This window comes from Deinococcus sedimenti (assembly GCF_014648135.1).
Lineage (GTDB): Bacteria > Deinococcota > Deinococci > Deinococcales > Deinococcaceae > Deinococcus > Deinococcus sedimenti.
On sequence record NZ_BMQN01000004.1, the window covers coordinates 1 to 109,104 of the forward strand.

At 71.1% G+C, this 109,104-nt stretch carries 116 protein-coding genes, 2 tRNA genes and 2 riboswitches (1 of these 120 only partly in view); of the genes, 47 read left to right on the forward strand and 71 right to left on the reverse strand.

Annotated features, from left to right (window positions below; all coding sequences use genetic code 11):
• The coding region (locus tag IEY69_RS21735; protein WP_229783857.1) for a hypothetical protein at positions 1-525 on the forward strand (525 nt) is incomplete at its 5' end.
• On the opposite strand, the gene IEY69_RS10560 is transcribed toward IEY69_RS21735, so the two are convergent.
• Positions 513-1,268, reverse strand: coding sequence for an SDR family oxidoreductase (locus IEY69_RS10560; protein ID WP_189073135.1), 756 nt, complete (start codon positions 1,266-1,268; stop codon positions 513-515). The genes IEY69_RS21735 and IEY69_RS10560 overlap by 13 nt on opposite strands.
• 163 nt (positions 1,269-1,431) lie before the next feature.
• A riboswitch (FMN riboswitch) is annotated at positions 1,432-1,620 on the forward strand.
• A 97-nt stretch (positions 1,621-1,717) separates the two neighbouring features.
• Between IEY69_RS10560 and ribD the strand changes: the two genes are divergently transcribed.
• The 4 genes from ribD to ribH all read left to right on the forward strand — a co-directional run bounded on the left by ribD (position 1,718) and on the right by ribH (position 5,323).
• Complete coding sequence (ribD, locus tag IEY69_RS10565; protein WP_189073136.1) at positions 1,718-2,758, forward strand: bifunctional diaminohydroxyphosphoribosylaminopyrimidine deaminase/5-amino-6-(5-phosphoribosylamino)uracil reductase RibD; 1,041 nt, start codon at positions 1,718-1,720, stop codon at positions 2,756-2,758.
• Between the two features lie 59 nt (positions 2,759-2,817).
• A complete protein-coding gene (locus tag IEY69_RS10570) occupies positions 2,818-3,474 on the forward strand; it encodes a riboflavin synthase (RefSeq protein ID WP_189073137.1) in 657 nt (218 codons plus the stop codon).
• A complete protein-coding gene (locus IEY69_RS10575; protein WP_189073138.1) occupies positions 3,471-4,676 on the forward strand; it encodes a bifunctional 3,4-dihydroxy-2-butanone-4-phosphate synthase/GTP cyclohydrolase II in 1,206 nt (401 codons plus the stop codon). The genes IEY69_RS10570 and IEY69_RS10575 overlap by 4 nt, the downstream gene beginning before the upstream one ends.
• A 182-nt stretch (positions 4,677-4,858) precedes the next feature.
• Entirely contained in the window at positions 4,859-5,323 is a 465-nt protein-coding gene (ribH, locus tag IEY69_RS10580) for a 6,7-dimethyl-8-ribityllumazine synthase (protein ID WP_155298909.1), read from the forward strand.
• A gap of 109 nt (positions 5,324-5,432) precedes the next feature.
• On the opposite strand, the gene IEY69_RS10585 is transcribed toward ribH, so the two are convergent.
• The gene (locus tag IEY69_RS10585; RefSeq protein WP_229783858.1) at positions 5,433-6,068 is read right to left on the reverse strand and encodes a creatininase family protein; all 636 of its coding nucleotides are present in this window, start codon (positions 6,066-6,068) and stop codon (positions 5,433-5,435) included.
• Positions 6,069-6,160: 92 nt separating this feature from the next.
• Positions 6,161-7,384, reverse strand: a complete 1,224-nt coding sequence (locus tag IEY69_RS10590; RefSeq protein ID WP_189073140.1) for a hypothetical protein — start codon at positions 7,382-7,384, stop codon at positions 6,161-6,163.
• Between the two features lie 124 nt (positions 7,385-7,508).
• Between IEY69_RS10590 and IEY69_RS10595 the strand changes: the two genes are divergently transcribed.
• Positions 7,509-8,768, forward strand: a complete 1,260-nt coding sequence (locus IEY69_RS10595; protein WP_189073141.1) for an aminotransferase class V-fold PLP-dependent enzyme — start codon at positions 7,509-7,511, stop codon at positions 8,766-8,768.
• A gap of 68 nt (positions 8,769-8,836) precedes the next feature.
• Here IEY69_RS10595 and IEY69_RS21740 read toward each other — a convergent pair whose 3' ends face one another.
• From IEY69_RS21740 to IEY69_RS10635, 8 genes are read right to left on the reverse strand one after another with little or no spacing between them, the layout of a single operon-like run.
• On the reverse strand, positions 8,837-9,757 hold the full coding sequence (locus tag IEY69_RS21740; RefSeq protein WP_229783859.1) for a TM2 domain-containing protein: 921 nt from the start codon (positions 9,755-9,757) through the stop codon (positions 8,837-8,839).
• Between the two features lie 19 nt (positions 9,758-9,776).
• Positions 9,777-10,568 carry a class I SAM-dependent methyltransferase gene (locus IEY69_RS10605; protein WP_189073142.1) on the reverse strand — a complete coding sequence of 264 codons (792 nt, stop codon included), beginning with the start codon at positions 10,566-10,568 and terminating at the stop codon, positions 9,777-9,779.
• On the reverse strand, positions 10,565-11,575 hold the full coding sequence (locus IEY69_RS10610; protein ID WP_229783860.1) for an AAA family ATPase: 1,011 nt from the start codon (positions 11,573-11,575) through the stop codon (positions 10,565-10,567). The genes IEY69_RS10605 and IEY69_RS10610 overlap by 4 nt, the downstream gene beginning before the upstream one ends.
• The gene (locus tag IEY69_RS10615; RefSeq protein ID WP_229783861.1) at positions 11,568-12,158 is read right to left on the reverse strand and encodes a nicotinamide mononucleotide transporter family protein; all 591 of its coding nucleotides are present in this window, start codon (positions 12,156-12,158) and stop codon (positions 11,568-11,570) included. Before IEY69_RS10615 ends, IEY69_RS10610 begins: the two co-directional genes overlap by 8 nt.
• On the reverse strand, positions 12,155-12,601 hold the full coding sequence (ybiA, locus tag IEY69_RS10620; protein ID WP_189073143.1) for a riboflavin biosynthesis intermediates N-glycosidase: 447 nt from the start codon (positions 12,599-12,601) through the stop codon (positions 12,155-12,157). The genes IEY69_RS10615 and ybiA overlap by 4 nt, the downstream gene beginning before the upstream one ends.
• Positions 12,598-13,191, reverse strand: a complete 594-nt coding sequence (locus tag IEY69_RS10625; protein WP_189073144.1) for a hypothetical protein — start codon at positions 13,189-13,191, stop codon at positions 12,598-12,600. Before IEY69_RS10625 ends, ybiA begins: the two co-directional genes overlap by 4 nt.
• A gap of 27 nt (positions 13,192-13,218) precedes the next feature.
• A complete protein-coding gene (locus IEY69_RS10630) occupies positions 13,219-13,692 on the reverse strand; it encodes a hypothetical protein (RefSeq protein ID WP_229783862.1) in 474 nt (157 codons plus the stop codon).
• On the reverse strand, positions 13,689-14,249 hold the full coding sequence (locus tag IEY69_RS10635; protein WP_189073145.1) for a hypothetical protein: 561 nt from the start codon (positions 14,247-14,249) through the stop codon (positions 13,689-13,691). The genes IEY69_RS10630 and IEY69_RS10635 overlap by 4 nt, the downstream gene beginning before the upstream one ends.
• Positions 14,250-14,298: 49 nt before the next feature.
• Between IEY69_RS10635 and IEY69_RS10640 the strand changes: the two genes are divergently transcribed.
• The gene (locus IEY69_RS10640; RefSeq protein ID WP_189073146.1) at positions 14,299-14,748 is read left to right on the forward strand and encodes a GNAT family N-acetyltransferase; all 450 of its coding nucleotides are present in this window, start codon (positions 14,299-14,301) and stop codon (positions 14,746-14,748) included.
• A 37-nt stretch (positions 14,749-14,785) separates the two neighbouring features.
• On the opposite strand, the gene IEY69_RS10645 is transcribed toward IEY69_RS10640, so the two are convergent.
• Positions 14,786-14,860: transfer RNA gene (locus IEY69_RS10645), tRNA-Thr, on the reverse strand.
• Positions 14,861-14,967: 107 nt separating this feature from the next.
• Between IEY69_RS10645 and bshB1 the strand changes: the two genes are divergently transcribed.
• Positions 14,968-15,696, forward strand: coding sequence for a bacillithiol biosynthesis deacetylase BshB1 (gene bshB1, locus IEY69_RS10650; protein ID WP_046843431.1), 729 nt, complete (start codon positions 14,968-14,970; stop codon positions 15,694-15,696).
• A gap of 10 nt (positions 15,697-15,706) precedes the next feature.
• On the opposite strand, the gene IEY69_RS10655 is transcribed toward bshB1, so the two are convergent.
• Complete coding sequence (locus IEY69_RS10655) at positions 15,707-16,705, reverse strand: ParA family protein (RefSeq protein ID WP_189073147.1); 999 nt, start codon at positions 16,703-16,705, stop codon at positions 15,707-15,709.
• Positions 16,705-17,160, reverse strand: coding sequence for a peroxiredoxin (locus IEY69_RS10660; protein ID WP_189073148.1), 456 nt, complete (start codon positions 17,158-17,160; stop codon positions 16,705-16,707). Before IEY69_RS10660 ends, IEY69_RS10655 begins: the two co-directional genes overlap by 1 nt.
• A 190-nt stretch (positions 17,161-17,350) precedes the next feature.
• Between IEY69_RS10660 and IEY69_RS10665 the strand changes: the two genes are divergently transcribed.
• The 3 genes from IEY69_RS10665 (at position 17,351) to IEY69_RS10675 (ending at position 20,867) form a co-directional block, all read left to right on the forward strand.
• Entirely contained in the window at positions 17,351-18,445 is a 1,095-nt protein-coding gene (locus IEY69_RS10665; RefSeq protein ID WP_189073149.1) for an acyl-ACP desaturase, read from the forward strand.
• 128 nt (positions 18,446-18,573) lie between these two features.
• Entirely contained in the window at positions 18,574-19,488 is a 915-nt protein-coding gene (locus tag IEY69_RS10670; protein ID WP_189073150.1) for a polysaccharide deacetylase family protein, read from the forward strand.
• Positions 19,485-20,867, forward strand: coding sequence for an MFS transporter (locus IEY69_RS10675; RefSeq protein ID WP_189073151.1), 1,383 nt, complete (start codon positions 19,485-19,487; stop codon positions 20,865-20,867). Before IEY69_RS10670 ends, IEY69_RS10675 begins: the two co-directional genes overlap by 4 nt.
• Before the next feature lie 40 nt (positions 20,868-20,907).
• Here IEY69_RS10675 and prmC read toward each other — a convergent pair whose 3' ends face one another.
• From prmC to IEY69_RS10740, 13 genes are all read right to left on the reverse strand, one after another.
• A complete protein-coding gene (prmC, locus tag IEY69_RS10680) occupies positions 20,908-21,747 on the reverse strand; it encodes a peptide chain release factor N(5)-glutamine methyltransferase (RefSeq protein ID WP_189073152.1) in 840 nt (279 codons plus the stop codon).
• A 3-nt stretch (positions 21,748-21,750) separates the two neighbouring features.
• Positions 21,751-22,332, reverse strand: coding sequence for a Jag family protein (locus IEY69_RS10685; protein WP_189073153.1), 582 nt, complete (start codon positions 22,330-22,332; stop codon positions 21,751-21,753).
• A 43-nt stretch (positions 22,333-22,375) separates the two neighbouring features.
• Positions 22,376-22,861, reverse strand: coding sequence for a low molecular weight protein-tyrosine-phosphatase (locus IEY69_RS10690; RefSeq protein WP_189073154.1), 486 nt, complete (start codon positions 22,859-22,861; stop codon positions 22,376-22,378).
• The gene (locus IEY69_RS10695; RefSeq protein ID WP_189073155.1) at positions 22,854-24,053 is read right to left on the reverse strand and encodes a DUF418 domain-containing protein; all 1,200 of its coding nucleotides are present in this window, start codon (positions 24,051-24,053) and stop codon (positions 22,854-22,856) included. The genes IEY69_RS10690 and IEY69_RS10695 overlap by 8 nt, the downstream gene beginning before the upstream one ends.
• Before the next feature lie 93 nt (positions 24,054-24,146).
• Positions 24,147-25,340: a cytochrome P450 gene (locus IEY69_RS10700; RefSeq protein ID WP_229783897.1), complete on the reverse strand. Its 1,194-nt coding sequence runs from the start codon at positions 25,338-25,340 to the stop codon at positions 24,147-24,149.
• Positions 25,328-26,767: a phytoene desaturase family protein gene (locus tag IEY69_RS10705; RefSeq protein ID WP_189073157.1), complete on the reverse strand. Its 1,440-nt coding sequence runs from the start codon at positions 26,765-26,767 to the stop codon at positions 25,328-25,330. The genes IEY69_RS10700 and IEY69_RS10705 overlap by 13 nt, the downstream gene beginning before the upstream one ends.
• Before the next feature lie 100 nt (positions 26,768-26,867).
• On the reverse strand, positions 26,868-27,584 hold the full coding sequence (locus IEY69_RS10710) for a hypothetical protein (protein WP_189073158.1): 717 nt from the start codon (positions 27,582-27,584) through the stop codon (positions 26,868-26,870).
• Positions 27,585-27,670: 86 nt separating this feature from the next.
• Entirely contained in the window at positions 27,671-28,777 is a 1,107-nt protein-coding gene (locus tag IEY69_RS10715; protein ID WP_229783863.1) for a glycosyltransferase family 2 protein, read from the reverse strand.
• Positions 28,774-29,451 carry a lysophospholipid acyltransferase family protein gene (locus tag IEY69_RS10720; protein ID WP_229783865.1) on the reverse strand — a complete coding sequence of 226 codons (678 nt, stop codon included), beginning with the start codon at positions 29,449-29,451 and terminating at the stop codon, positions 28,774-28,776. Before IEY69_RS10720 ends, IEY69_RS10715 begins: the two co-directional genes overlap by 4 nt.
• Positions 29,438-30,463, reverse strand: coding sequence for a carotenoid biosynthesis protein (locus IEY69_RS10725; RefSeq protein ID WP_308425459.1), 1,026 nt, complete (start codon positions 30,461-30,463; stop codon positions 29,438-29,440). The genes IEY69_RS10720 and IEY69_RS10725 overlap by 14 nt, the downstream gene beginning before the upstream one ends.
• Positions 30,460-30,909: an NUDIX domain-containing protein gene (locus tag IEY69_RS10730; protein WP_229783867.1), complete on the reverse strand. Its 450-nt coding sequence runs from the start codon at positions 30,907-30,909 to the stop codon at positions 30,460-30,462. The genes IEY69_RS10725 and IEY69_RS10730 overlap by 4 nt, the downstream gene beginning before the upstream one ends.
• 2 nt (positions 30,910-30,911) lie before the next feature.
• The gene (locus IEY69_RS10735) at positions 30,912-32,447 is read right to left on the reverse strand and encodes a phytoene desaturase family protein (protein WP_189073159.1); all 1,536 of its coding nucleotides are present in this window, start codon (positions 32,445-32,447) and stop codon (positions 30,912-30,914) included.
• A gap of 96 nt (positions 32,448-32,543) precedes the next feature.
• Positions 32,544-33,179, reverse strand: coding sequence for a hypothetical protein (locus IEY69_RS10740; protein ID WP_189073160.1), 636 nt, complete (start codon positions 33,177-33,179; stop codon positions 32,544-32,546).
• 74 nt (positions 33,180-33,253) lie between these two features.
• On the opposite strand from IEY69_RS10740, the gene IEY69_RS10745 reads away from it, so the two are divergent.
• The 4 genes from IEY69_RS10745 to IEY69_RS10760 all read left to right on the forward strand — a co-directional run bounded on the left by IEY69_RS10745 (position 33,254) and on the right by IEY69_RS10760 (position 34,881).
• Positions 33,254-33,718 (forward strand): GNAT family N-acetyltransferase, encoded by a 465-nt coding sequence (locus tag IEY69_RS10745; RefSeq protein WP_189073161.1) that lies wholly within the window; start codon positions 33,254-33,256, stop codon positions 33,716-33,718.
• Positions 33,719-33,750: 32 nt separating this feature from the next.
• Positions 33,751-34,023, forward strand: a complete 273-nt coding sequence (locus IEY69_RS10750) for a helix-turn-helix transcriptional regulator (protein WP_189073162.1) — start codon at positions 33,751-33,753, stop codon at positions 34,021-34,023.
• Positions 34,020-34,511 carry a hypothetical protein gene (locus IEY69_RS10755; RefSeq protein ID WP_189073163.1) on the forward strand — a complete coding sequence of 164 codons (492 nt, stop codon included), beginning with the start codon at positions 34,020-34,022 and terminating at the stop codon, positions 34,509-34,511. The genes IEY69_RS10750 and IEY69_RS10755 overlap by 4 nt, the downstream gene beginning before the upstream one ends.
• A 217-nt stretch (positions 34,512-34,728) precedes the next feature.
• The gene (locus IEY69_RS10760; protein ID WP_189073164.1) at positions 34,729-34,881 is read left to right on the forward strand and encodes a hypothetical protein; all 153 of its coding nucleotides are present in this window, start codon (positions 34,729-34,731) and stop codon (positions 34,879-34,881) included.
• 64 nt (positions 34,882-34,945) lie between these two features.
• Here IEY69_RS10760 and IEY69_RS10765 read toward each other — a convergent pair whose 3' ends face one another.
• From IEY69_RS10765 to IEY69_RS10785, 5 genes are read right to left on the reverse strand one after another with little or no spacing between them, the layout of a single operon-like run.
• Complete coding sequence (locus IEY69_RS10765; protein ID WP_189073165.1) at positions 34,946-35,644, reverse strand: aminotransferase class IV; 699 nt, start codon at positions 35,642-35,644, stop codon at positions 34,946-34,948.
• Positions 35,641-37,506: a chorismate-binding protein gene (locus IEY69_RS10770; RefSeq protein ID WP_189073356.1), complete on the reverse strand. Its 1,866-nt coding sequence runs from the start codon at positions 37,504-37,506 to the stop codon at positions 35,641-35,643. The genes IEY69_RS10765 and IEY69_RS10770 overlap by 4 nt, the downstream gene beginning before the upstream one ends.
• 32 nt (positions 37,507-37,538) lie before the next feature.
• Positions 37,539-38,663, reverse strand: a complete 1,125-nt coding sequence (locus IEY69_RS10775) for a hypothetical protein (protein WP_189073166.1) — start codon at positions 38,661-38,663, stop codon at positions 37,539-37,541.
• Positions 38,664-38,687: 24 nt separating this feature from the next.
• Positions 38,688-39,461 carry a hypothetical protein gene (locus tag IEY69_RS10780; protein WP_189073167.1) on the reverse strand — a complete coding sequence of 258 codons (774 nt, stop codon included), beginning with the start codon at positions 39,459-39,461 and terminating at the stop codon, positions 38,688-38,690.
• 47 nt (positions 39,462-39,508) lie between these two features.
• Positions 39,509-39,988 (reverse strand): GNAT family N-acetyltransferase, encoded by a 480-nt coding sequence (locus IEY69_RS10785; RefSeq protein WP_189073168.1) that lies wholly within the window; start codon positions 39,986-39,988, stop codon positions 39,509-39,511.
• Positions 39,989-40,099: 111 nt separating this feature from the next.
• Here IEY69_RS10785 and IEY69_RS10790 point away from each other — a divergent pair, with 111 nt between their 5' ends.
• Entirely contained in the window at positions 40,100-40,558 is a 459-nt protein-coding gene (locus IEY69_RS10790) for an RrF2 family transcriptional regulator (RefSeq protein ID WP_189073169.1), read from the forward strand.
• Between the two features lie 76 nt (positions 40,559-40,634).
• Positions 40,635-41,720: a quinone-dependent dihydroorotate dehydrogenase gene (locus IEY69_RS10795; RefSeq protein WP_189073170.1), complete on the forward strand. Its 1,086-nt coding sequence runs from the start codon at positions 40,635-40,637 to the stop codon at positions 41,718-41,720.
• A 43-nt stretch (positions 41,721-41,763) separates the two neighbouring features.
• On the opposite strand, the gene sugE is transcribed toward IEY69_RS10795, so the two are convergent.
• The 8 genes from sugE to IEY69_RS10835 all read right to left on the reverse strand — a co-directional run bounded on the left by sugE (position 41,764) and on the right by IEY69_RS10835 (position 47,806).
• Positions 41,764-42,084 carry a quaternary ammonium compound efflux SMR transporter SugE gene (gene sugE, locus IEY69_RS10800; protein ID WP_189073171.1) on the reverse strand — a complete coding sequence of 107 codons (321 nt, stop codon included), beginning with the start codon at positions 42,082-42,084 and terminating at the stop codon, positions 41,764-41,766.
• Positions 42,085-42,101: 17 nt separating this feature from the next.
• Positions 42,102-42,170: riboswitch (guanidine-III (ykkC-III) riboswitch) on the reverse strand.
• An 88-nt stretch (positions 42,171-42,258) separates the two neighbouring features.
• Positions 42,259-42,966 (reverse strand): ABC transporter ATP-binding protein, encoded by a 708-nt coding sequence (locus tag IEY69_RS10805; protein WP_189073172.1) that lies wholly within the window; start codon positions 42,964-42,966, stop codon positions 42,259-42,261.
• Complete coding sequence (locus IEY69_RS10810; RefSeq protein ID WP_189073173.1) at positions 42,959-43,774, reverse strand: ABC transporter ATP-binding protein; 816 nt, start codon at positions 43,772-43,774, stop codon at positions 42,959-42,961. The genes IEY69_RS10805 and IEY69_RS10810 overlap by 8 nt, the downstream gene beginning before the upstream one ends.
• Entirely contained in the window at positions 43,767-44,744 is a 978-nt protein-coding gene (locus IEY69_RS10815) for a branched-chain amino acid ABC transporter permease (protein WP_229783869.1), read from the reverse strand. The genes IEY69_RS10810 and IEY69_RS10815 overlap by 8 nt, the downstream gene beginning before the upstream one ends.
• Positions 44,741-45,607 (reverse strand): branched-chain amino acid ABC transporter permease, encoded by an 867-nt coding sequence (locus tag IEY69_RS10820; RefSeq protein WP_189073357.1) that lies wholly within the window; start codon positions 45,605-45,607, stop codon positions 44,741-44,743. Before IEY69_RS10820 ends, IEY69_RS10815 begins: the two co-directional genes overlap by 4 nt.
• 92 nt (positions 45,608-45,699) lie before the next feature.
• Positions 45,700-46,836 (reverse strand): ABC transporter substrate-binding protein, encoded by a 1,137-nt coding sequence (locus tag IEY69_RS10825; RefSeq protein ID WP_189073174.1) that lies wholly within the window; start codon positions 46,834-46,836, stop codon positions 45,700-45,702.
• 301 nt (positions 46,837-47,137) lie between these two features.
• Positions 47,138-47,212, reverse strand: a tRNA-Asn gene (locus IEY69_RS10830).
• A gap of 90 nt (positions 47,213-47,302) precedes the next feature.
• The gene (locus IEY69_RS10835; RefSeq protein WP_189073175.1) at positions 47,303-47,806 is read right to left on the reverse strand and encodes a GNAT family N-acetyltransferase; all 504 of its coding nucleotides are present in this window, start codon (positions 47,804-47,806) and stop codon (positions 47,303-47,305) included.
• A gap of 170 nt (positions 47,807-47,976) precedes the next feature.
• On the opposite strand from IEY69_RS10835, the gene IEY69_RS10840 reads away from it, so the two are divergent.
• Positions 47,977-48,984: a tRNA dihydrouridine synthase gene (locus IEY69_RS10840; RefSeq protein WP_229783872.1), complete on the forward strand. Its 1,008-nt coding sequence runs from the start codon at positions 47,977-47,979 to the stop codon at positions 48,982-48,984.
• On the forward strand, positions 48,981-49,562 hold the full coding sequence (locus IEY69_RS10845) for a DinB family protein (RefSeq protein WP_189073176.1): 582 nt from the start codon (positions 48,981-48,983) through the stop codon (positions 49,560-49,562). The genes IEY69_RS10840 and IEY69_RS10845 overlap by 4 nt, the downstream gene beginning before the upstream one ends.
• A gap of 67 nt (positions 49,563-49,629) precedes the next feature.
• Here the strand turns inward: IEY69_RS10845 and IEY69_RS10850 are convergent, their stop codons facing one another.
• Positions 49,630-50,589, reverse strand: a complete 960-nt coding sequence (locus IEY69_RS10850; protein ID WP_189073177.1) for a metallophosphoesterase family protein — start codon at positions 50,587-50,589, stop codon at positions 49,630-49,632.
• Positions 50,590-50,660: 71 nt separating this feature from the next.
• On the opposite strand from IEY69_RS10850, the gene IEY69_RS10855 reads away from it, so the two are divergent.
• The 3 genes from IEY69_RS10855 to IEY69_RS10865 are packed head-to-tail and all read left to right on the forward strand — an operon-like array spanning position 50,661 to position 51,895.
• Positions 50,661-50,915, forward strand: coding sequence for a hypothetical protein (locus IEY69_RS10855; protein ID WP_189073178.1), 255 nt, complete (start codon positions 50,661-50,663; stop codon positions 50,913-50,915).
• Positions 50,916-50,939: 24 nt separating this feature from the next.
• Positions 50,940-51,314 (forward strand): MmcQ/YjbR family DNA-binding protein, encoded by a 375-nt coding sequence (locus tag IEY69_RS10860; protein ID WP_308425460.1) that lies wholly within the window; start codon positions 50,940-50,942, stop codon positions 51,312-51,314.
• Entirely contained in the window at positions 51,311-51,895 is a 585-nt protein-coding gene (locus IEY69_RS10865; RefSeq protein ID WP_189073179.1) for a hypothetical protein, read from the forward strand. The genes IEY69_RS10860 and IEY69_RS10865 overlap by 4 nt, the downstream gene beginning before the upstream one ends.
• A gap of 47 nt (positions 51,896-51,942) precedes the next feature.
• Here the strand turns inward: IEY69_RS10865 and IEY69_RS10870 are convergent, their stop codons facing one another.
• Complete coding sequence (locus tag IEY69_RS10870) at positions 51,943-52,974, reverse strand: carbohydrate kinase family protein (protein WP_189073180.1); 1,032 nt, start codon at positions 52,972-52,974, stop codon at positions 51,943-51,945.
• Positions 52,971-53,615, reverse strand: a complete 645-nt coding sequence (locus IEY69_RS10875; RefSeq protein WP_229783873.1) for a hypothetical protein — start codon at positions 53,613-53,615, stop codon at positions 52,971-52,973. Before IEY69_RS10875 ends, IEY69_RS10870 begins: the two co-directional genes overlap by 4 nt.
• Positions 53,616-53,691: 76 nt before the next feature.
• On the opposite strand from IEY69_RS10875, the gene IEY69_RS10880 reads away from it, so the two are divergent.
• Positions 53,692-55,038: an MFS transporter gene (locus tag IEY69_RS10880; RefSeq protein WP_189073182.1), complete on the forward strand. Its 1,347-nt coding sequence runs from the start codon at positions 53,692-53,694 to the stop codon at positions 55,036-55,038.
• Positions 55,039-55,102: 64 nt separating this feature from the next.
• On the opposite strand, the gene IEY69_RS10885 is transcribed toward IEY69_RS10880, so the two are convergent.
• Positions 55,103-56,146: an extracellular catalytic domain type 1 short-chain-length polyhydroxyalkanoate depolymerase gene (locus IEY69_RS10885; RefSeq protein ID WP_189073183.1), complete on the reverse strand. Its 1,044-nt coding sequence runs from the start codon at positions 56,144-56,146 to the stop codon at positions 55,103-55,105.
• A 190-nt stretch (positions 56,147-56,336) separates the two neighbouring features.
• On the opposite strand from IEY69_RS10885, the gene IEY69_RS10890 reads away from it, so the two are divergent.
• Both IEY69_RS10890 and IEY69_RS10895 read left to right on the forward strand, forming a co-directional pair.
• On the forward strand, positions 56,337-56,741 hold the full coding sequence (locus tag IEY69_RS10890) for a hypothetical protein (protein WP_229783874.1): 405 nt from the start codon (positions 56,337-56,339) through the stop codon (positions 56,739-56,741).
• A gap of 2 nt (positions 56,742-56,743) precedes the next feature.
• Complete coding sequence (locus tag IEY69_RS10895) at positions 56,744-61,690, forward strand: DUF5724 domain-containing protein (RefSeq protein WP_189073184.1); 4,947 nt, start codon at positions 56,744-56,746, stop codon at positions 61,688-61,690.
• Between the two features lie 58 nt (positions 61,691-61,748).
• Here IEY69_RS10895 and alaS read toward each other — a convergent pair whose 3' ends face one another.
• The 5 genes from alaS to IEY69_RS10920 form a co-directional block, all read right to left on the reverse strand.
• The gene (alaS, locus tag IEY69_RS10900) at positions 61,749-64,424 is read right to left on the reverse strand and encodes an alanine--tRNA ligase (RefSeq protein WP_189073185.1); all 2,676 of its coding nucleotides are present in this window, start codon (positions 64,422-64,424) and stop codon (positions 61,749-61,751) included.
• Between the two features lie 173 nt (positions 64,425-64,597).
• A complete protein-coding gene (locus tag IEY69_RS10905) occupies positions 64,598-64,840 on the reverse strand; it encodes a hypothetical protein (protein ID WP_189073186.1) in 243 nt (80 codons plus the stop codon).
• 272 nt (positions 64,841-65,112) lie between these two features.
• A complete protein-coding gene (locus IEY69_RS22105) occupies positions 65,113-65,586 on the reverse strand; it encodes a CHAP domain-containing protein (RefSeq protein ID WP_189073187.1) in 474 nt (157 codons plus the stop codon).
• Positions 65,496-66,965: a hypothetical protein gene (locus IEY69_RS10915; protein WP_189073188.1), complete on the reverse strand. Its 1,470-nt coding sequence runs from the start codon at positions 66,963-66,965 to the stop codon at positions 65,496-65,498. Before IEY69_RS10915 ends, IEY69_RS22105 begins: the two co-directional genes overlap by 91 nt.
• A gap of 238 nt (positions 66,966-67,203) precedes the next feature.
• Positions 67,204-68,238 carry an AfsR/SARP family transcriptional regulator gene (locus tag IEY69_RS10920; protein ID WP_189073189.1) on the reverse strand — a complete coding sequence of 345 codons (1,035 nt, stop codon included), beginning with the start codon at positions 68,236-68,238 and terminating at the stop codon, positions 67,204-67,206.
• Positions 68,239-68,327: 89 nt separating this feature from the next.
• Here IEY69_RS10920 and IEY69_RS10925 point away from each other — a divergent pair, with 89 nt between their 5' ends.
• Entirely contained in the window at positions 68,328-69,848 is a 1,521-nt protein-coding gene (locus IEY69_RS10925; protein ID WP_189073190.1) for an amidohydrolase, read from the forward strand.
• A gap of 67 nt (positions 69,849-69,915) precedes the next feature.
• On the opposite strand, the gene IEY69_RS10930 is transcribed toward IEY69_RS10925, so the two are convergent.
• The 4 genes from IEY69_RS10930 to IEY69_RS10945 form a co-directional block, all read right to left on the reverse strand.
• Complete coding sequence (locus IEY69_RS10930) at positions 69,916-70,644, reverse strand: YebC/PmpR family DNA-binding transcriptional regulator (RefSeq protein WP_189073191.1); 729 nt, start codon at positions 70,642-70,644, stop codon at positions 69,916-69,918.
• Positions 70,645-70,877: 233 nt separating this feature from the next.
• The gene (locus IEY69_RS10935; protein ID WP_189073377.1) at positions 70,878-71,063 is read right to left on the reverse strand and encodes a hypothetical protein; all 186 of its coding nucleotides are present in this window, start codon (positions 71,061-71,063) and stop codon (positions 70,878-70,880) included.
• Positions 71,064-71,165: 102 nt separating this feature from the next.
• Complete coding sequence (locus tag IEY69_RS10940) at positions 71,166-72,203, reverse strand: sugar phosphate nucleotidyltransferase (protein WP_189073192.1); 1,038 nt, start codon at positions 72,201-72,203, stop codon at positions 71,166-71,168.
• 130 nt (positions 72,204-72,333) lie between these two features.
• Positions 72,334-73,281: an alpha/beta fold hydrolase gene (locus IEY69_RS10945; protein ID WP_189073193.1), complete on the reverse strand. Its 948-nt coding sequence runs from the start codon at positions 73,279-73,281 to the stop codon at positions 72,334-72,336.
• A 110-nt stretch (positions 73,282-73,391) separates the two neighbouring features.
• Between IEY69_RS10945 and IEY69_RS10950 the strand changes: the two genes are divergently transcribed.
• From IEY69_RS10950 to IEY69_RS10960, 3 genes are all read left to right on the forward strand, one after another.
• Positions 73,392-73,673 carry a hypothetical protein gene (locus tag IEY69_RS10950; RefSeq protein WP_189073194.1) on the forward strand — a complete coding sequence of 94 codons (282 nt, stop codon included), beginning with the start codon at positions 73,392-73,394 and terminating at the stop codon, positions 73,671-73,673.
• 169 nt (positions 73,674-73,842) lie between these two features.
• Complete coding sequence (locus IEY69_RS10955) at positions 73,843-74,511, forward strand: response regulator transcription factor (RefSeq protein WP_046843357.1); 669 nt, start codon at positions 73,843-73,845, stop codon at positions 74,509-74,511.
• A gap of 352 nt (positions 74,512-74,863) precedes the next feature.
• Positions 74,864-75,862 (forward strand): TerC family protein, encoded by a 999-nt coding sequence (locus tag IEY69_RS10960; RefSeq protein WP_189073195.1) that lies wholly within the window; start codon positions 74,864-74,866, stop codon positions 75,860-75,862.
• A gap of 63 nt (positions 75,863-75,925) precedes the next feature.
• Here the strand turns inward: IEY69_RS10960 and IEY69_RS10965 are convergent, their stop codons facing one another.
• The 4 genes from IEY69_RS10965 to ruvX form a co-directional block, all read right to left on the reverse strand.
• On the reverse strand, positions 75,926-76,930 hold the full coding sequence (locus tag IEY69_RS10965; protein ID WP_189073196.1) for an alpha/beta hydrolase: 1,005 nt from the start codon (positions 76,928-76,930) through the stop codon (positions 75,926-75,928).
• A 151-nt stretch (positions 76,931-77,081) separates the two neighbouring features.
• Positions 77,082-78,785: a long-chain fatty acid--CoA ligase gene (locus IEY69_RS10970; protein ID WP_189073197.1), complete on the reverse strand. Its 1,704-nt coding sequence runs from the start codon at positions 78,783-78,785 to the stop codon at positions 77,082-77,084.
• Positions 78,786-78,883: 98 nt separating this feature from the next.
• Positions 78,884-79,060 (reverse strand): hypothetical protein, encoded by a 177-nt coding sequence (locus IEY69_RS10975; RefSeq protein WP_189073198.1) that lies wholly within the window; start codon positions 79,058-79,060, stop codon positions 78,884-78,886.
• Between the two features lie 42 nt (positions 79,061-79,102).
• Complete coding sequence (gene ruvX, locus IEY69_RS10980) at positions 79,103-79,522, reverse strand: Holliday junction resolvase RuvX (RefSeq protein WP_189073199.1); 420 nt, start codon at positions 79,520-79,522, stop codon at positions 79,103-79,105.
• Between the two features lie 56 nt (positions 79,523-79,578).
• Between ruvX and IEY69_RS10985 the strand changes: the two genes are divergently transcribed.
• Positions 79,579-80,364 carry an enoyl-CoA hydratase-related protein gene (locus IEY69_RS10985; RefSeq protein ID WP_189073200.1) on the forward strand — a complete coding sequence of 262 codons (786 nt, stop codon included), beginning with the start codon at positions 79,579-79,581 and terminating at the stop codon, positions 80,362-80,364.
• A gap of 85 nt (positions 80,365-80,449) precedes the next feature.
• On the opposite strand, the gene IEY69_RS10990 is transcribed toward IEY69_RS10985, so the two are convergent.
• Positions 80,450-81,061, reverse strand: coding sequence for a hypothetical protein (locus IEY69_RS10990; protein ID WP_189073201.1), 612 nt, complete (start codon positions 81,059-81,061; stop codon positions 80,450-80,452).
• A 110-nt stretch (positions 81,062-81,171) separates the two neighbouring features.
• Here IEY69_RS10990 and IEY69_RS10995 point away from each other — a divergent pair, with 110 nt between their 5' ends.
• Genes IEY69_RS10995 through IEY69_RS11010 form a run of 4 tightly spaced genes read left to right on the forward strand, consistent with a single transcriptional unit; the run spans position 81,172 to position 84,403 of the window.
• Positions 81,172-82,356 (forward strand): XdhC family protein, encoded by a 1,185-nt coding sequence (locus IEY69_RS10995; protein ID WP_189073202.1) that lies wholly within the window; start codon positions 81,172-81,174, stop codon positions 82,354-82,356.
• A 35-nt stretch (positions 82,357-82,391) separates the two neighbouring features.
• Positions 82,392-82,922, forward strand: a complete 531-nt coding sequence (gene rraA, locus IEY69_RS11000) for a ribonuclease E activity regulator RraA (protein WP_189073203.1) — start codon at positions 82,392-82,394, stop codon at positions 82,920-82,922.
• A gap of 41 nt (positions 82,923-82,963) precedes the next feature.
• Complete coding sequence (locus tag IEY69_RS11005) at positions 82,964-83,380, forward strand: YbaN family protein (protein ID WP_189073204.1); 417 nt, start codon at positions 82,964-82,966, stop codon at positions 83,378-83,380.
• 9 nt (positions 83,381-83,389) lie between these two features.
• On the forward strand, positions 83,390-84,403 hold the full coding sequence (locus IEY69_RS11010; RefSeq protein ID WP_189073205.1) for a 4Fe-4S dicluster domain-containing protein: 1,014 nt from the start codon (positions 83,390-83,392) through the stop codon (positions 84,401-84,403).
• 62 nt (positions 84,404-84,465) lie between these two features.
• On the opposite strand, the gene IEY69_RS11015 is transcribed toward IEY69_RS11010, so the two are convergent.
• From IEY69_RS11015 to IEY69_RS11025, 3 genes are read right to left on the reverse strand one after another with little or no spacing between them, the layout of a single operon-like run.
• On the reverse strand, positions 84,466-85,032 hold the full coding sequence (locus IEY69_RS11015; RefSeq protein WP_189073206.1) for a sulfocyanin-like copper-binding protein: 567 nt from the start codon (positions 85,030-85,032) through the stop codon (positions 84,466-84,468).
• Complete coding sequence (locus IEY69_RS11020; RefSeq protein WP_189073207.1) at positions 84,996-86,438, reverse strand: monooxygenase; 1,443 nt, start codon at positions 86,436-86,438, stop codon at positions 84,996-84,998. The genes IEY69_RS11015 and IEY69_RS11020 overlap by 37 nt, the downstream gene beginning before the upstream one ends.
• Positions 86,435-86,857, reverse strand: a complete 423-nt coding sequence (locus IEY69_RS11025; protein WP_189073208.1) for a hypothetical protein — start codon at positions 86,855-86,857, stop codon at positions 86,435-86,437. Before IEY69_RS11025 ends, IEY69_RS11020 begins: the two co-directional genes overlap by 4 nt.
• An 81-nt stretch (positions 86,858-86,938) precedes the next feature.
• Here IEY69_RS11025 and IEY69_RS11030 point away from each other — a divergent pair, with 81 nt between their 5' ends.
• Both IEY69_RS11030 and IEY69_RS11035 read left to right on the forward strand, forming a co-directional pair.
• A complete protein-coding gene (locus tag IEY69_RS11030) occupies positions 86,939-87,595 on the forward strand; it encodes a response regulator transcription factor (RefSeq protein WP_189073209.1) in 657 nt (218 codons plus the stop codon).
• Between the two features lie 8 nt (positions 87,596-87,603).
• Positions 87,604-88,809 (forward strand): sensor histidine kinase, encoded by a 1,206-nt coding sequence (locus tag IEY69_RS11035; protein WP_189073210.1) that lies wholly within the window; start codon positions 87,604-87,606, stop codon positions 88,807-88,809.
• On the opposite strand, the gene murA is transcribed toward IEY69_RS11035, so the two are convergent.
• Complete coding sequence (gene murA / locus IEY69_RS11040; RefSeq protein ID WP_189073211.1) at positions 88,763-90,052, reverse strand: UDP-N-acetylglucosamine 1-carboxyvinyltransferase; 1,290 nt, start codon at positions 90,050-90,052, stop codon at positions 88,763-88,765. The two genes, IEY69_RS11035 and murA, sit on opposite strands and share 47 nt — an antisense overlap.
• 278 nt (positions 90,053-90,330) lie before the next feature.
• On the opposite strand from murA, the gene IEY69_RS11045 reads away from it, so the two are divergent.
• Complete coding sequence (locus IEY69_RS11045; RefSeq protein ID WP_189073212.1) at positions 90,331-90,555, forward strand: transcriptional regulator; 225 nt, start codon at positions 90,331-90,333, stop codon at positions 90,553-90,555.
• Positions 90,556-90,870: 315 nt separating this feature from the next.
• Here IEY69_RS11045 and IEY69_RS11050 read toward each other — a convergent pair whose 3' ends face one another.
• Positions 90,871-91,968 (reverse strand): C40 family peptidase, encoded by a 1,098-nt coding sequence (locus IEY69_RS11050; RefSeq protein ID WP_189073213.1) that lies wholly within the window; start codon positions 91,966-91,968, stop codon positions 90,871-90,873.
• Between the two features lie 163 nt (positions 91,969-92,131).
• On the opposite strand from IEY69_RS11050, the gene IEY69_RS11055 reads away from it, so the two are divergent.
• The 4 genes from IEY69_RS11055 (at position 92,132) to IEY69_RS11065 (ending at position 94,481) form a co-directional block, all read left to right on the forward strand.
• Entirely contained in the window at positions 92,132-93,415 is a 1,284-nt protein-coding gene (locus IEY69_RS11055) for an MFS transporter (RefSeq protein WP_189073214.1), read from the forward strand.
• Positions 93,416-93,512: 97 nt separating this feature from the next.
• On the forward strand, positions 93,513-93,806 hold the full coding sequence (locus tag IEY69_RS21745) for a hypothetical protein (RefSeq protein ID WP_229783875.1): 294 nt from the start codon (positions 93,513-93,515) through the stop codon (positions 93,804-93,806).
• The gene (locus IEY69_RS11060) at positions 93,731-94,216 is read left to right on the forward strand and encodes a phosphotransferase (RefSeq protein WP_229783876.1); all 486 of its coding nucleotides are present in this window, start codon (positions 93,731-93,733) and stop codon (positions 94,214-94,216) included. The genes IEY69_RS21745 and IEY69_RS11060 overlap by 76 nt, the downstream gene beginning before the upstream one ends.
• Positions 94,217-94,322: 106 nt before the next feature.
• Positions 94,323-94,481 (forward strand): hypothetical protein, encoded by a 159-nt coding sequence (locus tag IEY69_RS11065; RefSeq protein WP_174367078.1) that lies wholly within the window; start codon positions 94,323-94,325, stop codon positions 94,479-94,481.
• A gap of 72 nt (positions 94,482-94,553) precedes the next feature.
• On the opposite strand, the gene IEY69_RS11070 is transcribed toward IEY69_RS11065, so the two are convergent.
• From IEY69_RS11070 to IEY69_RS11080, 3 genes are all read right to left on the reverse strand, one after another.
• Positions 94,554-96,290: an SLC13 family permease gene (locus tag IEY69_RS11070; protein WP_189073215.1), complete on the reverse strand. Its 1,737-nt coding sequence runs from the start codon at positions 96,288-96,290 to the stop codon at positions 94,554-94,556.
• Between the two features lie 100 nt (positions 96,291-96,390).
• A complete protein-coding gene (locus IEY69_RS11075) occupies positions 96,391-97,488 on the reverse strand; it encodes a [LysW]-lysine hydrolase (RefSeq protein ID WP_189073216.1) in 1,098 nt (365 codons plus the stop codon).
• Positions 97,481-98,470: a hypothetical protein gene (locus IEY69_RS11080; protein ID WP_189073217.1), complete on the reverse strand. Its 990-nt coding sequence runs from the start codon at positions 98,468-98,470 to the stop codon at positions 97,481-97,483. Before IEY69_RS11080 ends, IEY69_RS11075 begins: the two co-directional genes overlap by 8 nt.
• Positions 98,471-98,629: 159 nt before the next feature.
• On the opposite strand from IEY69_RS11080, the gene IEY69_RS11085 reads away from it, so the two are divergent.
• From IEY69_RS11085 to IEY69_RS11100, 4 genes are all read left to right on the forward strand, one after another.
• Positions 98,630-98,887, forward strand: a complete 258-nt coding sequence (locus IEY69_RS11085) for a hypothetical protein (protein ID WP_189073218.1) — start codon at positions 98,630-98,632, stop codon at positions 98,885-98,887.
• A gap of 148 nt (positions 98,888-99,035) precedes the next feature.
• Positions 99,036-99,533: a 5-(carboxyamino)imidazole ribonucleotide mutase gene (gene purE / locus IEY69_RS11090; RefSeq protein ID WP_268243867.1), complete on the forward strand. Its 498-nt coding sequence runs from the start codon at positions 99,036-99,038 to the stop codon at positions 99,531-99,533.
• Complete coding sequence (gene purK / locus IEY69_RS11095; RefSeq protein ID WP_189073219.1) at positions 99,530-100,660, forward strand: 5-(carboxyamino)imidazole ribonucleotide synthase; 1,131 nt, start codon at positions 99,530-99,532, stop codon at positions 100,658-100,660. The genes purE and purK overlap by 4 nt, the downstream gene beginning before the upstream one ends.
• A gap of 78 nt (positions 100,661-100,738) precedes the next feature.
• Positions 100,739-101,887, forward strand: a complete 1,149-nt coding sequence (locus IEY69_RS11100; protein ID WP_189073220.1) for a VanW family protein — start codon at positions 100,739-100,741, stop codon at positions 101,885-101,887.
• Positions 101,888-101,941: 54 nt separating this feature from the next.
• Here the strand turns inward: IEY69_RS11100 and IEY69_RS11105 are convergent, their stop codons facing one another.
• From IEY69_RS11105 to IEY69_RS11125, 5 genes are all read right to left on the reverse strand, one after another.
• Positions 101,942-102,526, reverse strand: coding sequence for an antibiotic biosynthesis monooxygenase (locus IEY69_RS11105; RefSeq protein WP_229783877.1), 585 nt, complete (start codon positions 102,524-102,526; stop codon positions 101,942-101,944).
• On the reverse strand, positions 102,523-103,422 hold the full coding sequence (gene yedA / locus IEY69_RS11110) for a drug/metabolite exporter YedA (RefSeq protein WP_229783878.1): 900 nt from the start codon (positions 103,420-103,422) through the stop codon (positions 102,523-102,525). Before yedA ends, IEY69_RS11105 begins: the two co-directional genes overlap by 4 nt.
• Positions 103,419-104,729: a histidinol dehydrogenase gene (gene hisD, locus IEY69_RS11115; protein ID WP_189073221.1), complete on the reverse strand. Its 1,311-nt coding sequence runs from the start codon at positions 104,727-104,729 to the stop codon at positions 103,419-103,421. The genes yedA and hisD overlap by 4 nt, the downstream gene beginning before the upstream one ends.
• 138 nt (positions 104,730-104,867) lie before the next feature.
• Positions 104,868-105,503, reverse strand: a complete 636-nt coding sequence (locus IEY69_RS11120) for a hypothetical protein (RefSeq protein WP_189073365.1) — start codon at positions 105,501-105,503, stop codon at positions 104,868-104,870.
• Positions 105,485-106,660, reverse strand: a complete 1,176-nt coding sequence (locus tag IEY69_RS11125) for a phosphopentomutase (protein ID WP_189073222.1) — start codon at positions 106,658-106,660, stop codon at positions 105,485-105,487. Before IEY69_RS11125 ends, IEY69_RS11120 begins: the two co-directional genes overlap by 19 nt.
• Positions 106,661-106,747: 87 nt before the next feature.
• Between IEY69_RS11125 and lptB the strand changes: the two genes are divergently transcribed.
• On the forward strand, positions 106,748-107,521 hold the full coding sequence (gene lptB / locus IEY69_RS11130) for an LPS export ABC transporter ATP-binding protein (protein ID WP_189073223.1): 774 nt from the start codon (positions 106,748-106,750) through the stop codon (positions 107,519-107,521).
• A gap of 17 nt (positions 107,522-107,538) precedes the next feature.
• Positions 107,539-109,104: the 5' portion of a DUF3084 domain-containing protein gene (locus IEY69_RS11135; RefSeq protein WP_189073224.1), read on the forward strand. The gene runs 54 nt beyond the window's last position; only the first 1,566 of its 1,620 coding nucleotides appear in the window; it begins with the start codon at positions 107,539-107,541; its stop codon lies off the right edge, out of view.

Sequence of the window (109,104 nt, forward strand, 5' to 3'; positions counted from 1 at the left end):
GGCCAAGACATCGAAGATCTCGTTTTCGCTGTACTGCTTGTGTTTCATGACCCCTCCCTGGAGACAATCTTGTCTCATTCGGAGTGGGCCGACCAATTGGGGTCACGTCACACCGACCTGACGAAACAGCAACTGATCCGCTCGCCGGGCTTTGAGGTCCTGCATCCTACGGGCACGTTGCGGGTGGATACCTTCCGCGTCGTATTGAAACGGACGGGTTGGCACGTCACTCATCAGCCGAGACGCTGGATCGGCATGGGTGAAGCGGACCCGTTCACCCTGCGTAAGAAGTCACTGGAACTGAATTTCATCTGTGATCAGCGGTATCACCGCTTCGTCCGGTACCGCTGGCTGGCGGAAGGACCGTCGCCCGATCTGGAGGGTGCGACCTGGGCCGACCTCGACCGTCGGGGGCGGCTGCTGATCGCCCGCGCCGGACGCGTGTTCATCTGGCGCGGGGGGCAGGAGGCGGAACTGGCGGACCTGAACGCCGACCAGCCGCCCCGCCCGGCTCAGCCTGCGTAGGGGTTGGGGCGCGCGGCCTCCTGCGCGAGCCACTGCGCCCAGGTGCGGCCCACGCCGCTCAGGTCGGGTCGGGTGAGGGGCGTGAAGCGCCGCGCGGCGGGAATGGGCAGGACGCGGGTGCGTGCGCCGGTCGCGTCGGCCCAGGTGCGGGCCAGTTCCGGCAGTGGGATGACCTGCGGGCCGACGATGTCCGGCGCGCGGCCCTGCGGGGCACCCAGCGCGACCTGGGCGATCTGCGCGGCGGCGGCGTGGACATCCACCGGCTGAAGGGGCAGGCCCGGCAGGGGCAGCAGCGGCGCGCGGGTCAGGCGCGACAGCATGAACGCCACGAATTCATGGAACTGCGTGGCGCGCACCACCGTGCACGGCACGCCGCCCGCCGCGACCAGCGCCTCGGTCTGGGTCTTGGCGCGGTAGTACGGGAACGCCCGCACCTGATCACAGCCCACGATGCTGACGTACACGACGTGCCGCACGCCCGCCTCCCGCGCCGCCGCGAGGAGCACGCCGGTCATCTCGACGTCCGCCTGGGGCCGCGACGGCTGGCTGGCCGCGTGAATGACGGTGTCCACGCCGCGCAGCGCGTCCGCGAGGCCCGCGCCGGAGTGCAGGTCACCCTGCCGAAACGCGGGGCGTGGGTCGGCGTGGCGTGACAGGACGCGCACGTCCGCGCGGCCCTCCAGGGCGGGCAGCAGGGCTCGGCCCAGTACGCCGGTCCCTCCGGTCAGGAGCATGGTCTTCATGGGGTGGCCTCCAGCAAGGCGGGAAGGGGAGAGGGGGGGAAACTGCTGCCCTCAGCAGACGTCATAGCGCGTGGCGGATTGTCCCCCGCCGGGTGTCTGATTGCCCCCACAGTCCTGGGGCAGGAGGGTGCTACGTTCAGGGTGGCCCGCTTCCGGGCGGGCCGACTTCCTTCGGGGTGGAGTGGAATTCCCTACCGGCGGTGATGGCGTGAGCCTCAGCCCGCGAAGCCTGTGCAGATTGCACCACGCGCAGGCCCGATCCCGTGTAAATCGGGGGCCGACGGTGTTATGGCGCGCAGAGACGCTTTCGGCGTTTGCGCGGCCCATTCAGTCCGGATGAGAGAAGGAGGAACGTTGCCTGCCACCCCGGCAGGCGGCGACAGACCATGTATGAAGTGAATGCTCCACCCGCAGGGGTGGCGGCGGCACTGCCCGTAGACGAGCGGTTCATGACGCTCGCGCTTGAGCAGGCTGCCAGAGGACTGGGCCGCACTGCGCCGAATCCCCCCGTGGGCTGCGTGATCGTGCAAGGCAATGAATTGGTGGGGCGAGGCTTCCACCCCAGGGCCGGTGAGCCGCACGCGGAGGTGTTCGCCCTGCGGGATGCGGGCGAGCGGGCGCGCGGCGGGACAGCGTACGTGACGCTGGAACCGTGCAGTCATCACGGGCGGACGCCGCCCTGCGCGGACGCGCTGATCGCGGCGGGCGTGCGTCGGGTGGTCGTGGCGGCGCTGGACCCGAACCCGCTGGTGGCGGGGCGCGGCGTGCAGAGGCTCCGGGATGCCGGGATCGAGGTCACGGTGGGCGTCCTTGAATCCGAGGCGGTGCGGCAGCAGGCGGGGTTCCGCAGCCTGATCGTGCGGGGCCGCCCGTGGGTGGTAGCGAAGTACGCCATGACCCTGGATGGCAAGGTGGCCGCACCAAGGGAGGGGAACGGAGTTGTGAGTGGCCTCAAGGCCCGTGCCCTTGCGATGCGCTGGCGTGACGAACTGGACGCCATTGCGGTCGGCAGCGGCACGCTGGAACTGGACGACCCGGCCCTGACGACACGCGGCGTGCCGGGGGGCCGGGACCCGCGCCCCGTGGTGTTCGACCGCCGCGCGGCGAGTGACCCGCGGGCCCGCGCGTGGCGCGACGGCGCGGTCCTCGTGACCGCCCCGGACGCCGATGCGGCCGCCCACGAGGCTGCCGGGATCACCGTCCAGCGCGCCGGGTCGCTCCCGGACGCTCTGAGCGGACTGGCGGGCCTGGGCCTCGGCAGCGTGCTGCTCGAAGGTGGCCCGACCCTCCTGAGCGCCTTCTTCGCGCAGGGGCTGGTGGACGAGGTGCGAGTCTTTCTGTCCCCGAAACTCCTCGGCGCGGGCCTGAGCCCCGTGACCGGCCCCGCGCGCCCCATGCACGCGGCGCAGGCGTTGCGAGACGTGACGGTCGAAACCCTCGGCCCGGATGTCCTGATCACCGGCCTGCTGCACGACATCCCGCGCGTCTGAGCCTTCCTTCCCAGCGGAGGAGGGCCGACCGCGCTCCTGCCTCCACCCGAGGTCAAAGCATGTTTACTGGAATCATCGAACAGGTGGGCGTCATCGCCCGCACCAGCGAGAACGAGGGGAACCTGACCGTCACCATTCAGCCCGCGCGCATGTGGGCGGATGTGGAACTGGGCGAGAGCATAGCCGTGAACGGCACCTGCCTGACCGTGACCACCTGGGACGCGGCGGGCTTCACCGTGGACCTCAGCCGCGAGACGCTCGCCAAGACCGCCCCGCACTGGCGGGAGGGCGTGAAGGTGAATCTGGAGCGCGCCATGACCGCCCAGGCGCGTTTCGGCGGGCACGTGGTGAGTGGGCACGTGGACGGCGTGGGCACGGTCCTGCGCGTGGACGCCCAGCCCGGCGCGTACACCATGACGGTGCGCGCCGCGCCGCACCTCGCCCGGTACCTCGTGCCGAAGGGGAGCGTCACCGTGGACGGCGTGAGCCTGACCGTCGTGGATGCCGGTGGCCCGGCGGGCAGCCGCGCGGACCTGCGCCCGGACGAGTTCACGCTGTGGCTCGTGCCGCACACGCTGGAGGTCACCACCCTGCACACCTGGGCGGCCGGGACGAAGGTGAATCTGGAGGCCGACCAGATGGCCAAGTACGTCGAGCGGCTGATCCTGATGCGCGACTGGACGCCCGAACAGGCGGAACAGGAGGTGGGCGTATGACGCTGGCCTCCATCCCGGAACTGCTCGCGGAACTGCGGGCCGGGCGGCCCGTGATCCTCGTGGACGACGAGAACCGCGAGAACGAGGGCGACCTGCTGATGCCCGCCGCCACGGCGACGCCCGAGTGGGTGAACTTCATGGCGCGCGAGGGACGCGGCCTGATCTGCGTGACCCTCACGCCCGAGCGGGCGCGCACGCTGGACCTGACACCCATGGTGGGCAGCAGCACCGACCCGAACGGCACGGCGTTCACCGTCAGCGTGGACCACGTCAGCAACAGCACCGGCATCAGCGCCTTCGACCGCGCCGCGACCATCGCCGCCCTGATGGACGACGCGGCGAAACCCGCCGATTTCCGCCGCCCCGGCCACATCTTCCCGCTCGTCGCGCGGCCCGGCGGGGTGCTGCGCCGCGCCGGACACACCGAGGCCGGCTGCGACCTCGCCCGGCTGGCCGGCTTCCCACCCGCCGGCGTGATCTGCGAGATCATGGGCGACGACGGCGAGATGAGCCGCCTCCCGGACCTCCTCGCGTTCGGCGAACGGCACGGGCTGAAGGTCGGCAGCATCGAGGCCCTCATCGCCTACCGCCTGGAACACGACCCCTTCGTGCAACTCGTCGCCGAAGCGAAGTTGCCCACCGAGTACGGCGAGTTCCGCCTCGTCGGCTTCGAGGACACCCTCAGCGGCGCGGAACACGTCGCGCTCGTCATGGGCGACGTCACCCCCGAGCCCCTCCTCGTGCGCGTGCACAGCGAATGCCTCACCGGGGACGGCTTCCACAGCCTGCGCTGCGACTGCGGCCCGCAACGCGACGCCGCCATGCAGGCCATCGCCACCGAAGGACGCGGCGTCCTCGTGTACCTCCGGCAGGAAGGGCGCGGCATCGGTCTGCTGAACAAGATCCGCGCCTACCACCTTCAGGACGGTGGCGCGGACACCGTCGAGGCGAACCTGCAACTGGGTTTTCCCGCCGACGCCCGCGACTTCGGCATCGGCGCGCAGATGCTCCACCTGCTCGGCGCGCGACAACTGCGCGTCCTGACGAACAACCCCCGCAAACTGCACAGTCTGGGCGGTTTCGGCCTGGAAGTCGTCGAACGCGTCCCCCTGCACGTCGGCCACAACGAACACAACACCGCCTACCTCAACACCAAGGCCGCCAAACTCGGCCACATCGGCACCGACGGCAGCGGCGACTGAGAACCCCTCAGTCCGCTGCGCGGCCAGCTCCCCTCAAAGGGGAGCCAAGGACAAAACCATGCCTCCCCTTGACTCGCAGAGCCCGCAGGGAGGGGAGGTGCCCCGCAGGGGCGGACTCGCAGAGCGCGAAGCGAGGGGTTCGCCCGCAGCTTCACCGCCCATCACCCATAAGGAGACCCACCATGAACCGAATCGAAGCCAATCTGCTCGCCACCGACCTGAAGTTCGCTGTTGTCAGTACCCGCTGGAATCATCTGATCGTGGACCGTCTGGTGGAGGGGGCGGAGCTGGCGTTCGTGCAGCACGGTGGGAAGACGGAGAACCTGGATCATTTCCTCGCGCCGGGGAGTTACGAGGTGCCGCTGATCGCGCGGAAGCTGGCGGAGTCCGGGAAGTATGACGCGGTGGTGTGCCTGGGGGCCGTCATCAAGGGCGATACGGATCACTACGATTTCGTGGCGGGCGGCGCGGCGAACGGCATCCTGAACACCAGCCTGCACACGGGCGTGCCGGTGGCGTTCGGCGTGCTGACGACCGACACGGTCGAGCAGGCCCTGAACCGCGCGGGGATCAAGGCCGGGAACAAGGGCGCCGAGGCTGTGCTGGCGATGATCGAGACGGTGAACCTGTTGAAGCAGATCGGGTAAACGGGCAGTACGGTGCGGGGCGCGGGTGGGGGAGACTCCGGCCCGCGCCCCGTGCCCGTCAGGCCCAGCCGCTGTCCAGCAGCGCGCGGGTCTCGGCGACGGCTTCCTGCTAGATGAGCTGCATCTCGCGGTCCGGGCGGCGGTGCAGGCCGCCGTAATTCCCGTGGCCGAGCACCTCGCGCACCCTCGCGGGGGGCAGCTGGCGCAGCGCGGCGACGTCCACCATGGGTTTGCGCTCCTCGGGGGCCGCGACGCCGTCCAGGCGGGTCCAGGGGAAGTTCTCCATCCAGCTGGCGTGGCTGGCCAGTGGGTCCACGCGCTGCACGGCGGCCCAGGTGCGGGGGGCGTTCCACCAGTTGTGCCACTGCACGCGCGCGTCCGGGTGGCGGGCCAGCCACTCGCCCAGCCAGCCCTGCCCCGGCGTGTTCCCGCCGTGCCCGTTCACGATCAGGATGCGCCGGAAGCCCTGGGCGTGCAGGCCGCTTAGCAGGTCGTCCAGCAGATTCAGGTACGTGCTCACGCGCAGGCTGAGCGTGCCGGGGTACGCCGCGAACGTCGGCGTGATGCCGTACGGCAGGGCGGGGAAGACCGGGACGCCGCTGCCGTCGGCGGCCTCGCGCGCGATGCGTTCGGCCAGCAGCGTGTCCGTCGCGAGGCTGAGGGTCGCGTGCTGCTCGGTGCAGCCCAGCGGGAGGACGCAGCGGTCCTCGCGGGTCAGCAGGTCCTCGACCATGCCCCAGTTCATGTCCCGAATGTGCATGGGTCACGCTAGCGCACCCGGCTGAACCGACGGACGCACCCGCGCTGATCAGCGGGTGCGTCCGTCAGGGGTGAGGGTCAGTTGGGCAGGAGGGTGCCGAGGTCCTTCAGCGCGCCGGGCAGGGTCTTCTCGACCAGTTTACCGTCGCGGACGTACTTCACGGTCACCTGATCGCCGGGCACGAGGTCCAGGTCGTTCCCGTCGGCGATGGAGCCGCTGGCGGTGAGCATGTTCTGCCCGTTGTACGCCACGGAGGCGTTCAGGGTGCCGCTGACGTTCCTGAAGAAGTTCTCCTTCTTCAGTTCGGCGTCGCTGATGATGACGTTCTTCACGTCACGCAGGTACACGGCGCTGGCGACCTTGTGGCTGGGCAGGTTCAGGTCGGCTTTCAGGGTCGCGCCGCTGGGCGTGAAGGTCAGGGTGTCCGTGCAGCGGTTCGCGGTGGTGCCGTCCAGGCTGAGGTCCACGCTGACGCTACCCGCGTTCTTCGTGGTGGTGTGCTGGGCGTTGGCGGTCAGTTTCAGGCCCTGAGCGCCCCAGCTGTACTCCAGGTTCATGCTCAGCGGCGCGTTCGTCTGACGGCCTGCCCAGGCGTTCAGCTTCAGCGCGTCGGGGCCGAAGGTGTTCAGGCAGCCGCCGGGCGTCATGCTGAACGTCGCCCCGGCGCGGGCCGTGCCCTTCTCGCTGATGGTGCCGCTGGCGTTGGTGGGCAGCTCGGTCTGCACGGGCACCCAGGTGTTCTTCACATAGTCGTAGCGCGTGCCGTTGTCCACCCAGACGGTCGGGGCGCCGTTCACGCGCCACTTCGCCTCAACGCGCAGCCCGGTGGCCTCGTCGATCAGCACCCGGCCGTCAGTGGGGGTCGTGGACTCACTGACGGTACCGTCGGCCTTGAGACTTATCGTCCCGGTGGGCAGGGGTTCGCGGATGCCCACCACGATGCTCTGGCTGCTCAGCTTGCTGCGGCCGGTCACGCGGTCCAGCAGCTGACGGCCGATCTGCGTGGGGCGGTCCAGACTGAGGCTCATGGGGCCACTGGTCGGCATGAACAGTCTCATCAGGCTTTTCAGGTCGGGATCCAGGTCCGGGTTGGCGGGGTCGGTCAGGGTCTCAAACTGCATTGCGGCACGTTCGGCTGTGGTCGCCACGTCCTTGAGGTCGAGGCTCTGGCCGACGACAGGCGGAGCGGGAGTGGTGGTGGCCGGATCGGCGGGTTTGGGTTCAACTTTGGGCGTGTCCTGTTTCTGGCACGCGGCGAGCAGCAGGGTGGTGACGGTCAGCAGGGCAACGGTACGATTCACAGAGATACCTTAGGGAACGTTCATGCATCTGTCGTCCACAGGTGACGTACCACCCCTGTGGGGGTATCCGGGCGGGTCGGACATGCCCCGGGCAGGCGGGGTCGGCGGGGCGTAGCGTGGGACCATGAGCGACGCGCCCGCAGACACCACGCACCCCGAGGGGTGGACGTACGAGACGACCGCCGTGCACAGCAGCATTCCCCGGGGGCTGGGACAGACCATCGGCTTCCCGATCCACGCGGCGGCCGCGTTCCAGTTCGACACGCTGGAGGAAGCGCAACTGGAATTCCAGCAGAACACCGGCCTGAGTTACGCCCGCCTGCAGAACCCGACGGTGCGCGCCCTGGAGGACCGCATCACGACCCTGGAGGGCGGCGCGGCGACGGTGGCGGTGGCGAGCGGGCAGGCGGCGACCCTCACGGCGATCCTCAGCGTGTGCCGCGCGGGGGATCACGTGGTGTCGGCCAGCAGCCTGTTCGGCGGGACGACCGGGATGCTCAGCAACATCCTGCCGCTGATGGGCATCACGGCGACGCTGGTGGACAACACTCCGGACGCCGTGCGGGCCGCGATGCAGGCGAACACGCGGCTGGTGTGGGCCGAGATGATCAGCAATCCCGCCGGCGACATCGCGGACATCCGCGCCTTCGCGGATATCGCCCACGAGCACGGGGCGCTGCTGGCGATCGACAACACCTGCGGCGGCGTCGGCTTCCTGTGCCGCCCGCTGGAGCACGGCGCGGACATCGTCAGCCAGTCCCTGACCAAATGGGCTGGGGGGCACGGCAGCGTCCTGGGCGGCGCCGTCACGGTCGGCACCGGGCACGACCTGACCCGCAACCCCATCTACACGGACGGCGGCGAGCAGAGCATCCTCCGCGTGCGGGGCGACGCGGCCCTCGCGTGGCGGCAGCGCTGGTTCGGCGCGCACCAGCTGGGCATGACCCTCGCCCCGCACAGCGCGTTCCTGATCGCCCAGGGCCTCGAAACGCTCGCGCTGCGACTGGAACGCGAGAGCGCCACCGCCCTCGCCCTGGCCGCGTGGCTGGACGCACACCCGAAGGTCGGGAAGGTCAGCTACCCCGGCCTGAGCAGCCACCCGCACCACCACCTCGCCCAGACGTACCTGCGCGGCGGTCAGGGCGCCGTCCTCACGTTCGAGGTGCCGGACCCCAGCGCGTTCCTGTCCCGCGTGCGCGTCCTGCGCATCGCCCCGAACCTCGGGGACGTCCGCACGCTCGTCGTGCACCCCTGGACCACCACGCACGGCCGCGTGCCCGAACCCGCCCGCCACGCCGCCGGCGTCACGCCCACCACCATCCGCATGAGCGTCGGTGTGGAAGCCCTGCGCGACCTCCAGGCCGACATCGAACAGGCGTTGTAGCGTCGAAAGTTGATGGTTGATGGAAGGGGCTCCCCTCTATCAACCATCAACTTTCAACCTTCCACCAATTACAGCCAGGCTTTCTTGCCGGTGATGTACTCGCGCTGGAAGTCCGCGTCGCTCTTAGTGAAGTAGATGATGCCCTCGACGAGGCCGAGCAGACTGACGAGCATCGGGACCAGGAAGAACACGGCGCCCACGATGATGAACGACCCGATGATGCCCAGGATCCACCCGCCGATGGTCGCGGCGAGCATGATCACGCCGGGCGTGGTGTTGCCCAGGTAGAACTTGTGCACGCCCAGGCTGCCCAGGAAGATCGCCAGGAGGCCCGCGATGAGTTTCTTCTGCGCCACGTCGCTGCTCTGGACGCCCTGCGTGAACTGGTTGATGGCCTGCCGCGCCTGCCGTTCCAGATCATCGAAGTTCCCACTCTGACTGGGCGCGTGGTGCATCGGCGCAGGCCCCTGCGGAATGCTGGGGTTCTTCGCGCCGCCCGTGGCGCGCGCCACCCAGTCGTCGTCCGCCGTGGGGCGGGGCGGGGGCACGACCGTCGGGGCGACCGGGGCGGGCGGCACGTGATGCGCGGGCTGCGGCTGGGGCTGCGGGGTGTGCGCGGCGCTGCTCCCGGCGGCCTGATCCACCCAGGATGGCGCGGCAGGGCTGGGCGGCGTGCTGGAGGTGCCCGCCGCGGCGTCCACCCACGACGGGGCGGGCGTGGGGTGAGCGGGCCGGGCGGGTGGGGTGGCCTGACCCGACCCGGCCACCTCGTCCACCCAGGAGGGCGCCGCGGCGCGCGGGGTGGCGTCCGGGATGCGCAGGTCGTCCGCCCCGGCAGGCTTCGGGGCAGAGTGATGGGCAGCAGTCTGGCTGGGGGCCGGGCTGGCGCTGGACCCTCCGAGGACCTCGTCCACCCAGGACGGCGCGTTGCTGGAGGCGTCGGGTTGCTTGTCGTCCGGGTTGGTCATGCCCCACAGTACGCGATTCATGAAGGAGCCGTTTCATCCGTCAAACGGTGGCGACGTGCCCGGACGCGACGATCACCGGCAGGGGCACCACCAGCGGGCCCGCCTGGAACAGCGGCGCCAGTTCGGCGCGGTGCGCGGCCTCCAGCGCCGCGACCTCCTGCGGCGGCAGGGACGCCAGGGGCTGCCCCTCCAGCCCCGCGCGGATGTCCGCCCAGCGCGCCCTGACGTCCGGTAGGGTGTACGTCAGCGGGTGCAGATGTGCCTGCACGTCGGTCAGTCCTGCCGCGCGCAGCACGTCCGCCAGGGCCTCCGGTGTGGGCAGGCGACCCAGCGGCGGCGCGCCCGGCTTCAGGCCCACCCCCGACAGGCGCGCCCGCCACAGGCCCGGCAGCGGCCCCAGCAGGCCCGTCCCGAACGACGACACCACCACCCGCCCGCCTGGGCGCACCACCCGCGCCCACTCGCGCACTCCGCCCGGCATGTCCGGCAGGAAGAACACGCCCGCCGCGCACACCGCCACGTCGAACGCGCCGTCCGGGAACGGCAGCGCTGCCGCGTCGCTGCGCACGAACTCTGCGCCCGGCACCCGCGCGCGTGCCTGCGCCAGCATGCCCGCCGACACGTCCATCCCCACCACGCGGCCCGCGCGGCCCACGACCTCCGCCGCCACCGCGCCCGTGCCGGTCATGACGTCCAGCACCGCCTCGCCCAGCTGTACGCCCGCCGCGTCCGCCACGAAGCGGGCTGCCTGCGCCAGGAAGCCCACCGCGTCATACCGCTCCGCCACGGCGTCGAACAGCGCCTCGTTCGCGCGCACGCGGTCCCCCGTCACGCGCCCTCCAGCACGGCGCGCACCTGCGCCACCCGCTCCGCGACCGACCCGCGCAGCAGCGTGAACGGCACGCCCCGCGCCTCCAGATCCTGCCGGATGAACGCCTGCTGCACGGCCCGCACCTCCGTGTTCGCCCGCCAGCCGTCCTGCTCGTGCGGCAGGTCCGTGCCGCACACGAAAGCATGCGCGTAGCGCGAGCGGCACTCGTCGGCCAGCGCCCGCAACTCCGGCCGCGCCCCGCCCGTCAGGAGGTGCGACCACATCAGGGTCGTGGCGGCGTCCGTGTCGCTGAACACCCACCGGTGCACGCCCGGCGAGGTGATCGCCTCGTCCTCCAGCGCCCGGTGCCCCCGCGCGATCTCCAGAAAGTGCGCCGCAGACAGCGCGCCGTTCTCGCGCTCGTACACGTCCCGGCCGTACTCGCGCACCCAGGCCGTCCCGAACGCCTCACCCAGCGCGCGGGTCAGGGTGCTCTTGCCGGTGCTCTCCGCACCCAGGATCACCACGCGCCGCACGAACTGCGCGTACACCAGCGGCTCCAGAAACCCCCGCAGACCGTGCACGTCCGCGCGCAGCGCCGACCCGCTGACCGGCACCGCCGCCCGCGCCCGGTCCACACACACGTGCGCCGCGCCCAGCGACGCCGCGAACGCCTCCCCGTAGTCCTCCGACGTGAACACCACGTCGGGCCGCACGCCCCAGCCGTCCAGCACGCCCCGCACGTACGCGTGGTGAACGGCGTCCGGCTCGCCGTTCAGGGGCGGATTCGGCGCGTCCGGCAGCAGGTCCAGCCCCGGAAAGAGCCGCGCCGGGTACAGCGACCGGACCCAGCCCCGCCGCAACGGACCGGGCATATCCGGAAAGTCCGGGCGGGAATACACCCACACGCTCACCCGCTCGCAGCGGGACAGCGCCTCATCCAGCACCCTCATGTGCCCCCGATGCAGCGGCGCGAACTTCCCCACCACCAGCCCATGCCGGAAGCGCCGACCCGCGACGTCAGGCAACCGCGACCTCCCGCGCCTCGTCCCGCCGCCACTCGCGCCAGCCGTACACGCTCATGGCCGCCAGCACGAACTGCAAGGCGAACAGCACCCAGTACCCCGCATGCCAGAAGAACACCGCCTGCACCGCGTTCACCGCGATCCACACCGGCCACGACCACGCCCAGCGGCGCGTCGTCCCGAAATTCGCCACCAGCGACAGCGTCACCGCCGCGAACTGCACCCAGTTCCACGCCGCACCGAAATCCGTCACCGCCACCGTGTACGCGAAGATCAGCAGGCTCGCCACCCACGTCACCCCGTACCACAGCGGCTCGTTGAAACGGATCTCCCCCTGCGCCCGCCGGGCCTCCAGATGCCACAGGTACAACCCGTGAATGCCGAACAGCAGGTACGTGACCTGCAACCCCGCCAGCATCCACTGCCCGCCACTGAGGAACAACAGGAAGTACGGCAGCAGCGACAGGTTCGACCAGTGCCAGTACACCGCCCGCTTCGACCACAGGAAATACAGGCTGACCAGCACGCACACCCCGCCCGACAGGTCCAGCAGCAGCGGCGGCACGTTCAGACCGAACAGATTCACGTGTCCTCCCGGAGCGCGGCGCGCAGCTCCATGAGCAGTTCCCCCAGGCGGTTGCGGCCCGAACCGTCCCCACCATCCGCCCAGTACGAGTCGTTGCGGGTGTGCTCGATCAGCGTGGCGTCCACCGTGTCCAGCAGCCGCTGACGCAACGCCGGATGCTGCGTGAACTTCGCCCGGAGCGCGGCGCGCATCACGTCATCCTTCACGGCCTCCCAGTCTTCACGTAGCGGCAGGTCACGCCGCCGACCGAAACGCGCCGCGAGCATCGGCGTCACCTGCGCCCGCACCTCCTCGGCGTGCGGAGTGCCCACAAATTTCTGCGCCTGAAAGTAATGCTCACTGGTCGGCCAGACCACGCCGTCCAGCTCGAAGGCGTGCCGACTGAAATTGCTGAACTCCCCGAACGGCCGATCCGTCTCGTAGAACAGGATCTCCCCGCTCACGTGTCGATCCTCAGGGTCGCCACGCCCGCCCACGCACCGCCCGGCAGGCGCGCCACGTCGATCAGGAGCAGCGCCACGCGGCCCGCCGTGACCGTCACCAGTCGCCCGTCCGCGCCCGACGCGAACAGCGCCGCCGCCGCGCGGATCGCCTCCGGCTCACCCGGCGCGTAGAGGTCCGCCGCGTTCCCCTCGGCCTCCCGCCTCGACAGGCGCTCCGCGAGCCGGAAGGCGGACGGCACGACCTCCACATCGACCTCCCCGGTCGGCAGCGGCAGCAGCCCCAGCCAGTCCACCCGCGCCAGTTCCTCCGGCGTGAACGCGCGCGGCAGCACGAACGGCACGAACGGTGCGTCCGTGTCACTCGACTCGGTCAGGCCCCCCAGCGCCGAGACCAGCGAGGCCGCGAACGCCAGGCCCTCCTGCACGCCCGCCCCGTCCACCGGCTGCCCCGGCTGCCCTTCCCACCCGAACACCCCGTCCGGCGACAGGCGACCCGCCACGACCACTGGCGACACCGACCCGTCCGCCCGGTACGCCACCAGCCGCTCCAGCTGCACCCGCCCATTCAGATCCCCGCCCGGTTCCGTCATGCGGACACTCTGCCGCCTGCGCCCCTCTCAGTCCAGCGGAAGATGCGTGACGGGATCAATCCGCCCCGTGAAGTCCGACCCGGCGAAGTGTGCCACCACGCGGATCGGTCCCACGATGGCCGCGTTGAAGGCCTCCAGCTCCTCGGCGGGCACCCACAGTTCCTGATGCCGGTCCTGCGCGCCCACCACCTGAATCGCGTAGCGGGTCACTACGTCCGCGCGCACGCCGAACTCGGTCACGAAACCCACGGGCGGCGTGTTCCGGCGCGCATTCCAGTCCCGCGCGATCTCCTCGGCGTACGGGCGGTTCAGCACCGGGTAGAAGATCGGCTGATCCGGCAGGCGGGGCGGCCACGCCCGCCAGCCCGACGCGGCCACCAGCCGCAGCTCATGCAGCCCCGTGGGCCGCCACAGGGTCACCACCTCGCCCACCGGCGGCCACGGCACCGTCCGCTCCGCGTTCTGCGGGAACAGCACGTCCAGCCAGTCCCCGCCCGTCACGCGCCCCCCCACAGACCGCACAGGGTCGCCACGCCGCGCGCCAGGGGCGTCAGCATCCACACCCGCTCCGGGGTGCCCAGACCATCCGGGCGGTCCTCGCGGGTCAGCAGGCCCAGCCCCGCCAGCCCCGCCAGCGCCCCCTCGAACTCCAGCCGCGACCATCCCAGCGGCACGCTGCCGCGCACGGGCAGCGCATCCGCGAACGGTTCGATGGGATCGAGCAGGTCGAACACCTCGCCCAGCGCGTCCATCTCCCGCGCGGACAGGTTCTCCACGATCCGCAGGGCCTGGAAGCGGTCCGGGGTGGGGGAGGGGTGGAGCAGCGCGCAGCGCGCCAGCGCCCGCGCGATCAGCATCAGCTTCCCGTCGGACTCCGCGATCTCCGCCGCGCGGTTCGCCTGCACCACGTTCGCCCGGAACGCCGCCGACCGCACGTACGCCACGTCCAACCGAGCCGCATCCAGTCCCGCCAGGGCGTCCGCCAGCACTGGCGACAGTCGCGCCGACACCGGCACGTCCAGCCCGCCCAGCACCGCCAATCCCACACCTTCCCGCATCCGCCCACTCTACGGCCCCACCGCGGCGGCGCGTGCCACACTGACCCGCATGCCCACCCTGCGCCCCTACCAGCCCGGCGACCGGGCCGCGTGCCTGCACCTCTTCGACGCGAACACCCCCCGCTTCTTCCTGCCGGAAGAACGCCCCGACTTCGAGGGGTGGCTGGACGGCCAGGAAGGCCCCGCCGAGTACCTCGTCATGGAAGACGAGGGCGACATCATCGCCTGCGGCGGCCTGTGGTTCAGCCCGGACCCCACCCGCCCCGCCGGATTCGCGTGGGGCATGGTCCACCCCGCCCGGCAACGGCAGGGCCACGGCCGCACCCTCGCCCAGGCCCGCCTGGACCGCCTGCGCGCCCTGGGCATCCCGCACGCCACGCTGGACACCAGCCAGCACACCGCGCCGTTCTACGCCCGCCTGGGCTTCCGCGAGGTGAAGCGCACCCCCGACGGCTACGGCCCCGGCCTGCACCGCGTCGACATGGTGGCCGACCTGTAAACGAAAAAACCCCCGCTGAACGCGGAGGCTTTTCACCTGGAGCCAGAGGTCGGATTTGAACCGACGACCTACTGATTACGAATCAGTTGCTCTACCCCTGAGCTACACTGGCGGACTACGGGTCGGGGCTTCCGGTGGGAAGCTCAAAAAGTATAGGGAGGGGGGCGGGGGGTGTCAAGGCGCGCGGGCCGGGTGGGGCGGGGGCCTATGCTGCGTGCCATGAGTGACGCGCTGACGGTGTTCGAGACGATTCATGGGCGGGTGCAGCCGCTGGAGTGGCTGGTGCTGGCCCCGCACCCGGATGACGCGGAGATCGGTGCGGGCGGCACCCTGATCCGGCTGGCGCGGGCGGGCCGCGCGGTGGGCATCCTGGAACTGTCGCGCGGGGAGCGGGGCACGCAGGGTTCGCCGGAGGTGCGCGTGGCGGAGTGCGCGCGGGCGGCCGGGATCATGGGGCTGGCGTGGCGCGGGCAGCTGGGCCTGCCGGACGGGGAGTTGCGGGACACGCTGGAGGGCGCGCACGCCCTGGCAGCGGTGCTGCGCGCGGTGCGGCCCCGGGTGCTGGTCGTTCCGCACCACCGGGATCGGCACCCGGATCATTTCGGGTCGTACCACCTGAGCAAGCGCGCGGTGCACCTGGCGCAGCTGGCGAAGGCGGACCTGCCGGGCGACCCGCACCGAGTGGGGCGGGTGCTGCTGTACCAGGGGAACGCGGACATCACCCCGAACGTGCTGATCGACGTGGCGGACGTGCAGGACGTGTGGGCGGCGTCGGTGCTGGCGCACGAGAGTCAGTTCTCCGGCGCGGCCATCTCGGAGACGGTCACGCCGGAGATCGTGGAGCGCCGCCGCGCCCGCATGACGTACTGGGGCACCATGGCCCGCGTCCGCTACGCCGAGGCCTTCGAGGCGGAGGATGCCCTGCTGGTCGACCCGCTGACGCTGTAGGTCGGGCTGCTCAGCGGTTGCTCATGTCCTGCGCCCACTGGCTGAAGGGGCTGGGGGTGCGGGGCTGGCCGCTCAGGAGGTCCTCGATCTCGTCGGCGAGGTCCAGGCCGTACTTGTACGCGCCCTGCCCGGCGACGACGCCGCCGCCGTACTTCTCGCGGTAGTTGGCGGGGGTGCGGTCGCTGGTCATGGCCTCGGCGCTGGCGTTCGTCTGCGGGAGGACGGTGGTGAGGATGGGCGGCGTGCCTTCGCCGGTGGCGTCGAAGGCGCGTTTCAGGTCCTCCGGGAGGCGCTGGAGGCCCTGGCGGTGCTGGGCGCTCTGACTCTGGTACTTGGTGATCAGGACGCCCAGGCAGCGCAGCCGCAGGTCGCGGGCACGGCGGATCTGCGCGATGCGCGTGGCGATCTGCGGGATGCCGTAGGTGCTCAGGCGGTCGGGAATGGTGGGGATCAGGTAGTGGTCGCTGACTTCCAGGCCGTTCTGCGTGACGAAGCCCAGGTTGGGCGGGCAGTCGATCAGGACGTAGTCGTACGAGCTGAAGGCCGGCGCGACGAACTTCTTCACGGCTTCCATGGGGCCGACCGAGTAGTGGGAGCGGCCCGCGATGTCCTGCATGCGGTCCTGCACGTCGATCAACCGGATGGAGCTGGGCAGGAGGTCCACCCGGCCGTACCGCGTGCCTTCGGGCAGCTGGTCGATCATCTCGGGCGGGACGCGGTTGAGGTTGCTGACGCCCCGCAGGATGGCGCGCGTGGCGTCGAAGGTGAAGGTGCCGTCGCCGCGCAGCAGGTCCAGGAACAGGTGCGCGAGGGTCTGCCCGGCCTCGTCCGCCTGCTCCCAGCGCTGCTCGCCGATCAGTGCGAGGGTGGCGTTCGTCTGCGGGTCCAGGTCGAGGACCAGCACGCGTTTCTGCTTCATGAACGCCAGCGTGTCGGCCAGCTGGACGGTCGCGGTGGTCTTCGCGACGCCGCCCTTGAGGTTGATGAAACTCAGGACGTGCGGGGCCATCAGAGTTCGCGGATCTTCGCCAAGACCGCCTCGGGGCGCACGGTGTAGTCCCCGGTCTTCTCCTCGACGTGCTGGTAGCGCACCACGCCCTTCCGGTCAATCAGGAACACGGCGCGGCCGCTGATGCCGCGGTCGTCGATGGCGACGCCGTACTGGCGGGCCACGTCGAGTTTCATGTCGGCCAGCAGCGGCACCTCGATGCCGTACTCGGCTGCCCAGGCCTTGTGCGCGTGCACGCTGTCGCGGTTCACGCCCAGCACGACGGCGCCCGCGTCCGCGAAGTCGTCCTGACGGCCGCTGTACTCGGGCAGTTGCATGGAGCACACCGGGCTGAAGTCCAGCGGGTAGAACACCAGCACGACGTGCTGCTGGTCGCGGTAGCTGCTCAGGGTGATCTGCTCGCCGGTGGAGGCAGGCAGGGTGAAATCGGGCGCGGGCTGTCCGACGAGGCTCATGCCCGGCAGTGTACCGGGCGCGCCCCGGCACGCGCGGCGCAGCCCGACACGGTTTCTCATGTTGAACCGAGTCCCGTGATGCGCCTGCCGGGCCAGGGACGGGCGTAGCCTGACCGGGTACCGTCCCCGCCGTCTGCCCCGCGCAGCTTCCCACGCGGGAGGTCGGCGCGCCATCCGAGGAGGAAAACCCATGGCCGATGTGATGCCCCCCAACATGCTCAACGAGCGCCCCCGCACCCCCGCCGGGCTGCTCAGCAACCGCGAGAAAGACCGCCTGATCGAACGCGGCTTCCTGGGCCTGTACCGCTGGTACACCGCCCGTAGCCAGGAGACCCGCAACTGGAACCCGGACCGCAGCTTCGACTGGCGCAGCCTGAACAAGAACCTGCCGCCCGAGGTCATCACGGTCCTCGAAGGTTTCTTCGCCGTCGAGCAGTACGCGCCGGACTTCACGAGCAACCTCGTGCACCTCGTGCGTCGCAGCCACGGCCGCTCCCACTTCCAGCTCCGCTGGGGCAGCGAGGAGGAGAAACACGCCGACGCCTGGGAGAACGCCGTGCTGTTCAGCGGCCAGCGCAGCCCGCAGTGGGTCGAGGAATACAAGGACCGCCTGAAATCCCAGACGTGGGAACTGCCGTTCCCGGACGCGATCCACAACCTCGTGTACACCGTGTTCCAGGAGCGCGCCACGCAGCTGAACTACCTGAACATGATGAAGATCGCGCAGGGCAAGAGCGACAAACCGCACCTGAAGGGTGTGTCCGACCCGGTGCTGGCGAAGGTCGCGCAGACCATCGCGGTGGACGAGGCGGCGCACTACAACTTCTTCCTGGAAGGCGTGCGCATGTACCTGTACTACTACCCCGAGCAGACCCTGAGCGCGATCAGGAACGTGATCACGCAGTTCAGCATGCCCGCCGCGCAGCTCGTCCCGAACTGGGAGCACTTCTTCGAGACGGTGTACCGCGCCGGAATCTACGGCCCGCGCGACTTCCAGCGTGACGTGATGCAGGTCGCCTTCCGGAACCTCGGCATCGAGAGCCGCAAGGCGCTCGAAGAAGGCATCCGCCGGACGCGCGAGGTGCCGGACTTCGACGGTGGGAACTTCAAGACGACCGCCATCTGGGACACCTTCGACTACGGCGCCGTCGAGGGCGACGTGCGCCGCCTGCACGTCAAGATCCAGGAGTACGAGAAGGAGATCGGCTTCGACGCGATCGACCCGACCGAGTTCATCGAGAACCCCGAGGTGCCCCGCGAAGGCCCCAGCGCCGCCGACGACTGAACCGAACGAGTGGCAACGGTCGCCCGCCCCCTGATCCGGGGCGGGTTTTTCGTCCCGCGCGCCGCGGCGGCGTGGCATGCTGGACGTCACTCCCCCCGCAAGACATCTCACCCCGCAAGGAGACCGGCATGACCACCCCCACCTTCAACCCTGCCCTGGCCGCCCTGGGGTTCAGTCCCGGCGACCGGGTCGTGATCTTCCACGCCGACGACCTGGGCATGTGCGAGGCGACCGTCAGCGGCTGCGCCGACCTGTTCCGCGCCGGGACGCTGGGCAGCGCGTCCGTGATGATGCCCTGCGCGTGGGCGCCGGCCGCCGCGACGCTGGCCCGCGACCTGCCCGGCGCGGACCTGGGCGTGCATCTGACCCTGAACAGCGAGTGGCGCGCCTACCGCTGGGCGCCCGTCAGCACCCGCGACCCCGCCAGCGGCCTGACCGACGAGCAGGGTTTCATGCACGCCAGCGTCGAGGCGGTCCGCACGAACGCCGACCCGGCCGCCGCCCGCGCGGAACTGGACGCGCAGGTGAGCCGCGCCCTGGATTGGGGGATCGAGGTGTCGCACGTGGACGCGCACATGGGCGCCGTCGCGCACCCCAAGTTCCTGGAGGCCTGCCTGGACGCCGCCCTGCCGCGCGGCATCGTGCCCATGCTGCCCCGCCTCGACGAGGACGGCTGGCACTCGCACGGCCTGAGCCGCGCCGAGGCCGCGCCGATGGCCGCCGTGACGCGCGCGCTGGAGGCGCGGGGCGTGCCGCTCGTGGATCACCTCGTCATGCTGCCCCTGCACGTCGGCGGGGACCACCTGCCCCTGATCGAGGAGCTGTTGGCGTCCCTCCCGGCGGGCCTGACGCACTTCATCCTGCACCCCGCGCGCGACACGCCGGAACTGCGCGCCATCTGCGGCGACTGGGCGGGCCGCGTCGCGAACCACGCGGCGTTCCTCTCACCGGATTTCGCGGGCATGCTCGCGCGCAGCGGCGTGAAGACTACCACGTACCGCGCGCTGCAACGACCCCTGCAGGGCCGCCGGGAGACCGCATGACCACCACCAACACCCAGGCCGTCGCGCCCACCGCCGACCTGACCCCCGACACCACCGCCACGCAGCGCTGGCGGTACGCCGGCATGAACTTCGGGCTGACCATCCCCGCGCAGACCACCAGCTTCCTGCTGCTGTACTACGTGGACCACCTGAAACTGAACCCGACCTGGGCCGCGACCGCCATGACGATCTTCGCGCTGTACAACGCCGCGAACAACCCCCTGATCGGCTTCCTGAGCGACCGCACCCGTACCCGCTGGGGCCGCCGCATTCCGTACGTGCGCTTCGGGGCGCTGCCCGCCCTGATCCTGTTCGGGCTGCTGTTCAGCGCGCCCTTCAACGGCACCGATCAGCCGGTGGCGCTCATGACGTACTTCGTGGTCATGTTCGTGCTGTGGGAGGGCGCGTCCACCGCCGTCGGCACCGGCTACCTGGCGCTGCTGCCCGAGATGTTCCGCACGTTCCAGGAACGAACCGCCGTCGCGTGGCGCATGAACGCCGTGCAGATCGTCGCGCTGCTCGTCGGGCTGGCCCTGCCGCCCCTGCTGGCCGGGATGCTCGGCTGGACGGTCATGGCCTGGGTGTTCGCCGCGGTGTCCGCCGTCGCCATCTACGCGGGCGTGGGCAGCCTGTTCGAACGTCCGAACAGCCGGGAACGCGAACTGGGGTTCTTCACGGCCCTGCGCGCCACGTTCACGCACCGCGCGTTCCTGATTCTCGTCACGGCGCTGACCATGCGCTTCTTCGCGACCGGCACCCTGGCCGCCGGGATGGGCTTCTACGTCCGCTACAGCCTGGGGATCGAGGGCGGCGCGGCCACGACCCTCCTGCTCGCCGGGGCGTTCGTGACCGCCGGACTGGCCCTGTACCCCTGGCGGACCTTCATCGCGCCGCGCCTCGGCCCGCGCGGCACGCTGATGCTGGCCTTCGGCCTGACCGCCGTCTCGCTCATTCCGCTGGCCCTCGTGAAGTCCCTGGCGGGCGCGGCCATGACCACCGTGCTGTTCGGCGCGGCCCTCGCGGGCCTGATCCTGATGGGCGACGTCGTCATGGCCGACGTGATCGACGACGACGAACTCCGCAGCGGCCAGCGCCGCGCCGGGATGTACTTCGGCATGGCGGGCTTCATCACGACCCTCAGCAGCGCCCTGACCGCGCAGGTGTTCGGCGCTGTCACCCGCGCCAGCGGCTACGACCCCAAACTGAGCGTGCAGCCCGACGCGGTCGCGGACGGCTTCCGCTTCTTCATGACCGTGCCGCCCATCACGGGCGCGCTGCTGGCCATGGCGATCCTCAGCTTCTACCCCCTGCACGGCGCGCGCCTGAACGCCGTGCGCGACGCCCTGGCACGGAAACGGGCGGTGAGCGCTGAGCGGTGAGGCGAGCCTGAGCTGAAGCATTCTGCCCAGAGCCCACAGCTCAGAGTCCCGCCCCCCACTGCGCGACCACGAAGCGTTCCCGGCCCGTCAGATCCGCCGCCGTGTCGGCCGTCCAGCCCTGGGCGCGCAGCTCGGCGGCGAAGGCCGGGGCGTTGCGCGGGTCGAGTTCCAGCAGCAGCCGCCCGCCCGGTACGAGGACACCGGTCGCCTGCGCCGCCAGCCGCCGCGCGAGATCTAGCCCGTCCGGGCCACCGTATAGCGCCAGTTCCGGGTCGTGGGTGACCTCCGGCTGCACGTCCTCGCGGTCCGCATCGGGAAGGTACGGGGGGTTGCTGACGATCAGGTCCAGCGGCCCGGTCACGCCCGTGAGCAGGTCCGCCTGCACCCACGTGACCTCCAGGCCGTTCAGCGCGGCGTTCTCGCGGGCCAGCGTCAGGGCCTCCGGGCTGAGGTCGGTCGCGGTGACCTGCGCGCCGCTGCGGGCGGCCTTCACGCCCAGCGCCAGCGCGCCCGTCCCGGTGCCCACGTCCAGCACGCGCGGGGCCGCCAGGGTCGAGAGGGCCTCCAGGGTCAGGTGCAGCAGCCACTCGGTCTCCGGGCGGGGCACCAGCGCGCGGGCGTCGCAGCGCAGCCGCACGCCGCCCCACGCCAACTCGCCCAGCAGGTACTGGAGGGGCACCCGCGCCGCCCGCCGCGCGATCAGCGCCTCGAAGCGCGCCTCATCCGCCGGGGCGACCTCTGACGCGGCGCGGGTCAGGAGGGACACGGGCGACAGCCCCAGCGCGTGCAGCATGAGCGCGCGGGCGTCCACCTCCGGGGAGGGGACGCCCGCCGCGCTCAGCCGCGCCGCGCCCCGCCGCAGCAGGTCACGCAGCGTCATGCTTCACCCGTGCCGGGGTTTGATGATCAGGCGGCGGGCGGCGCCCTCGCCGATGGATTCGCTCATAACGTCCGGGTGTTCCTTCAGCGCGATGTGGATCACGCGGCGTTCGGCAGGCGGCATGGGCTGCAGCTCGTGCGGTTCGCCGCTCTTGGCGACCTGCACCGCGAGCCGCTCGGCGAGTTTCGTCAGGGTGTCGGCCTGCCGCTTGCGGAAGCCGCCCACGTCCACGCGGACGCGCAGGTGCCCGCGGCCCTCCTGCTTGGCGAGAACCGTGTACGCCAGCACCTCGATGGCGCCCAGCGTGCGCCCGTCCCGCCCGGCGAGGCGCGCGGCGTGCTCACCGGTGATCTCGGCTTCCAGGGCGTCCTCCGCCTCGCGGACCGTCACGGACAGGCCCGGGTCGATGCGGGTCACGAGGCCCTGCAGGAAGCGTTCCAGCGCCGCGCGAGGGTCTTCCGGCGCGGCTTCCAGCGTGGGGGCGCTGGGGGTCGCGTCGGGAGCGGGCGGCGGCAGCTCGCTCTCGTCCGCGTCGCTGATGCCCAGCCCCGCGAGGTAGTCGTCCAGGTTCGTGCGGTTATCCATGCCCCGCAGTCTAGCGCGCGATTCTCACAGACCTCCCACCCGGTTACCCCCCCAGTTCCCCCGACGCCGCCCGCCGCGCGAACTCCCGCGCGCTGCGTTCCAGCATCTCGTACATCTGCGTGAAGCCGTCCGCACCGCCGTAGTACGGGTCCGGCACGTCCGCACCCGGCGCGAGCGGATCGAACGCCCGCATCAGCGTCAGGCGCGCCTCCGCATTCGGCGGACTCATGCGGCGCGCGTCATGCAGGTTCGAGGCGTCCATCGCCAGGATCACGTCCTGCTCGTAATAGTCCGCTGCGTCCAGCTGCCGCGCCCTTCCACCCAGGTTCAGGCCGTGCTGGGCCGCGACCTCCCGGCTGCGCGGGTCCGCCGGTTCACCCACATGCCACGCGCCCGTCCCCGCGCTGTCCACCACGGCCCGGACGCCCGCCGCGTCCAGTTCGCGGCGCAGCAGCGCCTCGGCCAGCGGACTGCGGCAGATGTTCCCCAGGCACAGCGCCAGCACCCGCAGCGGCTTCGAGTCAGTCATGCCCACGATTCTGCCGGGCCGCGCTCCCGTACGCCACCCAGCGCACCAGCGACTCCACCGGCCCCCGCCCGAAACGGGACAGCCACCACGCGCTCAGCGGCAACTGCGCCAGCCCCACCAGCAGCGACACCCCCAGACCCGCCGCCGCGCCCCAGCCGCCGCCCGTGCCCGGCCAGTTCCCCAGCCCCAGACCGTACGGGTAGAAGATCAGCGTCATGACCACGCTCTGCATGAGGTAGTTCGTCAGGGCCATCCGCCCGCTCGCCGCGAACAGCCGCCACGCGCCCAGCCGACCCGCCGCGGCCAGCAGGCCCAGCACGCCCACGTACCCCAACGCGCCCGCCAGCCCGCCCCCCATCCGCACCGGGAACGCCAGCGCACCCGCCGCGTAATCGGAACGGGTGTTCAGGTACGCCAGCAGCGCGCCCAGCGGCAGGCCCATACCCAGCCCGCCCACCGCCAGCCGCCGCAGCAGCGGTCGGTGCTCATCCGGGCGGGTCAGCAGCCCGGACTTCCTGGCAGCGGCGCCGAGGCAGAACAGCGCGACCAGCCACGGCCCGTTGAAGAGATTCCCCTCCCACAGCAGCGGCCAGAACTCCGCGGCGCGGGTCTGGACGTTCGCGGCGTACGTGGACAGCACATCCGGCAGGAACACGAAACGCACCTGATCCCCGGTGGTCACCACCGCCCCCAGCAGCCCCAGCCCCAGCCACCACGCGCCCAGCGCGCCCGACATGACTAGCAGCGCCCGCACCGACAGGTGCGCCACCAGCAGCAGCGCCAGCGCCAGCGTCGCGTAATTGCTGATGATGTCCCCGTGCCACACCAGCGCGTAATGCAGCGCCCCCACCGCCAGCAGCGCCGCGTGCCGCCGCAGGAACACCCCGGCGCCCCGCCGCGCCAGGATGCCCGCCGCGCCCCACCCGAACAGCATCGCGAAGATCGAGATGAACCGCCCGTTCGCCAGCACGTCCGTCACGACCTGCGCGGCGCGGTCCACGCCCACCTGCTGCCACTCCAGGAACCCCGCGAAATCCTGCATGTTCACGATCAGGATGCCCAGCAGCGCCACGCCGCGCAGCACGTCCGGCAGCAGCGCCCGGTCCCGCACCGGCCCGGTCTCGCGCGCTGGCTCCGGCGTGGACGGGGCCAGATCGGGCGGCAGGACAGGGGCAGGCTCGGGCGCGGTCATTCCCGGCAGGTTAGAGCATCTGCCAGAAAGATGTGTTCTTTATGGCCGAGCGGAGCGAGTGAATTTCACCGAGTAGGACGAAGAATGGAGGCATCAGAAGTCTGTTGTTCTGATGCCGTAATTCGGAGAACTGCTCTCACGCGGACCGGGGGCCACCACCAGCGGTCCGCGCGGCCCGAGCGTCAGGCCCGGCAGCGGCGTCGCGTCGCCCCGCACTGCCCGCAGGGGCGGCAGCGCCGCCAGCGTGTCGTGGATGAGCAGCTGCGCGAGGTGCATCCCCAGGCACAGCCGCTCCCCACCCCCGAACGGCAGGTACGCCCACGCCGGGGGTTTGCCCGCCCAGCGGCCCGGATCGAACTCGGCGGGCCGGTCCCACACCGCCGGGTCACGCCCGGACAGGTACGGGGAGTACAGCGCCAGCGCCCCACGCGGCAGCCGCACGCCCCCCCAGTCGAGGTCGCGGCTCAGGCGGCGGCTCCCCATCCAGCCCGGCGGGAACAGGCGCAGCACCTCCCTCAGCACCGCCGCGTGGTGCTCGGGGGCGTGCCACTGCGGGTGCCGCGCCAGGAACCAGATCGCGTACGCCAGCGCGTGCGTGGTCGTGTCGTGCGCGGCGGCCAGCGACACCCGCACCTCCTCCAGCCCGCCCGGCAGTGGGGCCAGCACCGCCAGCAGGTCGTCGTGCCCGCCCTCTCGCAGCCGGGCGTGCGCGAGGCGGCGCACCTCCGCGTCCACCCGCGCGAACAGCAGCGGACGCGGAATCGCGGGCACCGGGAACGGGCGGCGCAGCGGCGCCAGGAACGCGTGCAGCAGCCCCTCATCGAACGCCCCGCTGAAGTACGCCGCGTTTAGCAGCCGCAGCACCGCGCCGTCCGCCCACGCCAGCGCATCGAACGCCCCCACCGGCACACCCGGCAGCGCCGCCCGCGTCCGCGCCTGAAGCGCCAGCAGGTGCGCCCGCCCGAACCCCGGATTCATCAGCGAACGCCGCCCCGCGTGCCCCGGCGCGTCCGACAGGATCACCCCGCCCGACAGGTACGGCACGATCCGCGACAGGCTCCCCGCACTGCGGAACGTCCCCAGGTCCGTCAGCACCGCCCGGTTCCACGTCGCCCCCACCCCCACCACCGCCGGGAGGCCCAGCCGCAACCGGAACACGTCCCCACCCGCCGCGCGCGCCCGCGCCGCGCCCTCCTCGATCAGCGGCAACGGCGCCAGCGCCCAGTCCTGCAGGTGCCCGTTCCCCGGACGGGTCGGCGGTTCAGGCAGCGTGCTCAGAGTCCGAATGGCCACACCTCCGTCCCTTGCGGCACCTGTCGCCCGTCGAGGTCGTCGAACTTCAGGCCCAGCAGCTGCCCGGCGCCGTTCCAGCCGCTCAGGACGCTGAGGGGCACGCCGCCGCCGGGGTGGACGGTGCCGCCCACCTGCACCAGATTCCGCGCGTGTGGCAGGTGCCAGCCGGGGCGGAGGCTGCCGGTCAGGCCGTGCGGGGCGCGGCCGTACAGCGCGCCGCCCTTCGCGGTGCGGGCGTACTCCGCCGGGGACAGGGCCCGCCAGTCCGCGACGGGCAGCGGGCCGCCCGGCGTGTCCCGCAGCCGCTCCTGCAACCGTGCCAGCAGCCACGCGCCGTACTCCTGCGGGCGGTCGGTGACGCCGGGGTCGGGCGGGGCGTTCACGAGCAGGAACGCCCGCGTGCCGTCCAGGTGCAGGTACAGCGTCGGGTCGCGCGGGAGGCCCCCGGCGCGGATGTCCCGCCACTCGCGGGCGTACTCGGCGGGCCAGAAGATGTGGTGTGCCTGCCCCCGGTCCTCCGAAAGCTGGAGTTGCAGCGCGAAGCCGCTCACGCCGCGCGGGGTGGGTTTCTCCGCGCTGCCCAGCCAGGAGAGCGTCAGGGCGCGGTCGGCGGCGCTGACCCAGGCGTCCGCGGCGAACGCCCCCTGGCTGGTGTGCGCGCCGAGGATCAGGCCCCCGTGCGCGCTGAGGCTGGTGATGCGCGTCCCGAACTCGAAACGCACGCCCAGCGCCGCCGCCTGCGCGTGCAGCGCGCGGGCCAGATCGAGCAGACCGCCGCGCAGGTGCCACACGCCGTACCCGAGTTCCACCCACGCGATGTTGTGCAGCACGGCAGGCGCGCGGTACGGGTCCGCGCCCAGGTACGTCGCGAAGCGCAGCCAGAACGGCGTCATGAACGGCCCCGAGCGCACGTGGCGGTGCAGGGAAGAGAGCGGCGCGGCCCGCCGCCCGCGCGTCAGTGCGTAGCGCGCCAGTCGCAGCGGGCCAGGCGGCGGCGCGAACAGGAACGTGTCCTGCGCGTCCAGGTACATCCGCCGCGACGACGCGAGCAGCGCCGCATAGCGCCGCCCCTCGGCGCGGGACAGCTGCGACAGGGTCGGCTCCAGGCTGCCCGCCACGTGCAGCGCCTCGGGCGCGAACAGCCGCCCGCCCGGCGCGTGGTACGTCGTCGTGGGCCGCGCCGCGCTCAGCTCCGGCGCGGGCAGGTCCAGGCGGGCGTGCAGCGCCCGGAACACCTGCGGCATCGTCACCACCGTCGGCCCGCTGGAGAACTCCGTCAGGCCCAGCGCGGCCTTCCCGCCGGGGCCGTCCAGCGCGTCCAGCACCGTCACGCGCGCGCCCGCCCGCGCCAGCCGCAGCGCCGCCGCGAGCCCCGCGAAGCCCGCGCCGATCACCGCGACGTGCTGAGGCGTGCGCCTCACGGCCGCGCCCCCTGCGGGCTGATGGTTGAACGGGTCACGAGGCAGAGCATAGAGCACCCCCCACGCCCCGCAGGGTCGGAAGCGACACGCTCCGGCACGCTCAGCGGGGCGTGCTGACCGAGTACGCCAGCAGGCTCTCGCGGCTGAGGACCCGCCCGGCCCGCTCCACACGCAACTCGCCGCCTGCGTGCCCCGCTGAGCCGACGACCAGCACGTACCCGTACCCACCCCGGTTCCAGCGGTACTCGGCCCGGCCGTCCCGCGTGGTGCGCGTCCCGCCGGTGATCGTCACGCCCGGCGTGCCGTCGCGGTTGCGGCTGGCGTAAGTGACCCGCCCACCGGCCTCCCACACCGTCACGCTGTGTCTCGCGGTGGCGGCCAGCACCGCCGCCTGCGGCACGAACCGGCACGCGAACGACCCGGCGGGCACCCGGAACTCGTTCACGTGCGTCAGGCGGTAGGCGGGATCCTGCACGTTCTCCACGTTGCTGCTGTGCACGAAGAACCCCGGATCGGGTGCGCTGCGGCCCGCGAAGGTCAGCGGCGTGTACACCTGCCCCGCGCCCGGATCGTCCGCGCCGACCGTCACGGGCACCTGCGAGCGCACGCTACCCACCCACTGCGTCAGCGTGCCCGCCCCGGCCCCCGTGCCGGACAGCGCCAGCACCCGCCCCGGCGTATCGCACCAGAAGCGCACCGGCTTCCAGACACCCGCGCCCACCTGCGCGAACGACGCCTCGCTGAAGCCCGCCGCGGACGCCAGGGGAACAGAGGACAGGACGATGGCGGCGGCCAGACGGACACGCGTGCGGGACATGCCCCGAGCCTCCGCCCGGCCCCTGAGCGGCCCATGAAGCTCAGCCTGCCGGGCGTTCAGGAAAGGGGTCTCCTGCCGGTGCGGCGTCACTGTCTGTACTGGCGGCCCTTCCAGCTGACACGGCGGCGCAGGGCGCGCGCCAGGACCGGCAGGGCCAGCAGCGGCGTGACCGGCCCCAGCAGCCCCTCGGCCAGATCGGCGGGCGTGCGGCGGCCCGCGATGAGGTTCACCGCCAGGCGTTCGAGCAGGCTCGCGGCGCGCAGCGCGTTCCGGTTCGGCAGGGGCAGCAGCCACGGCAGCGTGTGCCCCGCGACGTGCAGCGCGACGCTGGCGAGCATGAACGCCCGCGAGTTCAGGTGGATCGGCAGGGCGTTCTTCCCGAAGCCCGCCACGGACTCCGGGTACGAGCGGTACATCCGCACGCCGATGCACCCCCGGCCCAGGACGGTGGACACCCGCAGGCCCAATTGACCCAGCTTGCGGGCCATGACGGTGTCCTCCAGCATCTGATCCCTCACGGCGGCGTACCCGCCCACGCAGGTCAGCGCGGCGCGGCGGTACGCCATGACCTGCCCGTTCGCGATGGTCGCCAGCGGGTGCGGCGGGGTCATGCGCAGCAGCGGGAACGGGAAGTACGACAGCACGGCCGCGTCCACCAGCGGCGTGAGCAGCCGCTCGCCGGGCGTGACGTTCGACTGGCGCGGCTGCACGCTCAGCAGGTCCGCGCCCGACGCGTGCAGTTCGCGCAGCAGGCCGCCCAGCGCACCCGAATGCCACGTGACGTCCGCGTCCGTGAAGATCAGGACGTCGCCGCTCGCGGCCCGCAGGAGCTGCTGGCACGCCCAGGGCTTGCCGTGCCAGCCGTCCGGCCGCGCCGCGCCGGGAATGACGCGCGCGCCCAGGTGGCGGGCCACGTCGCCCGTCCCGTCGTCGCTGCGGTCGTCCAGCACGAGGACCTCGTGTGCGCCCTGCGCGAGCACGCCGGGCAGCGTGACGGGGAGGTTCGCCGCCTCGTTCCGCGCGGGAATCAGGATGGACACGCGCGGCCCCCCCGGCGGCACGGGAGCCGGGCGCAGGCGCGGGAAGGTCACGGCGTTCACCGCCAGCGTCAGCGCCTTGCCGAGCAGCCACACGGCGGTGACGGTGCGGTACGCCCGCGCCCAGCCCGGCTCGGGGGTCCTGCGCCGCTTCACGCGCGGTCTCCGGTCAGCCACGTCAGCAGCCGCGAGGGCCAGTCCACCCGGTCCGAGCGGCTCGCGCGGCCCGGCACCAGCCGCAGGTACCCGGCCAGCGGCGCCTCCGGGTCACTGCCCAGCAGGTCGGCGTCCAGTTCGGCCAGCAGCGCCGTCAGGGCACCCGGCAGTTCCGCGGCGGCGACCGGCGGCCCGACGCGCACGAACGCCTCCGGGAACTGCGCGCCGCGCAGCACCACCCGCAGCGCCGCCGGCACCAGCGGCGCCCCGGCATGCCGCGCGATCCAAGCCGCGCCCGGCTGCACGCCCCGCATCGGCCCCGCCGGGTGCAGTTCCCCCTCCGGGAAGACGATCAGCCAGCCCGTGCGGGCGCGGCGCACTCCGGCCCGCACCTCGTCCGCGCGCAGCGCCCCCACCCGCCGCAGGAACGGAAAGCGGGCCAGCTGCCGCCCCGTCATCAGGACGCTGAACGGCTGCCCGCACGCCAGGGCCACCTCGCGCAGCACGTACCCGTCCCACCAGCTGTGATGATTCGGGGCCAGCACCGCCCCGCCGCCCGGCAGCGGGCCGCGCACCCACACGCCGCCCAGAGAGCCGCGCACGCTGCGGCGAATGCTCAGGGACAGCAGCCCGGTCGCCCAGGCGTGCCGCGCCGTGCTGTCAGGGGCGGTCAAAGCGCGTCACCCGCCGCGCCAGCCACAGGCCCGCCAGCATCGCCGCCAGCGTCACCCCGGCCTCTGCGAACCGGCCCACCAGCACCAGCCCGCCCGGCAGGAAGAACGCCTCGATGGGGTACACCACGCGGAAATCAGCGCCCCGCGCCGCGCCGCCCGGCAGCAGACTCAGGCTCGGCCCCCGGTGCAGCGGATAGTCCCGCGCCTGCCACGGCAGCGCCCACGCCCACTCCTCGCGCCGCAGCCCGAACAGGCGCGGGGCGAGGCCCGTGAACACCCACGAGATCAGCCACCCCACCCCCCACCAGCCCAGGAAGTTCTGCGCTGGCGCGCCCGCCCACAGCGGCAGCGGATCACTCCAGAGCCAGTAGCGCTGCGCGGTCATCAACGGCTCCAGCCCCACGTCCCACAGCAGCATCAGCAATCCCGCCAGCCAGGGCCGCCCGCCCGACAGGCTCGTGGCGGTCAGCGTCAGCGCGAACCAGCCCAGCGGCACGATCAGCGGCACGCCCAGCAGCAGCGGCCCCGGCGCGGTCGCGTACGAGTACAGCCCGAACGGAATCCCGGTGCGGCTCCCCAGGACCTCCACCCCCAGGCCCAGCACGAACGCCACCAGCGCCATCAGGCCCGCCTTCCAGGCGTTCTCGCGCTCCCACACGAACAGCAGCGCCGCCACGAACAGCGCCCCCGTGCTCGCCAGCCCCAGCACGGGAAACAGGGACGGCCACAGCGGCACCGGGATCTTCAGCGCCACGTACAGCGCGACGAACCACATCCACGGGCGCGTCACCGCCAGCAGCCCCGCGAAGCGCGCCGCCAGCACCCCCGCGAAGTCCCGGCCCAGCGCGTCCCCGGCCAGTGCCAGCACGCCCGACAGCGGCAGCCCCAGCGCGATCAGCGCCCAGCCCACCGGCAGCTCCGCCAGCACCAGCAGAGCCCCCAGGAACGCCACGCCCAGCGCCGCGAAGCCCAGCCCGGCCCGCCACACGGTGGGGGAGAGGGACACCCTCACGCCCGCACCGCCGTCAGCGCCGCGAAGTAGGCGCGACTGGCGTCCGACACGTCCACCGGCAGGGCCGAGAGAGGCCACCAGCGCGCCTCGGTGGCGTCGTACGAGGCGCGCACCTCGCCCCCCGCGAACTCGGCGACGAACACGTGCGTTTCCCAGTCCACGACATTCCCATCCTGGTACGTGTACCGGTGCGGGAACACGCCCAGCGCGCGGACCGGACCGACACTCAGGCCGGTTTCCTCGCGCAGTTCGCGCCGCGCGGTCTGTTCCGGCGTCTCGCCGGCGTCCGCGCCGCCGCCCGGCACGTCCCACCGCCCGCTGTCGCTCCGGCAGATGAGCAGGACGTCCCCGCCGTTCACGACGGCAATGCCCGCCCCCATGCGGCGCCGGGGCGCCGGTGACCGCCACGCCCGGAGTGTCCTCAGCAGCCAGCCCTCACGGCTCATGCCTACTTCCACCGCCGACGCGTCAGGTCTCTCACGAGCACCTGCGCGGCGTTGCGGCCGGACGCGCCCATGATGCCGCCGCCGGGGTGGGTGCTCGCACCCGTCAGATACAGGCCCTGCACGCCGGGCCAGCGGTACTGGCTGGCTTTCATCCAGGGGCGGAAGGAGAACATCTGGTCGAAGCTCATCTCGAGGTGCATGACGTTCCCGCGGTGCAGGCCGAGGTTCGTTTCCAGCCACTGCGGCGTCTGGACGAGTTCCCCGAAGATGGTGTCGCGGGTGCCGGGCGCGTAGTGCTCGAAGGCGTTCAGGATGTTCTCGCGGGCCTCGGCAGTGCGGGTTTCCCAGCTGCCGCTGCCCAGTTCGTAGGGGTAGTACTGCGCCCACAGCCACAGCACGTCCCCGCCGGGAGGGGCCAGGGAGTCGTCCACGGCGCTGAAGCTCATGGCGATCAGGGGCGGGTCGCTGGTGGGTTCGCCCGCGAGGTACTCGCCGTAGCCTTTCATCAGCTGCTGCTCGTTCCTGATCAGCAGGCCCAGGCCGACGCGACTGTCGGGTTCGGTGTGGTTGCGGTACCTGACCTTCTCGCTCAGGGCGAGGCGGAGGATCATCCCGAAGCCGTTCCCGACCCGCACCTGCCGCGCGGCGGGCGGCACGTACTCGTCGGGCAGCGCGCCTGCCGTGGTGAGGACGTGCGCGCCAGACACGACGGCCCGCGCGGTGTACGTCTCACCGTTCTCCAGCCGGACGCCCTGCGCCTTCCCGCCTTTGACGAGAATGTCCTTCACGGGCGCGTTCACGAACACCTGCCCACCGTCGGATTCGATAGCGCGCTTCAGGGCTTTCGTCAGGCCGCCGCTGCCGCCCTTGGGACGCGCCACGCCGCCCTCGTGGTACAGCGGGTGCCACAGCAGGAACGGCGCACTCAGCGGGTCACTGGGGGGCGGCCCGCTCTGCGCCGCCATCCACACCAGCGGGGCGCGCACCCGCTCCTCGGTGAAGTACTCCCGCGCCACGTCCCCGTACGGACGCAGAATCCGGGGCAGCTGCTCCATCCAGTCCTTGCCCTTCCCGCTGCTGACGACCATCTTGCCCATGTCCAGCGGTCCCGGCGCGGAATTGAACAGGTCCGCCACGCTGCGCGCGAACGGCGTCCAGTCATCCAGGAATTTCGTGTACGCCTCGCCCTGACCGGGAAACAGTGCCTCCAGTTCCCGCGCGGTGCGGTTCGCGTCGCGGTGGATGAACCAGGGCGTCTCGCCGTCCGACGCGTGGAACATCGGGTCCACGTCCAGATAGTGCAGGCCGTGCCGCGTGAGTTCCAGTTCGCGCACCACGGGCGTCATGCGGATCAGGATGTGCGCGCTCCCGCCGTAATCGAAACGGTACCCCGGTACGAGTTCCTCGGTACTCACGGCCCCGCCGACGATGTGCCGCCGTTCGAACACGCCCACCTTCAGGCCCGCCTTCGCGGCGTACGCGGCGGTCACCAGCGCGTTGTGGCCCGCGCCCATCACGATCACGTCGAAATCCGGCATCCCGCGCAGTCTCGCACGCCACCCGCGCCCCGGAGCGTCACCCCGCACGCAGAAGCGGCCCGCCCCCACCGGGAACGGACCGCGCCGCAGAGACGGTCAGGGCAGCTGCACCATGTGGCCGTTCTTGAAGGTCACGGTGACCTGCGGCTCTTCAGAGGCAGCGTCCGTGACGGTGCAGCTCTCGATCTGCTCGCCTCCCATGACGTCCTCCAGCGGGCAGGGGCCGTCGCGCAGCGTGCCGTCCACCTGCGCCACCATCACCTGCACGTAGGCGGACTTCGCGGCAGCCTGCTCCGCCGCGCCGTTCGCCCGCTCACGCGCCCCCAGCAGATTCGGCAGGATGACGGCGGCCACGATGCCGAACACCGCGATGGAATTCAGGACCGCGTGACCGGCAATCAGGCCGATCTTCACGCCGTTCTCCAGATCCGGACGGAAGTTCTGTGCCTCCCGCCGGGCGTACGCCTGCCCGAACTGCACGAGTTGCGCTGCCCAGCCCAGCACCGGCAGGAGGGTGAACAGAGGCAGGCTGGTCACCCCGGCCAGCACGGCCCCCAGCACGTTCAAGGCGATCAGGATGCCGATCCACCCGACATGCCAGCCCACCAGACCGATGTACGTGAAGCCCGCGCCGGGCAGCAGCACGCTCAGCAGGTACCCCACAGCCAGATTCGGGGCCTTGCGGGGCGTGGGCGCGGCGGTCGGGCGGAGGGTGTCTTCAGGCCAGGTCATGCCGCCACGCTACGGGCCGCCTGCACGCCGCGCTGCCTCAGGTGACCGCGCCCCTGGCGGGTGCATGATGGATCATGACCTCCTTCACGGTTCGCCGCCTGGGCCCGGACGACAGCGCCGCGCTTGAACGGCTCGCACAGGACGAGACCGACTTCACCGATGAGCCGCCCAGCCCACCCCTGACCCCGGACGCCGCCCGGGCATACCTGAGTGACCCGGGCGTGTGGCACTGGCACGCCGAGGACGCAGGCGGTAATCCGGTGGGCTTCCTGATGGCGTACGTGCACCGCCGCCGTCACGGCGAGCCACTGGACGTGATGTTCGAGGAGATCGGCGTGCGCGAGTCCTGGCGGCGTCGGGGCGTGGGCCGCGCCCTGGTGGACGCCCTGCACGCCCAGATGCGCACCCAGGGGATCGGCAGCGTGTGGGTCGCGGCGGACAGTGACGGCGCGCGGGCGTTCTACGAGGCCTGCGGGTACGAACTGGACGAGTTGCAGGGCGTGATCCTCAGCCGATCAGGGAATGACGGAGCATCTTGACATTGTGTTGTAGAAATACAACAATACGCAGTATGGTTGCCAAAACAAACCGGCGGCCCACGCCCGCACCACTCCACAACCGCCTGCCTGTCCTGCGCGCCGAACGGGGCCTCAGCCGCCAGGATCTCGCCGCCGCCGTCGACGTGAACTACCAGACCATCGGGTACCTCGAACGTGGCGAGTACGCTCCCAGCCTTGACCTCGCCTTCCGCCTCAGCGAGTACTTCGGGCTGCCCATCGAGGCAATCTTCAGCCGCTCACCCTTCACGCCCCTCAGCGAGACCGTGTACGGAGGTCCCACATGAACGCCCTGACCGCGCCCCGCTCCATACCTACCCAGGCCAGCCGCCGCCAGCTCGTCAGCGTCTATGCCGCCGGACTCATCACTGCCATGACCGTCTTCCTGCTGCGCCTGACCGGCACGTTCGACACCGCGCCAGACGTGTGGCGCTGGCCCCTGTTGACTACCCTCCTGCTCGCTGCTGCGGCCTCCCTGTACGGTGTCCTGCACCTGGCCTTCCCTGCGCGTCTGGGGCTGCCGCATACCAACGACGCACAACTGGACGAACGGCAAGCCCTGCGGATCGCACAGGCGAACTCTGTCGCCTACCGCTGGCTGGTGCAGACCGTCGTGTTCAGTGCGGCCATCCTGTTCTTCTTCGGCACCAGCCTCCCCGTTTTTGAGCGGATGGATGCCCTGCAGGGCATCGCTCTCCTGACACTTTTCCTGCTGCCCTTCCTGCCGACTGCCATCCTCGCCTGGACGGAACCTGACGCCGACCCGCAGGACTGACAGCAGGATTCAGAGGTGCAGGGGAGCGTCCCTCCACACCTCTGAATCGAGTGGACACGCAGAGCTGCGCAGTAGAGCAAAGCCCTGAGAAAAACAGCAGTTGGACGTGGACATGGTGTGGCCTGCTCTTGGCCGCACGGTGGCATTGAGAAAAGCTGTGACGATCTGCATACACCCGCCTGACGCGGCAGGCGTACGCTGCGGGCAGGAGGCTCCCATGGGTCTGATGATGCTGGGTGTGTTCGTGCCGCTGCTCGCCGTGATGTTCGTCGCCGCTCGCCGCCAGGACCGCGTGAACCGCGCCATGAACGACATCGGCGCGGGCGAGGACGCCGGGTACGTCGGCCCGCAGGTGGGCGGCCCGACCTGAATTGAGGTCGAGGGTTCAAGGGTCTGAACGTCTGAGGCGTGCGTGCTGGACAGCCCTTAGACCTTCAGACCCCGTCCGGCCAGCCGAGGACGGGATCGTCCGGTGCGGGCCAGTGGATGGGGAGGTCGTTCGTGTGGCCGTCGATGCGGCGGATGGGGACGAGGCCGGTGCCGCTGCCGCACAGCCACGCGCGGGTGACGTGGCTGAGGTCTTGGGTGTGGACGGGCCGCGTGACGTGTGGGCGACCCGTGAGGTAAGCGGCGCGGGTGACGGATGGGAGGCCCCCTTCAGGGACGACGAGGGCCCCGCCGATCTCCAGCAGCGGGGAGGTGCGGCTGCCGTCCACGATGTGCCCGCGCGCGTCCTGCAGCCAGCCTTCGAAGTGCGGGTGGGCCTGCGTGGCGGCGAGGCGGTACGGGAGGTAGTTCCCGGTCTTGTGCGCGCCGAGTTGCGGGTGGATCTGCAGGTCGGTGACGCGCACGGTGACGCCCTGCTGGGGGTGCGGGCCGGGCGTGAGGGGCCGGTGGGTGTGCAGGGTGCCGTGCGCGGTGACGGTCACGCGCAGCAGGCCCCAGGGGTGCGCCTCCAGCGTGGGTGGGGTGGGGTCGGGGTGGGGGAGGCCGAGGAAGTCGCAGGTGCCCCGCAGCCGCGTCAGGTGTGCGTCCCACAGCAGTGGCTGCCCGTGGCGGGTGCGGACGGTGGTGAAGGCGGTCGCGCCGTGCAGCCACGCCGGGTCGTTCAGGGCAGCGGGCAGTTCTGTCACGACTCGCGCCACTCCTGGCTCAGGCGCAGCCAGTTGCCCAGCAGGGTGCGTCCGGCGGGACTCAGGACGCTTTCCGGGTGGAACTGCACGCCCCACGCGGGAACGCCGGGGACGGCCAGGGCCATGACCTCGCCGCCCTGGCTGGTCGCGGTGATCAGGTCGGCGGGCAGGCCGCGCACGACCAGCGAGTGGTACCGCCCGAACGGCGCGTCCGGCGGCACGTTCCGGAAGAGGCCGCTGCCGTCGTGCCGGGCGTACTCGGGGCGTCCGTGGACGGGCTGGGCACGTTCCACCCGCCCGCCAAGCACCTGCCCGAGCGCCTGATGCCCCAGGCACACGCCCAGCAGCGGGATGCGCCGGTCCAGGCACGCGCGGGTCAGGGCCAGCGTGACGCCGCTGGTGTCGGGCGTGCCGGGACCGGGGCCGACGAGCACGGCGTCGGGGTTCGTGCCGAGCAGGTCGTCGAGGCTCTCATGCTGGCCGCGTACGTCCACCTGCGCGCCCAGCGCGAGCAGGTCGTGCGCGAGGTTCCACGTGAACGAGTCGCGGTTGTCCAGCAGCAGCACCCGCGCGCCCGTGCGGGACGTGGCGGGCGGCGGGGCCCAGGGCGTGCCGGGCACCGGGGGTTGCGGCGGCTGCGCGGGGCGGCCTGGGACGCCTGCCAGGACGCTCAGGAGCGCCTGGGCCTTGTGCACGGTCTCCTGTGCCTCGCGGGCAGGGTCGGCGTCGATGACGGTCCCGCCGCCCGCGCGGACCTCCACGGTCCAACCGTCCTCCGTGCGGGTGAACGCGGCGGTGCGGATCAGGATGTTCACGTCCACCAGCGGCCCGCTGACGATGCCCAGCCCGCCGGTGTACCAGCCGCGCGGGCCGGGTTCGAGGTCGCGGGTGACCTCCATCACGCGTTCCTTCGGCGCGCCGGTGATCGTCCCGCCGGGGAAGGTGGCGGCCAGCACGTCCCGCAGCGTCACCCCAGTGCGCGCGCGGGCCTGGACCTCGGACACGAGGTGCATCACGTGGCTGTAGCGTTCGACGAGCATCAGGTCCGGCACGGTCACGCTGCCCGGCGCGGCCACGCGGCCCAGGTCGTGCCGCACGAGGTCCACCAGCATGGTGTGCTCCGCGACCTCCTTCGGACTGGCGCGCAGTTCCGCCTCGAACGCGGCGTCCTCCTCGGGCGTGTCGCCCCGTCGGCGGGTCCCGGCGATGGGCCGCGCACTCAGGTCGTCCCCGGCCCAGCGGACCAGCCGCTCCGGACTGCACGACACCACGACCTCTGACCCCAGGTCCGCGAAGGCCATGAACGGACTGGGGTTCACGTCACGCAGGCGCAGGTACGCGGCCAGCGGGTCCCCCTGCGCGGCCGCCTGCACGCCGCGCGAGAGGTTCACCTGATACACCTCGCCCGCGCGGATCAGCTCCTGCACGGCCCGCACGCCCGCCGGGTAGTCCACGTCGTCCGCGCCGAACGCCCCCACGCTCAGGGTCGGCTCGGGCGGCAGCGGCGCGCCCAGCAGCGCCCCCCAGTCCAGGTGCGGCTCGCCCACCACGCTCAGGGTGCCCGCCGCGCGGTCCCACACGAGGCCCGACGGGTACTCGCCCCACCACATCGCCTCGCCCCGCGGCGCGTGCGCGGCCAGCCCGAAGCGACGGGCCGCCTCGTACTTCAGGCCGCCCAGCCACGCCGGGAACACCGCGCCGCCCGCGGGCCGGTCCGGCAGGTCGTGCGTGATCCGCACGGGCGCGGCACTCAGGAACGACCGCGCGCCGTACGCCACGACCGGCCCCAGCGATTCCAGCAGCACCACGCCCGGCAGGCCCGCCGCGCGCACCCGCCGCAGCACCTCCGCCGGACTGAGCATGGGCAGGGCAGGGGAGGAGGTCGGGCTCGCGTTCACGCGCCGGATTCTAGCGGGCGGTCTGCGCCATCAGGCGGCCCCGCGTGCACCGCGACCTTCGCCGCCAGCGTGCGGTAGAAGTCCGGCTGCAGCAGGTACGCCAGGTGATCCGACCGCACCAGCCCGGACAGCGGGAACGCCGTGTCGTGCGCGCCCGGCGCGATGCCCTGCGCGCGGAAGCTCAGCAGGTCCGTGTACGCCCACACGTTCCAGAAGTACCCCAGCCGCCCCCCCGCGTGGGGGGCGGGGTGCGGGCCGCCCAGCGTGAAGCCCAGCTCGTGGAACGCGCCCACCTGACTGCCGCACGCGCACCAGAAGTCCACCCGCACCCCCGCGCCGTCTGGATCGGCGGGCAGGAATGCGTGCAGCGCGTCGAAGATCAGCTGCCCGCCCATCGAGTGCGTCAGGACCACCAGCGGCTCACCCGGGTGCGTGCGGGCCGCGTGCGCCGCGCGCAGTCCGGCCAGGACCCGCTGCGGGATCGGCCCTGGGTGCTCGGGCGTGCCGCGCCCGTTCAGATACGCCAGCACGTCCCCCAGGAACAGCGGCACGAACGCCTCCAGCGGGCGGCGGACCTCCTGCAGGGCGCGTTTCACGTTCCGCCGCCGCGCCCGCATCAGCCCCGGCGGGAGGTGCGGTTCCAGCCGCCGCGTCCGGATGGGCAGGCGTGCCTGCGCCGCCGCGTCCAGCACGTCCCAGCGTTCGGCGGGCGGCAGGTCCGCCAGCAGCGCCCGCACGGTCCCGTCCCGCGCGGCCCCCCACGCGGCGTGGATCACGCCCGGCCACTCGGACACCGGATGCGCGGCACGCAGGCGGCGTTCCAGCACCTCGCCCAGCGCGTCCCCGTCCAGCGCCAGCGGGTCGGGTTCCGGGGCGACCTCCCGCTCGCGCGCCGCGCGGAACTGCCCGCCCTGCGTGAAGTGCGCGCCCAGGTCCCCCCAGTACACCCGCTCGACGTGCACTGCGTCCGGCGCGTCTGGGTTCAGGCCAGGCGCCACGTGCTCGCGCAGCAGGCGCTGCACGCCCGGCCAGTCCACGCCCCGCGTCGCGCGGTGCAGGTCCTCCCAGCCCAGGTCGCCCTCCTCGCGGACGGCCACGCCATGCACGAACAGAACCGGCATATGCCGCCCATCTTAAGCCCGGGGTCAGAACTTCTGGATGTACGTCTTCCACCCGTCGAACGACCGCAGGACTGGGCCGCTCTTCACGCGGATCTGCGCGATCTTGTCCATGGTGGGCTGGGGACGCCCGCTCAGCTTGAAGGCCCGGCGGATCATCGCGGCGAACTCCGCCTCGTTGCCCGCTGACAGCACCCATTCCTTCCCGGCTTCCAGGATGTCGGTGTAGTTGGCGCCGGTCTTCACGATCTGCGCCTGCCAGTACGCCGTGTCCCCGCCCGACGGCGCCCGGCCCAGGCTGTCCAGGTACGCCCGTTCGATCAGCGCCGCCCGGACGCTGCCCACCTGCGCGTCCTGCAGGTAAGTCCGCGTGAACTCCACGAGGCTCAGGAACGTGCTGTCCGGCTGCTGGCTCAGTTTCGTCAGCAGTTTGAAGAACGGGTTGTTCGGGCTGAGTCGCACCCCCATGGACGTCTGCGTGACGCGCGTGACCACCTCCGCCAGCTGCGCCGAGCTGCCGTGCAACTGAGCCGTGAGGGCCGCGCGCAGCTGCGTCTCCTGCGCGCCGCTCAGGCCGTCGTCCCGGAAGCCCTTCTGCGCCCAGGCGCTCCGCTCCTGAAGGGTCGAGCCTCGCCCGAACACCTCGCGGTACGCGGCGTCCACCTGCCTGTTCGTGGCGAGCGTTCCCTCAGTCTCGATGCCACAGACGATCAGAAAGCAGTCGGCGTGCGCGGGCGCGGCGGTCAGCGGAGCGAGCAGCGCCAGAGTCAGCAGCGCGCGGCGGACAGAGGTGGTGGTCATGCCCGGCAGCGTAGACAGGCGGGCGTTGCAGCGGCGTTGCAGGCCGCTCAGTCCAGGGGCAGTGTCATCACCCACTGCGGCCCGATACGGCCCTCGCGGGTGGCAGTCACCTGAAAGCCCGCCTTCTCGTACACCCGCCGCGCGAGGGGGTTGCGCTGGTTCACGACCAGGATCACCCGCCGCGCCTGCGGGTACAGCGCCCGCACGAGTCCCGGCAGGGCCTGCATGGCGGCCGTGCCCACGCCGCGCCCCTGCTGCGCCGCGTCCACGCTCAGGGACGACAGGGCCACCGCGTCCGGGTCGGGGGCCGTCAGGTACCGGTCGCGGTGCTCCCCGACCGCCAGTACGAAGGCTCCTGCGACCTCGCCCCCGCGTAGCACCGTGATCAGCTGCCGCTGCGGGTCGCCCGGCACGCTGTTCAGCAGCTCGGCCGGGTGGGTGGTGAAGTCGGCCTGCGCGGCGGGGAGGGTCAATGCGCGCAGGGCGGCGGCGTGATCCGGCTGGACGGGCTGGAGGGTGACCGGCATGCCCGAGTCTGCCATGCCTGTGGAAAACCCGGTTCCATCTGCTGGGAATGCTTCGCAATAACTCCCGAATCCCTTACACTCCGCCCGGAATTGCAGGGTAGAATGCCGGTCATGTGGGTGTCGACGAAAGCACAGTACGGCCTGCGCGCCCTGATCGAGATCGCGCGCGGCGACGGCAACGCCGTGCCCCTCAAGGACGTCGCCGAACGCCAGGGCATCAGCCAGCACTACCTCGAGCAGATCGCCAGCAACCTGCGCCGCGCCGGATTTATCAAGAGCATCCGCGGCGCGCACGGCGGCTACCGCCTCGCGCGGGCCGCGCGGGACATCAGCGCCTACGACGTCGTGACTGCCATGGAAGGCAGCATCGCCCCCGTCTCCTGCGTCGAGGATGACCACGTCTGCGACAGCCAGAACGTGTGCGGCACCCAGAGCCTGTGGTACCGCGTGGACGCCGCGCTGCGCGACGTGCTGGGCGGCACCACCCTCGCGGACCTGATCGAGGACAGCAACCGCCAGCAGCACGCCCGCCTCGTGCAGATCGACCCCAGCTACCCGCATCTGGGGTGATCGTTGACCGTCGATGGTTGATGGAACCGCGCGTCCATCGACCATCGACTTTTCACCATCCACTATCCTGAAGGTCGTGTACCGTTCGCTGATCAAGCCGCTGCTGTTCCGCCTGGACGCGGAGGACGCCCACCACCTCACGATCGGCCTGATGGACGCCGCGTCCCGCGTGCCCGCCTGGCCGGCCCTGGCGCGGCGCGTGACGGCGCCCGCGTCCCCCATGCTGGAGCAGACCGTCTGGGGTCAGCGGTTCGCGTCCCCGGTGGGCCTCGCGGCGGGCTTGGACAAGAACGGCGTGGCCGTCCCCGCGTTCACCGCGCTGGGCTTCGGCTTCCTGGAGGTCGGGACCGTCACGCCCCTGCCGCAGCCCGGCAACGACCGCCCGCGCCTGTTCCGCCTGCCCCAGGACGGCGCGCTGATTAACCGCATGGGCTTCAACAACGCCGGGATGACCGACCTGCACGCCCACCTGGGTGCGCTGGGCGCGCGACCCGCGCCGGTCTGGGTGAACATCGGGAAGAACAAGGTCACTGCGAACGAGGACGCCGCGCAGGACTACCGACGCTGCGTCGCCGCGCTGCAGGACGTCGCGGACGCGTTCGTCGTGAACGTCAGCAGCCCCAACACGCCCGGCCTGCGCGCATTGCAGGGCGCCGACGACCTGGGCGCCCTGGTGCGCGAGGTGATGCAGGAAGTCGAGGCGCAGCGGGTGCGTACCCTCAAGGCCCCGCCGGTCCTCGTGAAACTCGCCCCGGACCTGCACCCCGCCGACTTCGAGGCCAGCGTGGACGCCGCCGTCACCGCAGGCGCGTCGGGCCTGATCATCAGCAACACCACCCTCTCCCGCGACGGGCTGACCCACCCCAACCAGAAGGAGGCGGGCGGCCTGAGCGGACGGCCCCTCACGCGCCGCGCCAACGAACTCGTGCGGGCCGCGTACCGGCAGACCGGCGGGCGCGTCCCCATCGTCGGCGTGGGCGGCATCTTCAGCGCGCAGGACGCTTACGACCGCATCCGCGCCGGGGCCACCCTGACCGAGGTGTACTCCGCCCTGATCTTCGAGGGTCCCGGCCTCGTCCGCGACCTGAACAGCGGCCTCGCCCGCCTGCTGGCCCGCGACGGCTTCACGCACGTCCGCGAGGCCGTCGGCACCGCCACCTGAACACAGCAGGGCAGAGGGGGAATCCTCTGCCCCTTCACGTGGGTCAGTGGCCGCTGGTGGCCTTCAGGCCGATGATGGACACGATCATCAGGATCATGAACGCCACGCGGGCGGGCGTGACGCTCTCGTGGAACAGCACGATGCCCAGGATGGCCGCGCCGACCGCGCCGATACCGACCCACACGCCGTACGCGGTGCCGATGGGCAGGGTCTTGGCGGCGAGGCCCAGCAGCCCCATGCTGGCGATCATGCTCAGCAGGGTCAGGGCGGTGGGGACAGGGCGGGTGAAGCCCTCGGTGTACTTCAGGCCGATGGCCCAGCCGACTTCGAGCAGTCCGGCGATGATGAGCAGAGTCCATGCCATACGGGACACCTCCAGTGTCTCGCCGTCTTGTCGTGACCGGGTACGGCGGTGCTCTCGTCCGGAGTTCAGCCCCTGAGGGGCGACTGAAATCCAGTGTAGCGGAGCGGTGTAAGCACCCGCTGAGCAGAGGATGGAGGCCGGGCGATCACCCGGCCTCCACGCCTGCGTCGCTGGTTATACGCCCAGGTAGGCGCTGCGGACGCGGTCGTCGGTCATCAGGGCGCTCTGCGCGCCTTCCAGGGTCAGGCGGCCGCCTTCGAGGACGTAGCCGCGGTGGGCGATGCTCAGCGCGGCGAAGGCGTTCTGCTCGGCCAGCAGGACGGTCACGCCGGTCTCGTTGACGCGCTGCACGGCGCTGAACACCTGCTCGACGACCAGCGGGGCGAGGCCGAGGCTGGGTTCGTCCAGCAGCAGCAGTTGCGGGCGGGCCATCAGGGCGCGGGCGATGGCGACCATCTGCTGCTGCCCGCCCGAGAGGCTCCCGGCGGGCGCGTGCCGTTTGGCCACGAGGTCGGGGAAGAGTTCGTACGCGCGTTCCAGTTCGCGGGCGGTTCCGGCGGGGTCGCGGCGGTGCACGAACGCGCCGAGCCGCAGGTTCTTCTCGACGCTCAGTTCCGGGAACAGCAGGCGGCCCTCGGGGCACTGCGCGACGCCGTGGGCGACGTTGCGTTCGGGGCGCCCGCCGGTCAGGGCGTGGCCCTGCCAGGTGGCGGTGCCGCCCGAGGGGCGCTGCAGGCCGCTCAGGGTGCGGAAGAGGGTGCTCTTGCCCGCGCCGTTCGCGCCGAGCAGCACGACGATCTCGCCGGGCTGCACGCTGAGGTTCAGGGCGTGCAGGGCGGTGAAGGACCCGTAGCGGACGGTCAGGTCGCGGACCTCAAGCATGCGCGGCCTCCCCGCCCTGGGTGGACTGTCCGTCCTGGCCCATCTGCCCGCCGTGCGCGTGCGAGCCCAGGTACGCCTCGATCACGGCCGGGTCGCGGCTGACCTGCGCGGGATTGCCCTGCGCGATCAGCTGCCCGTGGTGCAGCACCAGGATGTGATCCGCGAGGCCCATCACGAGGCTCATCTTGTGCTCGACCAGCGTGACGGTCAGGCCGCCCGCGACCAGTTCGCGGATCAGGGTCATGAGGTTCACGGTCTCCTCGGGGTTCATCCCGGCGGCCGGTTCGTCCAGCAGCAGCAGTTTCGGTTCGCTGGCCAGCGCCATGGCGATCCCGACGCGTTTCTGGCCTTCCTGCGTCAGGGCTCCGGCGGGCAGGTGCGCCTGCCGGGAGAGTCCCACGCGGTCCAGGGCGCGCATGGCGCCGTCGCGGCTGCCCTGCACGTCGCGCCGCTCGCGGGGGGTGCGCAGCAGCGCGTCGAGCAGTCCGGCGCGCGTGCGGACCCGGTGGCCGATCATGGCGTTGTCCAGTACGCTCAGTTCGCGGTAGATGGTGGTCGTCTGGAAGGTGCGGGCCACGCCGCGCGCGACGACCTCGTGGGTGGGCAGGCGCGTCAGGTTCTCGCCCTGGAAGCGGACGGTGCCCGTGGTGGGGCGGTAGAAGCCGCTGATCAGGTTGAAGAACGTGCTCTTGCCCGCTCCGTTCGGCCCGATGATCGCGGTGATCTGCCCGGCGGGGACGGTGGCGGTCACGTCCCGCACGGCGTGCAGTCCGCCGAAGCGGATGCCGAGGTTCTCGACTTCAAGCACCGCTGACCTCCTTGGGTTTCGCCGCGCGGGCGGGTCGGGCGGCACGCAGCCGCGCCCACAGGCCCGCCAGGCCGTGCGGGGCGTACATGACGAGCAGCACCAGCAGCGGCCCGAACACCAGGTACTGGTAGTCCTGCAGTCCCTTGAGGGTCTGCGTGAGGCTGTAGATCAGTGCGGTGCCCAGCAGCGGTCCCGCCAGCGTGCCCAGGCCCCCGACGAGCAGGTACAGCAGCACCGTGAAGGTCGTGGTCGGGCCGGTCACGGCGGAGCCGAGGAAACCCACGTACGTGGCGTACAGGCCGCCGGCCAGTCCGGCCAGTGCCGTGGAGAGCATCATGGCGCGCAGCTTGTGCGTGTACACGTTGACGCCCGCGCTGCGTGCGAGGTCCTCGCCGCCGCGGATGGCGAGCAGGGACAGCCCGAAGGTGCTCGCGCGGGTGCGCGCCACGATCAGCACGGTCAGCGCCAGGGTCAGCAGGGCCAGCAGGTAGAAGCCCCCGGACAGTTTCAGGCCGATGGCCCGTGAGGCCTCCTCCAGCCCGGCGGGGGCGGGAACGCCGTTCAGGCCGTCGTTCCCGCCGGTCAGGTCGTCCCACTTGTTGATGACCAGCGTGATGATCACGCCGACGCCCAGCGTGAAGATGGAGAAGGCGTCCCCGCGCGTGCGGAACGCCACCAGCCCCAGCAGCAGCCCCGCCACGGCGGACAGGGCGATCCCGGCGGGCCACGCCAGCCAGAAACTCCACCCGGCCTTCAGGGTCAGGATGCCGGTCGTGTACGCCCCGATCCCGAAGAAGCCCGCGTGCGCCAGCGGCAGCAGGCCGGTGTACCCCAGCATGACGTTCAGGCCGTACGCCAGCACGGCCCACAGCATGATGTTCACGCCGACGTCCAGCAGGTACCCGCTGGGCTGCAGGAACGGCACGGCGGCCGCCAGCACGAACAGCGCGGGCCAGATTAGGCGGTTCACGTGCCCTTCCTGAACAGCCCCTGCGGGCGCAGCGCGAGCACGATGACCAGCATCGCGAAGCCGATCACGTCCGCGAAGTCCAGGCTGATGTAGAAGCCGCCGAACACCTCCGTGAACGCCAGCAGGAACGCGCCCACGATCGCGCCGGGCACGCTGCCCATGCCGCCCAGGATGATGATCGCGAACACCTTCAGGTTCATGACCTCACCCATGCTGGGCGTCACCGCGTTGATCGGCGCGATCAGGCTCGCCGCGACCGCCGCGAGCGCCCCGCTGAGCGCGAAGGTCAGCATCCCGACCCGGTTGGTGTCGATGCCGACCAGCCGCGCGCCCTCGCGGTTCTGACTCATCGCCTCGATGGTCGCGCCGGTCAGGGTACGTTTCAGGAAGTAGTTCAGGCCCAGCATGACCAGCACGCTCGCCGCGATGATCAGCAGGCGCTGCCACGTCAGCGTCACGCCGCCGAGACTCACGATGCCGGGCAGCGGCTCGGCGATCTGCTTGAAGTCCGGCCCGAACACCAGCGGGTGCGAGATCAGCGCCTCCAGAAAGAACAGCACCCCGATCGCCGCGATCATGGGGTGCACGTGCGGCGCGTTGCGCAGCGGGTGGAAGATCACGCGCTCCAGCAGCGCGGCCAGCAGCGCCACGCCCAGCGCCGAGAGAATCAGCGCGGGCACGTACCCCACCTTCAGGCTGGTCAGCGCGGCGTACGTGAGGTATGCGCCCAGCATGTACAGGCCCCCATGCGCGAAATTCGGGACGCGCATCACGCCGTACACCAGCGTCAGTCCCAGCGCCACCAGGGCGTACACGCCCCCCAGCGCCAGCGCGTTGAACAGTTGTTGCAGCACCGTCGACAAACCCATTCCCCCCCGTGTGAAGCGGCGCGCCGGGCACACATTCGCCCGGCGCGCACGATCATTGACTCCGTTCCGTCACCAGCGTCAGCCGCTTACTTGAAGGTCTTGATCAGGCGCAGGCGTGTGTACTGGCCGCCCTTCACGCTGGCCACCAGGAACTGTGCGTCCACGTGGCCGCGGTCGGTCACGCCGAACAGCTTGAAGACCGTCTTGTTCTGCGGCAGGGCCTTCGCGGCGGCGTTCAGCTGCGCGCGGATCGCGACCGGATCGTCGGTCGTCCCGGCGAGTTCCATGGCCTTGGCGATGATGTTCATGCCCATGTAGTTCAGCGCGGCCTCGCTGGTGGGGATCTTCTTGTACAGGCGCTGGTACAGCGTCACGAACACCTGCGTGCCGGGGAACTCCTTGGTGGGCAGCACGCCCACGCTGCCGTCCAGGTAGTTGCGCGGGATGACCTGGTCCATCTGTTCGAACTTCGCCTGGTCCATCACGATGAACCCGCCCTTGAAGCCCTGTTCGCGCGCGGCCTTCACGACCAGCGCGGTGGGCTGGCTGGGGCCGCCGATGAACAGCACGTCGGGTTTCTCCGCCAGGGCCTTCGTGACGGCGCTGGAGTAGTCGACGGTGGTGTTGTAGTCCACGCCGTTGTTCGACAGGACGGTGCCGCCCTGTTTCTTCCACTCGTCGCTGATCGCGTCGGTCCACTGCTTGCCGTACGCGCTGGTCGTGCCGATCAGGCCCAGGCGCTTACCGAACGCTTTCATCTGCGTGGCCGCGAAGGGCTGCAGGTAGTTGTCGTAGCGGGGCGGGAGCATGAACGTCAGCGGGTTGCGGCTCTCGAGGATCTTCGGTTCGCTGGAGTACGCCACCAGCAGGAATTCAGGGTCGCGGTTGGTGAGGGGCTGCACGGTGAGGATGCCCCCGGCGTGCGGCACGAAGACGATGTCGATGCCCTGACTGGTCAGGCGTTTGACGTTCGTGGCGGTCTCGTTCGGCAGGTAGCGGTCATCCAGCGCGACCAGCTTGAACGTGACCTTCTCGCCCTTGACGGTCACGCCCGAGCGGTTCAGTTCGGCGATGGCCATGTCGATGCCGCTCTGGACATCCTTGCCGTAGAAGGCCGCGCCGCCCGACAGGGGGCCGGAGTAGCCGATGCTGACGACCTTGTCGGCCAGCGCGGAGCTGCCCGCCAGGGCGAGCAGGGTGGGGAAGAGGAACCGTTTCTTCATACGACCTCCCGCAAATTCAGCGCGCCCAGGCCCGGTGCCGGTGACTCGCTGAACACAGTTCAAGTTGTGCGTGCCGCTCATGGTCGCACGCCCCCCAGGGGGTGTCAATCGCCTTTGGCACACATCGGCCCCGCAGACCCCCCAACAGGTGGCAGCCTCGGCGGCCAGCCGACCTGCCGCGTGCAAAGTCATCACCTGCTCCCGTCGCGGCGCTGCCAGGTCCGCAGCCAGCGCCGGCCACGCGCACTCACCGGCGAGCCAGCCACAACGAAAAACCCCCTCCGGGGAGGGGGTCCTGATCTGGCTCGGCAGGTTGGGGTCGAACCAACGACCGTCCGATTAACAGTCGGATGCTCTGCCACTGAGCTACTGCCGAATACTGCTGTGGCGGCCGTTTCCGGCGCGAGAGGGATAGTAGCACGGCCCCCCGGACCATGCAAGTCCTGCGGGGGGCCGCGGCCGGAACCTAGTCGCCCGCGAGGGGCACCCCGGTGGCCGGTTGCACGCGTGGCGGCGTGAGGGGCCGCGCGTACCAGCTCATGACCGGCCGGGCGTCCATCGTGAAGGTGTAGCCCAGCCGCTCCCAGAAGCGCGCGCCACGGGGGTTCTCGCCCAGCACGCTGGCCAGGATGCGGGCCGTGCCGACCGGCGCGCGGGATTCCAGGTGACGCACGACCTGTTCACCCAGGCCCTGCGACTGACGGTCCTCGCGGATCAGCAGGAGGTTGATGGTCAGGTCCCCGGGCTCGGGATAGTCGTGCTTGCAGTCCAGACTGCCGAACAGCTCCCCGCGGTCGTCGTACAGCAGTTCCAGTCGGCGCCGGGGGTCGAGAAGGGCGATTTCTACGTCACGTTCGACGTCTTTCTGATGGGGAACCCGGGTGCCCAGCAGGGCGAAGTACCCGGGTGCGGCCTGATACAGCTGGTGGAGCAGCGGCGCGTGGTGCAGCGCCAGCGGCGTAACATTCAAGTGAAGAGCCTCCCCCGTCCGGCGAAGGTGGGCGAGCAGCAAAGGGACGCAGGTTGCCGGACTGGCCCTGAGCATACCTGCTGACGGGGTCAGCTGCCATGGACTTTCCGACCCGCGAATTCAGGCGCACTTCACGCTGTGGGGAGAGGCCGGTGGGATACCCTGACGGGATGAGCGGTTCAGGTTTCTACCAGTCCAGATTGCAGCGGCCCGGCGCGGTCCTCGCCCCCATGGCCGGGTACAGTGACGCCCCCATGCGGCAGCTGGCGGCCGAGCAGGGCGCCCTGTGGACGGTCAGCGAGATGATCAGCGCGCGCGGCCTGATGGGCGGCGGCGACACCGAGAAACTGAACCTGGGCCGCCCCTACCCCGGCGAGCAGGGCCGCGTGGTGCAGCTGTTCGGCGCCGAACCGGACGTCCTGGCGGGCGCCGTGGCCCGCGCCGAGGCGTGGTTCAGCCCGGCGGCGATCGACCTGAACATGGGGTGCCCCGTCCCGAAGATCCGCGGGAAGGGCGGCGCGTGCCTGCTCCAGACGCCCGAGACGGCGTACGACCTGGTGCGGGCCATGCGCTCGGCCACCACGCTGGACGTCAGCGCGAAGATCCGCCTGGGCTGGGATCACGACCGCAGCCTGGAGGTCGCGCAGGGCCTGGAGGCCGCCGGGGCCGCCCTGATCACCGTGCACGGCCGCACCAGCGCGCAGCGCTACACCGGCGAGGCCGACTGGGACGCCATCGCGCGCGTGGCGGCGGGAGTGCGGGTGCCCGTGGTCGGCAGTGGGGACATCACCACGCCCGAACGTGCCCGTGAGCGTCAGCGCCTGGGCGTGGCTACCGTCATGATCGGCCGGGGCGCGGTCGGGAACCCCTGGATCTTCCGGGCACTTGCCACCGGCGAGGACGCCTGGCCGGACGCCCCTCAGCGGGCCCGGACCGCGCTGCGCCACGCCGAGCTGCAGGAGCAGTTCTACGACGACGACACGGGCCGCCTGACCCTGCGCCCGCTGCGCAAGGTGCTGCCGCAGTACCTCCCGGACTTCCCACAGCTGCGGCAGGTGCTGACGCAGGTGGTCACGGCCGCCGACGTGCGCCGCGCCCTGGCCCCCCTGCTGGGTGAGGACGGACCGGCCGACCTCACCCCTCCCCCCCGCGCGGAGTATGCTGTGAGTCATTCATGAACGTCCGCGAGTACTACGCCTACCTGACCGCCGCGCGAGAGCAGCTCTGGAACTACCTGCGCGCCCTGCCGCAGGCCGATCTGGACCGCAACCTGATCGAGGACGCCGACCGCTTCCACTCGATCAAGGATCTGCTGCTGCACGTCACGGACGTCGAAGATCACTGGGTGCACGGCATCGTGCTCGGAGACGGCGTGCAGCGGCAGTTCCCGCACGACTGGGTGCGGCCGCAGGCGCAGCAGTACGACCTGAGCTGGATTCTCGACTACAGCCGCGAGGTCACGCGGCGCACCTGCAGTTTCCTGGACAGCGAACCTGACCTGAACCGCAGCGTGAAACTCGTGCAGGACGACCCGGCCAGCGACACCGTCACCCTGGACCAGCTGCTGTGGAACGTCATGACCCACGAGGTCCGCCACACCGCGCAGATCTCGCTGATGATCCGCCAGCTGGGCCACACGCCCCCCTGGCTGGACTACATGCGCTTCATGCGCCCCCAGAGCACCTCCGCGCAGGCGGGCGCCCCCGACCTGGACGACGGTCTGGACGACGCCCACGACGACACCGACGAACTTTAAGGCACCCTGCCTCCGGGGGCCGTCACCTGCGGGTGCGCGGCCCCCGGCGCTCTTTACACCCGGCGGGTCAGCGGCGGAAGTCGTCCACGCGTGTCAGCGGACCGCCGAGCCCGTCCAGCCGGGCCGGCAGGGTGGCGGTCGTCACCGGTTGCCCGGTCGCGGCGTCCACCGTCTCGAGGGTGGCGCGGTCCTGCGCGGGCCACACGGTCAGCAGCGTGACCGTGCTGCGCGCCGGGCCCGGGTGCCCCACGTACGCCCGGCCGCCGATCCCCCCGGCGGACAGGACGTTCAGGCGACCCAGGCGCGCCGGGTAGTACGCCGCGTGATGCCCGTGCACGTACGCCAGCACGCCCCCCACCTCCAGGACCTGCCGCAACGCGCCCGGGTCGCGCAGGACCTCGCCGGGGCGGTTCTTCTCGGCACTCACCCCGGCCAGCGGCAGGTGCCCCACGACCAGCCGCGCGCCCGCCCCCCGCGCGGCCGGGGAGGCGAGCTGCGCGGCCAGCCACGCCCGCTGCCCGGCCGACACGTCCGGCCCGGCGGCGTCCAGCGACGCGACGAACACCGCGCCGCCCCCCAGCGTGACACTGAACCGGAACGGGAAATCCGCGCGGTCCACGAACGCCAGGTCCGGGACGTGCGCGGTCCAGTACGCGGCCGCCTCGCGGCGGTCACGGGGACTGCGGGGACTGGCGTCATGGTTGCCCAGCGTGAACGCGAACGGAATGCCCGCCCGGGCCAGCGGTGCGCGCACGTCCCGCTCGAACGCCGCCCACATGGCCCGCACCTGCGCGTCACTCAGGCTGGCCTTCTGCCCGCCGATCAGGTCGCCAGGAGAGAGAACCGCCTCCGGCTTCCACTCGTTCACGATCCGCGCCACGCTGCGCGTCAGCGGCGCAGGGTAGGAGGTGCTGCCGTAGGGCCCGTTGAAATCCCCCAGGATTGCCAGCCGCACCGGGCGGTCCGCCACCACGGGCACGGGGGACGCCGAGAGCAGCAGCGGCAGCAGGAACACGAGACGGCGCATGGGCTGCAGTTCATCACGGCACCTTGAGCAAACCATCAGCCGCCCCACGCTGCGCCGCGCCACGCTGAGACATGACCCCGGACGACACGCTGCCCGTCAACCCCACCCTGGCCCCCCACACGCCGCCCAGCACGCCGGACACCCCCGCCGAGCAGGGACCCATGCCGGACCACCTCCCGGACGCCCCGCCTGTTCCGGTCCCCAGCACCGACGGCCTGAGCGCGCAGGAGGTCACTACCCTGATCGGCGGCGGCGACGCCAGCCGCGCCGAGGCGAACGAGGCGCTCGCCAGCGCCGAGGGACTGGGCGACCCCAGCGAGAGCTGAACGGCGCCCCGCTAGGCTGGAGGCGTGCCCCTGACCACCGTCGCCGACCTGCGCGCCCACTGCGCCGCGCTGCCGCACTCACGCGAGACGTTTCCGTTCGACGCGACGACCCTGGTGTTCAAGGTCGGCCCCACGGACGCCGGGAAGATGTACGCCCTGACCGACGTGCAGGCCGACCCGCTGACCGTGTCCGTCAAGGTCCGGCCCGAGCGGGGCGACGAACTGCGCGCCGCGCACGAGGCGATCACCCCCGGCCACCACCTGAACAAACGCCACTGGGTGACCGTGACCCTCGACGTCCGCGTGCCCGACGACCTGATCCGCGACCTGATCACCGGCAGTCACGCGCTGGTCGCGGGCGGCCTGACCCGCGCGCAGCGACAGGACCTGGGCCTGTGACGGCCCGCCCACCCCCCCGTCCAGGCCCGGACCGCGCGACCACCCTGCTCAGCCGCCCACGCCTGCTGCGGCGTCTGGGCATGACCGGCCTGTGGCTAGCGGCGCTGCTCACGCTGGGCGCGTGGCTGGGCGTCTGGGCCGTGCTGTCCCCGGCGCGGACGACCCTGCACGGCGCGCAGGTGAGCCTCGCGCAGTTGGACGCCCGGCTGGCCCGCACGCAGGAGACCCTCGCGCCGCTGGACGTCCTGGCCCGCCCCGAGGCGCTCGACGCCGCCCGCACCCTGGAAACCCTCAGCGAGGCCGCGCGCACCGTGCCGCTGCTGACCACCCTGTTCCCGGACGGCGCGCTGACCCGCAGCGCCGACGCCGCCCGCGACTGGCGCGCCGCCCTGGAAGACCGCGCCGCGTGGCCCGCCCTGGACGCCACCCGCGCGCAGGTCCAGGCGTGGCAGACGCAGCTGCAGACACTGAAAGACCGCCTGACGCTGCTGACCGTGGGCGGCGCGGTCCTCCTGACCCTGATGTGCGCGTGGTTCGCCGCGGGACAGCTCGCGCTGATCCGCCTGAGCCGCCCGGACTGACCGCAGCGCTCAGGGGCGTGCCGCTGGCCCCACCCACCGGAGTCATCTCATTTCCGCGCATCCGCAGAGGTGCCAGATGCGCGTCCATCGCCTGAACCCGGTCTGCCCCTCTGCCACGCAGCGTTGCGGGTCCGGTCGCCCCGCATCCTTCGACACATTGCCGTCCTGCATCCAACTGTCCCCGGCGGTCCTCCCGCCAGTGCCCGCACCTCGGGTTCCGTGGCGTGACCCTCGCCACTGCCCGCGCCGCGCAGCTTCAGCGCGGCCGCCGCGCAGGCCAGCCGCAGCGCCTCCTGCGGGGGCAGGCCGCGCGTGAACAGGAAGTGCGCGAAGGCCGCCGCCAGCGCGTCCCCCGCGCCGCCCGCGTGCCGCACGGGAACCGGGAAGGGCGGCTGGTGGTGCACCCCGCCCGTGTCCCGTGTCCACAGCAGCGCGCCGCCTCCGCCCAGCCCGGCCACGATCACGTCCGCGCGGGCCCGCGCCCCCAGCGCCCGCAGGGCCGCCGCCGGGTCAGGCAGGCGCGCGGCGCTCAGCAGCAGCACGTCCGCCGCGCGCAGGTACGGCTGATCGTACGAGTGATCCGGCGCGGTCAGCTCCTGCACGTCCGTCAGGATCGGCACGCCCGCCGCGCGGGCCGCGGGCAGCAGGTCCCGCGTCCAGCCGACGTTCGTCATCAGCGTCGCGCGGCACGCGGGCAGCGCCGCCCGGAAGGCGTCGTGCGGGGCGGGGGCGTCCGCGTGATCCTTCGGGTCGCGGTGAAAGACGTGCGTGCCGTCGGGGCGGGTCACGGCGAGCGTCTGCGCGGTGGCCCGCGCGGGCACCACCCGCAGGTCGTGCGCGCGCAGTTCGGCCCGGACCGTCCGCCCGGCCACGTCGTCGCCCAAACGCGTCAACAGCCGCGCCGCGCTGCCCAGCGCCACGAGGCCCCGCAGCAGGTTCACGCCCACACCACTCACGTTCAGGCTCAGCCCGTCCGGCAGGACGCTCCCCGCCGCGTCCAGCGCCGGGGTGTCCAGCCGCAGCACCGTCTCGACATTCGCGTGTCCACACACTAGCAGGGGCGCGCCCCCGGCGGTCACGGCGCTGCCCCCGGTGCCTCCCCCGGCACCTCTCCGGGCGGGTCCACCGGCCGGTCGAGCGGCACGAGGTCCAGCAGCAGCCCGTACCGCCGCGCGCCCCGCTTCAGCCGGTACCGGTCGTGCAGGGCCAGCAGTTCCCCGGCGAAGGCCTCCGCGTCGGCCGGATCGAGGAACAGCGACGCGTCCCGCAGGCGGATCAGCAGCTCCCGCGCCGGGTTCCGCCGCGGCGCGAGATCGAACGCCCACTCCAGGTTCCCCCGCGCCGTCAGGTACACCCGCACCGCGTCCAGGTCCGGCAGCGGATCGTGGCGGGCGGCCGCGGCCCGCACCTCCTCCTCCCACGAGTGCCCGGCCGTCAGGCGCGCCAGGTCCGCCGTGCCCAGCAGCGCCGCCGGAATCACGAACGAGCGGCTGACCGCGCGGTACACCCGGACTGGGCGGCCCCGGCGGGGCTCCACCCGCACGACCTCCAGCAGGCCCGCCCGGCACCACTGCGTGACGCGGTAGTGCAGCGCCCCGAGCGGCACCCCCAGCTCACGGGCGGCGCGGGCGATGGTCGTCTCCTCACGCAGGAACGGCTTGAGCAGCTGCGCGGGACCCGGCAGGAGCATCGCCGCCGCCTGCGGGTCGGTCAGTTCCACCCATTCTCGAGTCGGGGACACCCTCTACTCTACGCGCCCCCTGTGCCCTGAAGTAGACCCCTCCTACCGTGAACGCATGGCACCCTTGACCGGTCTACGCGGCTACACCGTCATCTGGACGGGACAGTTCTTCAGTTCCCTGGGCGCGGGCATGACGACCTTCGCGCTGGCCCTGTGGCTGTGGGAGGAAACCCACCGCGCCACGGCCTTCTCGCTGCTGACCGTCGTGACGTTCGCCCCGCTGATCGTCCTGACGCCCCTCGTGGGCGCCCTGGTGGACCGCTGGAATGGGCACCTGAAGCGGGTGATGATGATCGGCGACGCCGCCCGACTCCTGACCAGCGTCCTGCTGCTCGCGCTGCTGCTGGGCGGGCACCTCTCACCGGGATGGCTGTACGCGGTCGTGTTGCTGGAAGCCGTGACCGGCGCGTTCCAGTGGCCTGCCGACTCGGCTGCCACGACCGTCATGCTCCGCCCCGAGGACTACGCCCGCGCGGGCGGCATCCAGACTGCCGTCACGTCCCTGAGCGCCGTGCTCGCCCCACCCCTGGGCGCGCTGCTGTACCACAGCGTGGGCCTCAGCGGCCTCGTGACGCTGGACCTGCTGGGCGGCGCGCTGGCCCTGACCAGCCTGCTGCTCGTGCGCGTCCCGAACCCGCCCGTCAGTGACGCGGGCCGCGCCAGCCGCTCGAACCTCTGGCGGGAATCCCTGTACGGCTTCCGGTTCATCCTGGCGCACCCGGCCCTGCTGACCCTGCAACTCGTGTTCCTGTTCGGGAACCTCCTGAACGGCCTGACGTTCACGCTCCAGACCCCCCTGATCCTGGCGCGCAGCGGCGAGTCGGGCGGCGCGGCCGCGCTGGCCGCCGTGCAGATGGCGGCCGGACTCAGCGGCGTCGCCTCGGGCCTGATCATCGCCGCGTGGGGCGGCCCGAAACGCCGCCTGCACGGCGTGCTGATCGGCTGGGCCGTCAGCTTCGGCACGCTGCTGCTGCTCGGCGCGGGCCCCAGCCTGCCGTTCTGGATGCTGGCCGCCGTGATCGGCGCGTTCAGCGCCCCCCTGACCAACAGCAGCAACCAGGCGCTCTGGCAGACCCGCACGCCCGCCGACATTCAGGGCAAGGTGTTCGCCGCGCGGCGCGTGATCGCCATGCTGGCCCTGCCCGCCGCGGCGTTCGCGGCCGGGCCCCTCGCCGACCGCGTCCTGACCCCCGCCACCGCCCCCGGCGGGACCCTGGCGGGCGTGGCCGACGCCCTCGTCCCGGCGGGCGGCGCGGGCATCGCGCTGCTGTACCTGCTGGTGGGCGTGACCGGCGTGACCGTCATGCTGGCCATGTTCACCGTGCCGCGCCTGCGCGCCGTGGAACACCCCGCGCCAGACGAGCCGACGGACGAGCCGACGCGGGCGGCACCCACCCCCTGACCCGGCTGGAGGGGCGGGCCACCGCCTGCACCGGGTCGGGTGCGCCACGCCGGTCGTCCGGCGGTCAGAAGCCAAAGAAGTTCAGGATGAGGGTGCTGGCGTCGGGCGCGCAGGGGTCGGTGTACGATCCGGCGCTGCTCCCGCCGGGCCACGCGTGCCCCAGGCCCGTGACCGAGTAGCGTTGCAGGCGCGTGGTGCCGCCTGCGGTGCGGTAGTCGAAGCGGGTGTAGGCGCGGCAGGCGGTGCCGCCCACGGTGGCGTCGGGCGTGTCGTCCGGGTCGCCGTTGTCGGTGCCGTCGGCGAGGTCGTTCGCCTGCGCCCACTGCGTGAGGATCTGCGTAGCATTCACGGGGTTCACGGTCGGGTCAGCGCTGCCCTGGAAGACCAGGGCGGGCATGGCGCGGCGGCGGCTGCCCATCTCGGTGGCGCAGGCAGTACCGCGCCCGTTGGGGTCGTAGATGCTGCCGTAGGTCATGGCGTTCAGGCCGCCCGCCGCGGTGGTGGCACCCTGGTACATGACGCCCGCGACGCTGGCCACGCCGCGGATCAGGTCGGGGTACGTGCAGCCCATGATGTTCGCCATGGCCGCCCCGGCGGACAGGCCCGCGACGGCCACGCGGGCGCTGTCCACGGCGTAGTTGCTTTTCACCCAGCCGATCATCCCGGCGATGACGGCGGGTTCGCCCGCGCCGCGGGACTGGTTGCTCGTGCTGAACCAGTTCCAGCAGTCGCTGCTGTTGTAGAGGGTGCCCTGTTCGGGGTACAGCACCAGGAAGCCCCGCGTGTCGGCCAGGGTGTTCATGCGGGTGCCGGCGGCGAAGTCGTATCCGTCCTGCAGGCAGCCGTGCAGCATGACCATCAGGGGGCGGGGCGAGCCCGCAAACCCGGCGGGGACCCACAGGCGGTAGAAGCGCGCGCCGTACGCGCTGCTGTACGTGCCGCTGACCCACGTGCCGGTCGCCTGCGCGTGCAGGGCCGGGCCAGCGGGGGGCTGGGAGGCCTGGGTGGGCGTGGCGGGCGGCGCGCAGGCGGCGAGCAGGCCCGGGAGCAGTAGGCCGGTCAGGCGGGGAGCCGGGTGTGAACGGGCGGGGGCGCGGGCTGGACGCATGGGGTGACCTCCGGTAGGGCTGGGTTGTGGGACTGTCCCAGGGTAGGGGAGGGGTGTCACGCCGGAGGAACAGCGGGTGAAAACCCGCCGATCAATTACGCCCTTTACATAACGAGCCGGGCGGGGTAGAGTCGAACGTGACAACCGCACCATTCCCCCTCCGCCCCACTCCACGGGAGGTCAACCCCGCATGATCGTCGAAACGAAACTCCTGGGCCGCCGCACGCCCTTCGAACGCCGCCCCATCCCCCTCACCGGCAGCGCCCACACCCTCGAACAGCTCCTGACCGCGCTGGTCGAACACGAACTCGCCGCGTACGACCAGCGGCAGGCCGGCGTGGGCGTCCTGCGCGTCCTGACCGAACGCGAACTGGAGGACGCCGCCCTGACCGGCCGCGTGGCCCTCAGCCCGCAGGACCGCGCCGCGACCGTCACGCCCGAGGACGCTGCCCGCACTGCCCTGACCGCCTTCCGCGACGGGCTGTACTACGTGTTCCTCGACGACGAGCAACTGACCGACCTCTCGGCCCCCGTCACCCTGCGCCCGGACAGCACCCTGCTCCTGCTGCGCCTGACCGCCCTGGCAGGCGGCTGACCATGGACATTCAGGAGCACCTGCGGACCTTCCAGCAGCCCTGGAAGCCCAGCTTCGACGAGCGCCTCGCCGCGCTGCCCCAGCCGTGGCTCACGCTGATTGGGGCGCACGTGAAGGGCAGCCGCGACCAGCAGGAACGCGAACGCCTGCACGAAACCCTGGTGGACGCCCTGCACACCAGCACCCCGGCCGATCGCGAAGCCCTGGCGGCTGTGTTCTTCCCGCACTTCCCGGCGCTGGCGGCCCGCACGCTGGACGCCCTGCTGACCCGCCACCCGTACCCGCTGGGCTACGCCCGCCGCGCCTTCCGCGCGCCCGGCCACCGGCTGGCCGCCGCGCACGCCACGCACTGGCTGTGGCAGGCGTGGCACACCACCCGCGACTACCCGCAACCCGCCTCGTGGTTCGCGGTGCACGCGGGCCTCCTGAACCCCTGGGAATCCCAGGGCCTGGGCCTGCTGCTCGGGCAGGCGATCAGCGACGGGGACGAGGAGGTCTACCAGATCCTGCGGGACACGGCGGGCACGCAGCACCCGGTCGCCCGCATGGGCCGCCACGTGCCCCTGGCCCTGCTGAGCAGCACCAGAGAGGACGCCTGGACGCTCGCCGAGGGCCTGCTACTCGCCGCGCAGCGCCAGGAGGGCCTGCGGCAGGTGATCCTCGAAACCGTGGACGAGGCCAGCGCGGACGCCTTCACCCGCATGCTGCGCCTGATCCTCGGCGAGGACCTGCTGCGCTTCGCCGCCACCCTGCGCGCCGCGTGCGTGTGGTTCGGGCTGAACTACGACGTGACCGACCTGAAGGTCGTCCGGGCGCACCTCAGCCGCACGCTGACCTTCCTGGAAGAACCTGAGGCCGCGCGCCGCGCCGTGCAGGACGGCGAGGGAGTGGACGCGTACCTCGCGCTGTTCACGCTGGGCATGCGGGACGCCGTGCAGGCCGCCGACCTCGCACGCACGGTCCTGACTGACACCGACCCGGCCCGCCGCATGGCCGCCGCGCAGTACCTGACGGCTGCCGAGCTGCTGACCGACGACGACCGCCGCGCGCTGCTGACCGACGCCGACCTGCGCCTCGCCGCGCTGGCGGGAAGCACCGTGAACCGCTGGGCCAGCACCCAGCGGTTCACCTTCGAGGAGTTCGAGGCGTACGCCCTGCGCCTCCCGGACAGCGCCCGGCACGACCCGCTGCTGTTCCCCTGGCTGGGCCACGTCCCCGCCCGCGCGGACGCCCTCGACGCCCTTCCCGCCCTGCGCAGCGAGCGGCCCTTCACGGCCCTGACCCCGCACCTGGGTGGGCTGAGCGCGTACGGTAAGACCTCGTTGCTGCGCAGCCTAAAGGACCACGCGGCGGCGCACCCGCTGGACGCACCCACCCGCGCGCTGCTCCTGACGCTGCTGCAGGACCGCAACAGCAGCGTGTCGCAGGAGGCCGTGACCGTCATGGCCCACTTCACGCCCGACCCCGCCGAGGTCGAGGTGGTGCACACGCTCCTGAAACGCAAGAGTGCCGACCTGCGCCGCGGCCTGATCCGCCTGCTCGCCAGCGACGCCCCGCAGGCGCAGCGGAGCGCCGCCGCCCTGCTGAGCGGCCCGAACACCGAGCAGCGGCAGGCGGGCCTGCAACTCCTGATCGAAACCGGGGGCACGTCGCCCGCCGAGTTCAGCGCGAAGAACGTCACCGAGGCGACCCTGCTGGCCCGCCTGACCGAACCCGCCGCGCAGCTGACCCTCGCCGACGGCCTGGGCCTGTTCGACCCCACGCGCCTCACCCACCCTGAGGCCCCGCAGCCCCGGGAGCGCGACTACCCGGCGGACGTGGCGCGGGGCGCGGCGCTGTTGCGCGACCTGGACGCCCTGCTCGTCGCGAACCGCGAGACGCCGCTGACCGGCCCCGGTTGGGACGGCCAGGAGACGCAGCTGCTCGGCAACGTCCGCCCCTGGCAGCTCCGCCCGGGCCGGAGCGGACAGCCCATGCCGCTGTGGGACGTCTGGACCGGCTGGTGGCAGGGTCGCCCGGACGCGCAGGACGGCGACCTGACCCGGCTGCACTGGGCGCTGAACCACTTCGTGAACCGCACGCAGACCACCGACGCGGAACTTCAGGACGAGCTGGACGGCAGCGGGGCGCAGGCCGCCGCGCCCGACACTGCCGCACTTGATGCGGCCGCACTCGATGCGGCCGTGCTAGACCTGCTGGGCCTCGATCAGGAAGGGCTGGACGACCTGCTCGCCGACGCCGACGCGGACGACCTCGCCGAGCATCAGGCGGCCCGCAGCGCCGCCGAGATCCGGCAGGACCTGCTGCGCCGCACCCTGCACCGCACGCTGGGACCGCTGGTCACCCTGCGGCTGGAGCACCCGGACCTGGCGCGCGTGATCGTGGACGCCCTGCACGGCGCGCACGCCACGCCCCTGGACACGGACCTCGCCCTGGACGCCTGGGAGACCGCGCTGGTCCACCTGCCGCGCGACGTGCAGATGCAGACCGACCCGCTGCGTTCCTGGTGGCAGGAGGACCCCCGCGACCTGCTGAACCCGGTCATGCCGCAGGGCGACTGGCGCGCCTGGACGCCCGCGCAGCAGCGGCGCTTCTGGAACTTGCACCTGCACCGGGGCGCGGGCTACCCGAACCTGCCCCGCCAGCGGGTGAACACGCCGCTGCTGCTGCACGCATACGCGCAGGGCTGGGCGACCACCGACGACCTGCTGGACACACTGATCGGCCCACGCCCGGAACGCGGCCGGCACTCCTACGGGCACGATTTCGGTGACCTGGGCACCTACACCCGCCGCACCCTGAAACCCGAGTGGCCCACCCACCCGGACTGGGAGGCCGCCGTGAACCGCGTCCGCGACCGGGTGCTGGAGGTCGAGCTGGCCCGCGGTGACCTGGAAACGCCCGCCACCGCCCCCGCGCTGGCCCTGAGCAGCGTCCACGGCGCGGACCTGACCCTGCGCCTGCTGGCCGGGCTGGGCAAGAACCCCCTGAAGCGCGGCTACCAGGGCCACAACGAGAGCCGCGACGTGACGTTCAGCCACCTGATCCGCGTGGCGTTCCCGCAGGCAGGGGACACGCCCGAGTCCTTCCGCACGCAGGCCGCCGCGCTGGGCCTCCCGGACGCCCGCCTGCTGGACCTCGCCATGTTCGCGCCGCAGTGGGCGCCCCTGGTCGCGGACGCGCTGGGCTGGCGCGGCCTGAGAGACGGCGTGTACTGGCTGCACGCCCACACCCGCGACAGCAACTGGAGCGTCCCGCAGGACGTCCGCGACGCCTGGGAGGCCGAGATCGGCGAGCGCACACCCCTGAACCCCGCCGACCTGACCGAGGGCGCCGTGGACGTCGCGTGGTTCCGCCAGACCTTCAAAGCACTCGGCGGGGCGAGGTTCAGCGCGCTGCTGGACGCCGCCAAGTACGCCTCCTCAAGCGGCGGACACAAACGCGCCGAGACGTACGCCCGCGCCATCCTCGGCGAACTGCAGGAGGGCGACCTGACCGCCCGCATCACCGAGAAACGCAACCAGGACGCCGTGCGCGCCCTGGGCCTGCTGCCCCTCGCCCGCGCGAAGGGGAAGGCCGCGCGGGAACTGGAGGGCCGCTACCGCCTCATCAGCGACTTCCGCACGGGGGCGCGGCAGTTCGGGGCGCAGCGGCAGGCGAGTGAACGCCGCGCCGCCGACATCGGGCTGCACAACCTCGCGCGCAGCGCCGGGTACGCCGACCCGCAGCGCCTGATGTGGGCCATGGAAGCCCGCACCGCCCCCGACTGGACGCAGACCGTGACAGAGGGCGACCTCCGCGTCGGCATTCACCTCAGCCCGGACGGCGAGGCCAGCCTGACCGTCACCCGCGGCGACAAGGTCCTGAAGGCCCTGCCGCCCGCGCTGAAGAAACGCCCGGACGTGCAGGCCCTCCAGGCCGCCGCGAAGGAACTGAGCGCCACGAGAAAGCGCATGCGCGCCGCGCTGGAGGACACCATGATCCGCGGTGACCACCTCCAGCCGCAGGAACTCACGGACCTCGCCGCGCATCCCGTCATCGCGCCCATGCTGCGCAGCCTCGTGTGGGTGCTGAACGAAACGCACCTCGGCTGGTGGACCGGCGACACCCTCGACACGCCCGCCGGGCCGCAGCCCATCGGCGAGCACGCGCTGCGCCTCGCCCACCCGCACGACCTCTTCACCAGCGGCCACTGGCCCACCTTCCAGGCGCAGGTTATGGACCGCCAGCTCACGCAGCCGTTCAAGCAGGTGTTCCGCGAGTACTACCCCCTCACTGCGGCCGAACAAGGCGCGCGGCGCGTCACCCGCTACGCCGACCAGCACGTCCAGCCCGGCAAGGCCGCCGCCCTGCTGAAAACGCGCGGCTGGATCACCGTCCCCGAGGAAGGCGTCCGCAAGACCTGGCACGCCGAGGGCATCAACGTCTGGCTCGACACCAGCGTCGGCTACGGCACACCCAACGAGGTAGAGGGCACCCCGGTCAACGCCGCGTACTTCATCCGCCGCGACGCCACCGAACCCATGCCGCTTTTGGAGGTGCCGCCCCGCCTCCTGAGCGAGACGCTGCGCGACCTCGACCTGATCGTCTCCGTCGCCCACGTCGGCGGCGTCGACCCCGAAGCCACCCAGAGCACCACCGAGATGCGCGCCGCCCTGCTGCGTGAAACCCTGCGCCTCCTCAAACTGACCAACGTCCGCATCCAGAACGACCACGCCCTGATCGACGGGCACCACGCCCGCTACACCCTGCACCTCGGCAGCGGCACCGTCCACCGCCAGCCCGGCGGGTACCTGTGCATCATCCCCGTCCACAACCAGCACCAGGGCCGCATCTTCCTGCCCTTCGCCGACCCCGACCCCCGCACCGCCGAAGTGATCAGCAAGGCCCTCCTGCTCGCCCAGGACCGCCAGATCCAGGACCCCACCATCCTCGAACAACTCCGCTGACCCGACAGGGAAGAGGCGGGCGCATCACGCTCCCGCCTCTCCTGCTGTGCTGTTCAGTTCAGAACGCGGTGTCCAGCGCGCCCAGCGCGGCGTCGGCGTCGGTCACGCCTGCCTGGGCCATGTCGGGGCGGCCGCCGCCCTTGCCGCCACCCGCCGCGGCGAGCTTCCCGATCAGCTGCCCGGCGTGCGCGCCGCGCCTCACGGCGTCCTTCGTGGCCTTCACGACGAGGCCCTTCTCGCCCGCGACGACGACCATGTCCGCGCCGCTCTGGTCGAGGAGCTTGTCGGCCGCGCCGCGCAGCTCGTTGCCTTCCAGACCCGCGAGTTTCAGCGCCGCGACCTTGAAGCCGCCCAGCTCGCGCGTCTGCGCCGTGCCCCCCGTGCCGCCGCCCATCTGCGCCTCGGCCAGCTGCCGCTTGACCGCCGCGACATCCTTCTCGGCGGCTTTCAACTGCGACTGGAGGCCGCTCACGCGGGCTTCCAGGCCGTCCACGCCCGTATTCAGGAGGCTGGCGACCTTCGCGGCGGCGTTCAGACGCTCGCGCACCCACGCGGTCGCGGCGTCCCCGGCGAGCGCCTCGATGCGGCGCACCCCGGCCGCCACGTTCTCATCCCCGAGGATCACGAACGCGCCGATGTCCCCGGTGCGGCGCACGTGCGCCCCGCCGCACAGTTCCATGCTGCTCACGGGCTGCCCGGCGTACTCCACGCTGCCGCCCACGCGCACGACGCGCACAGTCTCGCCGTACTTCTCGCCGAACAGCGCGGTCGCGCCCGCCGCCTTCGCCTCGGCGATGGGCATCTCCTGCCACGTCACGGGGAAGTTCGCACTCACCCAGCGGCTCACGAGCAGTTCCACCGCCGCGATCTCCTGCGCCGTCAGGGCCGAGCCGTGCGAGAAGTCGAACCGCAGGCGATCCGGGGCGACCAGCGACCCCTTCTGCGCCACGCCGTCCCCCAGCACCGCCCGCAGCGCCGCGTGCAGCAGGTGCGTCGCCGTGTGATGCCGCTCGGTCGCGCGCCGCTCACCGGACACCACGCCGCGCACGCTGACGCCCTCGCGCAGCTCGCCCTGCTCGACCAGCACGTCATGCAGGAACACGCCCTGCGGCGTCTTGCGGGTGTCACGCACCACGCCCGAGCCGCCCTCCCACTCCAGGCGGCCCGTGTCGCCCACCTCACCGCCACCCTCGGCGTAGAACGGCGTGCGGGACAGCACCACCGTCGCCTCCGACCCGGCCGTCAGGTGACTCAGGCGCTCGCCCGCGCCCACCAGCGCCACCACGTCCGCGTCCACGCTCAGCTCGTCATAGCCGACGAACTCCGTGCGGGGCAGACCCTCCAGCGCCTCCTGATTCCCGCCGAACAGTTCACTCTTGCCGTACTTGCTGCCCGCGCGCGCGAGGTTCTGCGCGTTCTCCAGGCTCTCCGCGTACCCGGCCTCGTCCACGCTGACCCCGTACTCCTCAGCGATCTCCAGCGTCAGATCCACCGGGAAACCGTACGTGTCGTACAGCACGAACGCATCCTGACCGGACAACACCGCGCCGCGCTCCATGCCCGACAGCAACCCACCCAGACGCTGAATGCCGCCCTCCAGCGTCTTCAGGAAACGCTCCTCCTCCGCCTTCACGGACGCCTCCACCTTCACCTGATTGTCCCGCAGTTCGGGGTACGCGCCGCCCATGCCCTCGACCACCAGCGGCACGAGCTGGAACAGCGTCGGCTCGCGGAAACCCAGCAGGTACCCATGCCGGATCGCGCGGCGCATGATCTTACGCAGCGTGTACCCCCGCCCCGTGTTGTTAAAAGCTGTGCCGTCCGCCAGCACCATGCTCGCACTCCGAATATGCTCAGCCACCACGCGGTGAGACACGCTCTGCGGGCCCTCGTACGCCTGCCCGCTCAGCTCCGCCACCCGCGCCACGATCGGCGCGAACACGTCGTTGGAGTAGAAGTCGTACACGTCCTGCACCACCGTCGCAATCCGCTCTAGACCCATACCCGTATCGATGTTCTTGAACGGCAGATCCCGCAGCACCGGCGTGCCATCCGGCAGAGGCTCCTGCCGGTCAAACTGCGGAAACACGCAGTTCCAGATTTCCAGGAAACGGGCACTCTCACGCGTCTCCGCGTAGTCCGCCCAGGAGTCGTCCCCGTACTTCGGGCCGCGATCATAGAAGATCTCACTGCACGGCCCGCACGGCCCGTTCGGCCCTTCTTTAGGAGCGTCCGCCGGCCAGAAGTTCTCATCCGCCCCGAACCGCAGGATACGCTCGGGCGGCAGACCGTTCTCCTCCGTCCAGATGGCGAAGGCTTCCTCGTCATCCTGATAGATGGTCGCGTACAGGCGCGACTTGTCCAGCCCCATCCACTCCGGGCTGGTCAGGAACTCCCACGCCCAGGTCAGCGCCTCCCGCTTGAAGTAATCCCCGAACGAGAAGTTCCCCAGCATCTCCAGCAGCGAGCAGTGCCGCAGCGTACGCCCCACATTCTCGATGTCCCCGATCCGCAGGCACTTCTGCGCCGTCGTGACCCGTTTACTCGCCACGCCATCAAACACAGCGGGCGCGCCCATGAACTGATCCTTGAACGGCTGCATGCCCGCCACCGTGAACAGCGTCGTCGGATCCGGCGCGACCGTGCTGTAACTCGGCAACCGCAGGTGCCCCTTCCCCTCGAAGAACTGCAGGTACTTCTCCCGAATCTGCGCCGTCGTCAGCGAAACCGTCATAACGCAAAGTCTAGCGCGCCCACCCAGACCCCACACCCCGCCACGCGGACGGCATCAGCACAGGCCAACCAGCCTACCCAGACAGCCAAACGCGCCCAGGCAGGACGCCCAGGCGCAAGCAAGAGGATTTCAGGCGCTCAGAATGTGAATGATTGGCAGTATGACCTTTAAAATCATCTTGATGGTGGATATTGCGTTTTTGGTATAATGCCGAATTCTATACGGCCTTTTTCTGGCTTAATACTTTGGTCTGGAGAGCTTCGAATGTAAGCTACCATTTGAATTCCGGAGGATTTGAATTCTTTTATTACTGCATAATCTACTGCTTTGGTGTCGACAAGCGCGTTTGCGGCGAAAAGGTCGGTCTTGATATCGAGATCCTTTAAGCCATAAAATTTATAGAACTGGTCGACCATTTTGCAATCGTTCGGATTGGGGCCATACAATAGGCTCCCTTCGCCAAGGAGTATGCTATATCTGTTGGGATATTTTTTGTTATTATTAATGAATAACAGCGTATTTTTCGTGATACTCTGATTTTTGATTTTGTATTTGTATATTCCATCTGAGATGCCCACATTTATGCATTTATAGGTTGTGCAAAATGCGCTTGTAGCTATAGATTTGTCAGTTGATGATCCGGAGCTTGAGCAAGAAATCATGAAAAAGGCTGACAGAACTATTCGCTTCATTTCCTTAACCACCCCATGATGTTTAAGGATCTATGTGATTGTGATATCTTATAGATTTTCTTCCCGTCAACCAGTTTGTGCACAAGACCGATTGTATCGGTAAACTTTACACCTACATTCTGCTGCGCTATGGTAAAATTCTCGTCTGATGAGCTTGATACAATCGCTACGTGACCCACTGAGGAAAATGGATTGCGACCGAATATAATCAAGTCTTGATATTGAGGCTTTTCTGTGGATCCTATTTTAAACTGCCTTAGTCTTCTTTGGGAATTAACGCCGCCATTCGGAGTATTGTTGTCGAAATAATCCTTCGCATCACCTGATCTCGGGGCAAACCTAACTCCCAATCTATCATAGTAGTAGCGCCTGACAAATTCTACGCACTGCCACTTAAGGCCGTACTCGTAATTACTGCCATCCTTTGAGTAATTTCGATCCCCGGCGGCGCTTTCCTCTGGCGATTGCACCCCGTCGTTATAATATGATTTAACTCCATCAAGTGAACCAATTTCAGCACCCAATCCTTATTATTTCGTATGACCCTTTTCTTATCTGCACTTATCTCATTAACTATGCCGGAATGATTAATATTTTGAATCTGATTTTGTTGAGATCCTGATGTATTTAAATCTTGATCCTGCCGGCCTGATTGCTGATTGTTGAATGTATTGTTCAGCTTATCCGAGAAAATTCCAGAGTGGTAGACTGATTTCCATTTCCTCTCGATTCTGTTTGTATCGGGATTGCGAGCAGTATACCACTGCCGTTCAAGATGCCTGCTCCTTTCATCTAAATTGTTTCCATAAACTTCTCTCCAGTGAAGCCGCACTGCGTCTGCGGCCTCTGTAGGAGTTATGGCAAAATCGCCATTTGAGTCTAGCCCGCTGTTGTTCTTATATCCTGAAGGATTGGCAGATTTGGTTTTCCAGACTGAGCTATAAGCTTTATTTGCATTTCCACCCAGGACGCTCATATATATTTCTTCAAGAGTAATGTTTCTGTTTTCTGTCTTGGCTTTGGCGATGGCCTGAGGAACGCCGTGAGTTTTTAAGAATTTTTCTACGTAAGGCAACTGCTCAGTCGCGCTCATCCTCTGGAAATCTTTGGCCGAAACAAGCCCAAAATCTTTGGCTGCTTCTGGGCCAAACTGAATCAGGCCGTAATAACCTAGTCCGTTATCGGCTGTTGGATCTAACCCTCGTGTGCCGTGATTATGATCTGCTGATTCAAAAGTCATGACTGCTAGTAGCAGGTCGCTCGGAATTCCAATTCTTTTGCACATTTCATCTAATTTGGCTATGAAATTTGGCTCTGATAGGGCTGGGAGCCTTTTTCTCATTTCTGGTGTTATTGTTTTTTCCCAATTCGTTGCGCTGCTGTCAGATTGTTGAGAGTCTGTGCTCGAAGAAGCCTCAGTATTTTGTTGGGATTGCGCCGCTTGGGATGTGTTTACCCACGCGGCCATTCGCAATGTCAGTTCTGAGACGGTGAAGGTGTCTTTGGTGGTGACGTTGGTGAAGCTGCTGGTGATAGTTTTGCCGTCGGGGTTGATTTTTCCCTGAAATTCGGCTTTGTTGTCGGTGCCTTTCAGGGTGAAGGTGTTGTCGTCGTGGAGTTGTCCTTCGAGGTGCCAGCCGCTGCTCTGGCCGGGGGTGGCCTGGTAGCGGGCGGTGAGGTGGCCGTTGGGTTTTCGGATGATGCGGAGTTGGAAGGTGACGCCGTTGGCGGCGCCGCGGAAGGTGCGTTGCCAGGTCTGGGTGCCTGCTTTGAGTGGGCGGGGTGCGGGTGGGGTGGGGGTTTTGGGTTGGGGTGGTGTTCCGGTGATGGGTTCTCTGGTGTCGAACATGGTGACCTCCGGTTCAGTTAGCGTACCGGGCGGTGCATTGTGGGAGTGCCTCATGTGAGGCAGGCCCGGTCACGGGTGTACCGGGCCTGCTGTTTTGTGTGTGTCATACGGACTCCGGTTGAAAGGTTTGCAAAATCTTTCAACCCGAGCGGAGCGAGCGGGAGAGAAGCGGGTTCCGGGCGTGGAGTTGACAGATCGGTGGTCTTCCGATCTGTCAACGAAACAAACGGAATCCGTATCAGTCGAGGTCGACGGCCCACCAGGCTTCGCGTTGCGCGGCGAGGCGGGCGCGGGGGTCGCCGATGGTGTCGAGGGCTTTGGCGAGGCCCTGCCAGTCGTGCTCGCTCATAGGGTCGATGGCCAGGGCGCGCTGGTGGAACTGGGCAGCGTCGCGGTCGCGTCCGGCGGCGGTGGCGGCTCGGGCGGCGACGCCGAGCAGCGTGAGTTGTTTGTGTTCGAGGCGGGCGCGGACGTCGTCAGCCCAGGGGCTGTCGGTGCCGGGGAGGTAGTGGCCGTACTGCGCGACGAGTTCGCGGAGTTCTTCGAGGCCCAGGCTGCCCTGTTCGGCTTGCGCGGCGAGCAGTTCGAAGCGTTGCACGTCGTATTCGGGGTTCAGGTCGCTGGCGAGGGCGTAGCGGCGGTTGGTGCTGACGACGGATTCGTTGCTTAAGCTGCGGCGCAGGCGGTGGAGGGTGGTGTGGAAGAGGCTGCTGGCGCGCGCTTCGTCCTTTTCTGGCCAGAGGGCCTCGGCGGCTTCCCAGCTGGTGACTTCCTTGTGTTCGAGGAGGTAGAAGAACAGTTCGAGGGCTTTGCGGCTGACCCAGGTGACGGTGCTGCCTTTCCAGATGACCTGGGCGGTGCCGAGGCCTTTGGCCTGCATCTGGTTTTCGTTCTGCTGGTTCAGGCCGGCGCGGCGCAGGCGGGCGTCAATGGCGCCGGTGAGGTCCTGGGGCGTGAAGGGTTTGGGCAGGTAGTCGTCCGCGCCGAGGTTCATGCCGCGCCGGACGTCGCCGCGTTCGGCGTGGCTGGAGAGCAGCATGAACGGCAGGCTGGCGAGTTGTTCGTTGGCGCGGATTTTCTCCAGGAATTCCAGGCCGGTCATGTAGGGCATGACGACGTCGCTGATGACGAGGTCCGGCGTGAAGACTTTCAGGAGGTCGAGGGCTTCGACGGGGTGGGTGCTGGTGCGCACCTCGTGCCCGGCGCGGGAGAGGATCACGCTGACAAGCTTGAGGATGGCGGCGTCGTCATCCACCACGAGGATGCGGGGCATGCGCTGAGTGTAACAGGCGTCCGGGTGCTGTGCGGGTGCGGGTGCGCGTGGCTGCCCCTGCATGGGTGGGTGGCGTAGGCTGGGCGGGCATGGACACTCAGGATCTGGGGCTGGATTTGGCGGTGGTGCTGGCGCGCGTGTGGACGCTGGATGACGCGCGCCCCGAGGTGGGCGCGGTGCTGGTGGGCGGCGGGCGGGTGCTGGCGGTGGGCTCGCGGGAGGAGATGGTGGCGCTGGCGCCGGGCGCGCGGGTGCTGGATCACCGGGATCTGCTGCTGACGCCGGGTCTGGCGGAGGCGCACATTCATCTCGTGACGTACGGGTTCTCGCTGTCGCAGGTGAGTCTGCACGGGGCGCGGAGTGTCGCGGAGGTGCAGGCGCGCGTGGCGCAGCGCGTGATGAACACGCCGAGCGGCACCTGGATTCGCGGTGGGGGCTTCCTCCTGTCGGAGCTGGGACTGAACGGGTACCCGTCGGCGGCGCTGCTGGACGAGGTCAGTCCGCATCATCCGGTGCTGCTGTACTCGCGGGACCTGCACCTGAGCTGGGCGAACAGCGCGGCGCTGCGGCTCGCCGGGATTCACGAGGGCACGCTGGACCCGGAGGGTGGGCGGATCGTGCGGCCCCTGGGGTGCCTGCTGGAGCACGCGTCGGGCCTCGTGGCGCGCGTGATTCCGGAACCGACGGGCGCGGAGTACCTCGCGGCGGCGCGGGCGGGCGCGGCGGATCTGGCGGCGCGCGGGTACGTGAGTGCCCACACCATGGCCTTCGAGTCGCCCGAGGCCCCCCGCGCGTTGCAGACGCTGGCGCAGCAGGGGGAACTGCCGCTGCGGGTGTGGGCGTGCCTGCCACACGACCGCCTCGGGCATGCCCGCGCCCTGGGCTTGGCCCGCACGCCCGGCGGGCTGTTCCAGTGGGGCGGGGTGAAGTTCTTCGCGGACGGCGCGCTCGGCAGCCGCACCGCGTGGCTGCACGCGCCCGGCTTCGTGGACGGGTCCGGCACCGGCATGCCACTGGACCCACCTGAACTCATCGCGGAAGTGGGACGTGAGGCGATCGAACTGGGCCTGACCCCGGTCACGCACGCCATCGGGGACCGCGCGAACACCGAGGTCCTGAACGCCTACGACCGCCTGCGCCCCCACGCCGAGGCGCGCGGCATCCGCCTGCGCGTCGAGCACGCCCAGCACCTGCGTGCCGAGGACCTCCCGCGCTTCCGGGGCCTGACCGCCAGCGTGCAGCCCATCCACCTCCAGGCGGACGGCCCGATGATCCGCGAACTGATGCCGCACCTGGAGGGCCTCAGTTACGCCGTCCGCTCGCTGCGGGACGCCGGGGCGGTCCTCGCGTTCGGCAGCGATGCGCCGGTCGCGCCGCCGGAGTACCGCGCGAACTTCGCCGCCGCGATCACCCGCGTGGACGACAGCGGAGCGCGCCTCGCCCCCGAGCAGGCCCTGACCGAACACGACGTCCTGTGGGCCCACACGCGCGGCCCCGCCCTCGCCGCCGGCTGGGACGACGAGGGCATCATCCGCCCCGGCGCCCGCGCCGCCTTCACCCTCTGGGACCGCCTCGGGGGCAACGCCCAGGCGCTGGTACTGGAGGGTTGATGGTCGAAAGTTGATGGTTGATAGAGGGTGTGTCCTCCCTCAACCATCAACTTTCAACGATCGACCTTTATTCCTCGTCGGGGAGGTCGGCGTTGCTGTAGACGTTCTGGACGTCGTCGAGGTCCTCGAGGGCGTCGATCAGGGTCATGAGTTTCTTCGCGTCGTCGCTGTTCACGGCGACGGTGTTGCTGGGGATCATGGTGATCTGGACGCTCTCGATGGTGAATCCGGCGGCGGTCAGGGCGTCCTGCACGGCGTACAGGTCGGCGGGTCCGGTGCTGATCTCCAGGCCCTCGTCGGATTCCTGGATGTCCTCGGCGCCGTGTTCGATGGCGGTTTCCTGGGCCTGTTCGCTGGTGTCGGTCAGGAGGATGACGCCTTTCTTCTCGAACTGCCACGCGACGCTGCCGCTGGTGCCGAGGCTGCCGCCGCGTTTGTTGAACACGGCGCGGATGTCGGCGACGGTGCGGTTGACGTTGTCGGTCAGCGTCTCGATGAAGATGGCGGTGCCGCCGGGGCCGTAGCCTTCGTAGGTCTGTTCCTTGTAGTCGGCTGCGCCCTCGCCCGCGCCGACGGCGCGTTTGATGGCGTTCTCGATGTTGTCCACGGGGACGGTGGCGGCCTTCGCGGCGGCGATGGCGTTTTTCAGGCTGAGGTTCCCGGCGGGGTCGCCGGTGCCGCCGGAGCGGACGGCGGCCTGAATGGCGCGGATGTGCTTGCTGTACATCGCGCTGCGTTTACTGTCGTTGGCACCCTTCTTGCGTTTGATCTGAGACCACTTGCTGTGACCGGCCATGTTCAAAGTCTCCTTGCGTGAAACTGCGCCCACTCGGTAAGTCGGGGGCGCGTGCAGGGAGCATTCTAGCGCAGGGCGCTCTGAGCCTGGGGGACGGGTCATGGGGACTCCGGGTGAAAGGTTTGCAAAATCTTTCACCCCGAGCAGAGCGAGCGGGAGAGGAGCGGGTTCCGGGCGTGGAGTTGGCAGATCGGTGGTCTTCCGATCTGTCAACGAAACAAACGGAATCCGTTTCAGCCGTCCTCGTCGGTGGGTTCCTCCGCCGGGTGATCCTGCGGGAGGAACCGGGCGTGACTGTCGGTGGGGGAGAGGTTCTCCCGCTCGTCCGCCTGCGGGCCGGTGTCCAGGCCGCTGATCAGCACCTCGCCCGCTGGTGCGGACGCTGGGGGCATGTGGGCCGTCCCGTCGGGTTGAGTCATGCCGTCCAGCGTACGCTCCCGCGGGCCTGGGCGGGTGTGGGGACGCTCAAGGGGAAGCCCGTGACCTGCCCGTGGCGGGGGGCGCATGCCGCCGTGGTGGAGTCACATGCGCATGACGCTGCGGTCCCCGATGACCATCTGCAGGCCGGTGTCGCTGGGCGCAGTGACCAGCGCGTGCCGGCCGATCAGGCTGCGGTGAATGGGCCGGGCCGGATGCAGGATGCGCGCGAACTCGTCGATCAGGCTGACCGTCACCTGCGCGCTGTCCACGCGGGCGTGCGCGCCGACACTCACGAAGGGGCCCAGCGTGGCGCCGCGTACCACGGCGTGCGGGCCGATCCACACGGGGCCCTGCAGGACACTGTCCTCGACGACCGCGCCGGCCTCGATCACGACCGGGCCGGTCACGGTGCTGCGCTCCACCCGCCCGTCCTGGCAGGGCGTCAGATGGGACAGGTAGTGGGTGTTTGCGCTCAGGAGGTCCTCGGGGCTGCCCGCGTCGCTCCAGAAGCCCTTGAACTCCACGGCCCGCACCTGGCCGCCCTGCGTGAGCAGCTGCGTCAGGGCCTGCGGGAACTCGATCTCGCCGCGCGTGCTGTGTGGCAGGTCCTCCAGCACGTCGATCAGGACGGGTTTAAACGTGAAGACACCGCAGGCTGCGAGGTTGCTTTCCGGCGTGCGGGGCTTCTCGACAAGGCGCAGCAGGCGCCCGGCCCGCACGACCGCCACGCCGAACGCCTGCGGATTCGTGACCTCCTTCACGCCGATCGCGGCGTCCCCGTAGCGCAGGGCGCTGATCAGGGGCGTCAGGGCATCCTCGAAGAGGTTGTCGCCCAGATACAGCAGGGTGGAACTGCCCTCCAGGAAGTGCCGGGCGGTCAGCACGGCGTGCCCGGTGCCCAGCGGGTCGTACTGGCGGATGAACGTCAGGTGTCCACTGTGCTGCGTGGCGTCGCGCAGGTCCTGCTCGCTGGACGGGCTGGTCACGATGCCGATGTCCTGCACGCCGGCCTGCCGCAGCGCCTGCACGGCCCGCACGATGATCGGCACGCCCGCGACCGGCACGGCATGCTTGGGCCGCGTGGCGCTCAGGGGCAGCAGGCGGCTGCCGCGCCCGGCGGCCAGAATCAGCCCTTTCACGGGTGACTCCGGCAGCAGTGGGGGGCGGGGGGCGTGGTCATGACCGGTGCGGGGAGTATACGGGCCGCTCCGATCAGAGGGACCGGGACGCAGCGGGCCTGCAGCGGTGAGGGACAGTGCAGGCCGCGCATCAGCGGGTCAGGGCGTCGCCCAGCGCCTCGGCGAAGGCGTCCTCGTCGTCCAGCCAGGGGTAGTGCCCGGCGTCCAGCACGGTCACGTCCGCGTCTGCGAGGTCCGCGACCCACTGCACCTGCTCGGGGTAGCTGGTGCGGTCGTGCGCGCCGGTGATCACGAACACGGGGCGGCGCAGTTCGGTCAGGAACGGCGGGTACTCGAACTCCCACAGGCCCTGGTTCACGAGCGCCTCCTGCACCTCGCCGCCGCCGATGAGCTGTCCCTCGGCGTCCGCGAACTCCAGGCGCATGCGGCTCGCCTGATCCTTGAACTGCAGGGCGTTCAGCAGGTCGCGGGCGTTCAGCAGCGCGAACGCCGCCTCGATCCGCGCGCCGCCCACCGCCGGGTGCTCGCCCTCGGGAGTCTGGGCGCGCAGGTCGTCGGCCGGGTCGGTCAGGGCCGCGCCGCGCCGCGCACTGGCTTCCTCCAGCAGCGTCAGGGCCAGCTGCGGGAAGTGCACCCAGGGGTTCACGGCGATCACGCGCGCCGTGCGGGTCGGATGGCGCCGGGCGTACTCCAGCGCCACCAGCGCCCCGAACCCGTGCCCCAGCGGGATGATCTGCTCGGCACCCAGGAAGTTCCGCACGGCCTCCAGGTCGCCCACCAGCGTGTCGAGGTCCAGCGTATCGGCGCCCTGCTCAGTGTCCTCCAGCGGGCCGCTGCGCCCGGAGCCGCGCTGATCGAGGAACACCGCGGGTCGTTCGATGTGCTCGCCGAACAGCGCCTGGAAGGAGTAGCTGTTGTACCCGGGGCCGCCATGCAGGAACACCAGGGGCGCTTCGGTGGTCGGGTCGCCCTGCACCTCGAAGTACAGGTCCGCGCCGTTCAGATGCTCGAAATGAACGCCGTCCGCGCCCTGGAACTCCTCGTCACGGTCAAAGTCGTCTGCGTTCAGGCCCGTCATGCGCGCCATTGTATTGATCCTGACCCGGGCCATTCCGACTCAGGCAGCTTTTGCCCCCACCGCCGGGCCCCTCTCACGCCGGCCGGCGACGCCTGACCTACCCTGCGCGCATGACCATCCCGGATCCCGACGTGCAGGGCATCGCCTTCACCCTGGAGGGCGTGGACGAGCTGACCTTCGCCCGCATCCTGCGCGACGTGCTGAGCGACCCGGTCTTCGCGCGCCCGCTGCAGGTGCAGGCGCAGGAACCCCGGCCGGATCGCAGCGCCCGCCTGACGCTGGTCTTCCACGTGGAGCATCGTGAACTGGCCGTGAGCGCCATGCAGCGGTTGAAGACGGTGCTGCTGCGGTTCGGGGTGCAGGTGGACAGCGTCCACGTTCCCGGGGCCTGACAGGCTGTTAAAGAACCATAAACAGCGCCTTTCCCCGAACTGGACACGCTGCGCCCTACGATGAGCCGGAATACCAGGCGCACTCTGGCCCCAGCGCCGCGCAAGGTGCCCACCACCGGAGCACCCCGAGCGCCCCGCCAGCCGGGGCTGAGGAGACGAAACAGTCACTATGGAGCAACGCATTCTGCTGATCGAGGACAATCCGGATATCACCCGCGTCGTGCAGTACGAACTGGAACAGGCCGGGTACCGCGTGCTGGCCGCTCCGGACGGCGTGACCGGCCTCACCGCCGCCCGCGAGCACACCCCGGATCTGGTCATCCTGGACCTGGGTCTGCCCGACTTCGACGGCGCGGAAATCGCCCGCCGCCTGCGCAAGACCAGCAGCGTGCCCATCATCATCCTGACCGCCATGGACGCCGTGGACCGCAAGGTGAACCTGCTGGAGGCCGGTGCGGACGACTACATGACCAAACCCTTCCACCCCGAGGAACTCGTGGCGCGCGTGAAGGTGCAGCTCCGGCACCAGCAGCACGGCGAGGTCATCAGCATCGGGCCGCTGGAGATCCACCCGCAGAAACGCCTGTGCCACTACAACGGCCACGAGGTGCGCCTGTCCCCGAAGGAATTCGACCTGCTGACCTTCCTGGCCCGCCAGCCGGGCCGCGTGTACTCCCGTCAGGAGATCGAACGGGAAGTCTGGAACGGCGAATTGCCCAGCAACAGCAACGTCGTGGACGTGCACATGGCGAATATGCGCGCCAAGCTGCGCGACCTCGACGGGTACGGCATCATCCGCACCGTGCGCGGCATCGGCTACGCCCTGAAGACCCCCTGACCTCACCACATTGCCAGAGTCGTCGGGGGAGCCTCCCGGCGGCTCTGAATTGTTGCCCCGGCCTCTAGGAGGTGACTGGGTCGAGGTTGTGACCATGGTGGACCAGCCATCAATCCTGCTTCAGGCAGCACTCATCAGCGGGGGAGCGGCATGCGGCATCCTGTCGGTCATACCGGGGGAGTACGCCGCCCGCACAGGGAGCACCTGATCGTCAGTCCGGAACCCAAAGGGAACCCGGTCAGGAGCAGCAAAAGGCCAGACCCGGCAGTCGCCACCACGTGCGCGCTGCCGGCCTTCATGCATGGAGCCGCGCCGCACGGGTGGACCCCGGAGGTTCCCCGTGGAGATCCTGATGACCCCCTGGCTCGGCACGCCCGCCTGGATGTGGCTGCTCTTCCTGACCGTCGTGGCCGCGCTGCTGGCCTTCGACCTGGGCGTTCTGACCCGACGCCGTGCCCGCCGCGCCGCCGAGCAGGGCGAGGAGCAGACGATCAGCGTCGCCAGCAGCCTGAAACTGAGTGCCTTCTACATCGTCCTGGCGCTGATCTTCGGCGCGTGGATCTGGTCCACCCTCGGCGCCGAGAGCGGCATGGCGTACCTGACCGGCTTCGCCGTCGAGAAGGCCCTAGCACTCGACAACGTGTTCGTGATCAGCATCATCTTCGCGGCGCTGGCCATCCCCCGGCACCTCCAGCACCGCGTGCTGTTCTGGGGCATCCTGGGCGTCATCGTCCTGCGCGGCATCATGATCGGCCTGGGCGCGGCGCTCGTCACGCAGTTCGACTGGATCATGTGGATCTTCGGCGCGTTCCTGCTGCTGACCGGCGTGAAACTGCTATTCACGAAGGGCGGCCACGACCAGGCGCCCGACCTGGAGCGGCACCCGGTCGTGCGGGCCCTGCGGCGCGTCATGCCGATCAGTCCCCGCCTGGACGGGCAGAAGTTCCTGACCCGTCAGCCCGACGCGCAGGGCCGCGTCCGGCTGCACGCCACGCCGCTGCTGCTGGCCCTGCTGATGGTCGAGTTCGCGGACCTGGTGTTCGCCGTGGACAGCATCCCCGCGATCTTCGCGATCACGCAGGACCCGTTCATCGTGTACACCAGCAACATCTTCGCGATCCTGGGCCTGCGCGCCCTGTACTTCGCGCTGGACGCCCTGATTCACCGCTTCAGCGCCCTGAAACCCGCGCTGGCGCTGGTGCTGGTGTTCATCGGCGGCAAGATCTTCTACAACCAGTTCTACGGCAAGCTCGACCCCGCCATCAGCCTGGGCGTCACGGTCGGCATTCTCGCGGGCGGCGTGCTCGTCAGCCTCTGGCGCACCCGCACCGCGGCCCAGGCCACCGACTGACGCAGGCAGCACAGCAGGGCTGGAGGATGGATGCAGAGTCCATCCTCCAGCCCCTGTGTCCCGTTATCCGCCCTGGAGGTACAGGAACGCCTCGGGCAGCGCCTCGCGCCACGTCACCCAGTTGTGCCCGCTGGGGTACTCGCGGTACTGGTGCGCCAGGCCCAGATCCGCGAACAGGGCCGCCATGCGGCGGTTCGGTCCGGTCAGCCACTCCAGCGTCCCGGTGTCCAGACTGGTCGTCAGGTGCGTGGGCGGATTCGCGCGCAGCTGCTCCAGCAACCACTCGCCCGCCGTGGTCGTGTCGATCACGCCGTCCCGGGTCGCGCCGGGCCGCGCGATGAACGCCCCGCTGTGCGCCGCCACGCGACTGAACAGCTCCGGATGCCGCGCCCCGAGGAACAGGCTGGTCAGGCCGCCCAGGCTCGCACCCCACAGGCCCCGCACGGACGCCGTGACCAGCTCACCCTCCACGCGCGGCATGACCTCCGACGTCAGGAAGTCCAGGTAACGGGGATTCAGGTAGTACTCCTCGTTCCGGTCCCCCGGCTCCACGAACGCAAACGCGGCGCCCGGCGCCAGCCCGGCCTCTGCGGCGCGGTCCATCACGTCCCCCAGCTTCCCCGTGCGGTAGAACGCCACGCCGTCCTGCACGTAGTACACCGGCAGCGCGCCCCCCGCGTACCCGTGCGGGGTGTACACGATCACCCGGCGCGTCCCGGGAAATACCGTGCCCTCCCAGGTCACGCGGTGCGCCGTGCCCCTGCGCGTCGCGTCCGGCATCTGCCACAGCGGGTGCCGCGCGTACTCACCCACCACCGCCGCGCGCGGGTACGGCCACCACGGATTCAGCGACCGCTGCGCGTTGTCCGGGTCCGCGAACGCCTCACCGGCCGCGTCTACCCACGCGTACTCCACCCACGCCCCACGCGGCAGGCGCAACCGCAGCGGCGCGCCGTCCAGCACCGGAATCGGCTCACGCTTGCGCCAGTCCGTCACGTCCCCGATCAACCCCACTGCACCCGCCGGAGGCGAGAACGTCACCCACTGCCCATCCACCGAAACAGCCATGCCCGCAAGTGTACGGCGAGGGGGTTGTGGGCAGTGGAAAGTGGATTTGTGCGTGATGAATGTGACGCGTTGGCCCTGCCCTGCATAGCAAAGGAAGCGGGCCGACGTGTCATGCACGCCAGCCCACTCCCCACTGCCTCCTTCGGCCCTGTTACTCGCTGCGGTCGGGTGCGGCGGGCGTCACGAGGCCCTGCGTGCTGCCGTAACTGCGGTACTGGTCGCGCAGTTCACGCTTGAGGATCTTGCCGGTCGCGCCGATGGGCAGCTGGTCGGTGACGATGGTCGCGTCAGGCAGCCACCACTTCGCAAAGCGCGGCGCGATGAAGTCGATCAGTTCGTCGTGCGTGACGCTCTGACCGGGCTTGGTGGTCACGACGGCCAGCGGGCGTTCGTCCCACTTGGGGTCGTCCATGGCGATCACGGCGCACATGGCGACCGCCGGGTGGGCCATGATGGCGTTCTCGAGGTCCACGCTGCCGATCCACTCGCCGCCGCTCTTGATGAGGTCCTTGGCGCGGTCCTGGATGTGCATGTACCCGCGCTCGTCCAGCGTGGCGATGTCGCCCGTGTCGAACCACTGCTGCCCGTCCAGCTCGAAGAAGTTGCTCTGGCCCTCGCCCTTGAAGTAGCTGCTGGCCACCCATGGCCCGCGGATGATCAGGCGGCCCATGGTCTTCCCGTCGTGCGGGAGGCGCGCGCCTTGGTCGTCCAGGAGGTCCAGTTCGATCATGGGAACGGTCCGGCCCTGCTTGGCGCGCAGGGCGAACCCCTCGTCGCTGCTGGCGTCCACGCCGTGCGGGACGCCGCTGGCGGTGCCCAGCGGGTGCGTCTCGGTCATGCCCCACGCCTGCAGCAGCGCCAGGTTGTGGCGGGTCTGGAACGCGCGGATCATGGCCTCGGGCGCGGCGCTGCCGCCCACGATCAGGCGCTCCAGGCCGCCCAGTCGGTACGGCTGCCCGTCCTGCGCGGCCCGGTCGAGTTCCGCCAGCAGACCCATCCAGATGGTGGGCACGCCCGCCGTGATCGTCACGCCCTCATCCTGCAGGAGGCTGGCGACGCTGCGGCCGTCCGCGAACACCCCGGCGTACACCTGCTTCGCGCCGTACATGGCGCAGGTGTACGGCAGGCCCCACGCGTTCACGTGGAACATCGGCACGATCGGCAGGACCGTGTCCGCCTCGCCGACGTTCAGGGCGTCCTTGGGAGCGCTGGCCAGCGAGTGCAGCACCGTCGAGCGGTGCGTGTACACGACGCCCTTCGGGTTGCCGGTGGTGCCGCTCGTGTAGCACATGGCCGCCGCGTCCCGCTCGTCCAGCTCGGGGTAGCGGGCCAGGGGTTCACTGCCCGCCACGAACGTGTCGTAATCGTGCACGCCCGGCAGCGGGATGGGCTGCGGCGTGGGCCCCAGGATCAGGATGTGCTCCAGTGTCGGGCACGCGGCCTTGATGGCGGGAATCATCGCGGCGAACACGTTCTCGATCAGGAGGACGCGGTCCTCGGCGTGATTCAGGATCCAGCCGATCTGCTCGGGGTGCAGGCGGATGTTCACGGTGTGCAGCACCAGCCCGGCGCTGGGCACGCCCAGGTACGCCTCCAGGTGCCGGAAGGAGTTCACGGCCAGCGTCGCCACGCGGTCCCCCTTCGCGAGACCCAGGCCCAGCAGGCCCCCCGCGAGACGCCGGGCGCGGTCCGCGACCTGCCCGTACGTGGTGCGGTGCTTGTGCGGCACGGGATTGCCCTGCTCGTCCCGTCCGGCCACGAGGAGGCTGACGACCTCGCGGCCGGCGTACTGCGTGCGGATGCGTTCCAGAATGGTCGGCACGGTCAGTTGAACGTCCATCATGTTGCCCTGCATGAACACCTCCATGGTGCGCCCCACGCGCGGTGACGGGTCACCGCCGGGCCCACCGGTTCACTGTGAATGCCGGAAGTATAGGCAAAATTGAACCCGGATCAGTCAGCAGGCCCACGCACCCGCGTCGCCTGCGCGCCGCCCACGCGGGGACGTGGACCGGCCGGGACCGGCAGAGGCGCCGCGCCCGGATCATCCCGGCGCGGGAACAGGCGCAGCAGATGGGCGTCCGCGCGGCGCAACCACCACACGTTCAGGGCCTCCAGGACAGGGAACATGCTCCACGGTGCGCCCGGCTGGACTGGCCCGTCAAGAGGGGGCTACTGGCCCAGCAGGTACAGTTCGAGGATCTGCACGGCGGCCGCCTCGTCCTCGTCCTGCGCGCCGAGGTCGCGGGCGCGGCGGGTGGTGAAGCGCTCGTCCTGATAGATCACGCGGTAGCCCTTCTCGGTCAGGACGCGGCCGAAGGCCTGCACGCGGTCCGCGCTGGGACTCTGGCCGCCGTCCGTGCGCAGTGGCAGGCCCAGCACGAGCTGCTGCGCGCCGGTCTCCGCGACCTTCAGCCGCACGGCCTTCAGGTCCAGCGGGAGGCGCTTGCGGTCCACGCTGCCCCGCCCGAACGCGAGCCGCCCGGCGCTGACCGCGAACCCGATGCGGTGCTTGCTGACGTCCAGGGCCAGCGTGACCGGCACCGTGGTCGGCGCTTCGTTCGGCGCGTCGTCGGGGGTGGGGGCGCTCATGCGCCGGAGTGTAGCAAACGGCCCCCGGCGGCCAAACGCGCGTTAGGCTGGGGCCCATGACCGACACCGTGATCACCGAAACCACGCAGGCCGGGGTCCGTACCCTGACCCTGAACCGCCCGGACAAGCTGAACGCCGCGAACGACGCCCTGCTGCTGGCCCTGACGGACGCCCTGCGCCGCGCCGACGCCGAGGACAGCGTGCGCGTGGTCGTCATCACGGGCGCGGGGCGCGGCTTCTGCGCCGGGCAGGACCTCGGGAACGTGTCGGGCCGCGACATGACCTTCACCGAGCACCTGAACCACACCTACAACCCCCTGATCCGCACCATCCGGACGCTGGGCAAACCCGTGATCAGCGCCGTGAACGGCGTCGCGGCGGGCGCCGGGGCCAGCCTTGCCCTGGCCGGGGACATCAGGCTGTGGGCGCAGTCCGCCAGCCTGATCGAGGTGTTCTCGAACATCGCGCTGGTGCCGGACTCGGGCAGCACGTGGTTCCTGCCGCGCCTCGTCGGCTACCACCGCGCCTTCGAACTGATGGCGCTGGCCGAACGCGTCCACCCCGAGGACGCGCTGCGCCTGGGCCTGTGCGAACAGGTGTTCCCCGACGACACCTTCCGCGCGGACGTGCAGGCGTACGCCGAACGCCTCGCCGCGCGCCCCGCGAACGCCCTGAAACTCACCAAGCAGGCGCTGGTGTTCGCGCAGACCAGCACCCTCGACGAGGCGCTGGATCAGGAAGCCGTGCTGCAACAGATCGCCGGGGACCACTGGGAACACGAGGAAGGCGTCACGGCCTTCAAGGAGAAGCGCCCCGCGCAGTTCGTGCGGGACGCGAAGTAAGGGGAAAGTAGGGAGTGGGCCGTGGGTGGGGTTGACGCGGGCGGGTTCTTCGCGCGGACGCTGTTGACCATCACCCATCACCCATTCACTTCTCCAACGGGTCGGGGTTGCGGCTGGCGGCCTTGCCTTCCTCGATCATGTTGTCGTGGCGGGCCATGCCGTCGCGCGCGGCCTCGTTGCCCATGCTGGCGGTGGCGTCGCCGGGGACGATCTTCTCGTCGCTGTGCTGCACGGTCGGGTCGGGCGTGGTGGGCGTGCGGGTGTCGTCACTCATGTGAACCTCCGGGGTCTGGGTGGGGTGGGGGACGCTGGCGGGCACGGTGGGTTCCGTGCGGGCCGTCTGCGGCGTGGTCGTGAAGTTCGGCTGGTTGGAGGGAGTCGCGGGTGCCGTTACCGGGGTCAGGTCGGTTGCTGCGGGGGCCGCGTCGGGGTCGTCCTGCTCGCCGAGTTCGGTGATGAGGCGTTCGCGGGCCCTGATCTCCTCCTCGACGCGGCGGATGTCCTCGCGCACGCCGTTCAGGACGTCAATGTCCGCTCCGGCGTGGTACGAGCGGCCCAGGCGGGCGAACAGACCGTCGAGTTCGCGGCTGAGGCTGAAGATCTCCACGCGCAGCCGCGTGGCGGACGCGACCTCCTCGCCGCGGCGCTGCACGCGTTCGGCGCCCTTCTTCACGGTGCTGAGAATGTTGTCGAGCATGCTCATCAGTCTGCACCGCCGCGCGCGGGTGGGCGTGAGGTGCAGCTAAGGGAAGCGCTGGGCGTCCCTCCACGGAATCCCAACCTGCGCGTTGCTAGAGTGGGCGCATCATGAACGCTGCCGAGACCAGAGCGCTGCTGGGCGCACTGCGCGCCGCCCACGCCCGCGGCCAGCGAGCCGCCATTGCGACCGTGGTGGGCGTGCGGGGCAGCGCCTACCGCCGCGAGGGCACCCGCATGCTGATCCTCGACGATGGCGCGCAGGTGTGCATGCTGTCCGGCGGCTGCCTGGAGGCCGAGGTGGTCGAGGTCGCGCTGGACGTGATCCGCACCGGCGACAGCACCCTGACGCACTACGACCTGTCGGAGGACGCCACCTGGGGCCTGGGGATCGGCTGCGGCGGCAGCGTGGACGTCCGCGTGGAACGCGTGAACCCGGACGATGCCGTCACGGCGGCGTGGCTGGCGGCGCTGGAGGCCGGGCGCAGGGCCGCGCTGATCGTGCCCCTGAGCCCCGGCGCGGGGCGACTGCTGGTCACCCCGGACGGGCAGGCGCTGGGGGACCTGCGGGCCGACCTGCGGCCCTTCGCGCTGGCCGCGGCCCAGGAGCGTCTGACGCACCTGGAACCGCGCGCCGCGACCCTGACCGCGCCGGACGGGTCGGCGGTGTTCGTGGACGTCAGCACGCCCCCGCCGCAGCTGGTGCTGTACGGCGCGGGGCACGACGCCATGCCGCTGGCGGCGCAGGCGCACGCGCTGGGGTACGACGTGCACGTCATCGACCCGCGCGGCGCGTACCTCACGCCCGGCCGTTTTCCCGGCGCGACCCTGCACGCCCTGACTCCCGAGGACCTGGGCGCGTTCACACCGGGCGAGCGGGCGCACCTGATCGTCATGAACCACCACCTCGACCGCGACCGGGTGTGCCTCGCCCACGCGCTGCACTCCGGCGCGCCGTACGTGGGCGTACTGGGGCCGCGCAGCCGCGCGCTGGACCTCCTGACCACCCTGGCCGCGGAGGGGGTGACCTTCACGCCCGAGCAGCTGGCCCGCCTGCGCTCCCCGATCGGCCTGCGGCTGGGGGCCGAGGCGCCCGAGGAGGTCGCGCTGAGCATCCTGGCGGAACTCATGGCGTGGCGGCGCGGGTACGACGGGTCGTTCCTCAGCGGGCACGCGGGCCGCATCCACCACGAACCCACCCACCCGGTCACGCCGCCCCTGCCTGGCGGGCCACCTGCCGAACTGCCTGCCGGACCGGAATCCGTCACCGGCGCGGGAACGTCCCCCACGCGGTAAACACCCCGCCCGCCGGGGGGCTGCTGTACTGCGGCATGACCCGCGCAACCAGTGACACTACCCCCGAACTGGAGCTGTCCACGGAGACGCTGCCGACCGAGGATCTGCCGGTCACGGACCTCAGCGACCTGCGGCCCGACGCGCCCATCCTCGCGCCCATGTTCCGGGAGTTCGGGGGCCGCCCGCGCTTCAACGGCCAGGCCGTGACCCTGCGCGTGCCCGGCCACAACCCCCTGGTGCGCGAGGCGCTCGGTCAGCCCGGCGAGGGCCGTGTGCTCGTCGTGGACGGCGGCGGGAGCCTGGAGTGCGCGCTGCTGGGCGGGCAGCTGGGTGAACTGGCGGTGGACAGTGGCTGGGCGGGCGTGATCGTGAACGGCTGTGTGCGCGACACCAGCGAACTGGCGCAACTGAACCTCGGCGTGCGCGCCCTGGCTGCCCACCCGCGCCGCAGCGGCAAGGAACGCCTCGGTGAACGCGACGTGCCCGTCACGTTCGCGGGCGTGACCATCCACCCCGGCGACGTCATCCACGCCGACGAGGACGGCATCCTGATCCTCCCCGCCTGACGGGGACACCCGGAGGTGCGGCGCGCGGTACGCTGCCGATCATGACCGACCCCGCCCCGCGTCCCGACGCGCCGCCCCGCCGCCGCCCGCTGTGGGTGGCCGCCGGGTTCCTGCTGACCGGACTGGGCGTCCTGGGCCTGATCCTCCCCGGCTTCCCCGGCACCGTCTGGTTCGTGCTGGCCGCCGCCGCGTTCAGTAAGGGCGATCCCCGCTGGGAGGCGTGGCTGCTGTCCCGGCCCGTCATCGGCGCGATGGTGCGCGACTACCGCGCGGGGCTGGGCATGCCGCTGCGCGCCAAGTGGATCGCCTGCACCTGCATCGCGCTCGCCGTGGCGTTCAGCGTGCCGCGCATCCCGGTCCTGATCGGGCAGGTCGCGTGGGTGCTGATCGGACTGGCGGGCGTCGCGTACATCACCATGAAGATTCCCACCCGCCGCGACCCGCGCCGCGGCGCGTAGACTCCACGCATGCTTCAGGGTGTCCTCGCCCGGCTGGACGACGCCGGGAACCACGTGCCGCGCTTCACCGCCCCCCGCTGCCTCCTCGAACGGCAGGCGGTGGGCGGCTGCGACGCCTGCCATGCCACCTGCCCGCACGACGCCATCAGCCTCGGCATGCTGGGCAGCAGCATCCAGATCGACCCGGACCTCTGCACCGGCTGCGGCCTGTGCGTGCAGGTCTGCCCCAGCGGCGCCCTGGAATACAACCTCGAACCGGCCCTGCAGAGCGTGCGTGACCAGCAGGACCCCGCGCAGCGCGCCGCGCCCGACGCCAGCCTCACCTGCGCCCGCAGCGGTGCGGGCGGCCCCAGCCTGCCGTGCCTGGGCCGCGTCACGCCCGCGCTGCTCTCGGCGGCCGGCGCGTGGGGCGCACCCCTGGCCCTCATCCACGGGGACTGCGCCGCGTGCCCCGTCGGCGCACCCGACGTGCCCGAGAGGCTGGCCCGCGTGCTCGACACCGCCCAGGACCTGCGCGCCCCCACCGGCAAACCCGCGCAGGTCACCATCCGGCCCGCCACGGCCGACGACGCCCGCCGCTCCCTGACCGTCTCCCGGCGCGGCGCGTTCGGCGCGCTGTTCCGCGCGGGCAAACAGCACCTCGCGCAGAGCATCCCCGAGAGCCCCCTCCCGTTCGTCGACTGGAGCGTTCCCGAGGACCGCACCCCCCAGGAATGGACGTGGCGCGCCCGCAGCCTCAAACCCACCCCACCCGACGACGCCGCGATCCCCTGGCCCGCGCCGCTCGTGGACGACACCTGCATCGACTGCCCCGTCTGCGCGAACGTCTGCCCGACCGACGCCATCACCCGCGACCTGCAACCCGACGGCGGCGTGCACCTCCTGCTGAACCTGAGCGCCTGCACCGGCTGCATGGCCTGCCTGCACTCCTGCCCCCCGCAGGCCATCCACGCGCAGACCCACTGGCGCCCCGCCGCGTTCAGCGCGCCCCTGCTGCTGCGCGAAAGTGACAGCGTGATGTGACCGCAGATTTCAGCGGCGCTGAGGAACTCCCCCGGCGCCGCTGAATCAGGTGGTCTTCTGCGTCAGGGGTGCGCGTGGGGCGCGGGGTCCCAGTCCGCCTCCTTCAGACCCGCGCGCACGCTGAGCTTCAGGTACTGCCCGCTCAGGGCGTGGCCCGGCACGCCGCACGCGATCAGGTACTCGCCCGCGCGGCTGGCCTGAAAGCGGACCGTCTGCGCCGCCGCGTCCCGGCCCACCCCCCGCGTGACGTTCCGGCTGACCGCGCCCGGGAACGCGGCGTCCGCCGCGCGGGGTTGCGCCGGCAGGGGAGAGGTGAACGGCAGGACGATGACGCTGTGCGGCGCGGTCCCGGCGTTGCGGAACTGCAGGTCGACCGTCCAGCCGAGCGGCACGAGCAGCGTCCCCTGACCGCCGGACGACCCGGTGAAGTTCAGGCCCGCGTTGCTGCCGTCGCGGCCCGCCACGACCTGCACCGTCACCGTCCGGCTCGGCAGGTCCTGACGCAGCAGGTCGCGCAGCAGGTCCGACCCGGCCGGGTGGGCCGCGGCGGGGGTGCCCAGCAGCGCGCCGAGCAGCAGCGTCCGCCGCCACATCAGGGCTGCCCCGTGATCGTCAGGCCCGCGAGGCACATCTCGTCCTGCGTGCCCTCGCCCCACACGACGTACTTCGGCTGTTCACTGAGGGTGTTGTCCCACGTGCAGGTCACGCGCAGCACGTCGCCGCGGCGCAGCACGATGGGCTGCTCGTACCAGTAGAACCCCTGCCAGTGGAAGTTCCACTCGGGAATGTCGAGCAGCACCTGTTCACGCGGCGTGCCGGGGTTCAGGGTGACGGTGCCGCTCGTGCCGAGCGTGTGCATGTGCAGCGTCACGCCGACCGCCTGCGCGTCCTGCGGCACGATCCGGTCACAGCTGCTCGTCGCCGCGTCGGCCCGCTGCTTGGCGTACGTGGCGCGGGTCTGCCCGCACAGCGCCAGGACGCCCTCGACGAGCCGCGTGGCGCGCGGGCCGTCCTGCCGGGCGTTCTGCGCCAGGCTGGCGTCCCGCGTGCACAGGTCCCCTCCGGCTCCGGCGGGGCAGGGGATCTCGACGGGCGCGACCAGCGACAGGCCGCGCAGGGGCGTGCGCTGCGCGCCGGGCGGCGCGTACTGCAGGTGCATGCGCGTCACGTCCGGCTCGCGGCCCGCGAGCGTGTTGTAGTGCACCTGCATGACCAGCAGGTTCCCGCGGCTGATCTTCCGGCCGGTGCCGGTGGGGAACACGGTCGCCTCGGCGCCCGGCACCCAGGAGCCCACGCCGAACACGTCCCCGACCGCCTGCGCGATCACGTCGCCCGCGTCGCCGTGCGCGCCGTCCCGTGCGGCGTTGCCCATCAGGCCGCTGTCGGTCAGCGCGGCGATCAGCCGGGCCGTGTCGCCGCCCGCCTCGCCGTACAGCGTGACGGCCCGCAGGGGGTTCCCACCGGCGTCCTTGAGCGCCGTCAGGAGTTTGGGGACGTCCACGCCGGCCGCCTGCAGTTTCGGCACGGCGCTCAGGAGCTGGCCGGTGTCGGGTCTGCGCGTGGAGGTGGCGCCGTTCAGGCCGGTGCCGCCGAAGCAGGGCCAGCCGGGCTGCCCGTCGCGGCCGTCGAGCGTCCGGGCCTGCGTGGCCTGTTCGGGCGTGACCTGATTGACGATCACGTGATGCACGACGCCGGTGTTGCCGGGGATGACCTCGAAGCCCTCCAGGAAGCGGTCCTGGGTGACCTGCGGGTCGATCAGGAAGCAGCGGTAGTCGTCGGTCAGGGTCGCGGACGGCGTGTACGGCGCGCTCATGGACACGGTCTGGTCGGCCCGGACGTGCGGCGCGGCCAGCTGAACCGGCGGGACGGCCGTGCCCAGCTGCGTGGCCGGGTGCGGGCTGGTGCTGGTCGGGGCGTGGTGCGGGGCGGTCGGGGCGGACTGGGCGAGCCCCGCGCCGGGGAGCCCTGAGCCGAGCAGCACGGCGCCGAGGCTCAGCGCGCCGCCCAGCAGCAGGCGGTTCAGGATGGGGGTCATGGGCGGCTCTCCGGCTGGGTGGCGGGGGGGGTGTCGGGCGCACCGGCGGCGGCCCAGTCGGCGAGCAGCTTCAGGTCGGCGTCGCTGAGCGTCCGCGCGTACTTCAGTTTCGGGGTGCGGGGGCCTGGCGGCCAGGGCGGCATGATCCGCGCGGCGGTGACCGCGGCGATCTGCTGCGCGCGCGGCGCGACCTGCTCGTACGTCGTCAGGGCGAACGGGGCGATCCCGCCCGGCCGGTGGCAGGACGTGCAGCGGGCCTCCAGCAGCGCGCCCACCTGGGCGTAGGTGGGCGGCGCCGCCTGGACCGGTGTGGCGGGCGTGGCTGTGACTGGAGCGGGTGTGGCGGGGGACGTCTGCGCGACGGCGAACGCCGCGAGGGTCGCGGCCAGCGCGGCGGCCGACCAACGGAATGGACTCATGCCTCCACGCTACGGCGCACCTGTGGAGAAGTTGTGCAGCGCCGCCCGGGCCCGCCCCCGCGCGCGGCCTATCCTGGGGTCATGCGCGTGCTGGTGGTGGAGGATGACCTGGAGATCGCGCGGGCCGTGTGCGCGTACCTGCACCGGGACGGGCACGTGCCCGTCCACGCGGGCACCGCGCCCGCCGCGCGGGACGCCGTCGCCCGCGAGCAGCCGGACCTGATTCTGCTGGACGTGATGCTTCCCGGCGGCAGCGGCCTGGACGTCCTGACCGACCTGCGGCGGGAGCGGCGCACCCCGGTGCTCATCCTGAGCGCCCTTGGTGACGAGGCGACGCTCGTGCAGGCCTTCCAGTCCGGCGCGGACGACTACGTCGTGAAACCCTTCCGGCCGCTGGAACTGCTGGCCCGCGTGAACGCCGTCGCGCGGCGCGCCGGACTGGACCGCACCCTGCTGAGCGGCCCGGGCGGCGTGACCGTGAACCTCCGCTCGCGGCAGGTGACGCGCGGCGGCGCGCCGCTGGACCTGACCGCCATGGAGTTCGAACTGTACGCGCGCCTGCTGGCCGAGGCGGGCGAGGCCGTGTCCCGCGAGCGGCTGGTGACGGCCCTGGGCCTGAACGGTGAACGCACCATCGACTCCCACGTGAAGAACCTGCGGCGCAAACTGGGCGACCAGCACGGCATCGACACGGTGTTCGGCGTCGGGTACCGCCTGGGCGTCCCGGCGGACCGGTGAGCGCCGCCATGCGCCAACCCGCCACGCTGCGCGCCCAGCACGCGCGCCTCGCGGTGCAGGTGGTGCTGCTCACGCTGGCCCTGCAACTGCTGGGCCTGTCGGTCCTGGCGGGGGTGTTGCGGCAGGCGGTCGGTCCGGGCGCGCTGAACAACGTCCGGGTCGCGGCGCGGGAGGTGGTGGGGGATCAGGCGGCGCGGCCCGTGGCGCGGCTGCTGCTGCCCGCCGTGGGCACGTCGGCGGTGCTGGCAACCCTGCTGGCGCTCGTGATCGCCACGCAGCTCGCGGCGCGGACCGCGCGACCCCTGACGGACGCCGCGGCGACCGCCGCTCGGCTGGCCCGCGGCGAACTGGCGGCGCGCACCGCGGCGCAGCCGGTCGCGGCGGGCGAGGTGCAGTGGCTGCGCGAGCACCTCGATCAGCTGGGCGAGACCCTCGAACGACTGGACCGCGAACGGGCGTTCGAGTCGGCCGCCATCGCGCACGAACTGCGCACGCCGCTGGCGGCCATGCAGGCGCGGCTGCACGCCCTGATCGACGGCGTGTACCCGCTGACCCCGCAGGAACTCGGGCCGCTGGTGACGCAGCTGGACCTCCTCACGTACCTGGCGGACAACCTGCGGACCCTGACCCTCGCGGACGCCGGGCAGCTGCGGCTGCACCGCGAGGACCTGCCGCTGCACGCGCTGCTGCCGGACATGCTCGCGCACGTGCAGCCGCTCGCGCAGCAGCAGGGCGTGACGGTCCGGCTGGACGCGGGTGAACCGGCGGTGGTGACCGCCGACGCCCGCTACGTGCGCATGGCGCTGGGCAACGTGCTGGACAACGCCGTGCGCCACGCGGCGCGCGAGGTCGTCGTCTCGTGGCGCGGCGCGTCCGTGGAGGTCCGCGACGACGGCCCCGGCGTGAGCGACGAGGACGCCCTCCGGATCGGGACGCGCTTCTACCGCGCGGGTTCGGCGGGCGCCCGCGCGTCGGGCGGCAGCGGGCTGGGGCTGGCCGTCACGCAGGTGATCTGCGCGGCGCACGGCGGCGACCTGCAGGTGCTGCCCGGCGCGGCCGGGGGCCGCTTCGTCCTGCGTCTCGCCCCGCCGGGCGAACGACCATCCTGCACGCGCCGCCTTCCCAGTCAGCATGGGAAGGCGGCGCGTGCCGGGGGACGTGCCGGGCTCAGTCGGCGGCGGGCAGGAGTTCGAGTTCCGCCTCGCGCTGAGTGACGTTCGCCCCGAGGCCCTGGAGGCGCTCGGCGAGGCGTTCGTAGCCGCGGTTGAGGTACTGCACGCCGTCGATGACGGTGTCGCCGTCGCAGGTGAGGCCCGCGATGAACAGCGCCGCGCCCGCGCGCAGGTCGGCGGCCTTCACGGGCGCGGAGCGCAGCGCGCCGCCCTGGATGATCTGCGTGTAGCCGCTGACGGTGATGGTCGCGCCCATGCGGTGCAGTTCGGCCACGTGCGTCAGGCGGTCGGGGTACACGGGGTCCTGCACGACGCTGGTGCCGGGAATCGTGGCGAGCAGCGCGCTCATCTGGGGTTGCAGGTCGGTGGGGAAGCCCGGGTAGCTCTGGGTGGTGATGTTCACGGGCTTCAGGTCGCGGTCCGTGGCGTCCACGGTGAGACTCAGGCCGTCCTCGGTGATGTCCACGCCGATCTCCTGCAGTTTGCCGATCACGGCGCGCAGGTGGTCGGGGCGAACGTTGTTCACGGTGAAGCGGCTGCGGGTGGCGGCGGCCAGCATTAGGAACGTCCCGGCCTCGATGCGGTCGGGAATCACGCGGTAATCCCCGCCGCGCAGGGCCGGAACGCCCCGGATGGTCAGGGTGTGCGTGCCCGCGCCCTGGATGTCCGCGCCCAGGTGGTTCAGGAACTCGATGAGTTCCACGACGTCCGTGTCGATGCTGGCGTTCTCCAGCGTGACCACGCCGTCGCCGAGGGTGGCGGCCAGGATGGCGTTGTGCGTGCCGCCCACGGTCAGCAGTTCGAAGATGAACTGGCCGTTGAGGCTGCCGCTGCGCTGCGCGTCGAAGTTGCCATTGTCCTCGGTCACGTCGACGCCCAGGGCGCGCAGGGCCTTGACGTGCTGATCGACGGGGCGGGGACCCCAGGCGCAGCCGCCGGGCATGGACACGGTCGCGCGCCCCGCGCGGGCCAGGATGGCGCCCATGACGATGAAGCTGGCGCGCATCTTGCTGACCAGCGCGTAGGGCGCGTCGGTGTGCAGGATCTCGGGGGTGTGCAGTTCCAGGCTGTTCTCGCCGACCCAGGCGTGCTGGGTGCCCAGGTGCGCCATCAGGTCCAGGATGGTCAGGACGTCACTGAGGCGGGGGATGCCGTGCAGCGTGACTTTCTCGCGGGTCAGCAGGGTGGCGACGATGACGGGCAGCGCGGCGTTCTTGCTGCCCTGAACGGTGATCTGGCCGCTGAGGGGGCGGCCACCCTGGACGTGCAAAGGGGTCAGGTGCATGGAAGTTCCTTTCAGCAGGCGGGCCGCGCAGGACGCGCCGTGGAGGTCAGTGGAATGGGCCGGACAATGCGCGGCATGGGTGCATGTTACACATCTTGCTCACCTATCGTCCATACAGACCATACAGGCCGCACCACACGTGCGGATGAGCTCACCTGAGGGAAAACAGTCACATCCAGCTCATGTTGTGAGGCTCAGGCGAGCGTGGTAGGCTGCCCGCACGGAATCCGGCCCCGCCCACCCACACGCGCGCGCCGCAGCCCCGTTTCAGGAGAGGCATGCCCAAGAAGGAACGCAAACGGCTCCAGGTGGTCATCAGCGACGAGCAGGACGCCCTGCTGACCCGCACCGCCTACGAACTGTCCAGCCCCGAACGCCTGATCAGCAAGAGCGAGGTCGTGCGCCTGGCCATCGAGAAGATCGCCCGCGAACTCGGCGAGGGGGAGAACATCGAGCAGTACCGCGCGATTCTGGAACACGAGGCCGTCGCCGACGACGCCTGACCCCGGCCGAACCGGACCCGATCCGCCCTGCCGACCGCGCGCCTGCCCAGAGCAGACGCGCGGCTCTGCTGTTCACAGCAGAATGCAGAGGTACCAAGGAACACCCTCAATCCCCCTGAATCGAGCGGAGCCCTGAGTCGTGATCTTTGGTCCATCTATGCCTCTGAAAACCGCTGCCAGTGCGGTTCAGGCCACTCACGTGACTGCTGCTGCACCTCTCCAGCTGCGCCGGGGGTGACGACCACGATACCGGAGCCCCTGAGCCCACAGAGGAGTCGGGCGGAAGCTGCCTTTCGGTACCGGCGCGCGCTGCGTTCAGCGGCCGGAGGCCAGCGCGTTGACGCTGCCCAGCACGCGCCGGGCGCCCAGGAATCGCGGGGCCCAGTACCGGTCTGAGAGCAGCCGGTCCACCGTGACGCGCCCCTGGTAGGAGTTGGCACTGATGAACTGATCCTCTCCTAGGTAGATGCCCACGTGGGACACTCTGCCCGCCCCGGCGGTGTCGAAGAACACCAGATCGCCGGGTTCCAGCGCCTCGGTGGGGATGGGCTGACCGGTGCGGGCCTGTTCGGCGCTGGTGCGCGGCAGGGTCACGCCCAGCGGAGTGAAGACCTGCAGAACCAGTCCGCTGCAGTCCGTTCCGCTGCGGGTGGTGCCGCCCAGCAGGTACGGCGTGTTCAGCAGACTCAGGGCCGCCGCCCGCCAGTCCGCGCCCCCCGCCCCGGCGACTGTTGCGGGTGACACGGTGGCCTGCGCGGCCGGGGCCGGTGACGGGAGGCCCGGCGCCTGCGTGCGGGGCATGGGTGTGCCGGGCTGCAGCACCGGGACGCTCTGTGTGGGGGCCTGAGGCTGGAAGGGTGAACCCAGCGGGCCGCCTGGGCTGGTCACGGCAGGCAGGGACTGCGTGGTGACCCGGGAGGCTGCCGCGGACGGGGCCACGCTGGCCACGGCGGCTGCCGCAGGAGCCGTGGCCGCCGCGCCGGTGGGGAGGGTCAGCACCTGACCAGTCTTCAGGACACTTCCGGCAGGCAGGGCGCTGGCCCCCAGCAGGGCGTCCACGCTGACCCCGAAGCGGCGGGCCAGCGCGTACAGCGTGTCGCCGGGCTGCACGGTGTACGTGACCGGCGTGACCCGCAGAATGAGCACCTGCCCGACCCGCAGGTTGGGCGCCCCCAGGTGGTTGAGGGCCAGCAGGTCCGCAACACTCAGGCCGGCGCGGCGCGCGATGCTGAAGGCCGTGTCGCCCGGCTGCACCGTGACGTTCAGCAGCCCGTCCAGACTGCCCCCCGCCGGACTGTCCGCAACTGGTGCGGGGGGCGCACTGGGTTCGGTGAAAACCGCCTGAGCATCCGCGCGGCCCACGAGGAGCGCGCCGAGCAGCAGACAGAGGGGTAGGAACCGGGAGTCAGGCATCAGGAGGAAAGCTCCACCGTGAGAGGGCGGTGAAGAAAGCGTGGGACATCGCGCACCGTAACACGCCCCCCGGCCCGCCGCAACACCCCCGGTCCCCGCCGGGGAGTCCCGCCAGTGGGAACGCCCACACGGCCCGCAGCTGGGGCGGGCGTATGGTGGGCGGGTGATCGCCCGCACCCGATCGTGGGGCACGCGCACCTTCAGCGCCCTGCGCCACCCTCACTACCGCCGCTACTGGTTCTCGCAGCTGCTGTCCCTGATCGGTTCCTGGATGCAGGCCACCGCGCAGCAGTACCTCGTGCTGGAACTCTCGGGCGGCAGCAGCGCCGCGCTGGGCTGGGTGACGGTCGCGCAGTTCATGCCCAGCCTCCTGCTCTCCCTGTTCGCCGGGGCGGTCATTGACCGCGTGCCGCGCCGCCGCGTGCTGCTCGCCACGCAGCTGACCCTGCTGGGCACCGCCACCGCGCTGGCTGTCACCACGCACCTGGGCGTCGTGACCCTGCCGCTGGTCATGCTGATTGCGTTCATCAGCGGCACCGCGAACGCCTTCGACATGCCCGCCCGGCAGAGCATGGTCGTGGATTTCGTTCCCAAGAGTGACGTGCCGAACGCCGTGGCCCTGAACAGCCTGTCCTTCAACGTCAGCCGCACCCTGGGGCAGGCGCTGTTCGGCGTGGTGGCCGCGCTGGGCGTCAGCCTGCTCGCGGGGGGCAACGCCGAGAACATCTCGCGGCTGGCGCTGCCCTTCTACCTGAACGTCGCGTCCTTCTTCGTGGTGCTGTACGTGATCGCCACGCTGCCCTTCCCGGACCGCGACTTCGGCCCGCGCGGCAGCATGCTCGGCGACGTGAAAGAAGGCCTGCGTTACGTGCGCGCCACGCCCGCCGTGCGCAACGTCATGCTGCTCGTCGGCGCCCTGAGCCTCACCATCATCAACTTCAACGTGATCATCCCCTACTACGCCCGCGTCGTCTTCGGCGCGCGCGAGGCGACCTTCGGCGCGCTGTCCGCCGCGTTCGGCATCGGCGCCATGGCCGGAGCGCTGTGGCAGGCCAGCCGCCCCAACCCGCTGCGCAATCTGCGCCTGGGCGCCCTGATCCTGATCGCCAGCGCCGCCCTGCTCGCCGTGACCCCCACGCCCACGCTGGCCTTCCCGGTGCTCGCCGCGTGCGGGTTCGGGATGCTCAGCCTGCTCGTCAGCGCCAACAGCACCGTGCAACTCACCATTCCCGACCAGCTGCGCGGCCGGGTCATGAGCCTGTACTCCTTCGTCCTGGTCGGCATGGGGCCGCCCGGCGCGCTCATCGCCAGTACCCTGATCGGCCGCGAGGGACCCCTGGGCCCCCGCGCGGGCCTGCTGGTCCTGACCGGCCTGGGCCTGATCGCGGTGCTGCTGCTGTGGACCCGCCTGCCGCGCCGACTCGAAAAGCCCGCCAGCGACGACTGATACGAAATCCCGCCTGATCTGGAGGCCGCAGTTCGGCGAGGCCCCGATAGGCCAGTGCGCCAATGTGCCCCGGACCTCATGCCGGATACAAATAGGTATGAACGTCCACGCCGCCGCGCGACTGGCCGGATTTGTCCTGGCGGCGCCCATCCACAGTCACCGGGTCCTGGTGTCGCGACCTGACCGACTGGTGATCCAGGTGACCACCGCCGAAGGCCGGTTCGTCCTCAAGCTGGAGGGGGCCGGAGATGGCCTGACCCGCGAGCTGGCCGCGCGGACGTTCCTGCGGGCGCGCTGCTCGCCCGGCTGCATGCCGTGCCCGGCGAGCGACCCCCACCGCAGCAGCAGACCTGGGACGCCTGGATGCTGGGCTGGCTACGGCACGCGCTGACGTACTGGCTGGGCACCGGGCGGGCCCCGCACGACGCCGCCGGACGGCTGAGCCGCTGGTGGCGGACCGTCGAACCGCTGCTGGCCTCACGGGGGCGACAGACCATCCTGTTCGACGGAAAGCCCGAACACCTGCTGTTGACGGGCAACAATCAGCTCACGCTGATCGACGTGGAGGACCTGCGCTCGGGTGACGGCCTGATGGATCTCGCCGTGATCGCCCTGCACGAGCCCGCCACGCTGCCGGGCGTGCTGGCCGGGTACGCGACCCTGAACCCGCAGGAGAACACGCTGTTGGCGTTCTACACCCTGCTGCGCGCCCTCGCGGCGGCCGAATGGGACGAGACCCAGTTCGGGGGACGGCAACGGGACCGCTTCCTTCAGGTGGCGGCCCGCTGCCTCCCCGCGTGAGCACCGGCCAATCTGCCCGCGCCTGCCAGCGGAGGTCCGTCCGCCCACGCGGAACCCTGAACGCGGTGTAAGGACCGCGTGCGTGGCAGGCTGGTATCCTGCGCGCATGGCTTCAGACCGCAATCCTGAGACGTCGCACGCCCTGACCTGGGCGCTGATCGTGATTGCCCTGGGCGCGATCATCGGGATTGGCACCGCCGCCGCGCTGCTGGCCCGCAAGGACCGCCCGCTGCCCGACGATCCCGACGCGCCCCTGTTCATCTGAACGCGGCGCCACCCAGCACGCCCGTGGGGCACCACCTCAGTCCAGAGGGGTGCCCCACGCGGCTGAACGCGCTCAGAACGGCCAGATGCGCGGAATGATCAGCAGGGACACCACGAACGTCACCGCAGTCAGGCCCGCCCCCACCCGCACGAAATCCAGGAATGTGTAGCGCCCCGGGCCGTACACGAGCATGCAGGACGGTTCCAGCGGCGTGATGAAGGAGTTGCTGGCCGCGACCGTGATCCCGATGATGAACGGCCGGGGGTCGTAGCCCAGCGCCTTGGCTGTCCCGATGGCGAGGGGCAGCATGACGAGCGCCGCTGCCTGGTTGCTCATGGGTTGCGTCAGGGCGACCGTCACCACGAACAGCGCCGCGAGCAGGCCGTACGGGCCTAATGGTTCCAGCACGCCGGACAGCGCGCCGGTGAGGACCTTCGCGGCGCCGGTCGCCTCGAACGCCGTGCCGAAGGCCAGCATGCAGGCCACCAGCACGATGACCGGCCACTCGACCGCGCCGTACGCCTCCTCGGGGGTGATGAGGCGCAGCGCGAGACTCAGGGCGACCGCCACGACGACTGCCACGCCCAGCGGCACGACGCCCAGACCGCCCAGCAGCACGGCGCCCGCGAACAGCAGCACCGCCAGCGGCGCGCGTTTCAGGTCGCTGTGCCGCTCGGTCAGGTCGCCCAGCACGACCAGATGGTCGCCCAGCGCGTCGATGCGGTCCGCGCCGCCCTGCACGAGTAGCACGTCCCCGACCTGCACCCGCAGGCGGCCCAGCCGCTCGACCTGCCGGGCGCGGCGGTGCAGGGCCAGCACGGACGCCCCGTAGCGTTCGCGGAAACGGGCCTCGCGCAGCGTGCGGCCCAGCAGCGGCGAGCCGGGCATGACGACCACCTCGACCAGCCGCACGTCCCCGCTGGACCCGAGCTTCTGCTCGCTGCGGCTCACGATGCCCAGCGTGTTCTTCCCGGCCAGGATGCGCTCCGTAGGACCCTCGACGGTCAGGGTGTCGCCCTCCAGCAGCCGGAACCCGGCCGGAGGCGCGTACACGGTCTCCTCACCCCGGCGCACCGCCACGACCGTCAGGCCGTGGTCGCGGCCCAGGCCGCTCTCGCGCAGTGTGACGCCCTCCAGCGCGCTGCCGGGCGCGACCGTCAGGTCCGCGAGGTACGCGCGCAGCGAGTCCTCCAGCTGCGCCTCGCGGGCGGGCAGGAGGCGCGGCGCGACGAAGAACAGGTACGCCAGCCCCACGATCGCCACCGGGACACCCACCCAGGCCAGCTCGAAGAAACCCAGCGGTTTCTGCCCCGTAGCGGGCAGCGCGCCGGACACCACGAGGTTCGTGCTCGTGCCGATCAGGGTGATCGTGCCGCCCAGGATGCTCGCGAACGCCAGCGGCATCAGCGTGCGACTGGCGGGAATGCCTGCGCGGCGCGCCATGCCCGCCACGACCGGCAGGAACACGGCGGTCGTGGCGGTGTTGCTGGTGAAGGCGCTGACGCCCGCCACGGTCCCCAGCAGCGCCCGCAGCGTGCCTGTCGCGCTGCGCGAGCGGCGGGCCAGGGTGGCGCCGATCCACTCAATCACCCCGGCGCGCAGCAGCACCCGCGTCAGGATGAACAGCGACGCCAGCGTCAGCACCGTGTCACTGCCGAAACCCGCGAAGGCCTCCTTCGGTTTCAGCAGGCCGAACAGCAGCAGCGCCGAGAGCAGCCCCAGCGCCGTGACGTCCACCGGGAGCCACTCGGTGGCGAACAGCACCAGCGCGACCACGAACAGGATCAGGATCAGCGTGACGGGATCCACGTCAGCGCCCCCGCAGGCGGGACGGGAGGGGCGGACAGGGCAGAGGGGTCATCGCCCCCGATCATGCGGGCCGCGCCGGGCCGCCCGCATGAAGGTCTCTTTAATCCGCCTTGGCCACGCCCAGCGCCAGCCGCGTCAGCGCGCCCCGCAGGACCGCCACCGCCCGGTCGAACTCGGCCAGATCCAGGCGTTCCTCGGGCGTGTGGTCCAGCGCGCTGTCCCCCGGACCGTACGCCAGGGTCGGGACGGGCCAGTGGGCGGCGACCACGTTCATGTCGCTCGTGCCGGTCTTCACCTTGAACACCGGACTCCCGCCCTGCTCGCGGATCGCCACGCGGAACGCCCGCGTCAGCGCGTTGTCCTTCGGGTGCCGCACCGCCGTCTCGTGCCCCACGAAGGACAGCTCCAGGCCCTCCAGGTCGGTCAGCGTCGCGCGGATCTCGGCTTCCGCCTGCGCGGGACTGACGCTGACCGGCAGGCGCAGCCCGAAGGTGCCCCACGCCCGCTGGTGCAGCCCGTCCGTGCCCGCCCCCAGGTCCTGAATGGTGGCCTGCACGCCGCCGAACACGCCGCCCGGCTCCCCGGCCCCCGCCGCCCAGGCGCGCACGCGGAACCACGCCTCGGTCAGGTCATCCCCGGCGCTGCTGCCGTCCCCGGCGGTGTGGAAGTTCTCCTTCACCGCCTGCGCCTTCACGACCAGCCGCCCCTTGTACCCCAGAGTCAGCCCCTCCCAGGCGCTCGGCTCGCCGATCAGGACCACGTCCGGCTGCATCACGGTGCGGATGTGCCGCGCGCCCCGGCTGCTGGGCGCCTCCTCCTCGGTCGCGCCGATCACCACGAAGCGCGCCGCGGCCAGCGCCTCGTCCGGCAGGGTCGCCACGGCCGCCATGAACGCGCACAGCGGCCCCTTGGCGTCCACGCTGCCGCGCCCGTGCAGCACGCCCGCTTCGTCCACGCGCACCGGAATCTCGCCCGGCACAGTGTCCATGTGACCCAGCAGCGCCACCGTCAGCGGCCCGCTCCCCCGCTCGCCCACCGCGTTCCCGGCCTCGTCCACGCGGGCCTCGAAGCCACGCGCGGCCATCCAGTCCCGCAGGAACGCCGCGACCTCGCCCTCCTGCCCGGACAGCGAGGGAATCCCCACCGCGCGGATCAGCAGGTCACGGGCGTCCTGCACGGTCCCCTGCACGTCAGTCAACGTCCATCACTCCGGACCCGTCACCCACCGCGTGCGCGAGGCTCACTAGCAGGCGCGCGATCTCCGCGAGGCTCACCAGGGCGATCGTGCCCACGCCGCCCGCCAGCAGCGTCCACAGGCCCGCGTACCGCTCGCCACCTGTGAACTGGAAGAAGGCCAGCGCCACCGCGCCCAGGAACAGCACCACGCCCAGCACCCGCAGGCGCCCCGGCAGGCCCGAGGCGAGGTCCGCCTGACGCGCCAGCGCCGCCGCCGCGCCCGCCGAGCCGCGCAGCGCCGGGGTCGCCACCGCCGCCGGGACAGACGCACTGGGGGCCGGGGCGGGGCGGGCCTCGGGGGCTTTCGTCAGGTCCGGGCCCTTCAACTCAGGCCGATTCGGTGAGAACGCCGACGAGGAAATCACGACCGGGGTCGCTGCGGGCCGCTCAGGCGCCGACGTGACCTCCGGAGCCGGGGTGGCCGGGCCGGGATTCAGCGTGAGCAGCGTGGCCGCAGGCGTCACCGCCGGAGCGGGATTGAGTGGGGTGGCCGGGCGGGCCTGCGGCGCCGGGGTGGGGTCGGGGCGTGGCGTCACCGGCTCGGCCGCGGCGGGGGCCACCGGGGCTGCATTGAGAGGCGCGGGCGCGAAGGTCTTCGCGGCGCCCGCCTGCGGCAGCGGCGAGGCGGGCTGTTCCTTGGCGCGGGCCGTCGCGTCACGCACCCCGCCGAAGAAGGCCTGCACGGCGCCCGGATCGAAGCCCAGCAGGCTGGCGCTCAGCGCCGTCCCGGCCGGCGTCTCGACGCGCAGGGTGCCCTCCTGGTCGCTGTGGATGCGGGTCAGGTCGCGCAGGGTCACGCGGCGCGTGCCGCCCGCATCCTGGAACAGCAGCGTCTCGGGAGTCAGGACGAACAGCGCGTCCTCGCGTTCCAGGGCACTCAGGGGGGCGTCGGTCAATCCAAGGTCACGCAGGGTCTGCGCGGCGCGGTCACTGGGGTGGGTCATGATCGGCTCCTTCCTCGGCGCCCGGTACGTCCGGCGCGCCTCACTGCGTCACAGCATAGCGGGCGCCGCCCGGGCCGGAGAAACCGCGTCTGCCAACGTGAAGGGACGCGCCCCGCACCTCTCACCCCGGCGCGTGCCCGCGCGGCCCAGACTGGAGGCATGACCGACAACAGGTACGGGGACGCGCCCCTGGGCAAGAGCGTCGAGGATATCCAGCAGGAGAGCGGCAACGTCGTCAACAGCCCCGCCACAGGCGAGGCCCGCCGCGCCGAGGAGGCCCCGGTGGTGCCCGCGCTGGTGACCGGGACCGGCAGTGGCGTGATCGCCGCCGTGCGCCCCGACGCGCTGATCGAACCCGGCAGCGGCGCGGATGACGGACGCGACCACGAGAACCGCGACAGCAGCGAAGAGAGCTGAAGCCGGTCCTGTCAGCGCGGCCTGGGTCCATGCCTGGGCCGCGCCGCTTTTCTGGACGGCCCCGCCCGGCGCGGCCGGGCACCCCGGTAAGCTGCGGGGCGTGACGAGTGCCGCCGACCCGACCCCCGTGACCGACGCCGCCCCCCGGGTGGGCGTGGTCATGGGCAGCCGCAGCGATTTCGAGACCATGGGGGGCGCGCTGGACGTCCTGCGGGACCTGGGCGTGCCGTACGAGGTGCGGGTGCTGTCCGCGCACCGCACCCCGGCGCTGCTGCCTACGTACGGCGCGCGCGCCGAGCGGCTGGGGTTGGCGTGCATCATCGCGGGGGCGGGCGGCGCGGCGCACCTGCCGGGCATGCTGGCGGCGTTCACGCGCGTGCCGGTGCTGGGCGTGCCCGTGCAGTCCCGCGCCCTGAGCGGGCAGGACAGCCTGCTGAGCATCGTGCAGATGCCCGCCGGGGTGCCTGTGGCGACCTTCGCGATCGGCGCGGCGGGCGCGAAGAACGCCGCGCTGTTCGCCGCCGCGATGCTCGCGACGACCGACGGGGCCGTGCGTGCCCGGCTGGACGCCTTCCGCGCCGCGCAGACGCAGAGCGTGCTGGACGACCCGCACTTCGACGGGCACCCGCAGGCGGGCGGGGCATGACCACGCTGGGACAGGAGCTGACGCTGGGCATTCTGGGCGGCGGGCAGCTGGCGCAGATGCTCGCGCTGGCCGCGCTGCCGCTGGGCGTGCGCGTGACCGTGCTGGAACCCGACGCGCAGGCCCCCGCCCGCCTGTGCGCCCGCCACCTGCACGCCCCGTACACCGACCCCGCCGGGCTGGAGGAGCTGGCCGCGTGCGACGCCGTGACGCTGGAATTCGAGAACATTCCCGTGGAGGCCCTGGCCGCGCTGGAGGGCCGCGTGCCCGTCCGCCCCGCCGGAGCGCTGCTGGCCCGCAGCAAGCACCGCGCCCGCGAGAAACAGGCCCTGCGTGACGCCGGGGCCACCACCGCGCCCTTCGAGATCATCGAGGCAGAGGGTGACCTGGACGGCGCGCTGACGCGGGTCGGGGGTCGGGGAATCTTGAAGACCAGCGAACTCGGGTATGACGGCAAGGGGCAGGCCCGCGTGGGCAGCGACGCCGAGCTGCGCGCCGCCTGGGACGACCTGGGCCGTGTGCCCTGCGTGCTGGAGGGCTTCGTGACCTTCGAACGCGAGGTCAGCCTCGCGGTGGCGCGCACGCCGTCCGGGCAGGTGGCTTTCGGGCCGCTCGTGGAGAACGTGCACCGGGACGGCATCCTGCGGACCAGCGTGTACCCGGCGCAGGTACCGCAGGGCACCGAGGCCCGCGCCCGTGAACTGGCCCGCGCCGTCGCGGACGCCTGGAAACTGGAGGGCCTGATCACCCTGGAATTCTTCCAGCTGCCCGGCGGGGACCTGCTGGTGAACGAGGTCGCGCCGCGCGTCCACAACAGCGGGCACCTCACGCAGGACGGCGGCGGCCTCAGCCAGTTCGAGGCGCAGGTCCGCGCCGTGCTCGACCTGCCCCTGAGCGACTGGGCGCCGCTGCACCCCACCGCCATGCTGAACGTCGTCGGCGTGGACGGCCCGGACGGGCAGGCCCTGGAACCCGACTGGGCCGCCATCGACGCCCTGAGCGGCACGCGCGTGCACCTGTACCACAAGGCGCACAGGCACGGGCGCAAGGTCGGGCACGTGAACCTCGTCGCGCCGGACGCCGACACCCTGCGCGAGCGACTGTCCAGCCTGGAGCCCCTGGTTCCCTAAGCCCCCCGTAAAGGCAGGTCAGGGTTCCCGCAACCTCCGCTCACGGCCCGTCAGGCCGCCGAGCCTAGGCTGAGAAACGTGAAGCGTCTTCTGACCACCCTGACCCTCGCCCTGGTCGCCACGGCGCACGCCGCCGACTTCAAACTGATCCTGAAGGACGAGGCCAGCACCATCCGCAAGGGTGAACTGAAGACCACGCCCATCGTGAAGTCATGGACGGTGCCCGCCGCCAGCATCAAGGCCACGCGGAAGGTGAAGCGCCTGAGCACCACCATCACCCCCATCCTCGACCGGATGGAGAAGACCATCAACGCCCGCAACGCGAAACCCGCCGTGTTCCGCAACGTGAAGGGCAGCTGGGTCGCCACCGACCAGACCGGCTGGACCCTGAACCGCGCCGCCACCAAGGCCAACCTCCTGAAAGCCATCCTGAGCGGCAAGGACACCGCCCAGGTCGTCGTCAAGCGCGCCGTGCCCGCCCGCAGCGTGAAACTCCTCGCCAAACGCGGCGTCCTGTGGCACGTCACCACCGGCCAGAGCAGCTACGCGGGCAGCCCCAGCTTCCGCGAGAAGAACATCCTCGTCGGCGCCAGCAAACTCGACAACTTCTTCATCGCGCCCGACCACGAATTCAACTTCAACGAGGAAATCGGGCAGGTCGACGCCAGCACCGGCTTCGTCAAGGGCTTCGTGATCAGCGGCGGCACCCTGAGCAAGGAGGACGGCGGCGGCATCTGCCAGGTCAGCACCACCGTCTTCCGCGCGCTGTACAAAGCTGGCCTGCCCATCACCGAACGGCACGAGCACAGCCACCGCGTGAAGTACTACGACCCCGTCGGCTTCGAGGCCACCGTGTACGCCCCCAGCAAGAACCTCCGCATGAAGAACGACACCGGCAAGCACCTGTTCATCCAGGCGTCCTGGGACACCCGCGCCGAGACCCTGCGCTTTGACGTGTTCGGCGCGAACACCGGCCGCACCGTGAACATCAGCAAACCCGTCATCACCGACTTCAAGGCCCCCGCCGACCCCAGCTACACCCCCGACGACCGCGTCGCCCCCGGCGGCCGCCGCCTGCTCGACACGCCCATGCAGGGCATGACCAGCGTCATCAAACGCACCATCAAGGTGAAGGGCAAGGTCACCAGCCGCGACACCCTCAAGAGCGTCTACCAGCCCTGGGGTGCAGTGTACGGCGTGAACCCCAAGGACAAACGCCTGAAGTGAACGCCCACAGTGAAGCCCCCCTCTGGACCCGAGGGGGGCTTCACTGTGCGGCGGTTATTTCCCGCCGCGCAGCCACGGGGTCGCCCAGCGGGTCACGGCAGGCATCACGACGTAGGTCATGAGCAGCACGACCACGATCATCTGCGGAATGGCGCGGACCGGCATCACGAGGTGCCCCAGCCAGGGTTTCAGCGCCTCGCCGAACAGCCAGGACGTGCTGACGCTCACCGGATACAGGGCTGCCAGGGTCAGCAGCGCCATCTTCCAGCGGGGCGGCTGGCGCAGGTTCGCGGCGGCGGGCGGCGTGAACCAGAAGTCCAGGCCCGGCTGCTTCTCGAAACTGACGTGTTCATCGACCAGCGGCGCGATGCGGTCCAGCCACGCGGCCCGCTCGGGGGACAGTTCCCACGCGGCGGCGCTCGTCAGGGTGTCGAAGCGGGCCAGCAGCGTGTACTCCTGCTCGCCGGGCGCGGGGCGGATCACGCCGGTGCCGCGGTGGCCGGGCAGGCGGGCCAGCAGCGCGTTCGCCTCGGCGAGCAGCGCCTCGTACGCGGCCTCCTGACCGGGGCGGATGCGGCGGCGGACGACCAGACTGACCGGATCGCTGGGCTGATGCTCCTCGAACTGCATGCGGGTCATACGGCCTCGGCGTCCGGGACGCGGCGGGGCCACGCGACGAGCGCGACGCCCGTCAGGATCACGAGCAGGGCCGCCCAGCCCAGCGCGCCCAGCTGCTCGCCGCCGAAGCCGACGCCCAGCAGGACTGCCACGACCGGGTTCACGTACGCGTAGCTGGTCGCCAGGGCGGGGCGGGTGTGCGCCACGAGGTACATGTACGCGCTGTACGCCACGAGACTCCCGAACACCGTCAGGTACGCCAGTGCCCACAGGCTCGCGGCGCTGGGGGTGCCCCAGCGTTCGCCCATCAGGACGCTCAGCACGAGCAGGACGCCGCCCCCGGTGAGCATCTCGGCCGCCGAGCCCATCAGCCCGCTGGGGAGGGGCAGGTGGCGGGACCACTGGCTGCCGAACGTCCAGCACAGCGGTGCGAGGATCAGCAGCAGCGCCGCCAGCGGCGTGGCGTGCAGTTCCCCGATGTTCAACAGCGCGATGCCGATCAGGCCCACGCCGATGCCCAGCCACTCGCGCCCGCCGGTCTTCTCGCCCCACAATCGCGCGAACAGCGCCGCGAACAGTGGCGACACCGCGATGACCATGGCGGCGACGCTGCTGCTCGCGTCCCGTTCGGCCAGCGTGACCAGCCCAGTACCGCCGCCCAGCAGCAGCGTGCCGACCAGGGCGCTGGAGCGCCACCCGCGCGCGGTGGGCAGCGCCGCGCCCCGCAGGCGCAGCACGAGGAGCAGCAGCGCGCCCGCCACCATGAAGCGTGCCGCGAGCATGCCCAGGGGCGGCAGCGTCTCGATGGCGACCTTGATCCCGAAGTACGTGCTGCCCCACACGACGTACACCAGCCCCAGGCACAGCAGCACCAGCGGCGTCAGGCGCGCGGCGGGCGTGGCAGCCCCGGCACTCACGAGAGGCGGCTTTCGATCGCGCGGGCGTGCGCCTCGAGGCCCTCGGCGCGGGCCAGGGTCGCCCCGGCCGGACCGATGCGGCGCAGCGCGCCCTCGTTCAGGCCCACCACCGAGATGATGTTCTGGAAGTCCCGCACGTTCACCGGGCTCATGAACCGCGCCGTGCCGCCGGTCGGCATGACGTGGCTGGGGCCCGCCACGTAGTCGCCCAGCGCCTCCATGCTCGCCTCGCCGACGAACACGCCCCCGGCTCGCTGCACGAGGCCCAGCAGGCTCCACGGGTCACGGGTCAGCAGACACAGGTGCTCGGGGGCGTACAGGTTCGCCAGGTCCACCGCCTCCTCCAGCGTGCCGGCCAGGATGACCTTCATGCGGGCCTGCACGCTGTCGCGCGCCCAGCCGCGGTTCGGTTCCGGCAGGGCCTCCAGCTGCCCGTTCAGTTCCGCCTGCACCCGGATCAGCAGCTCGCGGCTGGTGGAGACGAGCACGGGTTCCGCGCCGTTGTGCTCCGCCTGCGCGAGCAGGTCGGCCGCCACGAAGCGCGGGTCGGCGCTGTCGTCCGCCACGACCAGCGTCTCGGTCGGGCCGGGGAGGCTCTCGATGCCGGTCTGGCCGTACACCATCCGCTTGGCGATCACCACGAACAGGTTCCCGGGGCCCGCGACCTTGTCCACCGCGCCGATGCTCGCCGTGCCGTACGCCAGCGCCGCGATGGCCTGCGCGCCGCCCACCCGGAACACCTGCGTGATCCCCAGTTCGCGCGCCGCGACGAGGATCGCCGGGTGCACGCGGCCGTCCCGCGCGGGCGGCGTGGTCACCACGATGTCCGGCACGCCCGCCACCTGCGCGGGCACCGCCGTGTGAATCAGCGTGCTGATCAGCGGGGCCAGCCCGCCCGGCACGTACACGCCCACCCGCGAGAGCGGCCGCACGAGCTGCCCCAGCGCGCCGTCCGGGCCGTGGTTCAGGAACCCGTGGGCGGGCTGCTGCTCGTAGAACGCGCGCACGCGCCGGATCGCCGTGAGGATCGCCTCGTGCAGGTCCGGGGCGACCTGCGCGGCCGCCAGTTCCGCCTCCGGTACGCGCAGGTCGTCGGGGCGGTGGCCGTCCAGCCGCTCGGTCCAGTCGCGCAGCGCGTCGTCGCCGCGCGTGCGGACGTCACTCAGGATGCGCTCGACGACCTGCGCGGGACTCAGCGCCTCGCCGAAGGTCGCCTCGATGCGGGCCAGAACTGCGTCGGGAACGGGAATCTCATTGAACGTCCGCGTCAGGGCGGATCGGGCTTCTTGGCCTTGCAGCACTTGCATCGTCACTCCAGGGAAACAGGGGAGAGGAGGGTGGGGGAAGCGGCGCCCCACACGCGGGGCGGGCCGGGGTCCATCGTGGCACCCGCCGCCCGGCGCGGCCCACCCACAGGTCTGGGCAGGCCGGACGGGGCAGGGGCATTACACCCGGCGGCGGCGTTCGCGGCCCTGCACGGTGCGGCGCGCGGCGGGCTGCGCGTTCGCCTCGACCGGACCGAAATCGGTCGGCTGGATCAGGCGCATCAGGCGGTGCGGCGCGGCCTGCTCAACGTACACGTACGCGTTGCCGGGCCGCAGGAAGAACCCGCTGCACGCCTCGCCGTCCACCTCGGCGTCCGGGAGGCGCTGGATCAGGACGCGCCCGCCGGTCAGCTGCGCGTGCGTCCGCTCGGGGCCGCCGCCGTCCTGCGCGGTCAGCTGCCGCAGCCACAGCAGCAGACTGACCGGGTCGTGGTACTCGGTCGTCAGGGGCTGCGTGGCCTCGTCGCGGCCCTGCCGCAGCGTGATCAGGCCCGCGCGGCGGTCGAAACTCACCTCAAAGCCGGGGCGGCCCCGCCCGTCGCCCTCGGCGTACCCGAGGCTGGTCAGCAGGCGGGGGTGCATGCGGCTGGTCTGCACGCGCCGCACGCCGGGCAGCACCCCGCCGAAATCGGTCTGCACGCGGGCCACCAGGGCGCTGCGTTCGCCGTGCAGCGCCCACTGCTGCTCGCCCGCGTAGCGCCCGCCCAGCGACAGGGTGAGGCTGAACGCCTCGGGGGTCAGGTCAGCTGTGTCCAGAAGCTCTCACCCGGCCCGTCCCACGTCGCGCCCAGCGCCTCGGCGACGGTCGCGCCCACGTCCGCGAAGGTCGCGCGGTCGCCCAGGTTCACGCCCGCCGCGCCGCTTTTGTGCACCAGCAGCAGGCCGTGCTCGCGGGTGTGGTCCGAGCCCTTCCAGGTGGGGTCGTTCCCGTGGTCGCTGACGATGATCAGCGCGCCATCCTCGGGCACGGCGGCGATCAGGTCGGGCAGCGCCGCGTCGAACGCCGCGAGGCAGCCGCTGTACCCCTCGGGGTCGCGGCGGTGGCCGAACTTGCTGTCGAAATCCACGAGGTTCGTGAAGATCAGCCCCGAGGTGCCGTCCTGCGCGGCCTGTCGCATGCGGGCCAGGGTCTTGGCGATCCCGTCGGCGTTGTCGTCCGTGTGGATCTCCTCGGTGAAGCCCTGGTTCGCGTAGATGTCCGGGATCTTCCCGATGCCCACCACCGCCTGCCCGGTCGCCTTCACGGCGTCCAGCACGGTGGGCGGCGGCACGAGGCTGAGGTCCTTGCGGTGCTCGTTGGCCCGCTCGAACGGGAACTCGCCCCGGAACGGCCGGGCGATCACGCGCGCCACGGCGAACTCGCCCTGCAGGATCTCGCGGGCCGCGCGGCACCACGCGTACAGCGTCTCCAGCGGCACGACATCCTCGTGCGCGGCGATCTGGAACACGCTGTCCGCGCTCGTGTACACGATGGGCGCGCCGGTCTGCATGTGCTCCGGGCCGAAGTCCCGGATGACGTCCGTGCCGCTGTACGGCCTGTTGCACAGGTGCCCGCGTCCGGTCGCCGCGTCGAAGCGGTCCATCACGGCGGGCGGGAAGCCGTCCGGGAACACCTGGAACGCGTGCTCCAGCTGGATGCCCATGAACTCCCAGTGGCCGGTGCTGGTGTCCTTGCCGGGGCTGACCTCGCGCAGGCGACCGAAGGCACCGGCGGCCGGTCCAGCGGGCACGGTCGCGTCCCCGGTCTCGATGGTGGGCACCTGCGCGAGGCCCAGCGCCGCGAGGTTCGGCAGGTGCACGGGCGCCGCCTTCAGGGTGTGGTTCAGGGTGTGCGCCCCGGCGTCCCCGAAGCTCGCGGCGTCGGGCAGTTCACCCGCGCCCACGGAATCCAGCACGACAATCGTCAGCAACATACGCCCAGTCTAGGCCCTGACGGGGGGACGCGCCGAATCACACTTCCCTCACGGGGCGTGTGGGCGCGGGGTGATACGCTGCCGGGCGTGACCGCGACCACCTCCCCGCTGCCTGCGCCGGCCGTCACGCCCCCGCGTCCGGACCTGCACGCCGAGGGCCTGGGCAAGACCTACGGCCGCCGTCAGGTCGTGCGGAACGTGAACCTGCGCGTGCAACCCGGCGAGATCGTCGCGCTGTTCGGCCCGAACGGCGCGGGCAAGACCACCACCTTCTACATGCTGGTGGGCTTCATCCGCCCCGGCGCGGGCCGCATCGCGCTCGGCGGGCGGGACCTGACGCGCCTGCCCATGCACGAACGCGCCCGCCTGGGCCTGGGGTACCTGCCGCAGGAACCCAGCGCCTTCCGCAAACTGACCGCGCGGGACAACCTGCTGGCCATCCTGGAGTACCAGCGCCTCCCGCGCGCCGAGCAGGAGGCCCGCGCCGATGCGCTGCTCGAGGAATTCGGCCTGACGCACCTGGCGAACAGTTTCGCGTACCAGCTGTCCGGCGGGGAGCGCCGCCGCCTGGAACTCGCCCGCGCGCTGACCACCGACCCCGACTACCTGCTGCTGGACGAACCGTTCACCGGCGTGGACCCCAAGAGCATCCGCGAGATCCAGCGCCTGATCCGCGACCTGCGCGACCGCCGCGGCCTGGGCGTGTTCATCACCGACCACAACGTCCGCGAGACCATCGCCCTGACCGACCGCGTGTACCTGATGTACGACGGGGCCGTGAAGTTCGAGGGCACCCCCGCCGAGTTCGCCCAGGACGAGGACGCCCGCACCCACTACCTCGGCGACGACTTCGAGCTGTGACCCCGGAGGACTGCTAGGTGCTGTGGCTGTTCCTCCCCTTCGTGGTCATCCTGTCCGGGGTGGTCGCGTACGCCGCCGACACCATTGCCCGCAAGGCCGGACGCAAGCACCTGCGCTGGTTCGGCATGCGCCCCAAGACCACCGCGCTGGTCGTGGCGGTCCTGTCCGGCATGGGCATCAGCGCCGCCAGCCTCGCCGCGTTCCTGATCCTGAACAGCAGCGCCGTGAACACCATCGCGCAGGCCGACCAGCTGCGCCCCCAGCTCGAGGCGCTGCGCAAGGACATCCGCGCCGCGCAGGCCGACCGGGACCGCGCCCAGCAGGAGGCCGCGCGTCTGCGCGAGCAGCAGGACGCCGCACAGAACGCCCTGAAGGCGGCGCAGACCGCACTGACGGACGCCCGCGCCACGCAGGCCCGCGTGCAGACCCAGGCCCGCGCCCTGGAAACGCGCGTGAGGGAACTGACCACCGCGCAGCAGGCCCTGGAAACGCGCGCCGCGCAGACCCGCGCTAAACTCCAGGCGGCCGAGACGTCCCTGAAGGCCAGTCAGGAGCGCGCGCAGAACCTCGACGCGCAGGTCGTGGACCTCGGCGCCCGCATCGCGCTGAGCGAGCAGGAGACCCGCAGCGCCCAGGACCGCGCCCGCGACGCGCAGCAGGATGCCGAGGCCGCCCAGACCCGCGCGCAGGTCGCCCAGGCCGCCGCGCAGCAGGCCCAGACCCGGGCGCGCGCCGCGCAGGCCCAGGCGCAGCAGGCCCGCGACCAGATCGGCGCGCTGGCCCGCTCACGCGCGCAGGCTGACGCCGCCCTGAGCGCCGCGCAGCAGAAACTCAGTGCCGCGCAGCAGGCCCTACAGGCCGCGCAGAACCAGCAGCGCGCCGCGCAGCAGGCCCGCGATCAGCTGCAGGCCGAACGCGACCGCCTGACCCGCGACCGCACCCGCATCCTGGGTGACCTGAGCGCCCTGCAACTCCAGCAGCAGCAACTGCGGGACAGCAACGAGGCCCTGCGCGCCACGCTGGGCCGCCTGCAGGACGAGTACTCCAGCAGCCGTGCGGAACTGAGCGCCACCCGCAACACCGACCTCGCGTACCCCAAGAACGACCTCGTGTACGCCGCCGTGGTGCCCGGCGTGCGCAACCTCGACCAGTTCCTGCAGGACGCCGCGCGCAACGCCACCACCCGCGGCGCCAAGGGCAGCCCCGCCGCGCGCCTGACCCCGGCCGCGCGCAGCGCCCTGGAAACCAAACTGCGCGGCCTGAACGCCAGTTCCTTCGTGCAGTGCCGCGCCGCGCAGAACGCCGCCGTGGGCTTCCCGGTGGACCTCAGCTGCGACGCGCGGTCCAACGCCGTGCTGTACCGCGCCGGGCAGGTCATCCGCCGCGTGACCGTCAACCCGGGTGACCTGCGCCGCCTGCAGGACCAGATCGGGGAACTCGTGCAGGACACCACCCTGGACCTCACCTCCCGGGGCGTGCCCAGCGAGTACGTGCAGGGCCTGGACGTCGGTGAACTGGTGCCGCTCATCACCCGCCTCAACGACCGCGCCAGCGCCGGCGTGGCCGTGGTGGGTCTCGCCGCG

Bases quoted from the DNA above. Each gene is read 5' to 3' on its own strand.
- IEY69_RS10665 (WP_189073149.1), top strand. From the start codon at position 17,351: ATGGCCGATGTGATGCCCCCCAACATGCTCAACGAGCGCCCCCGCACC.
- IEY69_RS10750 (WP_189073162.1), top strand. From the start codon at position 33,751: ATGGTTGCCAAAACAAACCGGCGGCCCACGCCCGCACCACTCCACAAC.
- IEY69_RS10745 (WP_189073161.1), top strand. From the start codon at position 33,254: ATGACCTCCTTCACGGTTCGCCGCCTGGGCCCGGACGACAGCGCCGCG.
- rraA (WP_189073203.1), top strand. From the start codon at position 82,392: ATGACCCGCGCAACCAGTGACACTACCCCCGAACTGGAGCTGTCCACG.
- IEY69_RS10990 (WP_189073201.1), bottom strand. From the start codon at position 81,061: ATGCTCGACAACATTCTCAGCACCGTGAAGAAGGGCGCCGAACGCGTG.
- IEY69_RS10925 (WP_189073190.1), top strand. From the start codon at position 68,328: ATGGACACTCAGGATCTGGGGCTGGATTTGGCGGTGGTGCTGGCGCGC.
- IEY69_RS10655 (WP_189073147.1), bottom strand. From the start codon at position 16,705: ATGGCCCCGCACGTCCTGAGTTTCATCAACCTCAAGGGCGGCGTCGCG.
- IEY69_RS10570 (WP_189073137.1), top strand. From the start codon at position 2,818: ATGTTTACTGGAATCATCGAACAGGTGGGCGTCATCGCCCGCACCAGC.
- IEY69_RS11085 (WP_189073218.1), top strand. From the start codon at position 98,630: ATGACCGACAACAGGTACGGGGACGCGCCCCTGGGCAAGAGCGTCGAG.
- IEY69_RS10805 (WP_189073172.1), bottom strand. From the start codon at position 42,966: ATGCTTGAGGTCCGCGACCTGACCGTCCGCTACGGGTCCTTCACCGCC.
- sugE (WP_189073171.1), bottom strand. From the start codon at position 42,084: ATGGCATGGACTCTGCTCATCATCGCCGGACTGCTCGAAGTCGGCTGG.
- IEY69_RS11125 (WP_189073222.1), bottom strand. From the start codon at position 106,660: ATGTTGCTGACGATTGTCGTGCTGGATTCCGTGGGCGCGGGTGAACTG.
- IEY69_RS10790 (WP_189073169.1), top strand. From the start codon at position 40,100: ATGTGGGTGTCGACGAAAGCACAGTACGGCCTGCGCGCCCTGATCGAG.
- ribH (WP_155298909.1), top strand. From the start codon at position 4,859: ATGAACCGAATCGAAGCCAATCTGCTCGCCACCGACCTGAAGTTCGCT.
- IEY69_RS11035 (WP_189073210.1), top strand. From the start codon at position 87,604: ATGCGCCAACCCGCCACGCTGCGCGCCCAGCACGCGCGCCTCGCGGTG.
- IEY69_RS10775 (WP_189073166.1), bottom strand. From the start codon at position 38,663: ATGCCGGTTCTGTTCGTGCATGGCGTGGCCGTCCGCGAGGAGGGCGAC.
- IEY69_RS11050 (WP_189073213.1), bottom strand. From the start codon at position 91,968: ATGCCTGACTCCCGGTTCCTACCCCTCTGTCTGCTGCTCGGCGCGCTC.
- IEY69_RS10965 (WP_189073196.1), bottom strand. From the start codon at position 76,930: ATGGCTGTTTCGGTGGATGGGCAGTGGGTGACGTTCTCGCCTCCGGCG.
- IEY69_RS10950 (WP_189073194.1), top strand. From the start codon at position 73,392: ATGACCATCCCGGATCCCGACGTGCAGGGCATCGCCTTCACCCTGGAG.
- IEY69_RS21740 (WP_229783859.1), bottom strand. From the start codon at position 9,757: ATGAATCGCGTACTGTGGGGCATGACCAACCCGGACGACAAGCAACCC.
- IEY69_RS11010 (WP_189073205.1), top strand. From the start codon at position 83,390: ATGCTTCAGGGTGTCCTCGCCCGGCTGGACGACGCCGGGAACCACGTG.
- IEY69_RS10660 (WP_189073148.1), bottom strand. From the start codon at position 17,160: ATGAGCCTCGTCGGACAGCCCGCGCCCGATTTCACCCTGCCTGCCTCC.
- bshB1 (WP_046843431.1), top strand. From the start codon at position 14,968: ATGAGTGACGCGCTGACGGTGTTCGAGACGATTCATGGGCGGGTGCAG.
- IEY69_RS21745 (WP_229783875.1), top strand. From the start codon at position 93,513: ATGAACGTCCACGCCGCCGCGCGACTGGCCGGATTTGTCCTGGCGGCG.
- purK (WP_189073219.1), top strand. From the start codon at position 99,530: ATGACCACGCTGGGACAGGAGCTGACGCTGGGCATTCTGGGCGGCGGG.
- IEY69_RS11020 (WP_189073207.1), bottom strand. From the start codon at position 86,438: ATGACCCCCATCCTGAACCGCCTGCTGCTGGGCGGCGCGCTGAGCCTC.
- IEY69_RS10895 (WP_189073184.1), top strand. From the start codon at position 56,744: ATGGACATTCAGGAGCACCTGCGGACCTTCCAGCAGCCCTGGAAGCCC.
- IEY69_RS10945 (WP_189073193.1), bottom strand. From the start codon at position 73,281: ATGACGGGCCTGAACGCAGACGACTTTGACCGTGACGAGGAGTTCCAG.
- ruvX (WP_189073199.1), bottom strand. From the start codon at position 79,522: ATGAGCGCCCCCACCCCCGACGACGCGCCGAACGAAGCGCCGACCACG.
- IEY69_RS10575 (WP_189073138.1), top strand. From the start codon at position 3,471: ATGACGCTGGCCTCCATCCCGGAACTGCTCGCGGAACTGCGGGCCGGG.
- IEY69_RS11045 (WP_189073212.1), top strand. From the start codon at position 90,331: ATGCCCAAGAAGGAACGCAAACGGCTCCAGGTGGTCATCAGCGACGAG.
- IEY69_RS10595 (WP_189073141.1), top strand. From the start codon at position 7,509: ATGAGCGACGCGCCCGCAGACACCACGCACCCCGAGGGGTGGACGTAC.
- IEY69_RS10885 (WP_189073183.1), bottom strand. From the start codon at position 56,146: ATGCGTCCAGCCCGCGCCCCCGCCCGTTCACACCCGGCTCCCCGCCTG.
- IEY69_RS10635 (WP_189073145.1), bottom strand. From the start codon at position 14,249: ATGCGGGAAGGTGTGGGATTGGCGGTGCTGGGCGGGCTGGACGTGCCG.
- IEY69_RS10740 (WP_189073160.1), bottom strand. From the start codon at position 33,179: ATGACCTGGCCTGAAGACACCCTCCGCCCGACCGCCGCGCCCACGCCC.
- IEY69_RS10985 (WP_189073200.1), top strand. From the start codon at position 79,579: ATGACCGACACCGTGATCACCGAAACCACGCAGGCCGGGGTCCGTACC.
- IEY69_RS10625 (WP_189073144.1), bottom strand. From the start codon at position 13,191: ATGACGGAACCGGGCGGGGATCTGAATGGGCGGGTGCAGCTGGAGCGG.
- IEY69_RS10670 (WP_189073150.1), top strand. From the start codon at position 18,574: ATGACCACCCCCACCTTCAACCCTGCCCTGGCCGCCCTGGGGTTCAGT.
- IEY69_RS10760 (WP_189073164.1), top strand. From the start codon at position 34,729: ATGGGTCTGATGATGCTGGGTGTGTTCGTGCCGCTGCTCGCCGTGATG.
- IEY69_RS11080 (WP_189073217.1), bottom strand. From the start codon at position 98,470: ATGACCCACCCCAGTGACCGCGCCGCGCAGACCCTGCGTGACCTTGGA.
- IEY69_RS10755 (WP_189073163.1), top strand. From the start codon at position 34,020: ATGAACGCCCTGACCGCGCCCCGCTCCATACCTACCCAGGCCAGCCGC.
- IEY69_RS10890 (WP_229783874.1), top strand. From the start codon at position 56,337: ATGATCGTCGAAACGAAACTCCTGGGCCGCCGCACGCCCTTCGAACGC.
- IEY69_RS10930 (WP_189073191.1), bottom strand. From the start codon at position 70,644: ATGGCCGGTCACAGCAAGTGGTCTCAGATCAAACGCAAGAAGGGTGCC.
- IEY69_RS10935 (WP_189073377.1), bottom strand. From the start codon at position 71,063: ATGACTCAACCCGACGGGACGGCCCACATGCCCCCAGCGTCCGCACCA.
- IEY69_RS10960 (WP_189073195.1), top strand. From the start codon at position 74,864: ATGACCCCCTGGCTCGGCACGCCCGCCTGGATGTGGCTGCTCTTCCTG.
- IEY69_RS10685 (WP_189073153.1), bottom strand. From the start codon at position 22,332: ATGGATAACCGCACGAACCTGGACGACTACCTCGCGGGGCTGGGCATC.
- IEY69_RS10825 (WP_189073174.1), bottom strand. From the start codon at position 46,836: ATGAAGAAACGGTTCCTCTTCCCCACCCTGCTCGCCCTGGCGGGCAGC.
- IEY69_RS10920 (WP_189073189.1), bottom strand. From the start codon at position 68,238: ATGCCCCGCATCCTCGTGGTGGATGACGACGCCGCCATCCTCAAGCTT.
- IEY69_RS10780 (WP_189073167.1), bottom strand. From the start codon at position 39,461: ATGACCACCACCTCTGTCCGCCGCGCGCTGCTGACTCTGGCGCTGCTC.
- IEY69_RS10905 (WP_189073186.1), bottom strand. From the start codon at position 64,840: ATGGTCGACCAGTTCTATAAATTTTATGGCTTAAAGGATCTCGATATC.
- IEY69_RS10735 (WP_189073159.1), bottom strand. From the start codon at position 32,447: ATGCCGGATTTCGACGTGATCGTGATGGGCGCGGGCCACAACGCGCTG.
- IEY69_RS10695 (WP_189073155.1), bottom strand. From the start codon at position 24,053: ATGACCGCGCCCGAGCCTGCCCCTGTCCTGCCGCCCGATCTGGCCCCG.
- IEY69_RS10710 (WP_189073158.1), bottom strand. From the start codon at position 27,584: ATGTCCCGCACGCGTGTCCGTCTGGCCGCCGCCATCGTCCTGTCCTCT.
- IEY69_RS10560 (WP_189073135.1), bottom strand. From the start codon at position 1,268: ATGAAGACCATGCTCCTGACCGGAGGGACCGGCGTACTGGGCCGAGCC.
- IEY69_RS10675 (WP_189073151.1), top strand. From the start codon at position 19,485: ATGACCACCACCAACACCCAGGCCGTCGCGCCCACCGCCGACCTGACC.
- IEY69_RS10880 (WP_189073182.1), top strand. From the start codon at position 53,692: ATGGCACCCTTGACCGGTCTACGCGGCTACACCGTCATCTGGACGGGA.
- IEY69_RS11005 (WP_189073204.1), top strand. From the start codon at position 82,964: ATGACCGACCCCGCCCCGCGTCCCGACGCGCCGCCCCGCCGCCGCCCG.
- IEY69_RS10970 (WP_189073197.1), bottom strand. From the start codon at position 78,785: ATGCAGGGCAACATGATGGACGTTCAACTGACCGTGCCGACCATTCTG.
- IEY69_RS10850 (WP_189073177.1), bottom strand. From the start codon at position 50,589: ATGCGCCGTCTCGTGTTCCTGCTGCCGCTGCTGCTCTCGGCGTCCCCC.
- murA (WP_189073211.1), bottom strand. From the start codon at position 90,052: ATGCACCTGACCCCTTTGCACGTCCAGGGTGGCCGCCCCCTCAGCGGC.
- IEY69_RS10640 (WP_189073146.1), top strand. From the start codon at position 14,299: ATGCCCACCCTGCGCCCCTACCAGCCCGGCGACCGGGCCGCGTGCCTG.
- IEY69_RS10995 (WP_189073202.1), top strand. From the start codon at position 81,172: ATGAACGCTGCCGAGACCAGAGCGCTGCTGGGCGCACTGCGCGCCGCC.
- IEY69_RS10785 (WP_189073168.1), bottom strand. From the start codon at position 39,988: ATGCCGGTCACCCTCCAGCCCGTCCAGCCGGATCACGCCGCCGCCCTG.
- IEY69_RS10730 (WP_229783867.1), bottom strand. From the start codon at position 30,909: ATGAGCCGTGAGGGCTGGCTGCTGAGGACACTCCGGGCGTGGCGGTCA.
- IEY69_RS11030 (WP_189073209.1), top strand. From the start codon at position 86,939: ATGCGCGTGCTGGTGGTGGAGGATGACCTGGAGATCGCGCGGGCCGTG.
- IEY69_RS11105 (WP_229783877.1), bottom strand. From the start codon at position 102,526: ATGACCCGCATGCAGTTCGAGGAGCATCAGCCCAGCGATCCGGTCAGT.
- IEY69_RS10915 (WP_189073188.1), bottom strand. From the start codon at position 66,965: ATGTTCGACACCAGAGAACCCATCACCGGAACACCACCCCAACCCAAA.
- prmC (WP_189073152.1), bottom strand. From the start codon at position 21,747: ATGACGCTGCGTGACCTGCTGCGGCGGGGCGCGGCGCGGCTGAGCGCG.
- IEY69_RS10840 (WP_229783872.1), top strand. From the start codon at position 47,977: ATGAGCGGTTCAGGTTTCTACCAGTCCAGATTGCAGCGGCCCGGCGCG.
- IEY69_RS10975 (WP_189073198.1), bottom strand. From the start codon at position 79,060: ATGTTCCCTGTCCTGGAGGCCCTGAACGTGTGGTGGTTGCGCCGCGCG.
- alaS (WP_189073185.1), bottom strand. From the start codon at position 64,424: ATGACGGTTTCGCTGACGACGGCGCAGATTCGGGAGAAGTACCTGCAG.
- IEY69_RS10770 (WP_189073356.1), bottom strand. From the start codon at position 37,506: ATGCTCAGTCCGGCGGAGGTGCTGCGGCGGGTGCGCGCGGCGGGCCTG.
- IEY69_RS11025 (WP_189073208.1), bottom strand. From the start codon at position 86,857: ATGAGTCCATTCCGTTGGTCGGCCGCCGCGCTGGCCGCGACCCTCGCG.
- IEY69_RS11065 (WP_174367078.1), top strand. From the start codon at position 94,323: ATGGCTTCAGACCGCAATCCTGAGACGTCGCACGCCCTGACCTGGGCG.
- IEY69_RS10955 (WP_046843357.1), top strand. From the start codon at position 73,843: ATGGAGCAACGCATTCTGCTGATCGAGGACAATCCGGATATCACCCGC.
- IEY69_RS10855 (WP_189073178.1), top strand. From the start codon at position 50,661: ATGACCCCGGACGACACGCTGCCCGTCAACCCCACCCTGGCCCCCCAC.
- IEY69_RS10585 (WP_229783858.1), bottom strand. From the start codon at position 6,068: ATGAACTGGGGCATGGTCGAGGACCTGCTGACCCGCGAGGACCGCTGC.
- hisD (WP_189073221.1), bottom strand. From the start codon at position 104,729: ATGCAAGTGCTGCAAGGCCAAGAAGCCCGATCCGCCCTGACGCGGACG.
- ribD (WP_189073136.1), top strand. From the start codon at position 1,718: ATGACGCTCGCGCTTGAGCAGGCTGCCAGAGGACTGGGCCGCACTGCG.
- IEY69_RS10690 (WP_189073154.1), bottom strand. From the start codon at position 22,861: ATGACTGACTCGAAGCCGCTGCGGGTGCTGGCGCTGTGCCTGGGGAAC.
- IEY69_RS10845 (WP_189073176.1), top strand. From the start codon at position 48,981: ATGAACGTCCGCGAGTACTACGCCTACCTGACCGCCGCGCGAGAGCAG.